This window comes from Agreia sp. PsM10 (genome assembly GCF_030433855.1).
In the GTDB taxonomy this organism is placed as follows: domain Bacteria; phylum Actinomycetota; class Actinomycetes; order Actinomycetales; family Microbacteriaceae; genus Agreia.
In genome coordinates, this window is record NZ_JARUXC010000008.1 from 1 (window position 1) to 113,420 (window position 113,420).

At 69.2% G+C, this 113,420-nt stretch carries 103 protein-coding genes (1 of these 103 running past the window's edge); 56 read left to right on the plus strand and 47 right to left on the minus strand.

Annotation, left to right across the window (positions count from 1 at the left end; genetic code table 11):
- Positions 1 to 186: 186 nt before the first annotated feature.
- From QCD70_RS11435 to QCD70_RS11470, 8 genes are all read left to right on the plus strand, one after another.
- Positions 187 to 1,329, plus strand: a complete 1,143-nt coding sequence (locus QCD70_RS11435) for an ADP-ribosylglycohydrolase family protein (RefSeq protein ID WP_301216285.1) — start codon at positions 187 to 189, stop codon at positions 1,327 to 1,329.
- On the plus strand, positions 1,329 to 2,705 hold the full coding sequence (locus QCD70_RS11440; protein WP_301216287.1) for an ADP-ribosylglycohydrolase family protein: 1,377 nt from the start codon (positions 1,329 to 1,331) through the stop codon (positions 2,703 to 2,705). Before QCD70_RS11435 ends, QCD70_RS11440 begins: the two co-directional genes overlap by 1 nt.
- Positions 2,702 to 3,601: a ribokinase gene (locus QCD70_RS11445; protein WP_301216289.1), complete on the plus strand. Its 900-nt coding sequence runs from the start codon at positions 2,702 to 2,704 to the stop codon at positions 3,599 to 3,601. Before QCD70_RS11440 ends, QCD70_RS11445 begins: the two co-directional genes overlap by 4 nt.
- Positions 3,585 to 5,666, plus strand: coding sequence for an SUMF1/EgtB/PvdO family nonheme iron enzyme (locus QCD70_RS11450; protein ID WP_301216291.1), 2,082 nt, complete (start codon positions 3,585 to 3,587; stop codon positions 5,664 to 5,666). The genes QCD70_RS11445 and QCD70_RS11450 overlap by 17 nt, the downstream gene beginning before the upstream one ends.
- Positions 5,663 to 6,853 (plus strand): CaiB/BaiF CoA transferase family protein, encoded by a 1,191-nt coding sequence (locus tag QCD70_RS11455; RefSeq protein WP_301216293.1) that lies wholly within the window; start codon positions 5,663 to 5,665, stop codon positions 6,851 to 6,853. Before QCD70_RS11450 ends, QCD70_RS11455 begins: the two co-directional genes overlap by 4 nt.
- Positions 6,850 to 7,698, plus strand: coding sequence for an HpcH/HpaI aldolase/citrate lyase family protein (locus tag QCD70_RS11460; RefSeq protein ID WP_301216295.1), 849 nt, complete (start codon positions 6,850 to 6,852; stop codon positions 7,696 to 7,698). Before QCD70_RS11455 ends, QCD70_RS11460 begins: the two co-directional genes overlap by 4 nt.
- A gap of 62 nt (positions 7,699 to 7,760) precedes the next feature.
- Positions 7,761 to 10,124: an alpha/beta hydrolase-fold protein gene (locus QCD70_RS11465; protein WP_301216297.1), complete on the plus strand. Its 2,364-nt coding sequence runs from the start codon at positions 7,761 to 7,763 to the stop codon at positions 10,122 to 10,124.
- Positions 10,125 to 10,180: 56 nt separating this feature from the next.
- A complete protein-coding gene (locus tag QCD70_RS11470; RefSeq protein ID WP_301216299.1) occupies positions 10,181 to 11,710 on the plus strand; it encodes a PucR family transcriptional regulator in 1,530 nt (509 codons plus the stop codon).
- 53 nt (positions 11,711 to 11,763) lie between these two features.
- Here the strand turns inward: QCD70_RS11470 and QCD70_RS11475 are convergent, their stop codons facing one another.
- Together QCD70_RS11475 and QCD70_RS11480 are read right to left on the minus strand one after the other, a co-directional pair.
- Positions 11,764 to 13,272: a CoA-acylating methylmalonate-semialdehyde dehydrogenase gene (locus tag QCD70_RS11475; RefSeq protein WP_301216301.1), complete on the minus strand. Its 1,509-nt coding sequence runs from the start codon at positions 13,270 to 13,272 to the stop codon at positions 11,764 to 11,766.
- A gap of 152 nt (positions 13,273 to 13,424) precedes the next feature.
- Positions 13,425 to 14,000 carry a TetR/AcrR family transcriptional regulator gene (locus tag QCD70_RS11480; protein WP_301216302.1) on the minus strand — a complete coding sequence of 192 codons (576 nt, stop codon included), beginning with the start codon at positions 13,998 to 14,000 and terminating at the stop codon, positions 13,425 to 13,427.
- A 101-nt stretch (positions 14,001 to 14,101) separates the two neighbouring features.
- Here QCD70_RS11480 and QCD70_RS11485 point away from each other — a divergent pair, with 101 nt between their 5' ends.
- Positions 14,102 to 16,408 carry an adenylate/guanylate cyclase domain-containing protein gene (locus QCD70_RS11485; RefSeq protein ID WP_301216304.1) on the plus strand — a complete coding sequence of 769 codons (2,307 nt, stop codon included), beginning with the start codon at positions 14,102 to 14,104 and terminating at the stop codon, positions 16,406 to 16,408.
- A 9-nt stretch (positions 16,409 to 16,417) separates the two neighbouring features.
- Here the strand turns inward: QCD70_RS11485 and QCD70_RS11490 are convergent, their stop codons facing one another.
- From QCD70_RS11490 to QCD70_RS11510, 5 genes are all read right to left on the minus strand, one after another.
- Complete coding sequence (locus QCD70_RS11490) at positions 16,418 to 17,107, minus strand: Crp/Fnr family transcriptional regulator (protein WP_301216306.1); 690 nt, start codon at positions 17,105 to 17,107, stop codon at positions 16,418 to 16,420.
- Positions 17,108 to 17,213: 106 nt separating this feature from the next.
- Positions 17,214 to 17,504, minus strand: a complete 291-nt coding sequence (locus QCD70_RS11495; RefSeq protein WP_301216308.1) for a DUF6510 family protein — start codon at positions 17,502 to 17,504, stop codon at positions 17,214 to 17,216.
- A 1-nt stretch (position 17,505) separates the two neighbouring features.
- Positions 17,506 to 18,231, minus strand: coding sequence for a ferredoxin reductase (locus tag QCD70_RS11500; RefSeq protein ID WP_367316717.1), 726 nt, complete (start codon positions 18,229 to 18,231; stop codon positions 17,506 to 17,508).
- Positions 18,231 to 18,824: a sulfite oxidase-like oxidoreductase gene (locus QCD70_RS11505; protein WP_301216309.1), complete on the minus strand. Its 594-nt coding sequence runs from the start codon at positions 18,822 to 18,824 to the stop codon at positions 18,231 to 18,233. The genes QCD70_RS11500 and QCD70_RS11505 overlap by 1 nt, the downstream gene beginning before the upstream one ends.
- Positions 18,825 to 18,914: 90 nt before the next feature.
- The gene (locus QCD70_RS11510; RefSeq protein ID WP_301216310.1) at positions 18,915 to 20,129 is read right to left on the minus strand and encodes an MFS transporter; all 1,215 of its coding nucleotides are present in this window, start codon (positions 20,127 to 20,129) and stop codon (positions 18,915 to 18,917) included.
- 168 nt (positions 20,130 to 20,297) lie between these two features.
- Here QCD70_RS11510 and QCD70_RS11515 point away from each other — a divergent pair, with 168 nt between their 5' ends.
- The 5 genes from QCD70_RS11515 (at position 20,298) to QCD70_RS11535 (ending at position 24,858) form a co-directional block, all read left to right on the plus strand.
- Positions 20,298 to 20,582 (plus strand): hypothetical protein, encoded by a 285-nt coding sequence (locus QCD70_RS11515; RefSeq protein ID WP_301216311.1) that lies wholly within the window; start codon positions 20,298 to 20,300, stop codon positions 20,580 to 20,582.
- 63 nt (positions 20,583 to 20,645) lie between these two features.
- Positions 20,646 to 21,965: a sensor histidine kinase gene (locus tag QCD70_RS11520; protein WP_301216313.1), complete on the plus strand. Its 1,320-nt coding sequence runs from the start codon at positions 20,646 to 20,648 to the stop codon at positions 21,963 to 21,965.
- Positions 21,962 to 22,693: a response regulator gene (locus tag QCD70_RS11525; protein WP_301216315.1), complete on the plus strand. Its 732-nt coding sequence runs from the start codon at positions 21,962 to 21,964 to the stop codon at positions 22,691 to 22,693. The genes QCD70_RS11520 and QCD70_RS11525 overlap by 4 nt, the downstream gene beginning before the upstream one ends.
- Positions 22,694 to 22,879: 186 nt before the next feature.
- Entirely contained in the window at positions 22,880 to 23,764 is an 885-nt protein-coding gene (locus QCD70_RS11530) for an ABC transporter ATP-binding protein (RefSeq protein WP_301216317.1), read from the plus strand.
- The gene (locus tag QCD70_RS11535; RefSeq protein WP_301216319.1) at positions 23,761 to 24,858 is read left to right on the plus strand and encodes an ABC transporter permease; all 1,098 of its coding nucleotides are present in this window, start codon (positions 23,761 to 23,763) and stop codon (positions 24,856 to 24,858) included. The genes QCD70_RS11530 and QCD70_RS11535 overlap by 4 nt, the downstream gene beginning before the upstream one ends.
- Here QCD70_RS11535 and QCD70_RS11540 read toward each other — a convergent pair.
- The 5 genes from QCD70_RS11540 to QCD70_RS11560 form a co-directional block, all read right to left on the minus strand.
- Positions 24,855 to 26,045, minus strand: a complete 1,191-nt coding sequence (locus QCD70_RS11540; protein WP_301216321.1) for an ADP-dependent glucokinase/phosphofructokinase — start codon at positions 26,043 to 26,045, stop codon at positions 24,855 to 24,857. The genes QCD70_RS11535 and QCD70_RS11540 overlap by 4 nt on opposite strands.
- Positions 26,046 to 26,082: 37 nt before the next feature.
- Positions 26,083 to 26,943: a ketose-bisphosphate aldolase gene (locus QCD70_RS11545; RefSeq protein WP_301216323.1), complete on the minus strand. Its 861-nt coding sequence runs from the start codon at positions 26,941 to 26,943 to the stop codon at positions 26,083 to 26,085.
- Between the two features lie 64 nt (positions 26,944 to 27,007).
- Complete coding sequence (locus tag QCD70_RS11550) at positions 27,008 to 27,925, minus strand: carbohydrate ABC transporter permease (protein ID WP_301216325.1); 918 nt, start codon at positions 27,923 to 27,925, stop codon at positions 27,008 to 27,010.
- Between the two features lies 1 nt (position 27,926).
- Entirely contained in the window at positions 27,927 to 28,862 is a 936-nt protein-coding gene (locus QCD70_RS11555) for a carbohydrate ABC transporter permease (RefSeq protein WP_301216327.1), read from the minus strand.
- Positions 28,863 to 28,966: 104 nt separating this feature from the next.
- The gene (locus QCD70_RS11560) at positions 28,967 to 30,256 is read right to left on the minus strand and encodes an ABC transporter substrate-binding protein (RefSeq protein WP_301216330.1); all 1,290 of its coding nucleotides are present in this window, start codon (positions 30,254 to 30,256) and stop codon (positions 28,967 to 28,969) included.
- Between the two features lie 203 nt (positions 30,257 to 30,459).
- On the opposite strand from QCD70_RS11560, the gene QCD70_RS11565 reads away from it, so the two are divergent.
- The 3 genes from QCD70_RS11565 to bla all read left to right on the plus strand — a co-directional run bounded on the left by QCD70_RS11565 (position 30,460) and on the right by bla (position 32,795).
- Entirely contained in the window at positions 30,460 to 31,305 is an 846-nt protein-coding gene (locus QCD70_RS11565) for a DeoR/GlpR family DNA-binding transcription regulator (protein ID WP_301216332.1), read from the plus strand.
- A gap of 61 nt (positions 31,306 to 31,366) precedes the next feature.
- Positions 31,367 to 31,771, plus strand: coding sequence for a nitroreductase/quinone reductase family protein (locus tag QCD70_RS11570; RefSeq protein ID WP_301216334.1), 405 nt, complete (start codon positions 31,367 to 31,369; stop codon positions 31,769 to 31,771).
- Positions 31,772 to 31,844: 73 nt separating this feature from the next.
- The gene (gene bla / locus QCD70_RS11575; protein WP_301216336.1) at positions 31,845 to 32,795 is read left to right on the plus strand and encodes a class A beta-lactamase; all 951 of its coding nucleotides are present in this window, start codon (positions 31,845 to 31,847) and stop codon (positions 32,793 to 32,795) included.
- Positions 32,796 to 32,801: 6 nt separating this feature from the next.
- On the opposite strand, the gene QCD70_RS11580 is transcribed toward bla, so the two are convergent.
- Positions 32,802 to 33,428 (minus strand): histidine phosphatase family protein, encoded by a 627-nt coding sequence (locus QCD70_RS11580; RefSeq protein WP_301216338.1) that lies wholly within the window; start codon positions 33,426 to 33,428, stop codon positions 32,802 to 32,804.
- Between the two features lie 96 nt (positions 33,429 to 33,524).
- On the opposite strand from QCD70_RS11580, the gene fdhA reads away from it, so the two are divergent.
- Positions 33,525 to 34,736, plus strand: coding sequence for a formaldehyde dehydrogenase, glutathione-independent (gene fdhA / locus QCD70_RS11585; RefSeq protein WP_301216340.1), 1,212 nt, complete (start codon positions 33,525 to 33,527; stop codon positions 34,734 to 34,736).
- A 154-nt stretch (positions 34,737 to 34,890) separates the two neighbouring features.
- On the plus strand, positions 34,891 to 36,078 hold the full coding sequence (locus QCD70_RS11590) for an LLM class flavin-dependent oxidoreductase (protein WP_301216342.1): 1,188 nt from the start codon (positions 34,891 to 34,893) through the stop codon (positions 36,076 to 36,078).
- Between the two features lie 95 nt (positions 36,079 to 36,173).
- Here the strand turns inward: QCD70_RS11590 and QCD70_RS11595 are convergent, their stop codons facing one another.
- Both QCD70_RS11595 and fdhD read right to left on the minus strand, forming a co-directional pair.
- The gene (locus QCD70_RS11595; protein WP_301216344.1) at positions 36,174 to 38,477 is read right to left on the minus strand and encodes an FdhF/YdeP family oxidoreductase; all 2,304 of its coding nucleotides are present in this window, start codon (positions 38,475 to 38,477) and stop codon (positions 36,174 to 36,176) included.
- On the minus strand, positions 38,474 to 39,394 hold the full coding sequence (fdhD, locus tag QCD70_RS11600) for a formate dehydrogenase accessory sulfurtransferase FdhD (protein ID WP_301216346.1): 921 nt from the start codon (positions 39,392 to 39,394) through the stop codon (positions 38,474 to 38,476). The genes QCD70_RS11595 and fdhD overlap by 4 nt, the downstream gene beginning before the upstream one ends.
- 83 nt (positions 39,395 to 39,477) lie before the next feature.
- Between fdhD and mobA the strand changes: the two genes are divergently transcribed.
- Genes mobA through QCD70_RS11615 form a run of 3 tightly spaced genes read left to right on the plus strand, consistent with a single transcriptional unit; the run spans position 39,478 to position 41,743 of the window.
- On the plus strand, positions 39,478 to 40,170 hold the full coding sequence (mobA, locus tag QCD70_RS11605; RefSeq protein WP_301216348.1) for a molybdenum cofactor guanylyltransferase: 693 nt from the start codon (positions 39,478 to 39,480) through the stop codon (positions 40,168 to 40,170).
- On the plus strand, positions 40,167 to 40,571 hold the full coding sequence (locus tag QCD70_RS11610; RefSeq protein ID WP_301216349.1) for a DUF6457 domain-containing protein: 405 nt from the start codon (positions 40,167 to 40,169) through the stop codon (positions 40,569 to 40,571). Before mobA ends, QCD70_RS11610 begins: the two co-directional genes overlap by 4 nt.
- A complete protein-coding gene (locus QCD70_RS11615) occupies positions 40,568 to 41,743 on the plus strand; it encodes a molybdopterin molybdotransferase MoeA (protein WP_301216351.1) in 1,176 nt (391 codons plus the stop codon). Before QCD70_RS11610 ends, QCD70_RS11615 begins: the two co-directional genes overlap by 4 nt.
- A 15-nt stretch (positions 41,744 to 41,758) precedes the next feature.
- Here QCD70_RS11615 and QCD70_RS11620 read toward each other — a convergent pair whose 3' ends face one another.
- Positions 41,759 to 43,054 (minus strand): uracil-xanthine permease family protein, encoded by a 1,296-nt coding sequence (locus QCD70_RS11620; RefSeq protein WP_301216353.1) that lies wholly within the window; start codon positions 43,052 to 43,054, stop codon positions 41,759 to 41,761.
- 266 nt (positions 43,055 to 43,320) lie between these two features.
- Here QCD70_RS11620 and QCD70_RS11625 point away from each other — a divergent pair, with 266 nt between their 5' ends.
- Both QCD70_RS11625 and QCD70_RS11630 read left to right on the plus strand, forming a co-directional pair.
- Positions 43,321 to 44,157, plus strand: coding sequence for a hypothetical protein (locus QCD70_RS11625; RefSeq protein ID WP_301216355.1), 837 nt, complete (start codon positions 43,321 to 43,323; stop codon positions 44,155 to 44,157).
- A 122-nt stretch (positions 44,158 to 44,279) separates the two neighbouring features.
- On the plus strand, positions 44,280 to 45,941 hold the full coding sequence (locus tag QCD70_RS11630) for an ABC1 kinase family protein (protein ID WP_301216357.1): 1,662 nt from the start codon (positions 44,280 to 44,282) through the stop codon (positions 45,939 to 45,941).
- A 33-nt stretch (positions 45,942 to 45,974) separates the two neighbouring features.
- On the opposite strand, the gene QCD70_RS11635 is transcribed toward QCD70_RS11630, so the two are convergent.
- The gene (locus QCD70_RS11635; RefSeq protein ID WP_301216359.1) at positions 45,975 to 46,493 is read right to left on the minus strand and encodes a mycothiol transferase; all 519 of its coding nucleotides are present in this window, start codon (positions 46,491 to 46,493) and stop codon (positions 45,975 to 45,977) included.
- Positions 46,494 to 46,593: 100 nt separating this feature from the next.
- Between QCD70_RS11635 and QCD70_RS11640 the strand changes: the two genes are divergently transcribed.
- Positions 46,594 to 47,889 carry a glycosyltransferase gene (locus tag QCD70_RS11640; RefSeq protein WP_301216361.1) on the plus strand — a complete coding sequence of 432 codons (1,296 nt, stop codon included), beginning with the start codon at positions 46,594 to 46,596 and terminating at the stop codon, positions 47,887 to 47,889.
- Here QCD70_RS11640 and QCD70_RS11645 read toward each other — a convergent pair.
- The 3 genes from QCD70_RS11645 to QCD70_RS11655 form a co-directional block, all read right to left on the minus strand.
- The gene (locus QCD70_RS11645; RefSeq protein ID WP_301216363.1) at positions 47,878 to 48,762 is read right to left on the minus strand and encodes a hypothetical protein; all 885 of its coding nucleotides are present in this window, start codon (positions 48,760 to 48,762) and stop codon (positions 47,878 to 47,880) included. The genes QCD70_RS11640 and QCD70_RS11645 overlap by 12 nt on opposite strands.
- Positions 48,759 to 49,430: an LON peptidase substrate-binding domain-containing protein gene (locus tag QCD70_RS11650; protein WP_301216365.1), complete on the minus strand. Its 672-nt coding sequence runs from the start codon at positions 49,428 to 49,430 to the stop codon at positions 48,759 to 48,761. Before QCD70_RS11650 ends, QCD70_RS11645 begins: the two co-directional genes overlap by 4 nt.
- 65 nt (positions 49,431 to 49,495) lie before the next feature.
- Complete coding sequence (locus tag QCD70_RS11655; RefSeq protein WP_301216367.1) at positions 49,496 to 50,236, minus strand: GntR family transcriptional regulator; 741 nt, start codon at positions 50,234 to 50,236, stop codon at positions 49,496 to 49,498.
- 115 nt (positions 50,237 to 50,351) lie between these two features.
- Between QCD70_RS11655 and QCD70_RS11660 the strand changes: the two genes are divergently transcribed.
- From QCD70_RS11660 to QCD70_RS11670, 3 genes are all read left to right on the plus strand, one after another.
- On the plus strand, positions 50,352 to 51,482 hold the full coding sequence (locus QCD70_RS11660) for an urea carboxylase-associated family protein (protein ID WP_301216369.1): 1,131 nt from the start codon (positions 50,352 to 50,354) through the stop codon (positions 51,480 to 51,482).
- Positions 51,472 to 52,149 (plus strand): flavin reductase family protein, encoded by a 678-nt coding sequence (locus QCD70_RS11665; RefSeq protein WP_301216371.1) that lies wholly within the window; start codon positions 51,472 to 51,474, stop codon positions 52,147 to 52,149. The genes QCD70_RS11660 and QCD70_RS11665 overlap by 11 nt, the downstream gene beginning before the upstream one ends.
- Positions 52,150 to 52,255: 106 nt before the next feature.
- The gene (locus QCD70_RS11670) at positions 52,256 to 53,455 is read left to right on the plus strand and encodes an ABC transporter substrate-binding protein (RefSeq protein ID WP_301216373.1); all 1,200 of its coding nucleotides are present in this window, start codon (positions 52,256 to 52,258) and stop codon (positions 53,453 to 53,455) included.
- A 98-nt stretch (positions 53,456 to 53,553) separates the two neighbouring features.
- On the opposite strand, the gene QCD70_RS11675 is transcribed toward QCD70_RS11670, so the two are convergent.
- Positions 53,554 to 55,689, minus strand: coding sequence for a heavy metal translocating P-type ATPase (locus QCD70_RS11675; RefSeq protein ID WP_301216375.1), 2,136 nt, complete (start codon positions 55,687 to 55,689; stop codon positions 53,554 to 53,556).
- A gap of 131 nt (positions 55,690 to 55,820) precedes the next feature.
- Between QCD70_RS11675 and QCD70_RS11680 the strand changes: the two genes are divergently transcribed.
- Together QCD70_RS11680 and QCD70_RS11685 are read left to right on the plus strand one after the other, a co-directional pair.
- On the plus strand, positions 55,821 to 56,159 hold the full coding sequence (locus QCD70_RS11680; RefSeq protein WP_301216377.1) for a DUF3140 domain-containing protein: 339 nt from the start codon (positions 55,821 to 55,823) through the stop codon (positions 56,157 to 56,159).
- Between the two features lie 10 nt (positions 56,160 to 56,169).
- The gene (locus tag QCD70_RS11685; protein WP_301216379.1) at positions 56,170 to 56,373 is read left to right on the plus strand and encodes a DUF2945 domain-containing protein; all 204 of its coding nucleotides are present in this window, start codon (positions 56,170 to 56,172) and stop codon (positions 56,371 to 56,373) included.
- Here the strand turns inward: QCD70_RS11685 and aztA are convergent.
- A complete protein-coding gene (gene aztA / locus QCD70_RS11690) occupies positions 56,360 to 57,010 on the minus strand; it encodes a zinc ABC transporter ATP-binding protein AztA (protein ID WP_301216381.1) in 651 nt (216 codons plus the stop codon). The genes QCD70_RS11685 and aztA overlap by 14 nt on opposite strands.
- A 50-nt stretch (positions 57,011 to 57,060) precedes the next feature.
- On the opposite strand from aztA, the gene aztB reads away from it, so the two are divergent.
- The 4 genes from aztB to aztD are packed head-to-tail and all read left to right on the plus strand — an operon-like array spanning position 57,061 to position 61,412.
- Positions 57,061 to 57,942: a zinc ABC transporter permease AztB gene (gene aztB, locus QCD70_RS11695; RefSeq protein WP_301216383.1), complete on the plus strand. Its 882-nt coding sequence runs from the start codon at positions 57,061 to 57,063 to the stop codon at positions 57,940 to 57,942.
- Positions 57,943 to 57,952: 10 nt separating this feature from the next.
- A complete protein-coding gene (locus QCD70_RS11700; protein ID WP_301216385.1) occupies positions 57,953 to 59,227 on the plus strand; it encodes an ABC transporter in 1,275 nt (424 codons plus the stop codon).
- Positions 59,224 to 60,153 (plus strand): zinc ABC transporter substrate-binding protein AztC, encoded by a 930-nt coding sequence (gene aztC / locus QCD70_RS11705; protein WP_301216387.1) that lies wholly within the window; start codon positions 59,224 to 59,226, stop codon positions 60,151 to 60,153. Before QCD70_RS11700 ends, aztC begins: the two co-directional genes overlap by 4 nt.
- Before the next feature lie 32 nt (positions 60,154 to 60,185).
- Complete coding sequence (gene aztD / locus QCD70_RS11710) at positions 60,186 to 61,412, plus strand: zinc metallochaperone AztD (RefSeq protein WP_301216389.1); 1,227 nt, start codon at positions 60,186 to 60,188, stop codon at positions 61,410 to 61,412.
- A 68-nt stretch (positions 61,413 to 61,480) separates the two neighbouring features.
- Here aztD and QCD70_RS11715 read toward each other — a convergent pair whose 3' ends face one another.
- Positions 61,481 to 61,828 (minus strand): VOC family protein, encoded by a 348-nt coding sequence (locus QCD70_RS11715; RefSeq protein WP_301216391.1) that lies wholly within the window; start codon positions 61,826 to 61,828, stop codon positions 61,481 to 61,483.
- Between the two features lie 59 nt (positions 61,829 to 61,887).
- On the opposite strand from QCD70_RS11715, the gene QCD70_RS11720 reads away from it, so the two are divergent.
- Entirely contained in the window at positions 61,888 to 62,739 is an 852-nt protein-coding gene (locus tag QCD70_RS11720; protein WP_301216393.1) for an alpha/beta fold hydrolase, read from the plus strand.
- 2 nt (positions 62,740 to 62,741) lie between these two features.
- Positions 62,742 to 63,161 carry a DUF1761 domain-containing protein gene (locus QCD70_RS11725; protein ID WP_301216395.1) on the plus strand — a complete coding sequence of 140 codons (420 nt, stop codon included), beginning with the start codon at positions 62,742 to 62,744 and terminating at the stop codon, positions 63,159 to 63,161.
- A 294-nt stretch (positions 63,162 to 63,455) separates the two neighbouring features.
- Here the strand turns inward: QCD70_RS11725 and QCD70_RS11730 are convergent, their stop codons facing one another.
- Positions 63,456 to 63,968 (minus strand): Lrp/AsnC family transcriptional regulator, encoded by a 513-nt coding sequence (locus QCD70_RS11730; protein ID WP_301216397.1) that lies wholly within the window; start codon positions 63,966 to 63,968, stop codon positions 63,456 to 63,458.
- 149 nt (positions 63,969 to 64,117) lie between these two features.
- Between QCD70_RS11730 and ald the strand changes: the two genes are divergently transcribed.
- Positions 64,118 to 65,242, plus strand: coding sequence for an alanine dehydrogenase (gene ald, locus QCD70_RS11735; RefSeq protein WP_301216399.1), 1,125 nt, complete (start codon positions 64,118 to 64,120; stop codon positions 65,240 to 65,242).
- Positions 65,243 to 65,279: 37 nt separating this feature from the next.
- Here the strand turns inward: ald and QCD70_RS11740 are convergent, their stop codons facing one another.
- A complete protein-coding gene (locus tag QCD70_RS11740; protein ID WP_301216401.1) occupies positions 65,280 to 65,702 on the minus strand; it encodes an SH3 domain-containing protein in 423 nt (140 codons plus the stop codon).
- On the opposite strand from QCD70_RS11740, the gene QCD70_RS11745 reads away from it, so the two are divergent.
- Genes QCD70_RS11745 through QCD70_RS11755 form a run of 3 tightly spaced genes read left to right on the plus strand, consistent with a single transcriptional unit; the run spans position 65,701 to position 70,984 of the window.
- The gene (locus tag QCD70_RS11745; RefSeq protein ID WP_301216403.1) at positions 65,701 to 66,909 is read left to right on the plus strand and encodes an exonuclease SbcCD subunit D; all 1,209 of its coding nucleotides are present in this window, start codon (positions 65,701 to 65,703) and stop codon (positions 66,907 to 66,909) included. The genes QCD70_RS11740 and QCD70_RS11745 overlap by 2 nt on opposite strands.
- Positions 66,906 to 70,094: an AAA family ATPase gene (locus QCD70_RS11750; protein ID WP_301216405.1), complete on the plus strand. Its 3,189-nt coding sequence runs from the start codon at positions 66,906 to 66,908 to the stop codon at positions 70,092 to 70,094. The genes QCD70_RS11745 and QCD70_RS11750 overlap by 4 nt, the downstream gene beginning before the upstream one ends.
- Positions 70,095 to 70,126: 32 nt before the next feature.
- The gene (locus tag QCD70_RS11755) at positions 70,127 to 70,984 is read left to right on the plus strand and encodes a PhzF family phenazine biosynthesis protein (protein ID WP_301216407.1); all 858 of its coding nucleotides are present in this window, start codon (positions 70,127 to 70,129) and stop codon (positions 70,982 to 70,984) included.
- Between the two features lie 219 nt (positions 70,985 to 71,203).
- Here QCD70_RS11755 and QCD70_RS11760 read toward each other — a convergent pair whose 3' ends face one another.
- Entirely contained in the window at positions 71,204 to 72,655 is a 1,452-nt protein-coding gene (locus QCD70_RS11760; protein WP_301216409.1) for a serine hydrolase, read from the minus strand.
- Positions 72,656 to 72,733: 78 nt separating this feature from the next.
- Positions 72,734 to 73,102 (minus strand): hypothetical protein, encoded by a 369-nt coding sequence (locus tag QCD70_RS11765; protein ID WP_301216410.1) that lies wholly within the window; start codon positions 73,100 to 73,102, stop codon positions 72,734 to 72,736.
- A 134-nt stretch (positions 73,103 to 73,236) separates the two neighbouring features.
- Between QCD70_RS11765 and QCD70_RS11770 the strand changes: the two genes are divergently transcribed.
- Complete coding sequence (locus QCD70_RS11770; protein ID WP_301216412.1) at positions 73,237 to 73,542, plus strand: hypothetical protein; 306 nt, start codon at positions 73,237 to 73,239, stop codon at positions 73,540 to 73,542.
- A gap of 76 nt (positions 73,543 to 73,618) precedes the next feature.
- Positions 73,619 to 74,395, plus strand: a complete 777-nt coding sequence (locus tag QCD70_RS11775; protein ID WP_301216414.1) for a lysophospholipid acyltransferase family protein — start codon at positions 73,619 to 73,621, stop codon at positions 74,393 to 74,395.
- 74 nt (positions 74,396 to 74,469) lie between these two features.
- On the opposite strand, the gene QCD70_RS11780 is transcribed toward QCD70_RS11775, so the two are convergent.
- On the minus strand, positions 74,470 to 75,597 hold the full coding sequence (locus QCD70_RS11780) for an aminotransferase class V-fold PLP-dependent enzyme (protein WP_301216416.1): 1,128 nt from the start codon (positions 75,595 to 75,597) through the stop codon (positions 74,470 to 74,472).
- Positions 75,594 to 76,349 (minus strand): class I SAM-dependent methyltransferase, encoded by a 756-nt coding sequence (locus QCD70_RS11785; protein WP_301216418.1) that lies wholly within the window; start codon positions 76,347 to 76,349, stop codon positions 75,594 to 75,596. The genes QCD70_RS11780 and QCD70_RS11785 overlap by 4 nt, the downstream gene beginning before the upstream one ends.
- A 51-nt stretch (positions 76,350 to 76,400) precedes the next feature.
- On the opposite strand from QCD70_RS11785, the gene QCD70_RS11790 reads away from it, so the two are divergent.
- A complete protein-coding gene (locus tag QCD70_RS11790) occupies positions 76,401 to 77,288 on the plus strand; it encodes a LysR family transcriptional regulator (protein WP_301216420.1) in 888 nt (295 codons plus the stop codon).
- A gap of 2 nt (positions 77,289 to 77,290) precedes the next feature.
- On the opposite strand, the gene QCD70_RS11795 is transcribed toward QCD70_RS11790, so the two are convergent.
- Both QCD70_RS11795 and QCD70_RS11800 read right to left on the minus strand, forming a co-directional pair.
- Positions 77,291 to 78,151, minus strand: a complete 861-nt coding sequence (locus tag QCD70_RS11795) for an aldo/keto reductase (RefSeq protein ID WP_301216422.1) — start codon at positions 78,149 to 78,151, stop codon at positions 77,291 to 77,293.
- A 73-nt stretch (positions 78,152 to 78,224) separates the two neighbouring features.
- On the minus strand, positions 78,225 to 79,193 hold the full coding sequence (locus QCD70_RS11800; RefSeq protein WP_301216424.1) for an aldo/keto reductase: 969 nt from the start codon (positions 79,191 to 79,193) through the stop codon (positions 78,225 to 78,227).
- A 160-nt stretch (positions 79,194 to 79,353) separates the two neighbouring features.
- On the opposite strand from QCD70_RS11800, the gene QCD70_RS11805 reads away from it, so the two are divergent.
- On the plus strand, positions 79,354 to 80,241 hold the full coding sequence (locus QCD70_RS11805) for an aldo/keto reductase (RefSeq protein ID WP_301216426.1): 888 nt from the start codon (positions 79,354 to 79,356) through the stop codon (positions 80,239 to 80,241).
- 155 nt (positions 80,242 to 80,396) lie between these two features.
- On the plus strand, positions 80,397 to 81,698 hold the full coding sequence (locus QCD70_RS11810) for a hemolysin family protein (protein ID WP_301216428.1): 1,302 nt from the start codon (positions 80,397 to 80,399) through the stop codon (positions 81,696 to 81,698).
- Positions 81,699 to 81,711: 13 nt separating this feature from the next.
- Here QCD70_RS11810 and QCD70_RS11815 read toward each other — a convergent pair whose 3' ends face one another.
- Together QCD70_RS11815 and QCD70_RS11820 are read right to left on the minus strand one after the other, a co-directional pair.
- Complete coding sequence (locus tag QCD70_RS11815; RefSeq protein ID WP_301216430.1) at positions 81,712 to 82,689, minus strand: zinc-binding dehydrogenase; 978 nt, start codon at positions 82,687 to 82,689, stop codon at positions 81,712 to 81,714.
- A 79-nt stretch (positions 82,690 to 82,768) separates the two neighbouring features.
- The gene (locus tag QCD70_RS11820; protein ID WP_301216432.1) at positions 82,769 to 83,158 is read right to left on the minus strand and encodes a DUF1304 domain-containing protein; all 390 of its coding nucleotides are present in this window, start codon (positions 83,156 to 83,158) and stop codon (positions 82,769 to 82,771) included.
- Positions 83,159 to 83,255: 97 nt separating this feature from the next.
- On the opposite strand from QCD70_RS11820, the gene QCD70_RS11825 reads away from it, so the two are divergent.
- The 5 genes from QCD70_RS11825 (at position 83,256) to QCD70_RS11845 (ending at position 89,665) form a co-directional block, all read left to right on the plus strand.
- Positions 83,256 to 83,843: a TetR/AcrR family transcriptional regulator gene (locus tag QCD70_RS11825; RefSeq protein WP_301216434.1), complete on the plus strand. Its 588-nt coding sequence runs from the start codon at positions 83,256 to 83,258 to the stop codon at positions 83,841 to 83,843.
- Positions 83,844 to 84,030: 187 nt separating this feature from the next.
- Complete coding sequence (locus tag QCD70_RS11830; RefSeq protein WP_301216436.1) at positions 84,031 to 84,288, plus strand: DUF6458 family protein; 258 nt, start codon at positions 84,031 to 84,033, stop codon at positions 84,286 to 84,288.
- An 11-nt stretch (positions 84,289 to 84,299) separates the two neighbouring features.
- Entirely contained in the window at positions 84,300 to 85,745 is a 1,446-nt protein-coding gene (locus QCD70_RS11835) for a serine/threonine-protein kinase (protein WP_301216438.1), read from the plus strand.
- Positions 85,746 to 85,887: 142 nt separating this feature from the next.
- Positions 85,888 to 88,347, plus strand: a complete 2,460-nt coding sequence (locus QCD70_RS11840) for a bifunctional lysylphosphatidylglycerol flippase/synthetase MprF (protein WP_301216440.1) — start codon at positions 85,888 to 85,890, stop codon at positions 88,345 to 88,347.
- On the plus strand, positions 88,331 to 89,665 hold the full coding sequence (locus tag QCD70_RS11845) for an alpha/beta hydrolase (RefSeq protein WP_301216442.1): 1,335 nt from the start codon (positions 88,331 to 88,333) through the stop codon (positions 89,663 to 89,665). Before QCD70_RS11840 ends, QCD70_RS11845 begins: the two co-directional genes overlap by 17 nt.
- Before the next feature lie 9 nt (positions 89,666 to 89,674).
- On the opposite strand, the gene QCD70_RS11850 is transcribed toward QCD70_RS11845, so the two are convergent.
- The 3 genes from QCD70_RS11850 to QCD70_RS11860 are packed head-to-tail and all read right to left on the minus strand — an operon-like array spanning position 89,675 to position 92,702.
- On the minus strand, positions 89,675 to 90,940 hold the full coding sequence (locus QCD70_RS11850; protein ID WP_301216444.1) for an ABC transporter permease: 1,266 nt from the start codon (positions 90,938 to 90,940) through the stop codon (positions 89,675 to 89,677).
- Entirely contained in the window at positions 90,937 to 91,656 is a 720-nt protein-coding gene (locus QCD70_RS11855; protein ID WP_301216446.1) for an ABC transporter ATP-binding protein, read from the minus strand. The genes QCD70_RS11850 and QCD70_RS11855 overlap by 4 nt, the downstream gene beginning before the upstream one ends.
- Entirely contained in the window at positions 91,653 to 92,702 is a 1,050-nt protein-coding gene (locus QCD70_RS11860) for a hypothetical protein (RefSeq protein WP_301216448.1), read from the minus strand. Before QCD70_RS11860 ends, QCD70_RS11855 begins: the two co-directional genes overlap by 4 nt.
- A 145-nt stretch (positions 92,703 to 92,847) precedes the next feature.
- Here QCD70_RS11860 and QCD70_RS11865 point away from each other — a divergent pair, with 145 nt between their 5' ends.
- On the plus strand, positions 92,848 to 93,396 hold the full coding sequence (locus QCD70_RS11865; protein WP_301216450.1) for a hypothetical protein: 549 nt from the start codon (positions 92,848 to 92,850) through the stop codon (positions 93,394 to 93,396).
- A 12-nt stretch (positions 93,397 to 93,408) separates the two neighbouring features.
- Here QCD70_RS11865 and QCD70_RS11870 read toward each other — a convergent pair whose 3' ends face one another.
- The gene (locus tag QCD70_RS11870; RefSeq protein WP_301216452.1) at positions 93,409 to 94,659 is read right to left on the minus strand and encodes an EAL domain-containing protein; all 1,251 of its coding nucleotides are present in this window, start codon (positions 94,657 to 94,659) and stop codon (positions 93,409 to 93,411) included.
- A gap of 120 nt (positions 94,660 to 94,779) precedes the next feature.
- Here QCD70_RS11870 and QCD70_RS11875 point away from each other — a divergent pair, with 120 nt between their 5' ends.
- On the plus strand, positions 94,780 to 95,754 hold the full coding sequence (locus QCD70_RS11875) for a cation diffusion facilitator family transporter (RefSeq protein WP_301216454.1): 975 nt from the start codon (positions 94,780 to 94,782) through the stop codon (positions 95,752 to 95,754).
- A 38-nt stretch (positions 95,755 to 95,792) separates the two neighbouring features.
- On the opposite strand, the gene QCD70_RS11880 is transcribed toward QCD70_RS11875, so the two are convergent.
- Complete coding sequence (locus tag QCD70_RS11880; protein ID WP_301216456.1) at positions 95,793 to 96,596, minus strand: alpha/beta hydrolase; 804 nt, start codon at positions 96,594 to 96,596, stop codon at positions 95,793 to 95,795.
- A gap of 591 nt (positions 96,597 to 97,187) precedes the next feature.
- On the opposite strand from QCD70_RS11880, the gene QCD70_RS11885 reads away from it, so the two are divergent.
- On the plus strand, positions 97,188 to 98,753 hold the full coding sequence (locus QCD70_RS11885; protein ID WP_301216459.1) for an HNH endonuclease signature motif containing protein: 1,566 nt from the start codon (positions 97,188 to 97,190) through the stop codon (positions 98,751 to 98,753).
- Between the two features lie 230 nt (positions 98,754 to 98,983).
- On the opposite strand, the gene QCD70_RS11890 is transcribed toward QCD70_RS11885, so the two are convergent.
- The 6 genes from QCD70_RS11890 to QCD70_RS11915 form a co-directional block, all read right to left on the minus strand.
- Complete coding sequence (locus QCD70_RS11890) at positions 98,984 to 100,207, minus strand: hypothetical protein (RefSeq protein ID WP_301216461.1); 1,224 nt, start codon at positions 100,205 to 100,207, stop codon at positions 98,984 to 98,986.
- An 84-nt stretch (positions 100,208 to 100,291) separates the two neighbouring features.
- Positions 100,292 to 101,500 carry a metal-dependent hydrolase family protein gene (locus QCD70_RS11895; protein ID WP_301216463.1) on the minus strand — a complete coding sequence of 403 codons (1,209 nt, stop codon included), beginning with the start codon at positions 101,498 to 101,500 and terminating at the stop codon, positions 100,292 to 100,294.
- A gap of 45 nt (positions 101,501 to 101,545) precedes the next feature.
- Positions 101,546 to 102,856, minus strand: a complete 1,311-nt coding sequence (locus QCD70_RS11900) for an ABC transporter permease (protein ID WP_301216465.1) — start codon at positions 102,854 to 102,856, stop codon at positions 101,546 to 101,548.
- Positions 102,853 to 103,950 (minus strand): ABC transporter permease, encoded by a 1,098-nt coding sequence (locus QCD70_RS11905; RefSeq protein WP_301216467.1) that lies wholly within the window; start codon positions 103,948 to 103,950, stop codon positions 102,853 to 102,855. The genes QCD70_RS11900 and QCD70_RS11905 overlap by 4 nt, the downstream gene beginning before the upstream one ends.
- The gene (locus QCD70_RS11910) at positions 103,947 to 105,479 is read right to left on the minus strand and encodes an ABC transporter ATP-binding protein (protein WP_301216469.1); all 1,533 of its coding nucleotides are present in this window, start codon (positions 105,477 to 105,479) and stop codon (positions 103,947 to 103,949) included. The genes QCD70_RS11905 and QCD70_RS11910 overlap by 4 nt, the downstream gene beginning before the upstream one ends.
- Positions 105,480 to 105,513: 34 nt before the next feature.
- Positions 105,514 to 106,560, minus strand: coding sequence for a BMP family lipoprotein (locus tag QCD70_RS11915; protein WP_082479573.1), 1,047 nt, complete (start codon positions 106,558 to 106,560; stop codon positions 105,514 to 105,516).
- Positions 106,561 to 106,685: 125 nt separating this feature from the next.
- Between QCD70_RS11915 and QCD70_RS11920 the strand changes: the two genes are divergently transcribed.
- From QCD70_RS11920 to QCD70_RS11930, 3 genes are read left to right on the plus strand one after another with little or no spacing between them, the layout of a single operon-like run.
- Positions 106,686 to 107,441, plus strand: a complete 756-nt coding sequence (locus tag QCD70_RS11920; RefSeq protein ID WP_301216472.1) for a glutamine amidotransferase — start codon at positions 106,686 to 106,688, stop codon at positions 107,439 to 107,441.
- The gene (locus QCD70_RS11925) at positions 107,438 to 108,883 is read left to right on the plus strand and encodes an amidohydrolase (protein WP_301216474.1); all 1,446 of its coding nucleotides are present in this window, start codon (positions 107,438 to 107,440) and stop codon (positions 108,881 to 108,883) included. The genes QCD70_RS11920 and QCD70_RS11925 overlap by 4 nt, the downstream gene beginning before the upstream one ends.
- Positions 108,880 to 109,614 carry a creatininase family protein gene (locus QCD70_RS11930; RefSeq protein ID WP_301216476.1) on the plus strand — a complete coding sequence of 245 codons (735 nt, stop codon included), beginning with the start codon at positions 108,880 to 108,882 and terminating at the stop codon, positions 109,612 to 109,614. Before QCD70_RS11925 ends, QCD70_RS11930 begins: the two co-directional genes overlap by 4 nt.
- Positions 109,615 to 109,704: 90 nt before the next feature.
- Here the strand turns inward: QCD70_RS11930 and QCD70_RS11935 are convergent, their stop codons facing one another.
- The 3 genes in view from QCD70_RS11935 to QCD70_RS11945 are tightly spaced (at most 32 nt apart) and all read right to left on the minus strand, a layout consistent with a single transcriptional unit that may run on beyond the window.
- The gene (locus QCD70_RS11935; protein ID WP_301216478.1) at positions 109,705 to 111,069 is read right to left on the minus strand and encodes an amidohydrolase; all 1,365 of its coding nucleotides are present in this window, start codon (positions 111,067 to 111,069) and stop codon (positions 109,705 to 109,707) included.
- Positions 111,070 to 111,100: 31 nt separating this feature from the next.
- Positions 111,101 to 111,799: a purine-nucleoside phosphorylase gene (gene deoD / locus QCD70_RS11940; RefSeq protein WP_301216480.1), complete on the minus strand. Its 699-nt coding sequence runs from the start codon at positions 111,797 to 111,799 to the stop codon at positions 111,101 to 111,103.
- A 32-nt stretch (positions 111,800 to 111,831) separates the two neighbouring features.
- Positions 111,832 to 113,420, minus strand: partial view of an ABC transporter permease gene (locus QCD70_RS11945; protein WP_301216482.1) — the 3' portion only. It continues 91 nt past the right edge of the window; only the last 1,589 of its 1,680 coding nucleotides appear in the window; its start codon lies beyond the right edge, outside the window — the gene reads right to left on this strand; the stop codon is at positions 111,832 to 111,834.

The following is a 113,420-nucleotide window of genomic DNA, read 5'->3' on the forward strand; positions in this document are numbered from 1 at the left end:
GTCGCTCTTCGACAACTCCCTGCTCGACGACATCTACGGCGGCAAGTCCAGCCTGCAGTAGAACCGACCGCCGCGGGGGGGGGGGGCCCCCCCCCCCCCCCCCCCCTCGGCCTCAGCACCGGACCACACCCCATGACACACGACACTCAGCCGGCCAGACCTGCCGGAACACAAGGAGACTTCAGGATGGATCTGCTCGAAGACAAGGCGACCGGGGCTCTCGCGGGCGCCGCAGTGGGCGACGCCCTGGGAGGAGCCGCGGAGGGCAACACACCCGAGGCCATCCAGGAACGCTACGACGGATTCATCACGGGAGTCGTGCCGCCGTTCCTCGCGGACTGGCGCAACGCCCGGCCCATCGCTCCGTATCACAAGGGCGACGGCCACATCACCGATGACACCCTCATGACAAACGCGCTCGTCGACGTCTACGACGAGGTGCGCGACCACCTCGACGCCTACGCGATCGCCGAGCAGTTCGTTCCGCGCCTCATCGGCGAACGCCAGTGGATCCCCGAGCTCGAGACCGACGCGATCCTGCTGCAGCGCATCTTCCTCGCCGAGAAGTGGCTGGTCGCGCGCATCCACTACGGCCACATCGACCCCCGCGAGGCGGGCGTCGGCAACATCGTGAACTGCGGCGCCACCATGTACGCGGCCCCCATCGGAATCATCAACGCCGGATCGCCCGACACCGCCTATGCCGAGGCCGTCGACGTGGCCGGCGCCCACCAGTCGAGCTACGGCCGCGAGGCGGCCGGTGTCTACGCGGCGGCGGTCGCCGAGGCGATGCGCGTCGGCGCGACCGTCTCGAGCGTTCTGGATGTCGCCCTACGGCTCGCGAAGGACGGCACGCGCGACGCGATCGAATCGGTCGTCGAGGCCGCATCCACCCGCAGCGACTGGCGCGACTCGCTCGCCCACCTGCGCTCGGCCGTCGAGCCGTTCGACACCGTCGGCCCGAACTACCGGGCGCCCGCCCGCGATGCCCGCATCCCGAGCCGCACGAAGTCGATCGAGGAGCTGCCCATCGCCCTCGGCATGCTCGTGGTCGGCGGAGGAGACTACAGCGAGGCCGTTCTCGGCTCGATCAACTACGGCCGAGACTCCGACTCGATCGCCGTGATGGCCGGGTCGATCGCGGGCGCGCTGCACGGGCTCGAGGCGGTTCCGGGCGAGTGGGTCGACGCCGTCACGCAGGGCAGCCGCATCGACATCACGGCCACCGGCCCGCGCATCGCGGCCGTCGCGCGTGAGGTGTTCGAGAAGGACTGCGCCCGCGCCGAGGCCCGCGCGGCCTCGATGTCGGCGCTCACGCGGGCACTCTGATGCTGCGATTGAGCTGGACCCAGCCCGAGGACCTGGTGCCGCACGCGCTGGCCGCCGCTCGCCTCGACGGGGTCGACGTGTCGGCGCTCGAGGCGGAATGGGTGGCCGCGGGCGGATCGCCGAACGCCGCCGTCAGCGGTGCCTCACCCGTGCCCGCCTCGCCCGAGCTGCGCGAGCTCGGGCGAGCGCTGCTCGCCCGCATCGACGAGTTGCCGCTTCCCGGTGCGCTCGTCGCCGCAGAGCCCGACGGCTTCGCCGCCATTCTCGACCTGGCGCCGCAGCCGCCCGAACTGCCGGCAGCCTCTGCCCGCTCGTTCGGCGACCGGATGCTCGGGGCCTGGCTGGGCAGGGCCGCCGGCTGCCTGCTCGGCAAGCCCGTGGAGAAGATCTCGCGCGAGGGCATCCGCGCCATCGCGCAGTCGACCGGCAACTGGCCGGTCTCGTCGTACTTCACAGAGCAGGGACTCGACCCGGCCGTCGCCGCGCGGTACCCGTGGAACCGGCGCAGCCGCCCCACGAGCCTCGTCGAGAACATCGACGGCATGCCCGAGGACGACGACCTCAACTTTCCCCTGATCGCCCTCGAACTGCTCGAGCGCGCGGGGGCCGACTTCACGACCGACGAGGTGGCGCTCTCGTGGCTCGCGAATCTGCCCGGAGGCCGCGTGTTCACGGCCGAGCGCATCGTCTACCGCAATTTGCTCGAGGGGCACGAGCCCGACGTGGCGGCCACGGTGCAGAACCCGTTCCAGGATTGGATCGGTGCGCAGATCCGCACCGATGTCTATGGCTGGGCGCGGCCCGGCGACCCCCACGCCGCGGCCGCGCTCGCTCACCGCGACGCATGGCTCAGCCATCGACGCAGCGGGCTCTACGGTGCGCTGTTCGTCGCGGCTGCCAGCTCCGCGGCGCTCGTCGCCTCGTCGGTGCACGAGGTGATCGCGGCCGGGCTCTCGGCGGTTCCCGAGGGCAGCCGCTACGCCGCGGCCATCCTGCGCGGCGCCGAGCTGGGCGCATCCGATCTCTCGATCGACGAGGGCCTCGACGCGCTCGCCGCCGGGTTCGGTCACCTGCACTGGGTGCACGCGCTCAACAACAGCGCGCTGCTGGCGTTCGCGCTCGTGCGCTCCGACGGCGACTTCGCGACGGCGATCTCGATCGCCGTGATGGGCGGATGGGACACGGACTCGGTGGGGGCCACCGCCGGTGCGATCGCGGGCGCCCTCACCGGAGCCGCCGCGCTGCCGCCGGCATGGATCGAGCCGCTGCACAATCGGCTCGCCACGTCGATCCCTGGCTTCGACGGCATCGGCTTCGACGAGCTCGCCGCCCGCACGGGCGCGCTCGTGCCGACCCTCGCGCAGGCCGCCCGATGAGCGTCATCGTGGTCGGAAGCGCCAACCTCGACCTCGTCTACACGGTCGAGGCGATCCCCGCGCCCGGCGAGACCGTGCTTGCGACGGGCGGCGGCCGGCATCCGGGTGGCAAGGGCGTCAACCAGGCCGTCGCGGCCGCCCGTGCCGGTGCGGCGACCACGTTCGTCGCGCTGCTCGGCGACGACGACGCGGGGGCGCTGCTGCGCGACAGCCTGCGCGGCGCCGGGGTCGTGGATGCGACGCGCGTCACCGCCGGCGAGACCGGCACCGCGCTCATCACCGTCGACGCGCACGCCGAGAACACGATCGTGGTGAACCAGGGAACGAACGCGCTGTTCACCTCGCTCGCCGACGACCAGGCGCAGCTCATCCGCGACGCGGACGTGCTCGTGCTGCAGCTCGAGATCCCCCTCGAGACCGTGCGCGTGGCCGCCGCCATCGCCCGCGCCGCGGGAACGCGCGTGCTGCTGAACGCGGCGCCGGTGCGGCCTCTGCCCTCCGAGCTGCTCGCGCTCGTCGACGTGCTGATCGTGAACGAGACCGAGGCGGCTCAGCTCGCCGGCGACGACGCGCGCGACCTGTTCTCGCGGGCACGGGCGCTCACCCGCGACGTGCCGAGCGTCATCATCACCCTCGGGTCGGCCGGTTCGGCGCTGCTGCATCGCGGCGACGCCGAGCTCACGCGGGTGGATGCTCACGAGGTCGAGGCCGTCGATACCACGGGGGCCGGCGACACGTTCTGCGGCGCCTTCGCCACCGCGCTCGACGAGGGGCTCGACATGCCCTCGGCTGTGCGCTTCGCGACCGCGGCCTCCGCCCTCTCGGTGCAGCGCGTGGGAGCTGTGCCCTCCATTCCCGATCGCAAGGAGATCGACGCTCTTGTCTCATCGCTCTGACGTCCTGCCCGCCGTCGAACCTGTTCACGACCCCGACGAGGCCAACACCAACGAGTTCGACCCGCTGGTGCCGCGCCCGATCGACCGCGCGACCGAGCTGCCGCTGACCGGCGCGCTCGATGAGGCAGTGGGCGACATCGCCAAGATCTTCGCGGCTCCCGCGGACCCGGCCGAGTGGCCCGCCTGGCGTGAGGCGCTCGCGGCCTGGCGCGCCGACGCCCACCGCCGCATCGACTACTCGGGCGCGGCCTACGACGACGTCACCTCGCGCTGGACCCAGCACTGCGCATCCGTCGCCCTCGTGTGGCTCTGGGACGAGCGGCTCTTCGACGCCGAGGCGGAGCGCTTCGACGTGCAGCGTTTCGTCGACGCGACGACCGCTTTCGGAGGTGTCGACGGCGTGGTGCTCTGGCACGCCTACCCGGTGATCGGCGTCGACGATCGCAACCAGTTCGACTACTACCGCGACGTTCCCGGTCTCCGCGAGCTCATCGCCGAGTTCCAGCGGCTCGGCATCCGCGTGTTCATCGACTACAACCCGTGGGACACGGGGACGCGCCGCGCCGACAACGACGACGCGGCAGAGCTCGCCCTGATCGTCGACGAGCTGGGCGTCGACGGCGTCTTCCTCGACACGATGAAGGAGGGCGACCGCGCGCTCGTCACGGCCCTGCGCGAGTCGTCGCCGCCGCGCGCGCTCGAGGGCGAGTCGCGTGTTCCCAACGTGCGCATCGAAGACCACCAGCTGAGCTGGGCGCAGTGGTTCGACGACAGCGAGGCGCCCGGCGTGATGCGCGCCCACTGGTTCGAGCGTCGGCACATGATGCACTCCACCCGCCGCTGGAATCGCGACCACAGCTCCGAGCTGCAGTCGGCCTTTATGAACGGCACGGGCATGCTCGTCTGGGACACGGTCTTCGGCGTCTGGGTGGGCTGGAACGCCCGCGACCGGTCGACGCTGCGGCGTATGCTGCGGGTGCAGCGCGCCCTCGGCGACGTGTTCGTTTCGGGCGACTGGGTGCCGCTCGACGGCGCCTCCGCCCACGCCCTCGAGCACGGCGTCTACGCCTCGCGCTGGTCGACGGACGAGGTCGATGTCTACACGCTCGTCAACCGCTCGGGTTCGGACTACACAGGCCCGGCCCTGACGGGCGAGCACGGCTCGGGCGTGCTGTGGGATGCGACGGCCGGGCGCATCGTCGGCCCCGAGGGCGTCGTCGTTCCCGCCCGAGGCGTCACCGCGATCGTGCGCGAGAGGGCGCGCGCGGGTACGACGGTTCCGGATGCGACATCGCCGGTTGTGGCGGAGCCGCACTCCGATGTTCTCCGCGGGCTCCTCGCCGAGGCCGCCGCGGATGCGCCCAGCGCCGACTCGAGGTTCCCCGCGCGCGAGGCCGTGCGACGGGTGCCGGCGCCGGCGCCGGTCGCGGCGGCACCTGCGGACTCGGTCGTGATCGACGCCGCGACGCACGAACTCGTCGTGCGCTTCCGCCGTCGCGAGACGGGACTCTACGGCGAGGCTCCCTACGTCGAGGAGTGGAAGCCGCTGCCGCCCCGGCTGCACGACGACCGCAGCCTCGAGGTCACGGTGGAGACCGGCCGCGTCGCCGTCGCCCGTCGCGAGGTCACCCGCGCCGAGTTCGATCGCTTCGTGGCCGACACGGGCTACGCGCCCGCGAGCGACAACCGCTTCCTGCTCGCCGCCCAGGCGGATGGCGACGCGGCGAACTGCATCGACCTCGACGACGCGCGCGCCTACGCCGCGTGGGCCGGGGCCCGCCTGCCCACCGAATTCGAGTGGCAGCTGGCGGCATCCGACCGGGCCTTCGAACGGGCAGAGCCGTGGGTCTGGAACTGGACCGAGAGCGAGCATAGCGACGGCGTCACCCGCTTCGTGCAGCTGAAGGGCGGAGCCGACTTCGAGGCGCAGGGCTCGGACTGGTACGTCGACGGAGGCCGCCGCGCGCCCGAGTTCAGCCTGAAGTACCTGCTCACGGGGCTGGGGCTCTCGAGGTCGCCGAACATCGGCTTCCGCCTCGCGTGGGACGTGGAGGACGGCGAATGAGCAGCGCGCCTCTCGATGGAGTGAGGGTTCTCGACGTCTCGACGCTCTTCGCGGGTCCGCTCGCCGCCACGTTCCTGGGCGACTTCGGGGCCGACGTGATCAAGGTCGAGCATCCGCTCAAGCCCGACGCCTCGCGCGGGCACGGGCCCGCCAAAGACGGCGTGAACCTGTGGTGGAAGACGCTCGGCCGCAACAAGCGCACGGTCACGCTCAACCTCGGCCAGGCCGACGGGGCCGCCGTGCTGCTCGAGCTCGTGCGCACGGCCGACGTGCTGATCGAGAACTTCAGGCCCGGCACGCTCGAGCGCTGGGGTCTGGGGCCGGATGCGCTGCTCGCCGCCAACCCGGCACTGGTCATAGCGAGGGTCACCGCTTTCGGACAATTCGGGCCCTACTCGGCCCGTCCCGGCTTCGGCAGCCTCGCCGAGGCGATGAGCGGATTCGCCGCGCTCACGGGCGAGCCCGACGGGCCGCCGACCCTGCCGCCCTTCGGCCTCGCCGACGGCGTCGCCGCGCTCGCCACGAGCTACGCGGTGATGGTGGCGCTTCGCTCAGCCGAGGCGACCGGCCGCGGCCAGGTGGTCGACATGGCCATCATCGAGCCCATCCTGATGCTGCTCGGCGGCCAGATCACGGCCTTCGACCAGCTCGGAACCGTGCAGGCGCGCACCGGCAACCGCAGCGTGAACAACGCGCCGCGCAACGTGTACCGCACGGCCGACGACGAGTGGGTCGCCATCTCGACCAGCTCGCAGTCCATCGCCGAGCGCGTGATGACCCTCGTCGGTCGGCCCGAACTCGTCGACGAGACCTGGTTCTCGAGCGGGCACAGCCGGGCCCAGCATGCCGACGAGCTCGACGAGGCCGTCGCATCCTGGGTCGCCGCGCGCCCCACGGCGGTGGTGCTCGAGGAGTTCGAGAGGGCCCAGGCCGCGGTCGCGCCCGTCTACGATGTGCGGGGCATCCTCGCCGATCCGCAGTACGCCGCGCTCGGCACCGTTCAGACCGTCGACGACGACGAGCTGGGCCCGGTCAAGATGCAGAACGTGCTGTTCCGGCTCTCCGAGACGCCCGGATCGATCCGGTTCAGCGGCCGGCCGCACGGCCACGACACCGACGAGGTGCTCGACGAGATCGGCATCACGGCGGAGCAGCGGGCAGCGCTGCGCGAACGGGGGATCCTGTGAGCGCCCGCGCATCCGGTGCCCGGCCTATCGTCGCCGCTCTGTACGTGCCCGGGGACCGCCCGGATCGCTTCGAGACGGCGGCGGCGAGCGGCGCGAACATGGTGATCCTCGACCTCGAGGACGCGGTCGCGCCCGAGCGCAAAGACGCCGCCCGTGAGGCCGTGCTCGACTGGCTCGCCGCGTTCAGGCCGGGCGACGAACGGCATCCGGCGCTCGCCGTGGTGCAGGTGCGCATCAACAGCGGTGAACGCGGCGACGACGACGTGCGCGCGCTGGCCTCATCACCCGCGGCGATCGAGCTGCGCGTGCCCAAGGTCGAGACGCCCGGTCAGCTCGACGTGCTCGCGGGCCTCGCCTCCGGGCTGCCGGTGACCGCCCTCGTCGAGTCGGCGCTGGGCGTCGAGAACGCCTACGCGATCGCCGCGCATCCGGCCGTGACCCGGCTCGCGCTCGGCGAATCCGACCTCGCGAGCGAGCTCGGCACACGCGCGCCCGCCGTGCTCGACTATGCCCGCATCCGGCTGCTGTACGCGGCCCGGTCGGCAGGGCTCGAGGCGCCGATGATGTCGGCGTTCCCCGACATCCGCAATCTGGATGCGCTGCGCGCCGACACCCTGCGAGGCCGCGAGTCGGGCTGGTTCGGACGGTCGGCGGTCCACCCCAGCCAGCTGCCCGTCATCCACGAGGCGTTCGCCCCGACCGACGCCGAACTCGACTGGGCCCGCGAGGTCCTCTCCGTCGGCGAGGCCGGGGGAGTCTCGACCCTCGCGAGCGGCGAGATGGTCGACGCGGCCATGCTCGGCCGGGCGCGGTCGATCCTCCGCGCGGCGGAGCCCTTCGCCTGACCCTGTCGCCTGATCCTGTCGTCTGACCCGAACCATCCAGCACCATCCAGAGAGGCAACACAATGATGTGGACGTCGAAGACCGCGGCCGTGGCCGCGCTCGCACTCACGGGGGCGGGCATCCTCGCCCTTCCCGCCGCCCCGGCCCAGGCGGCCGGCAGCACCTTCGAGGAGGGTTCGTTCGAGAGCTCGGCCATCGGCGGTCCCGTGGATTACACGGTCTACCTGCCCGAGGGCTATGACGCATCGGGTGCCACGCGCTATCCGACGCTCTACCTGCTGCACGGCCGCGGCGACACGCAGGCCGCGTGGAAGCAGGTCGGCCCCGACCTCGACGAGCTGATCGCGGCCGGCAGCATCCCGCCGATGGTCGTCGTGATGCCGGATGCGCCGTGGAACGAGCGCGGAAACTACTACGTCGACTCGCAGTACACCGGGGGTGCGACGCCCGGTGTCGCCGTCGAGACCGCGTTCACGACCGAGCTCATCCCCACGATCGATCAGAAGTACGCCACGATCGACGACCGCGCATCGCGCGTCGTGGGCGGCTACTCCATGGGCGGCGCGGGCGCGCTGCGCTACGCCACCGCGCACCAGGACCTCTTCGCCAACGCGCTCATCCTGAGCCCGGCCGTGTACGTGCCGACTCCGCCGGTCGACTCGTCGGCGCGCGAGTTCGGGGCCTACGGCGTGGGCGACCAGGTCTTCGACGAGCAGCGCTACCTCTCGCTCAACTACCCCGCGACGTTCGCCGCGTTCGACCCGGCGTCGCCGCTGCACCTGTTCATCGCGGTCGGCGACGACGAGTACGTGAACCCCGACCCGGCCGATGCGAACCACGACATCGACTACGAGTCGGCGACGCTCTACAACGCGGCCAAGCGCGTGCCCGGGATCACCGCGGAGTTCCGCGTCTACAACGGCGGGCACGACTGGGGCGTATGGCGGGAGGGGTTCCGCGAGGGCATCCAGGACATCGCGGGCTACCTGCAGACCACGCCTCGTGCACCCTTCGAGGGAACGCAGCTCGGCACCGCCGGCGACGACCGCGCCGGGGGAGTGCTCGCGCTGACCGACGGCGGCGGAGTGCAGGCCGTGAACGCGGCGGGAGCGCTCGGCGGCGTCGGCGGTGCCGGTGGTCTCGACATCGTGCTGCAGCGCTTCGCGGCCGACGGCTCGGAGGTGTGGTCGAGCGCCATCGCGTCCGCGCTCGACGACCGCGCCTACGGTGTGGTCGCCTCCGCCGACGACTCGGTGATCGTGGGCGGCTACTCGAAGCGCGACCACGCGGGCGCCGTGAACGACGACGTGCTCGTCGCCCGGGCCGGCGGCGACGGAACCGTGCTGTGGCAGACATCCATCGGATCGGCCTCGGCCGCCGACCGCGCCTACGGCGTCGCGGCCGACGGCGCCGACGGCGCCTACCTCGCGGGCTACACCTCGGGAACCCTCGAGGGCGAGTCGAGCGCGGGCGACAAGGACGCGATGATCACGCGGGTGGATGCCGATGGCCGGGTCGCGTGGTCGCATCAGGTCGGCAGCACGGGAGAGGACAAGGCGTTCGCGGCGGCCCTGGCGAGCGACGGCGGTGTCTACGTGGCCGGAACGGCCGGGGCGTCGATGCCCGGGGCGTCGGGCTCGGGCGGCTACGACGCGTGGATCGCGAAGTACTCGGCCGATGGTGCTCGGGAGTGGCTGCAGCAGTTCGGCACCGAGGCGGGCGACCAGGTCAGTGCCCTGCTCGCGACTCCCACGGGAGTGGTCGTGGCCGGCTTCACCGGGGGCTCGCTCTCGGGAGCCACGGCCGCCGGCGGCAACGAGGCCTTCGTGCGCTCGTTCGATGCGAGCGGCACAGCCCTCTTCACGACGCAGCTCGGAACGGCCGACGATGACAGGGGCGCGGCCCTGGTCGCCGGCGCCGACGGCGGCGTCGTGCTCGTCGGCCACACAGCGGGGCGCTTCGCCGAGGGCGGCGCCGGCGGAGTCGACGTGTTCACCGCGACGCTCGACGCATCCGGTGCCGAGACGGCGCGCAGCCAGTTCGGAACCCCGCAGCGCGACGGCGCCGACGAATACGACGAGGGCAACCTGTTCGCGTCGGCGCGTGGAGACGGAACCGCCTTCGTTCAGGGGCTCACCTACGGGGCCGTCGACGGGGCATCCAATGCCGGGTCGGGAGACGTGTTCCTCACGACGATCGAGGTCGGGGTCGACGCCACGGTGCCGGGCGAGGGCGGGTCGCCCGGTGCGGGCGCCGGTGCCGGTGCGGGCTCGACGCCGGTCGGGGGCTCGGGCGTGGCCGGCATGCTCGGCCTCACGGGCATGGATGCGACGGCACGGCTCGCGCTCGCCGGCATGCTGCTGCTGCTCGGCGCGACCGCGGTGCTGGTGCGCCGCCGAGTTCGCGCGCAGGCGCAGCGTCACTGACCGGGGCTGCCCTTCGACAGGCTCAGGGAACGAGACCGCACCGGTACCCTCGGTAGATGCCCACCTCGCTCCGCACTCTGCTCGCGGATGAGCGCTTCCACCTGCGCCTGCTCGCGGGCGAGAAGCTGGCGCAGCTCGACGCTCCGATCGCCTGGGTGCACAGCTCCGACTTCCCCGATCCGACGCCGTGGCTCGAGGAGGGGCAGCTGCTGCTGACCGACGGCGACCAGATGCGTCCGGGAACACCCGACGCCGACATCGACGCCTACGTCGCCCGCCTCCGCGACCGCGGAATCCTGGGCCTGGGGTTCGCCACGAGCATCATCCACGACGACGTTCCGCCCGCCCTCGTGCGCGCCTGCGAGACCCGCGGCATCCCGCTGTTCGAGGTGGCCGACCGCACGCCGTTCATCGCCATCATCCGCGCGGTCGCCGACGTGATCGCCCTCGACGAGCGCGAGCGCCTCGAGTGGTCGCTCGACGCGCAGCGCTCGATCGCCCTCGCGGCCCTGCGCCCCGACGGCCTCGAGGCGATCCTCGCCGAGCTCGAGCGCCGGCTCGGCTGCTGGGTCGTCCTGTTCGACAGCCTGGGCGACGAGGTGCGATCGTCGCCCCAGCGCAGCATGCCGGCGTCGCTGCACGACGCGGTGCAGGATGCCGTGGGCCAGGTTCTCGCGAAGGGATCGCGGGCGGGGGCCAGGCTGAGTGCCGCCGACGGCGGCGTCGTCCTGCAGACGCTCGGCAGCGGCGGCAGCCTGCGCGGGGTGCTGGCACTGGGAACCCTGGCGCCCCTCGACGGCGCGGGAGCCGACCTTGTGACGAGCGTCATCGCGCTCGCGTCCATCGCGCTCGAGCAGAGTCGCGCGCTCGAGGGTGCGCGCCGCGACCTGCGCAGCGGTCTGTTCGAACTGCTGCTCGAGGGCAACGTCGAGGGAGCCCAGAGAACGGCCCGCAGGCTGTGGGGCGATCTACCGGCGGAGCCGCTGACCGTCACGGTCGCCGCAGCCGCCGATGTGCCCGAGTCCCTGCTCACCGAGCTGGAGCTCCTGGCGGAGCGTCGTCGGGGCACGGTGTTCTTCGCCGAACGCGACGACGAGCTCGTGCTGGTGGCGTCGTCGGCAACGGGTGCTCTCCCTCCGCAGTTCGATCGTCTCTCGATCAGGTCGGGCACCTCCGCGCCCGTCGCCTGGACCGAGCTGACCCGGGGCCTCGCCGAGGCCCGCCGCGCCTTGTCGGTCACGACGCCGGAGCGTCCGACGGCCGCGTTCGGGGAACTCGCCGGATCGGGCATGCTGGGCGTTCTCGCCCGGGCCGGGGCCCAGGATGTCGCGGCGCGCGTGCTCGAGCCGCTCACGGCATCCGGACGGGGTGATGTCGACGTGCTGCTCGCCAGCGCCGCCGCCTGGCTCGACGCGAACGGGGCGTGGGACCCGGCGGCGAAGGCGCTGGGCGTGCATCGGCACACGCTGCGGGCGCGCCTCGCGATCGTGCAGCAGCTGCTCGGCCTCGACCTCGACCGCTTCGCCGACAGGGCGGAGCTGTGGGCCGCCCTCACCTTCGCGGAGCCGCCCCGCCCCGTTCCCTGAGCTTGTCGTTCCCTGAGCTTGTCGAAGGGCGGCCTGTGCGGCCGCCCGACGCGCTAGTTCTGGGGGAAGCCCAGGTTGATTCCGCCGTGCGACGGGTCGAGCCACCGGCTGGTCACGGCCTTCTCGCGGGTGAAGAAGTCGAAGCCGTGCACGCCGTATGCCTTGTTCGAGCCGAAGATCGAGTCCTTGAATCCGCCGAACGAGTAGTACGCCACGGGCACAGGAATCGGCACGTTGATGCCGATCATGCCCACCTCGATCTCGTTCTGGAAGCGGCGCGCGGCCCCTCCGTCGTTCGTGAAGATCGCGGTTCCGTTGCCGAAGGCACCGTTGTTGATGAGCGCCACGCCCTCCTCGTACGACGACACCCGAACCACGGACAGCACCGGTCCGAAGATCTCCTCTGTATACGCGCGGGAGGTGACGGGCACGTTGTCGAGGAGCGTCGGGCCGAGCCAGAATCCCTCGGCCGCACCGTCGACCTCGATGCCGCGTCCGTCGACCACGACCGTCGCGCCGTCGGTCGCCGCGATGTCGATGTAGCCGGCCACCTTGTCGCGGTGCGCCTCGGTCACGAGCGGACCCATGTCGCAGTTGCGTCGACCGTCGCCGGTCTTCAGCGTGGACATGCGCTGCGTGACCTTTTCGATCAGTTCGTCGGCGACCGGCTCGACCGCCACGACCACCGAGATGGCCATGCAGCGCTCGCCCGCTGAGCCGAAGCCGGCGTTGATCGCCGCGTCGGCGGTGAGGTCGAGGTCGGCGTCGGGCAGCACCAGCATGTGGTTCTTCGCGCCGCCGAGAGCCTGCACGCGCTTGCCGTTCTTGGCGGCCGTCTCATAGATGTACTGGGCGATCGGCGTGGAGCCCACGAACGAGATGCTCTTCACATCGGGGTGCTCGAGTAGGCCGTCGACCGCGACCTTGTCGCCGTGCAGCACGTTGAACACGCCGTCGGGCAGTCCCGCCTCGGTGAAGAGCTCGGCGAGCCAGTTCGCCGCCGACGGGTCTTTCTCGCTCGGCTTCAGCACCACCGTGTTGCCCGCCGCGATCGCGATCGGGAAGAACCACATCGGCACCATGGCCGGAAAGTTGAACGGGCTGATCACGCCGACGACGCCGAGCGGCTGCCGCAGCGAGTACACGTCGACACCGGTCGACACGTTCTCGGAGTATTCGCCCTTGATGAGGTGCGGGAATCCGGTGGCGAGCTCGACGACCTCGAGGCCGCGGGTGATCTCGCCCAGGGCGTCGGAGAGCACCTTGCCGTGCTCCGACGTGAGGATGTCGGCGAGTTCGGCTTTGCGCGACGCCAGCAGCTCGCGGAACGTGAAGAGAACCTGCTGCCGCTTCGTGATCGACGTGTCGCGCCAGCCGGGGAATGCCGCCTTCGCGCTCGCCACGACCGCGTCGATCTCGGCCTGGTCGGCCAGGGCCACCTGCTTGGTCACCACACCGAGGGCCGGGTCGTACACGGGGGCGGTGCGGCCGGATGTCGACAGGTACTCGGCGCCGTCGACCCAGTGATGCACGATGGGCTGATTCTCGGTGGTGTCGGTCATTGAACTGCTCCTCTTAGTCGATAGAGAGGCCACGGCCGGAGCCGCCCCTGCAGTCACGCTACCGCCTGATCGGTCTCCGGTGCAGTGCGGATCTGTCCAATCCGGGCCGCTTCGTTCGCCGTTGTGGCGGGTCGTTGCCGGGAGGTCGAGAGCTAGGCGAGCCCGTCGCAGTATGCGTCGGCGATGGCGGCCAGCTTCTCGCGCGGCACCTGCAGTTTGCTCATCTGGATGAGGCCCTGCGACACGAGGATGATCTGCGCTGCCAGCACCTCTGCAGCTCGTGCCTGGGGTGACGTCTCGTGCGCGTCGGCCAATCGCTCGGAGACCAATCGCTCCATCGTGTCGGTCGTCGTGCGGCACAGCTCGATGACCCGAGCGTCTCTGCCGCCGAATTCGGCGACGCTGTTGAGCATGAGGCATCCGCGTCGGTCTCGCTGGTCAGAGCAGTCGGCCACGATCACGTCGAAGAACTCGCGGATCGACTCCGCTGCCGTGCTGCCGACCGACATGGCCGCGCTCACGATGTCGATGCGTGTCTGGCAGTACGACTCGAGAATGGCGAAGAAGAGATCGAACTTGCTGCCGTAGGCGGCATAGATGCTGCCGTTGCCGACCCTGGTGGCCGCCGAGATGTCGCCGATCGACGTGTTCGCGAATCCATTGCTCCAGAACAGCTCGCGTGAGGCATGGCGCAGCATCTCATCGTCGAACTCCCGGGTACGAGCCATCGTGGTAGTTTACCAAGCCCGTGTGCCGTGTGCGCACTCTCAGGCGGCTTCCGCCGAGGAGGTGTAATGTGCCCGATCCTCCCGTGCCTAAAATGAGGGGCATGTGGGGTCACGGCGAGAGAGGGAGCACGTCGCCCTCGTCGAGCCCGGCGCCCTCGTCGAGCACAGGCTCCGACTCCTCCGCGACAGCCGGTGACCGCATCTGCCCCGCCTGCGGCGCGCGATCGGTCGACGCCGCGAACTTCTGCTTCCAGTGCGGGGCTGCGCTGCCGGGCACGGCAGACCCGCAGCCCGCCGAACGACGCTTCACGAGCATCCTGTTCGCCGACCTCGTGGGCTTCACCGAACTCGCCGAGCGCACCGACGCCGAAGACGTACGCGAACTGCTCTCGGGCTACTTCGCCCTCTGCCGCAGCACGATCGAATCGCTCGGCGGTGTCGTCGAGAAGTTCATCGGCGACGCCGTGATGGCGGTCTGGGGTGCGACCCGCACCCGGGAGGACGACGCCGAGCGTGCCGTGCGCGCCGCCCTCGAACTGACGCGGGCCGTGGGGGACTACGGTCGGGCATCCGGCATGGGCGCCCTCGCCGTGCGCGTCGGCGTCGTGACCGATGAGGTCGCCGTCGTGCTCGGGGCGGCCGGCGAGGGCATGGTCACCGGTGCCGCCGTCAATCTGGCCGCCCGTCTGCAGGGAGCGGCCGCTCCCGCGACCGTGCTCACCGACGTGCACACGCGCACCCTCACCGTGGATCGCATCGACTTCGGACGCGAGATCCGCATCGCGATCAAGGGGATCGCCGACGAGGTGCCGGCCTACCCCGCGCTCCGCGTCATCTCCGAGACCGGATCGGGCGCGGCGCCCGCCGCCGAGATCCTCACCACGCTGGTCGGGCGCGATGCCGAGCGCGACGTGCTCACCGCATCCTTCGACCGTGTCGTGGCCACCGGCCGTCCGCACGTCGCGGTCGTCTCGGCCGACGCCGGCGTGGGCAAGAGCCGCCTCGTACTCGAACTGCGCGACCACCTCGACCACGTGCCGATGGCCATCATGTGGCACTCGGCGCGCTGCCTCTCGTATGGCGAGGGCGTCTCGTACTCGGCGCTGTCGTCGGCCGTGCGCTCGCGCATCGGCTCGGTCGAGGGCGAGAGCGAGGCGGTGGCGCTGGGTCGCCTGCGCACCAAGCTCGTGAGCTGGACGCCGGCGAACTCGACGCAGCTCGACGATCTCGACTGGATGTGCGAGCGCCTCGCGCCGCTGCTGGGCGCCGATGCCCACGGCGCTCCGCTGCTGAACTCCGGTTCCGCGGGCTTCGGTCGCGACGAGTACTTCGCCGCGTGGTCGCTGTGGTTCGAGCGGATGTCCGCCGGAGAGAACGCTCCCGTCGTCTGGGTGATCGAAGACGCCCACTGGGCCGACGACGGCCTTCTCGACTTCGTGGAACATCTGCGCAGAGAGAACCCCGCACCCGTGCTGGTCGTGATCGTCACTCGACCAGAGCTGCTCGTGCGCCGGCCCGCCGTCGGCCTGGGCGAGAACACCACGCTGCTCGAGCTCTCGCCGCTCGACGAGGAGTCGATCGTCGCGCTCATCGCCGGGCTCGCCCCCGAGCTGCCCCGCGACGTGCTGCACCTGCTCTCCGCCCGCGTCGGCGGCGTTCCCCTCTACGCGCGCGAGCTGCTGCGCAGCCTCGTCGACGACGGCCTGCTCGAGGACACTCCCCAGGGCCTCCGACTCGCCCCGGGAATCAGCGCCCGGATGCTGGCCGACGCCGAGCCCCCTGCCAGCCTGCGCGTGCTCATCGCGTCGCGCCTCGACGCGCTCGAGCCGGGTGCGCGGCTGGTGGCCCAGCTCGCCGCGGTGCTCGGATTCTCCTTCTCCATGCCCGCGCTTGCTGCGGTGTCGCGGCGCTCGCCGGGCGACCTCGCCGCCGACGTCGCCACGCTCGAGACCCGCGGCATCCTCATCTCGATCACCGACCCGCTGTCGTCGGAGCGAGGGCAGTACGTCTTCAGCCACCCGCTGATCCGCCAGGTGGCCTACGAGATGCAGTCGCGCAGGTCGCGCAGCGAGCGGCACCTCGCCACGGTCGACTTCCTCGAGAGCGCGCCCGACGAGGGATCGCGGGCCGCGGCTGTCATCGCCCAGCACCTCGTCGACGCACTGCAGCTGCAGACCGCACCCTCGGCATCCACCGAATCGGCCGCGCGCCGCGCCGTTCACTGGCTGCTGGCCGCAGCGGATTCGGCCCGACGGCTCGGCGCGGCGACCGCGGCCACGCGCCTCTACGAACAGGCCATCGACGTGTGGCCGCTGGCGAATCCGGCCGGACGCGACGCCGACGGGCGCACCGTGCGCGACCTCGAGGAGCTCGCCCGCGAGGTGGCCACGTCGCCGGCCGGCACGTGACCGTGCAGCCTACGAGTTGACGTAGGCCCTGAGCGACTCGACGTCGCTGAGAGTCACGCGGCGACCGTCGACGGTGATGCGTCCGTCTCGGGTGAGGGTGCGCAGCGCCGTGTTGAGCGACTGGCGCGCGACCCCGAGCTGCGCCGCGATACCCGCCTGGCTCATGGGCAGCTCGACGGTGACCTGGTTGACGTCATGGCGCCACTCGGGAATGTAGGTGAGCAGCAGCTTGGCGAGCCGGCGAGGCAGGTCGAGGAACACCAGGTCGCTCTGGGTGCCGGTGAGGCGTCGCACGATCGAGGCGAGCTCCTCGACGACCGACATCAGCGCCTCGGGCGAGCTCGTGAGCAGGGCCCGGATGCGATCGGCTGGCACCGCGATCACCTCGGCTTCGTCGATCGACTCGGCCGTCGCGGAGCGCGCGAGGCCGTCCATCACCGAGAGGTCGCCGATCGTGCCACCGCCCTCCACGACGGAGAGGCCGAGCTCGGTGCCCTCCGACGAGCGCCGGGCGATGCGGATGCGCCCGGAGCGCACGATGTAGAAGTGCGCGCTGGCCGTGCCCTCCTCGAACAGCAGCTCGCCGCGGCTGAGCGGCACGACGAAGCTGTGCGCTGTGAGGTCTTCGAGCTGCTCATCGGTGAACGGCGCCATCAACGAGGCGCCGCGCAGGTCGTAGATCGTTACTCCGGAGGCCATTCCGGCAGGGTACCAGCGCGGCCGCGCCCATCCGCGCCCTGCGGGTGCATCCGCTCCCGGTCGTCCAGCAGCGGATGCGCCGAAGGGGCGCGGGTATGCGAACGACTCAGGAGGTCGCCGTGTTCAGGCTCTTGAGGCCCGCGAACTCCAGGTACTGCCGTCCGTCTCGGCTGATGTAGGTCACGAGCGTGTGCCCGCACGAGCGGCACAGCACGATCACGCCCTCGGCATCCCGCTCGACGACCGCCTCGCTCAGCGCGGCAGCGGCGCCGCAGTGCCGGCACGTGCCGACCGCCGTCGTGATGTCGAGGCGCAGAATCTCGCCGAGGGGGCCTGCGGCCGCGTTGCCGTCGACGCGGCTCACGGGAACATTCGCCTGGCGTGCGTGCTCGGGCATGTCAGCTTCCTCCGAAACGCTCGGTCTTGATCCGTTCGGCCGGATGCCCCAGGTCGACCAGGATGCGCGCGACCGCCTCGACGAAACCGGTCGGCCCGCAGACATACACGAGCGGGTTGTCGGCCACGGGCAGGGTGGATGCCTCGATGTCGGCCCGGGTGATGCGTCCGGCCGTGCGCGCGAATCCCACGGGGGCGGTGCGGGTGTAGACCCAGTCGAGGGCGAAGCTGTCGTCGACGAGTCCCTCGAGCTCCGACGCGTAGTAGGCGTCCTCCGGCGCACGGACCGAGTACAGCATCCGGAACTTCGCCGTGCTCGCCGCCGCCCGGTGCGCGCGGGCGATCGACACGAGCGGAACGATGCCCGAGCCTCCCGCGATGAGCTGCACCGGCTCGGTCTGGGAGTCGCGCCAGACGAAGAAGTTGCCGAGAGGGCCCCGCACCTCGAGCATGTCGCCGGGCTCCACGTCCTGCACGAGATAGGGCGAGACCTCGCCGTCGGGAAGCTCGTCGACGGCGAGCTCGACGCTGTGCCCGTCGCCGAACGAGGCGATCGAGTACGAGCGCACGGCCTGATAGCCGTCTTCAGCGGTCAAGCGCAGATCGAGGTGCTGCCCGGCCAGGTTGCCGGGCCACTCGGGCACGTCGAGAATGAGAACCCGGCCCTGGGGCGTGACGCGCATGGCCCTGGCCACCGTTCCTACAAGCCAGCCGGCGACGATCGCCACTACCAGTACCGCTGCTCTTTCCAGGGGTCGCCGTACATGTTGTAGCCGTTCTGCTCCCAGAATCCGGGGTCGTCGTCGGAGTGCATGCGGATGCCGTGCACCCACTTCGCGCTCTTCCAGAAGTAGAGGTGCGGAACCAGCAGCCGGGCGGGACCGCCGTGCTCGGGGTCGAGCGGCTCGCCGTCGAACTCGAATGCGATCCAGGCCTTGCCGCCCTGCAGGTCTTCGAGGGGCACGTTCGTCGTGTACCCGCCGTACGACTCGATCATCGTGTACGCATCCGACGTGTCGATGTCGGCGAAGAGGGTGTCGAGCGAGACGCCGCGCCACGACGTGCCGAGCTTCGACCAGCGGGTCACGCAGTGGATGTCGGTGTGCACGTCTTCGATGGGCAGAGCCATGAGCTCGTCCCAGCTCCAGGTCGTCACGGCACCGGACTCGGTGGTGATGCTGAAGCTCCAGTCAGCGGTGTCGATGCGGGGCGTGGGCCCTGCCGACAGCACCGGGAAGTCCTCGGTGAGGTACTGGCCCGGGGGAAGCTCCGGGTCGGACTCGCGCCTGCGAGCCCCGAAACCGCGGGAGAAGACTGCCATGGTGTGCTCCTTGTTCTGGTGTGGGTGGATGTCGCAGGTGCCTGTATCGATTGTGCCCTAAACGCTGCGATTCGCAGCCGGTGACAACATCTATTGCCGGACGGATGCCCGTGCCCGGCGCCGCATGAGGGTTCCGGCCGTGACCGTTGCCGCGAGCACGAGCGCCACGAAGACGAGCAGCACGGCGGTGGCGGGTTCGAAGGCGAGCGCGGCGCCCACGACCAGCACGGGGATGGCGAGACCCGCGTAGGCGACGAGGAAGATGAGCGCAAGCGTCTCTCCCTTGCGCTTCGGGTCTGCGAGCGAGACGGCGGTGCCGATCGCCCCTTTGAACAGCAGGCCCACACCGAGCCCGGCGATGACGCCGCCGCCGATGAAGAGCACGATCTGCGGAAGCAGCGCCCCGAGTGCCACCAGAACGAGCCCGGTCGAGCACGCCGCGATGGCGATGGTGAACTGCCGGTGGACCGGAACGGGAGTCAGCAGGATCTGACCCGCCGCTGCGGCGGCGAAGACCGCGAACGAGGTGGCTCCGGCCAGCAGGTGGTCTCCGGCCTCGAACGTGACCACGAGAAAAGTCGGTGCGAGCGAGGTGAAGAGGCCGAACACGGCGAAGCCCGAGAACGCACCGAACGCCGCGATGATGAATGGCCGACGCGCACCCTCCGGCACGGACAGCTTCTGCGGGTGATATGCCGGCGCCTCGTCGGGAACGTCGACCGTCTCGGGCACAAGCATGAGCGCCACGGCGGCGACGATCAGCACGAGCAGGAATACGAGGTGCGGCAGCACGAGGGGGTCGGGCAGGAACTCGGCGAAGAGCCCGCCGATGAGCGGCCCGAGCGAGAGACCGCCCAGGTTCGCCGCTCCCGAGACGGATGCCGCGACCACCGTGTTCTCGTTCGGCCGGGCCGTGGCGCGCAGCTCGCCGAGGTGGGCCGTGGCCGTCGCCGTGAGCATGCCGATGCTCGCCCCGTTGACGAGCCGGGCGACGATGAGCCCCGGCACCTCGGGGAACAGCAGGAAGAGCACGGCCGACAGGGCGGATACGAGCACGGCCACGACGAGCACCCGACGCCGGCCGAGCCAGTCGCTCACGTGTCCCGCGAGGTAGAGGCTCACGATCACGCCGACCGCGTACGCGGCGAAGATCAGCGTGATCACGAAGGCCGGGAACCCGTCGCGCTGCTGATACAGCGGGTACAGCGGCGTGGGCACGGTCGAGTAGGCCATCACGAGAAGGAAGGTGACGGCGACGATCCAGAAACCGGCGCCGTGTCGAACGGTCGGGATGCGACGGGGCATGGGTGCGTCGGGTCCTTTCGGCGGGTGCTGCACGGCTTCGGTGAAACGGCTTCGGTGTAGACGAGTAGATGCCATCCTCTCGCGCCCCGGCGGACGCCGGGCGCGCACGGTATCGACGTTCGACGTATGTCGAATGCTTTCGAGGGGGATCGTGTCTAGGTTCGTCGTATGACCGACGCGACCGAACCCCTGCATGTGAGCCAGCACCACCGCACGACGCTCGAGCACATCGAGCGCCACCCCACCACCCACAACCTCGAGTGGAACGATGTGATCGGCCTTCTCGACGAGGTCGCCGATGTGCGAGAGGAGCACGACGGCAAGTTCGTCGTGAAGCTCGGCGACGGACGCATCGTTCTGACGAAGCCCAAGCACAAGGATGTCGACGAGCAGACCGTCCTCGACCTCCGTCGGCTGCTTCACGATGCGGGATACACGAGCTCGAAGAAGTAGCTGTGGGGCGCCTCCCCCTGCAGAGGGAGGTGCCGCGCCCCGCGTTTCGCTAGCGTGAGTGCTGTGACGAACAGCAGGGTCGATGCGCTCGACGACGCATGGGTGCGCCCGCGGCCGTCGCGCCGGGGGTACAGGAACGACGCCGTTCTGGCCGTGGTCGTCTTCGCGCTGAGTCTCGGCAGCCTCGAGCTGTACTACTCGATCGGCTTCTACCCCGACCCGGCGCCCGCGTGGCTCGGCATACTGATGATGCTTCTGCAGAGCGCGCCCCTCGCCTGGCGGCGGCGCTACCCCGTGTCTGTGCTCGTGTTCAGCGCGGCCGTGTTCATGGCCGTTCAGATCCTGAACGTGCCCGAGGTGCTGTTCAGCAACATCGCCTTCTTCATCGCGATGTACACGGCCGGAGCCTGGGGCAGGCATCGTCGCCTCTCGATGGCGGCGCGCCTCCTGGTGATCGCGGCCATGTTCGTGTGGCTGTTCTCGGCGCTGCTCGCGCCGGCCTTCGCCGCCGGCCTCGCAGACAGGGATGTCGTGGGCTCGGTATCGCCGGTCGTGGCGGTCGGTCTCGTGACGATTCTGCAGAACCTGCTCTATTTCGGTGGCGCCTACTACTTCGGCAGCAGGGCATGGATCGCCGCCCGCGAGCGGGCCGCCCTGGAGGACCGCACCGAGCAGCTCGCCGAGGAGCGCGAGCGCACCGCTGCGCAGGCCGTGTCGCTCGAACGGCTGCGCATCGCCCGCGAACTGCACGATGTCGTCGCCCACCACGTCTCCGTGATGGGCGTGCAGGCCGGCGCCGCCCGACGGGTTCTGCAGCGCGACCCGCAGCAGGCGGTCGAATCGCTGTCGGCCATCGAGTCGAGTGCGCGCGAGGCGGTCGACGAACTGCACCGCATGCTCACGACGCTGCGCGACGACAGCCAGCCAATCGAGACGGGCGGCGCGGTCGACAGCCCCAGTACGCACGGTGTCGAGCAGCTGCCCGAGCTGCTCGGCGACGCCCGCTCCGCCGGACTCGCGGCCGAGCTCACCATCGTCGGAGACCCTCGCCCTCTCAGCCCTCTGGTGTCGATCACGGTCTATCGCGTCGTGCAGGAGGCCATCACGAACGCCATCAAGCACGCCGGCGCATCGGCGTCGATCGATGCGCGGCTGCGCTACCTCGACTCGATGGTCGAGGTCGAGGTCACCGACTCGGGCGGGCTGCCCGCGCGCAGCGCCACCGGGCAGGGCTCCGGGCTCGGCATCGTGGGCATGCGCGAGCGCCTCGCCGCGGTCGGCGGCACGCTGGAGGCGGGTCCGCGCGCTCGCGGCGGCTACCTCGTGCGGGCCGACATCCCGACCGCCTCGGCGGTCGCGCGCTCGAAGCAGGAGGCACAGTGACAGACGCCGAGATCCGCGTGCTGCTGGTCGACGATCAGGATCTTCTGCGCAGCGGCATCCGCATCATCCTCGAGAGCGAGCCCGGAATCGTGGTGGTCGGCGAGGCGCGAGACGGGCACGGCGCCCTCGAACGCATCAGGCAGGTCTCTCCCGACGTGGTCTGCCTCGACGTGCAGATGCCCGGCATGGACGGGCTCACCGCGACCCGCCTGATCACGGCCCTCGAGCCTCCGCCCGCCGTTCTGGTGCTCACCACGTTCGACCGTGACGACTACCTCTTCGAGGCGCTCGAGGGCGGAGCCAGCGGGTTTCTGCTGAAGAACAGCACGCCCGAGCAGCTCGTCGACGCGGTGCAGGTCGTCGCGCGCGGCGATGCCCTGCTGAGCCCGGACGTGACGCGGCGTGTGATCGAGCGGTTCGCGCAGCGCGACGCCGGCGCCAGGTCCGCTGCGGCGAGTGCGGCGGGTTCGGATGCCGCTGTCGCGGCCGCCGCAGCCTCGAGCGCTGCGGCCGCGGCCAAGGTCTCCGACCTCACGGCACGCGAACGCGACGTGCTCGGCTACGTGGCACGCGGCATGAGCAACGCCGAGATCGCGTCGGAGCTCTTCCTCGGGGAGGCCACGGTGAAGACCCACGTCTCGAAGGTGCTGCAGAAGCTCGGCGTGCGCGACCGCATCCAGGCCGTGGTCTTCGCCTACGAGCACGGCATCGCGGTTCCCGGCGCTTGACCGTGTCGCAGTAGTGCCCGGCGCGGACTGTCGCGCCCGGTGTGCCGGTAACTTCAGTCCGCGGCGGGCACTATTGCCTCCATCTGGCGGGGGAGAGCAGCGGGTGGCGGCTGCGCACGCTACGTCTGGCGGGGGATGTGAGCGTGCGCGGGCCTCAATAGCGTGGAGGCGACGGAAGGAACATCCATGCTGCAGCTCGACGCAGTCACCAAACGCTTCGGCGACCGCACCGCCCTCGACGCCGTGAGCTTCGAGGTCGGAGACGGCCGACTGACCGGGTTCGTGGGAGGCAACGGCGCCGGCAAGACCACGACCATGCGCATCATCCTGGGCGTGCTCGCCGCCGACTCCGGAACGGTGCGCCTGGGCGGCTCCGTGCTCGGCGCGGCAGATCGGCGCCGCTTCGGCTACATGCCGGAGGAGCGCGGTCTCTACGCCAAGATGAAGGTCGCCGAGCAGCTCGTGTACCTCGCGCGGCTGCACGGACTCTCCCGTCGCGACGCCGAGGCGAACGCCGCCGAGCTGCTCGAGCGGCTCGGACTCGCCGAGCGCGCCGACGACACCGTCGAGAGCCTCTCGCTCGGAAACCAGCAGCGTGCGCAGATCGCCGCCGCCCTCGTGCACTCTCCCGAGGTGCTCATTCTCGACGAGCCCTTCTCCGGGCTCGACCCCATGGCCGTCGAGACCGTGCTCGGGGTGCTGCACGACGTGGCGAAGCGGGGTGCCCCGGTGCTGTTCTCGTCGCACCAGCTGGATGTCGTCGAGCGGCTCTGCGACGACGTCGTCGTGATCGCGAACGGCCAGGTCAGGGCGAGCGGCTCGCGCCAGAAGCTGCAGGACGACAATGCTGTGCGGCAGTTCGAACTGCTCGTCTCATCCGACGCCGCATGGGTGCGCGAGATGCCCGGCGTCACCGTGCTCGACTTCGACGGAGGCTACGCCCTCTTCGAGGCCGACGACGACGAGGCCGCGCAGGCCGTTCTGCGGCGCGCCATGCAGCAGGGTCCGGTCGCCAGCTTCGCGCCCCGACACCGATCGCTCGCCGAGATCTTCACGGAGGTCGTGAAATGACCATCGCAGACACCCGGACCAACACCTTCGCTCAGAGCGCGGTGCTCGTCGCCGACCGCGAGGTGCGCATGCGCCTGCGCAGCAAGGCCTTCATCGTCTCGTCGGCGATCCTGCTGCTGGCCGTGATCGCGTCGATCGTGGCGGGCAGCATCTTCGGCGCCTCAGCGGCCAGCTCCGTCACCCGCGTCGCCGTGGTCGGCGACACCCAGCCGTTCACGCAGGTCGCCTCGCTCGACGTGACCGAGGCCGACAGCGTCGGCGATGCCGAGCAGCTCGTGCGTGCCGGCGATGTCGAGGCCGCGATCGTTCCGGGCGACGGGCCCACGGGCATCCGGATTCTGGCGCTCGAGGAGGCGCCCGCCGCGCTCGTGCAGCTGCTGAGCGCGACGCCCGAGGTGTCGCTGCTCGAACCGGCCGACCAGAACGGGTCGCTCGCCTATCTGGTGGGGCTCGGCTTCGGCATCGTGTTCTTCATGGCGGCGACCCTCTTCGGCACGACGATCGCCCAGAGCGTCGTCGAGGAGAAGGCAAGCCGCGTCGTCGAGATCCTCATGTCGGCGATCTCCGCGCGCGCCCTGCTGGCCGGCAAGGTCATCGGCAACACGATTCTGGCGTTCGGCCAGATCCTGCTGATCGCCGGGGCGGCGATCGTCGGGCTGGTGGTCACGGGGCAGGATGCGCTGCTCAGCGACCTGGGGCCCTCGATCGTCTGGTTCGTGGTGTTCTTCGCGGTGGGCTTCGTGCTGCTGGCCGCGCTGTTCGCCTCGGCGGCCGCGCTCGTGTCGCGGCAGGAGGACATCGGATCGGTGACCACCCCGGTGATGATGCTGGTGATGATCCCGTACTTCCTCATCGTGTTCGCCTGGGACAACGACCTGGTGCTCACGATCATGTCGTACGTGCCGTTCTCGGCACCGATCGGCATGCCGATGCGCATCTACCTCGGAACCGCCGAGTGGTGGGAGCCGCTGCTCTCGCTGGTGGTCATCATCGCCACGACCGTGGTGGTCGTCCTGCTCGGGTCGAGGATCTACTCGAACTCGCTGCTGCGCACGGGCGCGAGGGTGAAGATCCTGGATGCGCTGCGCGGCTAGGCGCGTCGGGCGATCGCCGCGATGAAGCCCCCGACGAAGGTGTCGCCCAGGCCGATCGTGGTGGGCTGCTCGACCGTCAGCAGAAAGGCGGGCACGCAGCACACCTCGGCGCCCAGGCGGGCCCGGATGCCGGCGGCGAGCTCGGCGCCCAGCGGGTTCACGGGCAGCAGGCCGGTCTGCAGGTAGTTGCGCTCGGTGAAGCCGTCGCCGCGCACGTATCGCGTACTGGCCATCTGGATCGCACCGCGCAGCGCATCCTCGTAGTCGCCGGCACGGTCGCCCAGGGCGAGCGACCAGAACCTGGTGTGCACCACCAGCAGCGAGGCCGGGATGAGCTCGCGGAGTTCGCCGAGCGCCGCGCAGACCTCATCGACGTCGAGCAGGTCGACGGGGTGGCCCACGTAGGCCTGCATCTCGTCTTCGTTCATGCTGTACACGTCGATGCGATCGAGCAGGGCCTGGCGCACGTGCCGGCTCAGTGCCGGCACGTGGAAGCCCGAGTCCTCGTAGAAGACGAGCGCACTCGGCGGCAGGCGGCTCAGGTGCCGACGGATGTCGTCGAGCCGTCGCAGCAGCGTCTCCTCGCTCTGGATGCTGTTGAATCCCGAGATCATGAAGAGCTCGGCCTGTTCCAGGCTGGTGCCGAGTTCGTCGCTGAGCACGAGCTCGGCGTTCGGCGGATCATTCGCGAAGATGACCCGGTTCGCGTGCGGCGAGCGCAGCTCGAGCTCGCCCACGCGCACCCTGCTGCCCTCGACGAACTGAACGATGAGGTGCGGGTCGAGGGTGTCGCGCTCGGCGCTCGAGATGTAGGCGGAGCCCCGGGGGAGCAGCCGTCGCACGTTGTCGTCGATGCTCACGAGGTGCAGCGTGCAGGTCACGCCCAGCGCCTCCATCGCGTAGGCCGCCCGCACGCCCGTTCCGCCGAGGGTGATGCGTCGACGGAACCGGGCGGCGAACTCCTCGACCGTGCGGGAGGAGGCGACGAATCGCTCTCCTCCCGCACCGTCCTTCACGAAGGCGAGCAGCGCGATCAGCAAGTCGCGTTCGCTGCGGATCGCGATCAGCCGGGAGAGCTCGGAGGGCTGGATCGAGTAGTGCAGCACGAGGTCGTCGATCACCCGGGAGTCCCAGACGATCTCGTAGTCCACCGTTCCGCCGAGACCCAGCACGAGCTTCTCATTCATCGTGACACCAAACGCATCGTGGGCTCGCGCCCGTCGGTCAGTACAGCGTGGCCTTGCCGGCCGATTCGAAGAGGTCGATCTTCTGGGCGGCCGTCTCCTTCATCGCGGCGATCGACGGGGGCTGGATGGTGTTGGGCTCGCGCACGCTCGCGTCGGCCAGCACCTCGCGCATCTTGTTGTGGTACGCCGCCTTGATGTCGGACGAGATGTTGATCTTATTCACTCCGAGCTTCACCGACTCGCCGATCTCGCCGTCGGGGTTGTTGGATCCGCCGTGCAGCACGAGGGGGATGTTGACCTTCGCCTTGATGCGCTTGAGCAGCTCGAGCTTGAGCTCGGGCTTCATGCTCGCCGGGTAGATGCCGTGGCTCGTGCCGATGGCGATCGCGAGGCTGTCGACGCCGGTGGCCTCGACGAACGTCACCGCCTCGTCGGGCTCGGTGTAGATGATGGATGCGGCGCCGTCCTCGGCCTCGTTGTCGGTCTTGCCGATTGTGCCGAGCTCTCCCTCGACGGAGACGCCCACGGCGTGGGCCGTGTCGACGACCTTCTTCGTGATGGCGATGTTCTCGTCGAACGGCAGCATCGAGCCGTCGATCATCACCGAGGTGAAGCCGCTCTGAATCGCCAGCAGCACCTGCTCGTAGCTCGCGCCGTGGTCGAGGTGGATGGTGACCGGCACGCTCGAGCGGTTCGCCCGGGCGATGATCGCGTGCAGCACGTCGGTGCCGATGTGGCTCAGCTCGTCGGGGTGGATGGCGATGAGCAGCGGCGACTGCTTCTCTTCGCTGATCTCGAAGAGGCCGTTCATCATGGCGTAGTCGCTGACGTTGAACGCCGGCACGGCGAAGTTGTTCGCGTTGGCGACGTCGAGAAGGTCTTTTCCGGAAACGAGCATGGTGGGTTTTCTCCTTGTGTTGTGGTGAGGCGGTGATGTCGAGAGGAAGGGGGTGAAAGAAGGGTCAGCTCTTGACGGCGCCGGCGGTCATGCCGCCGATGAAGTAGCGCTGGAAGAAGAGGAAGAGGATCAGCACGGGGATGCAGCCGAGGATGCTCATCGCCATCATCTCGTTCCACTCGTAGGAGTTCTGGCCCATGAGCAGCTGGATGCCGATGGGCACCGTGCGCATGTCCTCCGTGCGGGTGAGCGTGAGGGCGAACAGGTATTCGTTCCACGCGATCATGAACGTGTAGACGCCCACGGAGACGATGCCGGGAATCGAGATCGGCACCAGGATGCGCCAGAGCACGGTGAGCGGTCCGGCCCCGTCCATGCGGGCCGCCTCGTCGAGCTCCTTCGGCAGGGTGTTGAAGTAGCCGGTCATCATGATGATCGCGTAGGGGAGCGTGAACACCAGGTAGGTGAGGATGAGGCCCTGATAGGTGTTGTAGAGGCCCAGCACCACCATGAGTCCGAAGAACGGGATCAGCAGCGTGATCGGCGGAACGGCCTGGATGCTGACGATGATCATGTTGATCGGGCGCTTGCCCTTGAACTCGTAGCGGCTGAACGCGTACGAGGCGAGGATCGCCACGAGCAGCGTCAGAGCGGTGACGGCCAGCGAGACGACGTAGCTGTTGATGAAGAAGCGCACCTTCGTCGGGTCGGTGAGGATCGTGATGTACGCGTCGAACGAGAACGTCGAGGTGATCAGCTGCGGCGGGTAGGCGAAGATCTCGGTGTTCGGCTTGAACGAGCTCGAGGCCATCCAGAGGATCGGGAAGGCGGCGAAGGCCGCCCCCGTCAGCAGGAGCAGGATGATGACGACCTTCGCGAGTCGCTCCTTCGGCCGGCGCCGCGGCTTCTGCGCGGGCGAGCGTCGGGCGCCATCCGGTGTCGTACGAACGGCCGACGTCTGTTTCTGGGCGAATGTCGTCATGTCAGTCACGCGCTTTCTGGTGACGCACGTAGAAGAACGCGAGCACCATGGTGAGAAGAAGGATGAGCACGGCGCTCGCGGACGCGACGGAGAATTCGTAGCGGCTGAAGGCGAGCTTGTAGGTGTAGGTGCTGAGCATCTCCGTGACGTTGACGGGGCCTCCGCCGGTGGTCATCCAGATGAGGGCGAACTGCTGCGAGGTCCAGATGATGTCGAGCACGCTCATGCTGATGATGATCGGCTTCAGCTGCGGCAGGGTCACGTTCCAGAAACGCTGGAATGCGGATGCGCCGTCGACGCGGGCCGCCTCGTACAGATCGGCGGGCACGCCCTGCAGACCGGCGAGGAGGGTGACCATGTAGAACGAGTAGCCGGCCCAGATGTTGATGAACGTCACGGCCAGCAGCGCCGTGTCGGGGGACGACAGCCACTCGATGCCCTTGTCGGTCAGGCCGAGCGAGATGAGGATGTAGTTGATGACGCCGTTCGGGTTCAGCATCAGCCGCCAGAGCACGGCGATGATGGCGACGGTGAACAGCCACGGCAGGATGTAGACGACCCGGAAGAGCGCCTTGGTGACGTTGCCCACGAGGGGCGAGTTCAGCAGCATGGCGAAGCCGAGGCCGAGCAGCAGGTGTGCGGCGACGCTGACCAGCGTGAAGAAGAGGGTGTTGCCGGTCGCGGTGCGGAACACCGGGTCGCTCAGCACCTCGACGTAGTTGTCGATGCCGACGAACACCGGATTCTTGTTCGTGATCACGTTGTCCATGAACGAGTAGCCGATGACCATGATCACGGGGATGAGCATGAGCACGAGCATCACGATGACGGTCGGCGAGAGGAAGGCGTAGGGGGTCAGTCTGCGTGCGGTGGGGGCCCACCGGGGGGTGCTGCGCTTCGTGCTGACCGGTCTGACGACGGTGTTGGTCGAGGTCACTGCAGAAGCCTTTCTGTGAGGGGTGGCCGCGCCGAGGCCGTCCCTCTCTGTGAGGGGGGCCACGGCGCGGCCGTCAATCGACGGGTGTTTGTGAGGCGAGGGGGCTAGAACTCCCCGACCCACGCATCCTGGGCCTTCTTCAGGCCGTCGTCGACCGACTCGTCTCCCTGCAGAATCGCCTGCAGCTGCTCGTCGAAGAGGCGCATCAGCTGTTCGGCCACCGGCAGTCCGACGAACTCGTTGGCGGGCTTGCCCTCGGAGTAGATGTCGAAGGCCTCCTTGAACAGCGGGTCGCTCGACGAGAAGTCGGGCACGCTCTTCGTGTTGCCGGGGAACGCGTTCGCGAGGGTCGACAGCTCGGAGTTCGTCTTCTCGCTCATAAGGAACTGAACGAGCTTCCAGGACTCGGCCGGGTGCTTGCTGCTGGCAGAGACCCCGATGCCCCACGAGGCGTAGGGGATTCCACGCTCTCCGGTGAAGCCGTCTTCGGCCGGGATCGCCGAGATGCTGAACTTGAGATCGGGGTTCGACGTGCGGATCAGGTCGATGTGCGACAGCGAGTCGATCATCATTCCGACGCGGCCGTTGGTGAACTCCTCGACCTTGTCCTGCTCCTTCATCGTGGCCGAGCCGGGCGCGATCACGCCGTCGTCGTTCAGGCCCTTGATGTACTCCACCGCAGAGGTGACGTCGTCGTTGGTGACGTCGGGCTTGCCGTCCTTCAGCATGGTTCCGCCCGACGACCAGACCCACGACATCACGTCGTTCTGGATGCCGTTGGGCGCCTCGGAAGAGAGCGGCAGCACCCATCCGCTCGTGTTGTCGCCGAGCGCCGTCACGGCCTTCGCGGCCGTCTCGAACTCGGTTCGGGTCGACGGCGGTGCGGTGACGCCGGCCTTCGCCAGCAGGTCGTCGTTCGTGAAGAGCGGGTAGACGAAGTTCACGACCGGGATCATCTGCGTCTTGCCGTCGACCTCGATCGTGCTGGCGAGCTCGCTGTCGTCGTAGTTCGCGTCCTTCATCAGAGTGCTCAGGTCGGCGAGCGCGCCCTGCTTGGCGAAGTCGCTGACCCATGCACCGTCGAGGCCGACGACGTCGGACATCGTGCCTGCTGCGGCACCGGCGAAGAGCTGCTCCTTCGTGGAGGCGTAGGGGCCGCTGAGAAGCTTGACCTTGATGCCGGGGTTCTCCGACTCGAACGTGTCCATCAGGGTGCGCAGGGCGCCGTCGGGCAGCTCCGGCTCCCACCACTGGGCGAGTTCGATGGTGACGTCGCCACCCGAGGTGGAGTCGTCGCTGCCGGCGCCTGAGGAGCAGCCGGTGACGAGGGTGAGGGCCGCTGCGGCAGCCACTGCCGTGGTGATGCCTCTTCTAAAACGAGCTTCTTTGCTCATGTCTCTCCTATGAGATGCGGGATCATGCTGTTGAGTGCGCTTTTGTGCGCCTTATTGATGTGAGAGTAGTCGTGCATGAACGTTAACGCAAGTAATCGCATCTGACTGCGTTCTTGTGCGTCTTTCTCGCCGGTGTTCGAGCCAATATCTCGTCGTCGGGCAGCAGGTTGCGTCTTTCTGCGATGTTCTGCTACAAATCAGACGTGGCCGACTCATCTTCTCTCTCAGACGGCGACGATCAGCCTCTTCGGCTGCCGGCGGGCCGCAAGGCGGATCTCACGGCGTACGTCACCGAGGTCGGCGAGGTCACGGTGTCGGCGCTCGCCGTGCGATTCGGTGTCTCCGCCGACACGATCCGGCGAGATCTCGATCAGCTCGACGCCGACGGCTTTCTCGTGCGAACCCACGGCGGCGCGGTGAGCATCGCGGTGATGCCGTCCACCGAGAAGAAGCTCGACGTGCGCCTCCGACTCCAGCGGTCTGCAAAGGAGAAGATCGGCGCACGGGCGGCGGGGCTCGTCGAGAACGGCTCGGTCGTCATGATCAACGCCGGCACCACGACCCTGGCCGTCGTGCGGCATCTCGAGGATCACCGCGAGTTGACCATCGCCACGAACAACCTCCGCATCCCGACCGAGATCTCGCCGAAGGTGTGCCGCGACCTCTACGTCTTCGGCGGTGCCGTGAGGCTGAGCGGTCAGGCCACCATCGGGCCGATCGGCTTCCAGTTCTCCGACACGGGCAACGACCTCGACCTCCACTGCGACCTTGCCCTCATCTCGGTCGGAGCGGTCTCGGCCGAGAGCGGCTTCTCGACGAGCAACCTGGCCGAGGCGCTGATGATGAGCGAGATGGTGTCGCGGGCGTCGAAGGTCGCGATCCTCGCGGACTCGTCGAAATTCGACCGCCGACTCTTCGCCCAGGTCGCCGAGCTGGGCAGCGTGGACTATCTCGTCACCGACGTCGCCCCGGCGGACGAGCTCGCGGAGGCCCTCCGCAAGAACAAGGTCGAGGTGCTCCTTCCGCCGAGCGGCGCATCCGCCTCCTAGACGCCGCGCGCCCCTCTGGTGTGAGATGGTCGAGGAGAAGGTTCTCGAGGAGGAGATGACGATGGACTTCAATGACCGGATCATCGAGGAGTTCCGCGCCCACGACGGTCACGTCGAGACGGCGGGCTTCGGCGACAAGCTGATCCTCCTGCACACGATCGGAGCGCGCTCCGGCGAGGAGCGCGTCGCGCCCACGATGGCGCTGCGCGACGAGGACTCGTGGCTCGTGTACGCGTCGAAGGCGGGCGCGCCCGACAACCCGGCCTGGTACTACAACCTCGTGCAGAACCCCGACATCACGATCGAGACGCCCCAGGGCGTGGTCGAGGTCAGGGCGCGTGAGCTGCACGGCGACGAACGCGACGCCGCCTGGGCGCAGGTGGTGGCCGTCGCCTCGGGCTTCGCCGACTATCAGGTCAAGGCGGGCCCGCGTGTGATCCCCGTCCTCCGCCTGACGTCGCGCTGATCGTCCGGTCGTTCCCTGAGCCTGTCGAAGGGCAGCATGTGACAGCTCGCCCGCGGGCTGGCACACTCGAGGGATGAGAACGAGCTCACGAGACGCGCGACGCATCCGATCGGGTGGTCTGGCGGCCGTGACGGCAGCGGTCGTGCTCTCTCTGCTCGGAGCCTGCTCGACGCCCGCGCCCAGCCCCACGCCCGCGGCCGTGTCGGAGCCCGTGGTCACGGCCCCTCCGGCGACGCCGAGCGATCCCACGCCCGCCTTCGCGCAGCTCGAGCAGGAGTTCGACGCCCGGCTCGGCGTCTACGCGCTCGACCCGCTCAGCCGCGCCGAGGTGGCCTACCGCGCTGACGAGCGGTTCGCCTACGCGTCGACCTTCAAGGCGCTGGCGGCGGGCATCCTGCTGAAGACCGTGCCCGACGAGCAGCTAGACGAGATCGTCTCGTACGGGGCCGACGAGCTGCTGCCCAACTCGCCGATCACCGAGGCCAATGTCGACGAGGGCATGACTCTCCGGGCCGTGGCCGAGGCGGCGGTGCGCTTCAGCGACAACACGGCGGGCAACATCGTTCTCGAGCGCCTCGGCGGGCCGGAGGGGTTCACCCAGGCGCTCCGCGACCTCGGAGACACGACGAGCAGCTCCGACCGCATCGAGACAGAGCTCAACAGCGCGATCCCCGGCGACACCCGGGACACGAGCACACCGCGCGCCTTCGCCCTCGACCTCGCCACCCTGCTCACCACCGACGCCCTGGGCGCGGCCCAGCAGTCGCAGCTCATCGACTGGATGACCGGCAACGCCACGGGCTCCGAGCTCATCGCTGCGGGCCTGGATGCCGGATGGTCGGTCGCGGACAAATCGGGCGCCGGGGCGTACGGCACGCGCAACGACATCGCGCTCGTGTGGCCGCCGAGCGGGTCGCCGATCGTGCTCGTGATCATGTCGAACCGCCCCACGGAAGACGCGGAGTACGACAACGCCCTCATCGCGCGCGCCACCGAGGCGGCACTCGCCGGCCTCGGCTACTGAGCCGCGCTACGCGACCGGCTCGCCCTGCCAGGACTCGACGTGCCAGCCGTCGTCGGGCGAGCCCGTGAGCACAACGATGCCCGTGTTGCCCAGTCCGTGCGTGACCGTGAACTCCGGCCCCAGGTTGTCGGCCCGGCCGGCCACCCACACGCGGATCGCGGCGTCGTGGTCGACGATCGCGACCGTGCCGCCATCCGCTCGGTCGGCCGACGAGGCCTGCTGGGCCCGCCAGATCTCGGCGATGCCACGGTCGAAGCGCTCGAAGAAGTGGTCGCCGCTGAATCCGCCGGGAACGGCGGCGGTGAAGTCGCCCTGCGCCCAGATGCGAAACGGCGAGGCGTAGGCCGACATGGCCTCGTGATCGCTGCGGTCCTCGAGTTCGCCCGCCTCGATCTCGTGGATGCCCTCGATCACGGTCAGGGGAAGGCCGGTCGCGCGCGACAGGGGCTCGGCCGTGAGCTGGGTTCGGCGAAGCGTGGATGCGTAGAGCCCGTCGAGAGGCACGTCGCGGAGGGTCTCGGCGAGGGCCTCGGCCTGCTCGCGTCCGCGTGGAGTGAGCTCGGGCCCCGGCTGGGTCGTCGACAGGATTCCCGCCTCGTTGGCAGTGGACTCCGCGTGCCGTATGAGAAGCATTCGAATGTGGGATTTCCCTGTTGGAATCCATGTGTGCGACATAGAGTCAGCCTAACGACGTCCCCGACAGGGGACCGGTGATCAAGGGAGATCAACATGGCAGGAAACAGAGCAGTCGCTTATAAAGGGCCGGGCGAAGTCGAGGTCATCGATATCGACTACCCCACGTTCGAACTGAAGGACGGGCCGGGGGTGAATCCCGCGAACGTCGGCCGCAAGGTGCCCCACGGCGCCATCATCAGGACCGTCGCCACGAACATCTGCGGCTCCGACCAGCACATGGTGCGAGGCCGCACGACGGCGCCGGTGAACCTCGTTCTCGGCCACGAGATCACCGGTGAGGTGGTCGAGGTCGGCCCCGGGGTGGAGTTCATCAAGGTCGGCGACCTGGTGAGCGTTCCGTTCAACATCGCCTGTGGGCGGTGCCGCAACTGCAAGGAGCGCAAGACGGGCATCTGCCTCAACGTGAATCCCGACAGGCCGGGCAGCGCCTACGGCTACGTCGACATGGGCGGCTGGGTCGGCGGCCAGGCCGAATTCGTTCTGGTGCCCTACGCCGACTGGAACCTGCTGAAGTTCCCCGACAAGGATCAGGCCCTCGAGAAGATCATGGACCTGACCATGCTGTCCGACATCTTCCCGACCGGATTCCACGGAGCGGTCACGGCCGGCGTCGGGGTCGGGTCGACGGTGTACGTCGCGGGTGCCGGCCCTGTCGGTCTCGCGGCGGCGACGAGCGCGCTGCTGCTGGGAGCGGCGGCGGTGATCGTCGGCGACTTCAATGACGATCGCCTGGCGCAGGCGCGCAGCTTCGGATGCGAGACGGTCAATCTGGGAGCCGGCGAGCTGGTCGACCAGATCGAGCAGATCCTCGGCGTTCCCGAGGTCGACTGCGGCGTGGATGCCGTGGGCTTCGAGGCCAGGGGTCACGGCGGCGGCGAGGCGCCGGCGACGGTGCTGAACTCGCTGATGGACGTGACCGCGGCCGGAGGCGCCCTCGGCATTCCGGGACTGTACGTCACGGGCGACCCGGGCGGAGTCGACGAGGCGGCGCAGAAGGGTTCGCTGTCGCTCAGCCTCGGCACCGGATGGGCCAAGTCGCTGTCGTTCACCACCGGCCAGTGCCCGGTGATGAAGTACAACTACGGTCTGATGCAGGCGATCCTGCACGACCGCGTGCACATCGCCAAGAACGTGAACGCGAAGGCGATCTCGCTCGACGATGCACCGCGCGGCTACGCCGAGTTCGATGCGGGAGCGGCCACGAAGTACGTGCTGAACCCGAACGGCTACCTCGACGCGGCATAGCTCCCGCAGTCCGTTCCCTGAGCTTGTCGAAGGGCATCCCTTCGACAAGCTCAGGGAACGCGGTCTCAGGGAACGGGCGGGAATAGATTCCCCAGGGGCCGCGTTCTCACTCACATATATGCAAACGCATAGAAAAGTTTAGGAGTGAGTGAACATGCAGTTCGGAATCTTCAGCGTCGGCGACGTCACGACAGACCCGACCACGGGGTACACGCCCAGCGACACTGAGCGCACCAAGGCCATGATCGCGATCGCGCAGCACGCCGACCAGGCCGGGCTCGACGTCTTCGCCGCCGGCGAGCACCACAACCCGCCCTTCGTCACGTCGTCACCCACGACGATGCTCGGCTATCTCGCCGGCATCACCGAGAACATCGTGCTCTCCACGGCCACCACGCTCATCACGACGAACGACCCCGTGAAGATCGCCGAGGACTACGCGATGCTCCAGGTCATCAGCGACGGCCGCATGGACCTCATGATGGGCCGCGGCAACACCGGCCCGGTCTACCCCTGGTTCGGCAAGGACATCCGCAAGGGCCTCGAGCTCGCCACAGAGAACTACGCTCTGCTTCGCCGCCTGTGGGAGGAGGAGGTCGTGGACTGGGCCGGAAACTTCCGCACGCCGCTCCAGGGCTTCACCGCGACCCCGCGACCCCTCGACGGAGTCGCGCCGTTCGTGTGGCACGGATCGATCCGCAGCCCCCAGATCGCGGAGCAGGCCGCCTATTACGGCGACGGCTTCTTCCACAACAACATCTTCTGGCCGATCGAGCACACCGAGCAGATGGTGAAGCTCTACCGCAGCCGCTACGAGAACTACGGCCACGGCCGCGCCGACCAGGCGATCGTCGGCCTCGGCGGGCAGTTCTTCGCCCGCAAGAACTCGCAGGCCGCGAAGAACGAGTTCCGCCCGTACTTCGACAACGCGCCCGTCTACGGACACGGCCCGACGATGGAGGACTTCACCGCGCAGACCCCGCTCACCGTGGGATCTCCGCAGGAGGTCATCGACCGCTACGCCGCGATGCGCGACCACGTGGGCGACTACCAGCGCCAGCTGTTCCTCATCGACCACGCCGGACTGCCGCTGAAGACGGTGCTCGAGCAGATCGACATCCTCGCCGAGGAGATCGTTCCCGCGCTCCGCAAGGAGAACGACTCGAAGCGCCCCGAGGGCGTTCCGAGCAACCCGCCCAGCCACGCCGAGCGCGTCGCCGCGGCCCGTGCGAAGGGTGCCGTCGCATCCACCCACGTCGACGGAGAAGACTCCTGGACCGGCCTCACGGCCGAGGGCGGCACGAAGCCGCTCGCCAAGGCGGGCGCGGCCTTCGGCCTGTAACGAACCTTCGCTCCCTGAGCTTGTCGAAGGGCAACCCCCTTCGACAGGCTCAGGGAACGGGTCTGTTCAGGGAACGGCCGCCCCCTTCGACAGGCTCAGGGAACGGGAACGGGTACCGCCGCGGGCACCAGGCGCACCACGACGGCCTTCGACACAGGCGTGTTGCTCTCGTCGGTCACCGAGTCGAGCGGCACGAGCACATTCGCCTCGGGGTAGTACGCCGCAGCGCACCCCCTGGCGCTCGGGTACGACACGACCCGGTACGAGCGCAGCACCCGCTCGATCCCGTCGTTCCATTCGCTGAACACATCGACGAGCTGCCCGTCTTCGAGACCGAGCTCGTCGAGGTCGAGCGGGTTCACGAACACCACGCTGCGGCCTTTCTTGATGCCGCGATACCGGTCGTTGAGGCTGTAGATCGTGGTGTTGTACTGGTCGTGGGCGCGCAGGGTCTGCAGCAGCAGGGTCCCCTCGGGGCGCACCACCGGCTCGAGATGATTCACCGTGATCATCGCCCGGCCCGTGAGGGTGTTGAACGTGCGGCTGTCACGCGGACCGTTCGGCAGCACGAAGCCGTCGATGTTGCGGATGCGCTCGTTGAAGTTCTCGAAGCCGGGAACGACGTGGGCGATGTGGTCGCGGATCAGGTCGTAGTTCTGCTCGAAGCCCGCCCAGTCGATGGGCGACTCCTCGCCGAGAACGGCCCGCGCGAGACGACTGACGATCGCGATCTCCGACAGCACGTGGTTCGAGATCGGCTCGACCTTTCCGCTCGACGCGTGCACCGCGCAGACCGTGTCCTCCACCGAGACGAACTGGAACCCGGACGCCTGCCGGTCGAGCTCCGTGCGCCCCTTCGTGGGCAGAATGAGCGCCTCCTCGCCGATCACCGCGTGCGAGCGGTTGAGCTTGGTCGACACCTGAACGGTGAGCCGCGTGCCGTGCATGGCGGCCTCGGCGACCTGGCTGTCGGAGATCGCGGCCACGAGGTTGCCGCCCATGGCGAACCACACCTTGATGTCGCCACGGGCCATCGCCTTCATGGCGTTCACCGAGTCGAGGCCGTGTTTGCGCGGCGGATCGAAGCCGAACTCCGCCTGCAGCGCATCCATGAACGTGTCGGGCATCTTCTCCCAGATGCCCATGGTGCGGTCGCCCTGCACGTTGCTGTGACCCCGGATGGGCGACGCCCCCGCACCCGGCTTGCCCATGTTGCCCCGGAGCAGCAGCAGGTTGACGATCTCCTTGATCGTGCCCACGGCCTTCTTCTGCTGCGTGATGCCCATGGCCCAGGTGATGATCACCCGGTCGGCCTTCATGTAGCGGTCGGCCAGTTCATCGATGTCGGCTGTCGTGAGCCCTGTCGCCTCGAGCACCTCGGCCTCGTCGACTCGATCGATGTGCGCCATGAACTCCTCGAGCCCTGAGCAGTGCTCGGCCAGGAATTCGTGGTCCAGCACCGTTCCCGGGGCCGTGCGTTCGGCATCCAGAACCCGCTTCGAGACGGCCTGCATGAGCGCCATGTCGCCGCCGAGCCGGATGTGCACGAACTGGTCGGCGATCTTCGTTCCGTGGCCGACGATGCCGCGCGGGCGCTGCGGGTTCTTGTAGCGCATGAGCCCGGCCTCGGGCAGCGGGTTGATGGCCACGATCTTCGCGCCCTTGCGCTTGGCGTCTTCGAGCGCGGTGAGCATGCGCGGGTGGTTGGTGCCCGGGTTCTGGCCCATCACGATGATGAGGTCGGTGTCTTCGAAGTCGTCGTAGGCGATGGTGGACTTGCCCACGCCGAGCGTCTCGCCCATGGCTGTTCCCGTGGACTCGTGGCACATGTTCGAGCAGTCGGGCAGGTTGTTGGTGCCGAAGGCGCGCACGAAGAGCTGGTAGGCGAATGCCGTCTCGTTGGCGGTGCGTCCGCTCGTGTAGAACGCGGCCTCGTCGGGGGAGTCGAGCTCGTTCAGCCGCGAGGCGATGATCTCGAACGCCTTGTCCCAGCTCACGGGCTCGTAGTGGTTCTTACCGGCCGGCTTGTAGACGGGCTCGACGAGCCGGCCCTGCATGCCGAGCCAGTGCTCGGAGCGGGTGAGCAGGTCGTCGATGGAGTGCTGACCCCAGAAGCTGCGGGGCACCGCGATGGGAGTCGCCTCCCAGGTCACGGCCTTGGCGCCGTTCTCGCAGAACTCGGCGGCCTTGCGGCGGTCGGGGTCGGGCCAGGCGCAGCTCGGGCAGTCGTAGCCGTCTTTCTGGTTGAGGCCGAGCATCAGCTTGGCCGTGCGGGCCACGCCCATGCCCTCGATCGCGGGCACCATGGAGTGCACGATGCCCGGAACGCCCACGGCCCAGGTCTCGCGTTCGCCGACTTCGAGCTGCGAGTCGTCTTCTCGGGGAGGGAGGGTGGTCATGCGGCACCGATGCTTTCGCTGGAGAGGGGCTCGACGGAGTCGCCCTGATCGGACGGGTCAGGACTGAGGTCGGACTCGAGAGGGGCTGATTCAAGGACCCGCTCGGCACCGGAGTAGATGACCATGGAGTCGCCGCGCAGGAAGCCGACGAGGGTGATGCCCAGCTCGACGGCCAGTTCGACCGCCAGCGACGAGGGCGCCGACACGGCGGCGAGCATCGGGATGCCGGCCATCGAGGCCTTCTGCATGAGTTCGAAGCTGGCCCGGCCCGAGACCATGAGCACGGTTCCGCGCAGCGGCAGCAGATTCTGCTGCGTCGCCCAGCCGATCACCTTGTCGACCGCGTTGTGTCGGCCGACGTCTTCGCGCAGCACGAGCAGGCCGCCGGTGACGCCGTCGAAGAGGGCGGCCGCGTGCAGCCCGCCCGTCTTCTCGAACACGGCCTGCTGTTCGCGAAGCCTATTGGGGAACGTCGTGAGCAGCGCGGCCTCGATGCGCAGGTCATCCGATGCGGCCGTGTAGGACGACGTCGTGCGCACCGCGTCGATCGACGCCTTGCCGCAGAGCCCGCACGAGCTCGTGGTGAAGAACGCCCGTGCGAGGCCCGGGTCGGGCGGAGCGACGCCCGGTGCGAGCGTCACGTCGAGCACGTTGTAGGTGTTCATGCCGTCATCGTCCGTGCCCGCACAGTAGCGGGCCGCAGCGAACTGCTCGCCGTTCGAGATCACGCCCTCCGAGACGAGGAACCCCGCGGCGAGGTCGATGTCGTTGCCCGGAGTGCGCATCGTGATCGCGAGCGAGAGGCCGCCCACGCGGATCTCGAGCGGCTCCTCGGCGGCGAGCACGTCTTCGCGCACCCTCTTGTGGCCTCCGACGCTCAGGCGGGTGACGCGACGACGAACCGTGATTCTGCCCATACAGCAGGCTTATCATCGATTCGCCGATGTCGACAGGGCTGGCCGCAGCATCCGGGCGACTCGGTATCTCGTAGGCTGACTGAATGCTGCTCGACGCGATCGTGCTCGCGGGCGGAAGGTCCTCCCGTCTCTCGGGCGTGCCCAAGGCGCAGCTGCTGTGGCACGGTGCGACGCTGCTGCAGAACACGGTCGATGCGGCCCTGCTGGGCGGCGCCCGGCGCGTGGTCGTCGTGGGTCCGGATGCGCCGGTTCCGGATGCGCCGGGTCCGGATGCGCCGGTTCCGGATGCGCGCATCCGGTTCACGCGCGAAGACCCGCCATTCGGCGGCCCCGCGGCGGCGATCGGTGCGGGAATGCGCGCCTTCGATGAGCTGGAGGCGAGCGCCGCGGATGCCGTGCTGGTGCTCGCGTGCGACATGCCGGAGATCGCTCGCGTCGTCACCGTGCTCGTCGAGTCGCTGCCCCTGGCCGGCTTTGACGGCGCTCTCCTGGTCGACTCCTCCGGCATGCGGCAGCCCCTCGCGGCGGTCTACGGCCGCCCGGCCCTGGCCGATGCGGTGGAGGGGCTCCGCGCATCCGGCACCCTCGACGGCGCCTCGATGCGCTCGCTGATCGCCTCACTCGACCTGCGCGAACTGACAGACGCAGCGGGCGCCACGAGCGACGTCGACACCTGGCCCGACGCGGCCGCTTTCGGCATCGATCCGCCCCACGACGCACCATCCCCCGACGAGCACCCCGACGAGCACCCCGACGAGCAGAGGAGTCGAGCATGAGCGACGACCAGTCGAGCACCGAGAAGTCGAGCACCGAGGAGCCGAGCACTGAGAAGTCGAGCACCGAGAAGTCGAGCACTGAGACGCCGAGCACTGAGAAGCCGACGAAGCCGGCGCGGTCGCCGGAGGAGCAGGCCGAGATAACCGCGGCCCTCGAGCGCTGGAGCGCCTCCCTGGCCCAGGAGCTGGGCATCGCCGACCTCGAGGTCGACATCGATGCGGTGCTGGCGCTCGCGGGGGTCGCGGCGCACGCCGTGCTGCGCCCGGCGGCTCCGCTCACCACCTACCTGGTGGGCTACGCGGCGGGCCGTGCCGCGGCGCTCGACGAGGTGAGCGGCGAGCAGGCCACGGCTCGGGCGGCCGAGGTCGCCGTCGCTCTCGCGCGCAGCGTCGAAAGGTGAGCGCGGCGCCGGGAGAGCAGCGCGTCGCGTGGGCCCAGGCTCGCGAGCTCGCGTTCGCCGCCGGGGCCGCGTCGCCTCCGGTCTCCGTGCCTCTCTCCGCGGCGGTCGCACGCGTTCTCGCCGATCCGGTACTCGCCCTCTGCGATGTTCCGCACTACGCGTCGTCGGCGATGGATGGCTGGGCCGTTCGCGGGCCGGGTCCCTGGGTGCTGCGCACGGCGTCGGAGACCTCGGCAGCGGCGCTCGGGGCGAACGACGCCCGCGCCATCGTGACGGGTGGACTCATTCCCGAGGCCGCCGATGCGGTGCTGCGCAGCGAGGCGGGCGTCGTCGTGGGCGGCGAGCTGCGAGCGTCGATCGAGCCGTCGCCCGGCCAGCACATCCGGCCGGCGGGTGAGGAGTTCCGCAGGGGCGACGTGGCGATCGAGGCGGGCGTGCGGGTGAATCCCGCGCACATCGCGGTCGCCGCCGCGTGCGGAGCCGACGAGCTCGTCGTGCGGGCGCGAGGCCGGGTGTCTCTCGTGCTCACGGGCGACGAGGTGGTGACCCACAGCATCCCGGCGCCGGGCACCGTGCGCGACAGTTTCGGCCCGACGTTGCCGGCGTTCGTCGGCATGCTGGGCGGCGAGGTCGTTCGCGAGGCCCGGAGGGGCGACGACCTCGAGGCGCTCGCGGACGCCCTGTCTGCGGAGCCGACCGCGAGCGACGTGGTCATCACGACCGGGGGCACCGGCTCGTCGTCGGCCGACCACCTGCGCGCGGCTCTCTCGCGACTCGGCGCGCGCATCCAGGTCGGCGGGGTCGAGATGCGGCCGGGCGGTCCGAGCCTGCTGGCGCGTCTCGACGACGGGCGACTGCTGATCGGGCTCCCGGGCAATCCGCTCGCGGCGATGATGGGGCTGCTGACCCTGGCCGAGCCCCTGCTGGCGGCGCTCTCGGGCGGGCGAGTCGCCGAGCCGTCGCGCATCCGGCTGGCTCAGGCCGTGCCCCCGGGTCGCGGCGCGACGAGGCTCATTCCGTTCCGGCTCGTCGACGGGCTCGCCCTGCCCAGCGCGTTCACCGGGTCGGCGATGCTCCGAGGCCTCGCCGACGCGTCCGGGGTGCTGGTCGGCTCGAGTGCGGGCGCCGAGGCCGGAGCCGAGCTGGAGTTCGTGACGCTGCCCTGGTCGTGACCGGCCGTCTGGTGGTCAGGCGTCGCGCGGGCCGCCATCCGTGCCGCGCAGCCGGGACACGGCGGTCATCGCGTGGTAGATCACGATGGCGGCGACCGTGCCGAGCGCGATGCCGTTGAACGTGACCGAGCCGGCGTTCAGGGTGAAGTCGGCGATGCCGATGATCAGTGCCGTGGCCGCCGTGAACTGGTTGACCGGCTTCGAGAAGTCCACCTTGTTGTCGAGCCAGATCTTCACGCCGATGATGCCGATCAAGCCGTAGAGAGCGGTGGTCACGCCGCCGAGCACGCCGGCCGGGATCGTGTTGATGAGGGCGCCGACCTTGGGCGAGAGTCCGAGGAGGATCGCGACGGCGCCGGCGATCCAGTAGGCGGCGGTGGAGTAGATGCGGGTCGCGGCCATGACGCCGATGTTCTCGCCGTAGGTGGTGGTTCCCGATCCGCCGCCGAAGCCGGCGAGCACCGTGGCCAGGCCGTCGGCCAGCAGGGCGCGGCCGGTGAGCCTGTTCACCTCGGGCGAGTCGGTCATCTGCGCGACGCCGCGGATGTGGCCCACGTTCTCGGCGACGAGCACGAGCACGACCGGGAGGAAGGCGGGGAGCACGCCCCAGACCGCGGAGTCCGCGAACGGGTTGGCCGGAAGGGCGAACTGGGGGAGTCCCACCCACGCGGCATCGCCGACGGCCGAGAAGTCGACCTCGCCCGCGATGACCGCCGCCACGTAGCCCACGACCACACCGATGAAGATCGACAGGCGCGCGAGCATGCCTCGGAACAGCACGGTCGAGAAGATCACCGCCGCGAGGGTGATGAGTGCCGTCAGCGGCGCGAGCTGGAAGTTGTTCTTCGCGGCGGGAGCCAGGTTGAAGCCGATGAGGGCCACGATCGCGCCCGAGACGACGGGCGGCATGAGTGCGTTGATCCAGCCGATGCCGGTGATGAGAACGACCACCCCGACCAGCGCGAGGAGCACGCCGACGGCGAGGATGCCGAAGAGCGCGCCGCCCATGCCCGTGGATGCGACGGCGGCCGTGATCGGGGCGATGAACGCGAACGAGGATCCGAGGTAGCTCGGGAGCCGGTTCTTCGTGATCAGCAGGAACAGCAGCGTGCCGATGCCGGAGAAGAGCAGCGTCGTCGCGGGCGGGAACCCGGTGAGCACGGGAACCAGGAAGGTCGCGCCGAACATCGCGACGACGTGCTGGCCGCCCAGGCCGATCATGCGGGGCCAGGTGAGTCGCTCGCCCGGCTTGACCACGGCATCCGCCTCGACGTTCTTGCCGTCGCCGTGAAGTGTCCAGAGCTGTGCCATGTTCGATCGTTCCCCTTGCCCGGCTGCTCGCCGGTTGTTGCGTGCTCGTCGATGAGCTCCCTCGAGACTAGTGGCCGAGCGCAATTCAGGAGGAGAGTGCGGCCGTGTGGATAGTGGCGTTGGCTGCGCTCTCCTCCTGAATTAGTCGCGGTCGACCGTTGTCCACAGAACCGCGGGATGCCGATGAGTGGGGCTGCCCGCTGGCGCACTCTCTCCGAATGCAGAACTACCCCGTCGCCCCCCGAAGCCACCTGATAGCCCGAGGCATGTCGATTCGTCAGATCTCCGACGCGGTCGACGACGGTCGCATGATCCGTGTACGGCGGGGGTGGTACGCGTCGCCGGATGCTCCTCCGCTCGTGGTGCAGGCCGTTCGCGTCGGCGGGTCGCTGACATCGTTCTCGGCCACGAGCCTGACCGGCATCTGGACGCCGCCAGGCATCCAGCTACACGTCGCCGTGCCTCGGAATGCGTCGAGGCTCCGATCGCCGCACGACGGTTCCCGGCAGTTGGATCGCCGTCGCGACCGAGTCTGCATCCACCCGCTGGACAGTGCGGGCGTCATTCGTGAACCCGTGCAAACCGTCGCGCAGGCGCTGGCTCACGCGGCGCTGTGCCAGACCGAGGAGATGGCCCTCACCGTGATCGATTCGGCGCTCAACCTCGGTTTCGTATCGGAGCCGGAGCTTCGAGCGCAGTTCGAGAACCTCCCGCGCCGGTGCCGGCGTCTGCTCGATAAGGCCGAGCGGCGGAGCCAGTCGGGAATCGAGACGCTCGTCCGGGTTCGCCTGCGCAAGCTCGGAATCCATCTCACTGTGCAGGCGAAGATCTCCGGGGTCGGACACGTCGATCTGCTGATCGGCGATCGCTTCGTGATCAAGTGTGACAGCCACCGCTTCCACTGGCTCGAAGACCAGTACCGCGAAGACCACCGCCGCGACGCAGTGCTGGTGAGCATGGACTACGTCGTGTTTCGAGCGACGTACGAGATGGTGATGTTCGACTGGCCGTGGGTCGAGTCCATCGTGAGGCACGTGGTGGGTGCTCGAAAGCACATGTGGCCCCGTCGGCGCTCGGATGCAGTGGGCGAGCTTCTCGGCTGATGCGATCAATTCAGGAGGAGAGCGCGGCCGCGTGGATAGTGGCGTCGGCCGCGCTCTCCTCCTGAATTAGTGACGGGCACCGTGGCAGGATGGGCGCATGACCGAGGCACAGGGGGCACCGCGTGGCTAATCCGATCGCCGCAGCCGTCGGAACGCGGCTCGAACGCTACCGGGAGATCGCCAGCGTGCTGAGCAGGCACGGGCTCAGCTTCATCATCGGGGCCACCGGCCTCGAGCGCTTCGAGCCCGCCTGGCAGGAGCAGTCGCGGGCCAGCAATCCCGAGAATCTGCGGCGCGCACTCGAGGAGCTCGGCCCGACCTTCGTGAAGCTCGGCCAGCTGCTGTCGACGCGCTCCGACATCCTGCCGCCCGACTACCTGAACGAGCTGGCCAAGCTGCAGGACCGCGCACCGGCCGTGCCCGGCCCGGTGATCAAACGCCTCATCGTCGACGAGCTCGGCGACCAGCCCGACAAGGTCTTCGCGAGCTTCCAGATCAAGCCGCTCGCCAGCGCCTCGATCGGGCAGGCGCACCTCGCCACGCTGCACGACGGAACGGAGGTCGTCGTCAAAGTGCAGCGGCCCGACATCGCCACGAACATCGCCATCGACCTCGAGATCCTGCACACGCTCGCCGTGCGGGCCTCCCGCCAGTGGAAGCTCGCGGCCGACTACAACATCACCGGCATCACCGACGAGTTCGCGCGCACACTGCGCGAGGAGCTCGACTACACGCATGAAGGCCGCAACGCCGAGACCTTCGCCGCCAACTTCGCGGGCGACGACACCATCCAGATCCCCCGCGTCTTCTGGGACACGAGCACCACGCGCGTGCTGACCCTCGAGCGCATCACGGGCCTCAAGGTCGACGACATCGCGGGCCTCGACGCCGCGGGGATCGACCGCCCCGGCATCATCACCCACGCCGTCGATGCCATCGCCCAGATGGTCTTCGTCGACGGGATCTTCCACGCCGACCCCCACCCCGGCAACCTCTTCGTCGAGCCGGACGGCCGCATCGGCCTGATCGACTTCGGCATGGTCGGGCAGATCGACGAGACCCTCCGCGGTCAGCTCGCCGATCTGTTCATGGCGCTGAGCAGGCACGATCCCGACCGCATGGCGTCGGCCCTCATCGCCCTGTCGAGTTCGAAGAAGTCGATCGATCAGGAGTCGCTGCGCGCCGACCTCGTGGGCTTCATCGACATCTACCGGGGCAAGGGCCTCGGCGAGGTCGACATGGGCGCGCTCATCAACAAGCTGCTCACCGTGCTCCGGCACAACCGGCTGCAGCTGCAGCCCTCCATCGTGATGTTGCTGCGCATGCTCCTCATGGTCGAGGGCATGGGCGTGCTGCTCGATCCGACGTTCAGCCTGGGGGATGCTCTCAAGCCGTACGCGACGAAACTCGCGCTGTCGAAATTCTCACCGGCGGCGATCGCGAAGCGCCTGGCCGCGGCCGGGCTCGAGGCGGCTGAGCTCGGCATCGAGCTGCCCGACAAGATCCGCAAGGTGTTCGACGTGATCGACCGCAACGGCATCGAGGTGCACCTGCGCGCCTCCGAGCTCGACCCTCTGGTGGCGCGCGTCGAGAAGGTGGGCAACCGCGTGGTGGCCGGGGTGATCGCGGCCGCGTTCATCCGGGGCATCGGCGAGCTCGCCGTGAGCGACCGCAAGCGCTTCGGCAGCTGGAGCGGTCCGCTCATGGGAATCGGGCTGGGAGCGAGCGGCGCGCTGAGCGCCTACATCGCGCTGACGTCGCGGCAGAGACGCCGCCGCAGCTGACGGCCGGCGAGTGCCCGCTCCGCGCGCCGCGACTCAGGCCCCGGTGCGCTCCGCGACACCGCGCACGAACGACGCCTGACCCGCGTGCTGCAGGTCGTCGGAGATCACGCTCACGAGCCGCGCCGCGAGGGTCACGGGCGGGTTCCACGAGGTGTCGACGATGCGGGTGAAGTCGTCGTCGCCCAGCGCCGCCACGTAGTCGAGCGTGCGGGCGCAGACGGCGTCGTGATAGCCGATCAGATCGTCGGGGGCGACGCCGCGCACCTGCGCGACCTCGGCCGAGGACTGACCGTAGCCCGTGGCCGCGGCGTCGAAGGGCAGGCCGAAACGATCGTGCCAGCCGCCGTCGACCCAGAGCTCGTCGACCCCGGCGAGCTCGGAGACGTGCCCGTCCTGCACACGGGTGAGGTGCCACACCAGCCACGCCACCGTGTTGGCCTCGTCGTCGACGCGGAACGTGAGAACCTCCTCCGAGGCGCCGCCGACGGTGCGGCGCACGATCTGCTGGATTCTCTGGAAGGCGTCGGCGAGGGTGTCGGTGGTGGTCGTCATCTCTTCAGTCTTCTCCGTCGGGCAGGGGAGCGCCAGCACCTGAGGACCAATTTCGATAATGTGTCGGTATAGTCAATTCGACGGCAAGCGCGGGGGATCCATGAGCACCTATCTGATCTGCAGCACTCCGGTGCACGGCCACGCGTCGCCGATGGCGGTGATCGGGGCGCACCTCGTCTCGCGCGGACATCGGGTGATCATGCTCACGGGAACGAGGTTCGCCGAGAAGATCGAGCGCGCGGGCATGGAGTTCGTGGCCCTCGAAGGCCGCGCGGACTTCGACGACCGGGATGTCGCCGGCTACCTGCCCGATCGCGAGCGGTACCGCGGTCTCGCCCAGGCGCAATACGACATCCAGAACATCTTCGTCAAGACAATTCCGGCTCAGGTCCGCTCGGTGCGGGCCGTGCTCGAACGCGAGCAGATCGACGCCATCCTGGTCGACGGCGCGTTCGGCGGCGTCTCGCCGCTGCTGGCCGATACGAGTGCCGATGGGCGGCGCCCGCCGATCCTCGCCGTGGGCGTGACCCCGCTCACCCAACTCAGTCGCGACACGGCGCCGGCCGGCCTCGGCATGGCGCCGTCGGCGACGCCGCTGGGCCGCATCCGCAATCGCACGCTGAACACGCTGGCCCGCCGGGTGCTCTTCCGCGATACCCAGCGCGCGGCCCAGGCGGCGTTCGCCGAGATCGGGGCTCCGAAGTCGGGGCTCTTCGTGATGGACATCTCGGGGGCCTTCGACCGTTTCCTGCAGCTCGGCCCGGCGACCCTCGAGTACCCCCGCGGCGACCTCACGCCGAACGTGCGCTTCGTCGGGGCGCTGCCGGCTGACGGCGGCGCCGCGCTGCCCGACTGGTGGGGCGACCTCGACGGATCGCGCCCCGTCGTGCACGTCACCCAGGGAACGATCGACAATCACGACCTCGACCGCCTCATCAGGCCCACGATCACCGCCCTCGCCGACGACGACGTGCTGGTGGTGGTGTCGATGGGCGGCCGCCCCGCGGAGGGACTCGGCGAGGTTCCGGCCAACGTCCGCGTCGCCGACTACCTTCCCTACGACAGGCTGCTGCCGCTCATCGACGTCATCGTGACCAACGGCGGCTTCGGAGGGGTGCAGGCCGCGCTCGCCGCCGGCGTTCCCCTGGTCGTCGCGGGCGACACCGAAGACAAGCCCGAGGTCGCGGCCCGCGTCGGCTGGTCGGGGGCGGGCATCAATCTGCGCACCGGCACTCCGGCCCCGGATGCCGTGGGCTCGGCCGTGCGCGCCGTGCTGGCCGACGCGGGTTACCGTGCCCGGGCGCGACGGTTCGCCGAGGAGCTGGCAGAGCTCGACACGCTCGCGATCGTCGACGAGGAGCTCGCCGCGGCGGTCGCCGGCTCGTCAGCGCGCTGAGGCCGCCGCATCCGGAGCCGTCGCAACCGTCGCAACCGACGAACCGGCCGTCTCCGGGCTGAACTCCACCCCGTTGTTCAGCACGAACACGAGCACGAGCCCCGCGGCGACGAGACAGAGCAGCGCGGCGGTCGGCCGCCTGAACCGCAGGAACTCGTTGACCATGCGCACGGTTCCCTTGAACGGGTAGAACAGCGGGGCGAAGATGCCGGATGCCGCGACACCGATGAGCGTGTCGCTCACCATCTCGATGGGGTGGCTTCTCGTCGTGAACGTGAAGGTGAGCGCGTACACGAAGACGAGCACAGCGGTTCCCGCCGCCCAGGACCCGATTCCGAGGGAGCGCATCGAACTGACCGAGCCGTCGGCGTACGCGGTGACCCGCGTGGCGAAGAGGCGGGCGAGCAGCACGGTTCCCGCGGCACCGACCGCGAAGCCGATCCAGTAGAGCGAGGTCGGGGCTCCGAACCAGAACAGCAGGGTCGCGGCGTCGCCCGCGCCCGTGAGGGGCGCCAGCAGCAGCGAGCTGAAGACGAGTTGAACGCTGATGAAGCCGAGCCAGGTGACGAAGAGGCGGGTGATCCCCGCTCCCCAGATGCGTGCGGCGAAGATGAGCGCGAATCCGGTGACGAGGCTCGTGACCGCGGCGGCCGTCGACGTGAGGATGAGCGTCTGCGTCTGGGTGATGTCGAATTCGATGTAGCTCGGATAGAGCGTCGCCCGCGACTGCAGCGCGATCGCCGTCAGGAATCGGGCGAGCTCGTGCACCGTGATGGCGACGATGCCCGCGAGAACGAAGGCGACGGCGCCGTTGAACCAGAGAGTCGTGGACGGCGCCTGAGCATCGTCGGCCGCCGCTCGCGGAGTGCTCACCGATCGTCCTCGAGCTCGTCTCCGGGCAGCGTGTCGGTGCTGTTCGGGCCGGGGCCGGCCGACCAGGCCGACGCGAACGACTCGGCCGCATCCGTCGCCCGTTCGAGAACGGTGGTGAGCAGTTCCTCCATCGAGATCGCCCCGAGGAACGCGAGCTGGTCGAGCTCGCCGACCGGCGCGATGCCCGCGAGCTGCCAGCAGGCCTCGAGCGGGTCGGTCGAGAGCTCGACGACGGATGCCCACCGCTGCTCGGTGAACTCGCTCGCCACCGCGAGGGCTCGGCGCACGGCCTGCTCGGTGTCGTCGCGCAGCGAGCGCAGCGACTCATCCCACTCGAGCGGCTCGAGGAAGCGGATCTGCGCCCGGGGGTACGGGTCGTCGTCGAGCCAGCCGACCACCTCGAAGCGCGAACCGCCCTCGGCGTTCACGGCCACGAAGCCCTCTCCGCCGGCCATCTCGGTGATGAGCGCGAGCGTGCCCAGCTGGAAACGGTGCTCGCCCCCGCCCACCTCCTGCCCTCGCTCGATCAGCACGACTCCGAACTGGGGCTGCTCGGCCTCGAGCATCTTCGCGAGCATCACGAGGTAGCGCTCCTCGAAGAGGCGCAGCGACACCGGCATGTAGGGGAAGAGAACCGTGCCGAGGGGGAACATGGGGATCTCGGGCATGGCTCAAGACAAGCACGGTGCGCCGGGGTTGCCAATGGGATTGCGCCGGTTCTGCGGCGACCGGTTCAGGCGGGGCGCGATCCGGCGGGGCGCGATCCGGCGGAGCGTGATCCGGAGGAATACGGCGCGAGGACCTCGTCGAGCGACCGCTCGACCGTGTCGTCGGGAATGAGTGCCCGGCCCTCGACCGATTGGATGTGCCGGTCGACGATGCCCTCGGCACGAGCGGCGTCGCCCGCCGCCATGGCCTCGAGCAGTTCCTCGTGCTCGCGCAGGCTGTCTGCCTGTGGATGCGCGGCGCCGTAGACGGCCAGGATGAGGGTGCTGCGGCCCACGATCTCGTTGATGTGGCGCAGCAGCAGCCGGTTCCCTGTGAGCTCGGCGAGAAGGATGTGGAACTCGGCGCCCAGCCTGACCGACAGCTTGTGGTCGGCGTCGGCGGATGCGCGGGCCTCGGCCTCGATGTGCGCCCGGATGGGCTCGGCGTACGACGGCGACCAGCTGTCGGCCAGCAGCGCGACGGTCGCCCGTTCGAGAGCGCGGCGCACGGTGAACACCTCGCGGGCCTCGTCGCGGCCGGGGTGCGCCACCCGCGCCGACTTGGTCTTGCCCACCTCGACGAGACCCTCCGCCGCGAGTCGCGCAAGAGCTGCCCGCACGATGGTCCGGCTGGCGCCGAAGCTCTTGCCGAGGGCGTCTTCGGGCAGCTTCGTCTCCGGTGCGAGTGCGCTCTCCATGATCGCTTCGCGCAGGGCGAGGTAGATGCCGTCGCCGCGGGAGACCGGCACGTCGGAGGAGTCGCTCATGGGTCAATCGTAATCGCCCGACCGGAGTTTACGTACTCGTAACATGGTCATTCGGTATACCGAAACATAGCGGTGTGCATACTTAACCATTCGAACCGCTTGACCAGGAGACGACATGACCACCACGACGACCGCGACCGCGATGCGTCTCACCCGCCAGCAGCGCGAGCTCATCGCCCGGTCGGTCGCCGACGGGGAGGCCGCCGACCAGACTGCGCTCCTGCGGCGAGCCGTGCTCGAGACGGCGACGGGGTCGATCGCCCGCCTGCCGATGCCGGCCACCAGTCGACGCGAGAGCGCGTGGCGTGAATCGCTGCTCGACGGGTCGGCGATCGCCCCGGGGGCCGAGCGCGTTCTGCTCGAGGAGTTCGTGCTCGAGCCCGGCACCGGGAAGGCGATCGAACTGCGCGCCGGCGAGATCCTGCGCCTCGAGCAGATCGAGGGATCGCAGTGCCTCGACTTCAACGCCTTCAGCCTCGACGACTACCGCGAGGCCTTCCACTGCGGACGTACCCGCACGCTGCACGGAATCAACCCCACGACCGGAGACTTCCTCTGGTCGGCTCCGCCGCGCGAGCGGGCGATGCTCTTCATCCTGAGCGACAGCGTGCACTGCAACGATGTGCTCTTCCCCCGGTGCAGCGCCAACATGTACGAGTCGGTGCACGGCTTCCGCGAGCACACCAACTGCGCCGACATCCAGGCCGAGGCGCAGCGCGAGTACGGGCTCACGCCCGACGACGTGCACGACTCGTTCAACATCTTCATGGCGACCGAGGTGGTCGACGGGCAGCAGCGCATCCGCAGGCAGGACACCGCCCCGGGCGACCACATCGAGCTGCTCGCCGTTATGGATGTTCTGGCCGTGCCGAACATCTGCGGCTCCGACGTGCAGCCGACCAGTAACTTCTCGCTGAAGCCGGTGCGAGTGCAGAGGTTCCGCGCATCCATCGCCGACCTCGACGCCGTGCCGACCATCTACGAATACGACTCGCAGCGCACACCGAGCCAGTTCGCGCAGCCCGCCATCCGAAACGAGCGGCGCCTGACCCGCGACCCGCAGTACCGTCCCGCGTTCGAGGGGCTGCCGATCGGCGTCGAAGTGGAGCAGATCGAGCTCGACGAGGAGACGGCCGCGGCCTTCGACGAGCTGTGGCGAGGCGGGCTCTCGGCCCGCTACGCCGAGCGGGGCGACGGCCTGCGCGACGTGCTGTTCTCGTGGTGGATGGCGTCCCATGAGCGCTGATCTCACGGATGCCGCGCTCGGCCCCGCGCGGCACGTCGACACTGCGCAGGACATCGACTTCGAGACGCTGGGCGAGTACGAGCGCTACAAGCTGATGGCGAGCCTGATCGTGCCCCGGCCGATCGCCCTCGTGACCACGCTCGACGAGGGCGGGGTCGTGAATGCCGCGCCCTTCAGCATGTTCTGCATGCTCGGCGAGGAGCCCCCGCTGCTGCTCGTCAGCCTCAATCGGCTCGCCGGGGGAGCGCAGAAGGACACCGCCCGCAACATCGATCGCACGGGCGAGTTCGTGGTGCACATGGTCGACGAACCGCTCGCCGAGGCAGCCGACCGCTGCGGGGAGCGTATGCCCGCGGGCGTCAGCGAGCTCGACGCCGTGGGCCTGGCCGGCGTGCCGTCGCGCCTCGTCGGCCCGCCCACCATCGCCGCGGCGCCCGTCGCCTTCGAATGCGTGCTGCACGAGAAGCTCGACACCGCGAGCCGCGAGATCTTCATCGGCCGCATCGTGTCGCTGCACACCCGCGACCAGCTGATCGACACGGATGCCTGGCGCGTGCACCTGCACGACTACGCCCCCGTCGCCCGATTCGGCGCCAGCTTCTACACGACCACCCGCGACCGCTTCGCGATCGGAGCCCGGGAGACGGCGATCGACACCCTCGCCTGAGGCCGATCGCTCGTCACACACGACGTCACTCCACCGACAGCACCATCGACCGTTCCGCCAGACCGCACCACACCACCCCTGCGCACCATCCACCTCGAGGAGAATCATGTCCAGCACGCTCCGCTCCACCCGCTCCCGGCGGCTCGGCCGCACGGTCGCCACGTCGGCCTCCGCGCTCGCGCTCGTCGCCACCCTGGCCGCCTGCTCGACCGGCTCATCCGCCGATTCCGAGCCCACGGCATCCGTCGACCTGCCCATCGGCGCCGTCGACCTGGCCGCGGCCGGCTGCCCGGCGAATGTGGTCATCCAGACCGACTGGAACCCCGAGGCCGAGCAGGGCAACCTGTACCAGCTGATCGGGCCGGATGCCACGATCGACGCAGCGAAGAAGGCGGTCTCGGGCCCCCTGTTCGCGAGCGGCGAGTACACCGGAGTGAACGTCGAGGTGCGCTCGGGAGGGCCGGCCATCGGCTTCCAGACGGTGACCAGCCAGCAGTACACCGACACCGACATCACCCTCGGTTATGCCAACACCGACGAGGCCGTGCAGCTGAGCGACGAGATGCCGACCACGGCCGTGTTCGCGCCGTTCGAGGTGGGACCGCAGATCATCATGTGGGACCCCGCGACCTACCCCGACGTGAAGACGATCGAAGACCTCGGCAAGACCGACGCGTTCGTGCGCTACTTCGGCGGCGCCGCCTACATGGAGTACCTGATGGGCAGCGGCATCCTGCCCGCCTCGCACGTCGACGGCGGCTACGACGGCACCCCCGCGAGCTTCATCGCGGCGGGCGGAAAGGATGCCCAGCAGGGCTTCGCGACCGTCGAGCCCTACGTCTACGAGAACGAGATCGCCGACTGGGGCAAGCCGGTCGCGTTCCAGCTCATCCACGACGCGGGCTACCCGATCTACGCCTCCGCGCTCTCGGTGCGCACCGGCGACCTCGAGGAGCTCTCGCCGTGCCTCACCGCGCTGGTGCCCGTGATCCAGCAGGCGACGGTCGACTACTACGCCGACCCGGCCGCCACCAACGAGCTCATCCTGAACGCCGTCGCCGAGTTCGACAACGGCTGGGTCTACACGCCGGGTGTGGCCGACTACTCGGTGAAGGCGCAGGTCGAGCTGGGACTCGTGGGCAACGGATCCGACGACACCGTGGGCAACTTCGACGTCGATCGCGTGCAGAAGATCATCGACATCACGACGCCGCTGTTCGAGAAGCTCGGAACGCCTCCGGCCGACGGACTCACGCCCGACCAGATCGTGACGAACGAGTTCATCGATCCCTCGATCGGCTTCTGATCCGGGTCGTGCCGTAACGAATTCAGGAGGAGCGCGTGGCCGCCGCCACTATCCACGCGGTGGAGCGCTCCTCCTGAATTCGTGACGAGGTCCTCGCGTCAGCGCCCCAGGCGCAGGTCGATGCGGCGCAGCAGCTGCGCGTTGAGCGCCACCACGATGGTCGAGAGCGACATCAGCAGGGCGCCGATCTCCATGGGCAGCACGAAGCCGATCGGCGCGAGCACCCCGGCCGCGAGCGGCACGGACAGCAGGTTGTAGCCCGCCGCCCACCACAGGTTCTGCGTCATCTTTCGGTAGCTGGCCTTCGACAGGTCGATCACCGAGACGACCGAACGCGGGTCGTCGCCGGCCAGGATGACGCCGGCCGCGGCGATGGCCACGTCGGTTCCGGCGCCGATCGCGATTCCCACATCGGCCTGGGCCAGGGCGGGGGCGTCGTTCACACCGTCTCCGACCATGGCGACCTTGCGGCCCTCCTGCTGCAGCTCGCGAACGGTCGACGACTTGTCCTCCGGGCGCACGCCGGCGTAGACCCGCTCGATGCCCAGCTCTGCGGCCACCGAGTGCGCCACCGCCTCCGCATCTCCCGTGATCATCACGACCTGAACCCCTCGCGCCGCGAGGTCGGCCACGGCCTGCTTCGACTCGGGGCGCACGGCGTCGGCGAGTCCGATCGCTCCGATCGGCACGCCGTCTGCGAGCACGTGCAGCACGATCGTGCCGTTCGCCGACCAGCCGCGCGTCGCATCCAGTGCCTCGGCGTTCGACTGCTCGAGCAGTCGCGGCCCGCCCACGGCGATGACGCGGCCGTCGACGGTGGCCTCGACGCCCACGGCGGTCGAGGCGCGGAAGTCCGTGGCCCGCGGCACCGTCAGGCCCCGTTCGGCGGCGGCCGCCACGATCGCGCGGGCCACCGGATGCTCGGAGTCGGCCTCCGCAGACGCGGCGAGTGCCAATAACTCGTTGTCGCCGAGCCGCGCGTCAGCGGTCGAGCCGCCGCTTGAGCCGCCGCTCGCGAGCACGTGGGTGACGGTCGGCGATCCCGTCGTGAGCGTTCCGGTCTTGTCGAACAGCACGGTGTCGACGGTGCGCATGCTCTCGAGCGCGAGCCTGTCTTTCACGAGCACGCCGGCCTTCGCCGCGCGCTCGGTCGCGATCGAGACGACCAGCGGAATCGCGAGGCCGAGCGCGTGCGGGCAGGCGATGACGAGCACGGTGATGGTGCGAATGATGGCGTCGTTCGGGCTGCCCACGAGCGACCACACGATCGCCGTGATCACGGCCGCGCCGAGGGCGAACCAGAACAGCCAGGCCGCGGCGCGGTCGGCGATGCGCTGGGCGCGACTCGAGGAGTTCTGCGCGTCGGTCACCAGCTTGCGAATTCCGGCCAGTGCCGTGTCGTCGCCGGTCGCGGTGACCCGGATGCGCAGGGCCGAGTCGGTCGCGACGGTTCCCGCGACGACGGCGTCGCCGGCGCTGCGGGAGACGGGAACCGACTCGCCGGTGATCATGGACTCGTCGACGTCGGCTGTGCCGTCGATCACCTCGCCGTCGGCGGGCAGGCGGCCGCCGGGACGCACGACCACCGTGTCGCCGAGGCGGAGGTCGGCCGGGGCGACGGTGACGACCGAGCCATCGGCATCCACCCGCTCGGCCTCGTCGGGCAGCAGGGCCGCGAGGCTGTCGAGGGCGCTCGACGCCTGGGCGAGCGAGCGCATCTCTATCCAGTGGCCGAGCAGCATGATCACGATCAGCAGGGCGAGCTCCCACCAGAAGTCGAGCTGGTGATCGAGCAGGCCGAGCGTGGCGCCCCAGCTCGACACGAAGGCGACGCTGATGGCCAGGGCGATGAGCAGCATCATTCCCGGTTGGCGGGCCTTGATCTCGCCGAGCCCTCCGGTGAGGAAGGGGGCGCCGCCCCAGACGAACATCACGGTTCCGAGCACGGGGGAGATCGCGCTGACGACGAGGTTGTCGGGCAGCTCGTAGCCGAGGAGCATCGCGAACATCGGCGAGAACGCCACGACGGGCAGGGCGATCACGAGCATGATCCAGAACAGGCGGCGGAAGTGCGCGGCGTGACCGCCGTGACCGCCATGGCCCGAGTGGTCGTGGCCGGCGTGGTCGTGGGCCTCATGGTTCATGTGGTCGTGGGCCTCATGGTTCATGTGCTCGTGGCTCGTGTGGTCGTGCTCGTGGTGCGTGTGCTCGAGGTGCTCATGCGTGTTGCTCATACGTCGACCATATACCCCTAGGGGGTATGCGGCAATCGATATGGGGTGACAGAAAAGCGTCATATTCGCATAAAAGGGGCCGATTTTCATTCCCCTGCGGCGAAAGTGCGCCGAGGGTCGATACTGAGGGAATGAGCCACGAAGATGACGACAATGCCGACGTCTGGACTGACTTCACCCATTCGGTGAACCTCACTCCCGCAGCGCTCGAGAAGTGGTTGACGACCGACGAGTCGCGAAGCGTGGGCCAGAGTGCGGGAGGCGAGGCGATCGGGCACCGCAGCGGCCGGCACATCCTCTCGATCCTCGAGAAGAAGAAGTCCGAACTCACGAAGGCCGACTACGAGCACATGCGCACGGTGCTCGGCTACATCAAGCGGCACTCCGCGCAGCGACCGAGCGGTGACGTGTCCGAGACGCCGTGGCGATACTCACTCATGAACTGGGGCCACGACCCCCTCAAGAAGTAAGGGGCGAGACATGACGTTCTCGAAGGGCGACAAAGTCACCTGGAACACGCCACAGGGCGAGACCCGGGGCACCGTCGTCGAGAAGAAGACGAATGATTTCCCGTTCGACGGCCAGAAGTTCACCGCATCGAGCGACGACCCGGCCTACCTCGTCGAGAGCGACAAGTCGGGCAAGCGGGCGGCGCACAAGGAGTCGGCGCTCACGAAGGCCTGACCATTCGGCCGCGCTCCAGGCGCAGAATCGCGTCGGCCTCGTGCAGCACGCTCGGCTCGTGCGTGGCGTGCACAACGATCGCCCCGCGTCGTGCTTCTGCTCGCAGTGCAGCGACGATGCAGTGCTGCGCGTCGGCATCGACGCCCGCGGTGGGTTCGTCGAGCAGTAGAACATCGGCCCGTCGGGCCAGCCCTTGGGCCACGAGGGCGCGCTGGCGCTGGCCGCCCGAGAGCGAGCCGAGGGGGCGTTCCGCCAGATTCTGGATGCCGAGGGCCCGCATGCAGGATTGCACCGTCTCGCGATCCCCGGCATCCAGTCGCCGCCACATGCCCCGGTGTGCCCAGCGGCCCATGCTCACGACCTCGAGAACGCTGAGCGGCAGCGTGTCGCTCGCCGCGCTGCGCTGAACCACGAGGGCCGGCCGCCGCGTCGGGCCGAGCACGCGACCCGACTGCGGCGTGATGGTGCCCGCCAGCACGCCGAGCAGCGTCGATTTTCCTGAGCCGTTGCCACCCGAGAGTGCCGTCACGGTGCCCGCGGTGAAGTCGGCCGACACGCCCGACAGTGCCGTCGTGCGGTCGAAACGAACCTCGATTTCGAGCGCTGCAAGGGAAGAGATGTCGCGAGGCGGCTGCATGCGACGAGCTTATCGTTAATGACAATCATTCTCATGTAAGGTCACTTCTCGTGTCCTGGTTCGTAGATCCCCTCTCCTCCGAGTTCATGCTGCGCGCCCTCGTCGGCGGCGTTCTGGTCGCCTCGATGAGCGCCGTCGTCGGCACCTGGGTCGTCATCCGCGGCATGGCCTTCCTCGGCGAGGCGATGGCCCACGGCATGCTCCCGGGCGTCGCGATCGCAACGCTCGTCGGCCTGCCCGTGGTGCTCGGCGCCGCCGTGAGCGCCCTGGTCATGAGTGCGGGGGTCGGCATCGTCTCGCGCCGGGGCCGGCTCTCGAACGACACCACCATCGGCCTGCTGTTCGTGGGCATGCTGGCCCTCGGCGTGATCATCGTGTCGCGCTCCCGCTCGTTCGCCGTCGACCTCGCGGCGATCCTGTTCGGCGACGTGCTCGCCATCGGCTGGCGCGACGTGCTGCTGCTCGCCGCCGCCCTCCTCCTGACCCTCGTGGTGGCGACCCTGTTCCACCGCCCGTTCGTGGCGCTGGCCTTCGATCCGAGGGTCGCCCGCACGCTCGCAATGCGACCCCGCCTCGCGCAGACCGTGCTCACCGGCCTCGTGACCCTCGCGGTGGTGGCGTCGTACAGCGCGGTCGGCACGCTGCTCGTCGTCGGGCTGCTGCTGGCCCCCGCGGTGGCCGCAGGCCAATGGATGCGCGGAATCCCCGCGACCATGGCGCTCGCGGCGGCGATCGGCTCGCTCGCCGTGCTCATCGGCCTGCTCGTCTCGTGGCACGCGTCCACGGCGGCCGGTGCGTCCATCGCCCTCACAGCCATCGTCCTCGCCGCACTCTCGGCCGGAGGCCGGGCTCTCGTCACACAACTCCGCTCGAGAGGGTCGGCCCGCCGTTCGCTCTCGCCGCATCCGACCGACTCACCGATCACCGCCTAGAAAGGCCCGCGTGTCAGCATCATCCAGCCATCGCCCCGCTCTGCTCCTCGCCGCCGCCCTCATCACCTCGCTGGCTCTACCCGGCTGCGCGGCGCCCGAAGACGCCTCGAGCGCTGAGGCCGGCGGCGGGGCGGCCGAGAAGCCCCACGGCTACGTCGAGGGAGCCGACGAGATGCCCGAGGCGCAGTTGCACCTCACCGGCATCGACCGCTCTGGCGCCGCGACTCTCGTCGACCTGCTCGACGAGACGAGCGTCTCGCTCGGATCGGTCGATGCTCCCTCCTCTGTCTCGACCGACGGCCGATTCGTCTTCGCCTCGTCGGCCGAGACCGGCACGCTCACCGTGCTCGACTCGGGTGCGTGGACGGTCGACCATCAGGACCACGTTCACTATTACTCCGCGCAGCCTCGACGTGCCGGCACGGTCACAGAGCAAGGCGAGGCCGTGGTCGAGGGCGGGCCATCCCTGACCGGCGTGTGGTTCGGCGACAGCGGGGTGGCTCTGCTGCTCGATTCTGAGGCATTGGGCCGGGGCGAGATCGTCGAGACCGCCCGGCTCGAATCGTCACCGCATACGGGCATGGTCGTTCCCTTCTCCGACGGCGCACTCGCGACGGTCGCGGGCAGTGACGGCCTGGCATCCGGTGTTCGTGCGATCGACCGCGACGGCGAGGCGATCGAGGGTCTCGAGGCCGAATGCGCGGAACTCGCCGGGTCGATCACGACGAACGTGGGTGTGGTCTTCGGATGCGCCGACGGCGCACTGCTCGCGACGAGCACGGGTGACGGCGGCATCGGCTCCGCGGTCGACTTCGAGAAGATTCCCTACCCCCAGGCCGTGGATGCGACCGACCGCGCGACCGACTTCGACAACCGCCGAGGCCGCCCCATCGTCGCAGCCGTCTCCGGCGATCGCGGGGCCTGGCTGCTCGACACCCGCGCCCGCCGGTGGAGCTTCCTGCCGACAGAGGTCCCGCTCGCCCGGGTCGTGGCGGCGTCCGACAGCGACGACCACACCGTGGCGCTCGCTCGAGACGGCCGAGTTCTTCTGCTCGACCCATCGACCGGTGCGGCGGTCGCGGCCACAGAGCCGCTCGCGGCCACGAGTCTGGCCGATCCCGCCTTGGCGGCGGGCGTCACCCTGCAGCTCGACGCCGACCGGGTCTACCTCAACGCGCCCGCCGAGGGTGTCGTCTACGAGCTCGATTATGGTGACGGGCTGCGCGTCGCTCGCACGCTCACCGTCGGGGCCGAACCCGCCTTCCTCGCGGAGACCGGGCGATGAGGGTGATCCGCGCGGCCCACGTGTCCGTGGGTCTCGCGCTCTCGGCGACGCTGCTCACCATCACGGGGTGCGCACAGGCATCCGGCCCATCCGACCGGCCCCTCGTGGTCGTCTCGACGAACATCCTCGGAGATGTCGTCGACGAGATCGTCGGCGACGAGGCCGAGGTTCTTGTGCTGATGCAGCGGGGCGCCGACCCGCACTCGTTCGAGATCTCGGCGATGGAGGCCGCCCGCATTCAGGATGCCGACCTCATCGTGTCGAATGGGCTGGGGCTGGAGGAGGGACTGGAGAAGAACCTGGATGCGGCCACCGACGCCGGAGTTCGCTCGATCACGGCCGGAGAGCTCATCGAACCCCTCGAGTACTCGTCGGGCGATGCGGCCGGAGCGCCGGATCCGCACTTCTGGACAGACCCCGAGCGCATGGTGGAGGTCGTCGCGGGAATTGCGGCCGAGCTCGAGAAGACGGACGGAGTCGATGCATCGGCCATCGCTTCGAACGTGGCCTCCTACACGGCACAGCTCGATGAGCTCGATACCGAGATGACCGCCGCCTTCGCCGCCATTCCCGAGGAGCGCCGCCAACTCGTGACGAACCACCACGTGTTCGGCTATCTGGCCGCCAGATACGACTTCACCGTGATCGGCGCCGTGATTCCGGGCGGCACGACGCTCGCCGCTCCGAGCGCATCCGATCTCGACGACCTCGTCTCCGCCATCGAGAAGGCGCAGGTCTCCACGATCTTCGCGGACTCATCGCAGCCCGACCGCCTGGTGCAGGTTCTGGCCGACGAGGCATCCATCGACGTCTACGTCGTCGCGCTCTACACCGAATCGCTCGGCGAACCCGGCGGGGGAGCCGGCACCTACCTGCAGATGATGCGCTCGAACACCGAGCTCATCGCGACCGGGCTGTCTCCATAAGGCATGCCCACCCCACCCCAGAAAAGGAAACAATGAAGAATCAGCTCCACTCCCGGCGGATCGCGCTCGTCGCCGTCACCGCGTCGGCCCTCCTGCTGACCGCCTGCGCGACCGATGCCGCTCCCGCCCAGACCGCCGGCGCAGCCGCATCCGCAACCGACCCCGCCCCGCGGGTGTCGCTCACCTACGACGGCGGCCTCCTCGTGCTCGACGGCACGACCCTCGAGCTCGAGGCAAACATCGCGCTGCCGGGTTTCAACCGGATCAACGCGGCCGGCGACGGGCGCCATGTACTTGTCTCGACCACCGACGGATTCCAGGTGCTCGACACCGGAACCTGGACGGCCGACGGCGGGTCTCAAACGGCCGAGCCGGAACTCACCGATCTGGTCTTCGACGCGCCGACCCCGGGGCATGTGGTGCGGCACGGCGACAAGACCATCCTCTTCGCCGACGGAACCGGCGACACCACGATCTTCGACACCGACGCGCTGCTGACGGCGGCGGATGACGGACTACCCAAGACCGAAGTCGTACCGGCACCGGCGGCGCACCATGGGGTGTCGATCGAGCTCGAAGACGGCACTCTGCTGACCACGATCGGCACATCCGAGGGGCGCAGCGGCGTTCGCGTGCTCGATGAGTCGCGCACCGAGATCGCCCGCAACGAGGAGTGCCCCTCTGTGCACGGCGAGGGCGCGGCGAAGAACGAGGTCGCGGTCTTCGGATGCTCCGACGGCGTGCTGGTCTACGACGACGGCGAGTTCACGAAGATCCAGGCACCGGATGCCTACGGCCGCACCGGAAACCAGTACGTCACCGAGACCTCGTCGATCGCGGTCGGCGACTACAACTCCGACCCCGATCGCGAGGGTGTTCTGCTCGAGCAGCTGACCCTGGTCGACACAGTCGCCAAGACGATGACAATCGTCACGCTGCCCGGCGGCGCCGGCTACACCTGGCGCGACGTGGCCCGCGGGCCGAGCGACGAGGCGATCATCCTCGGCTCCGACGGCGCCCTGCATGTGCTCGATCCCGAGACCGGCGAGTTCGGCGCCAGCTACCCGGTGATCGGCGCGTGGGAGGGTCCGGCCGAGTGGCAGGACGCCCATCCGGCGCTCATGGTTCTCGGAGGAATCGCCTACGTGACCGAGCCGGCGACCGACTCCCTCTTCGCCGTCGACGTGAAGACGGGCGAGGTCGTCACGAGTGCCGAGCTGCCAGCGACGCCGAACGAGATCGCGGTGGTCACCGGCTGAGTGCTGCGCGTGTTGCCGGTTCGGGCTGATCGAACCGGCAACATGCGTTGGTCACAGCACGCGAAGGGTCACCTCGCGGAGAGCACGCAGAACTCGTTGCCCTCCGGGTCTGCGAGCACCACCCAGCTCTGTTCTCCCTGGCCGACGTCGACCCGGGTGGCGCCCATCGCGACGAGGCGGTCCACCTCGGCCGCCTGGTCGTCGGGAACGAAGTCGAGGTGCAGCCGGTTCTTCACGGTCTTGGCCTCGGGGACGTTCAGGAACAGCAGTGTCGGGACGGCACCTGTCGGGTTGCGCAGCTCGATGCCTTCGTCGTCCTCGTCGACGATCTCCCAGCCGAGCGCGTCGGCCCACCAGTGACCCTGCGCCACGAAATCCTCGCAGTCGACGACCAGTTCTTCCCATGTGAGTGTCATGCCGCAAACGCTACGCTGCGGCGGGGGCCGGTCGAAAGCCCCTGAGTATGCTTCGTCGTATGACTGAGTTCGTGACATCCGCAGACGGCACGCGCATCGCCTACGACCGGCTGGGCAGCGGCGCGCACGCCATCATTCTCGTCGGCAGCGCCATGAACTATCGGGCGTTCGACCCGACGACCGCGCACATCGCCGCACTGCTCGCCGATCAGGGGTTCTCCGTCATCAACTACGACCGCCGCGGACGAGGCGAGAGCGAAGACACGCTGCCCTACGCGGTCGAGCGCGAGGTCGACGACATCGCAGCGCTGTTCGATGTGCTGGGCGGACCCGCGGCCCTCTACGGCAACTCCTCCGGCGGCGCGTTGGCGCTCTGGGCCGCGGCGACGCCCGGCGTGGGCGAGCGCATCACGAAGCTCGCCCTGTTCGAGGTTCCGCTCACTCTCGAAGGAGAAGGCGATGACGGGCTCGAGCTGCGCACCATCGACGACCTCGTCGAGTCCGGAGATCGCGGCGCCGTCGTCGAGTACTTCATGCGGAACATGCCGCCGCAGTGGCTCGAGGGCGCGAAGTCCTCGCCCGCGTGGCCCGACATGCTCGCCATCGCGCACACGCTCGCCTACGACGTCGCCGTTCTCGACAAGGCGAACCAGGCCCCCTGGGCCGAGCAATGGGCATCCGTCACCCAGCCGGTGATCGCCATGGTGGGCGCCGAGACCCAGCCCATCTTCCCTCCGGCGGCGGCCGCGCTGGCCGAGGCGCTGCCTGGCGCGCGCAGCGTCGAGATCGACGCGGCGAACCACGGCGTGCGCCCCGAGGTGATGGCCGCGATCCTGGGCGGCTTCATCAGCGGGCACGAAGAGCTGGCGACCTTCCCCGAATACCCCGACGAACCGGAACAGCAGGTGTGAGCATGGTCCCCGACATCAACTACCTTGCCGTGATCCTCGCGACCCTGTCGTCGATGATCGTCGGCTCGATCTGGTACACGCCGAAGGTCTTCGGCAACTACTGGATGCGCGCGGCGAACATCACACCGAGCGGCAAGGCGTCGGACGCGGTGCGCCCCATCGTCATCACCGTGATCGTGAGCTTCATCACCGCGTGGGTGCTGGCGGGGGCCGCGTTCATCTCGTGGGATTTCTACGGCGGCAGCTTTTTCGTGAACACCCTCGTGACCGCGCTGATCCTCTGGGCAGGCTTCACGGCGGCCCGCTTCATCACTCACGACGCGTTCGACGGCCGCCCCACCGGCCTCACGGTGCTGAACGTGGCCCACGAACTCGTCACGATCGTGATCATGGCCATCATCATCGGAGTGTGGCCGGCCTAGCGGGCATCCGCGCCTAGCCGGCGCATCGGCTGCCGGCCGTCCGGGCGCGGATGTACCGAACGGGCGCGGATGCGTCAGCGCTGTCCGCGGAAGAGGCGCACCAGCACGATCACGGAGATCACCGCGATCGAGATGCCGGCCAGGCCGAGCAGTCCCAGGTAGATGCCCTCGAGCCAGGTGTAGTCCATCAGATGCGCTCCCTGCGGTCGGCGTCGTTGCTCACGGGGCGAGGCTACCCCGTCGAGAGTTCACGACCGGACCAGTTGACTTTTCGCGGTTGACCGCCCGCGGTCTCTACGATGTGATGGACAGCCCGCTGAAGTGGTGGTCGAACACCAGGCTCGTGCGGGTCGACGCGACGGCCGGATGCGCCGAGAGGTTGTCGAGCACGAAGTCGCGCACGGCGGCGCTGTCGCGCACGGCCACGTGGATGATGAAGTCCTCAGCCCCGCCGAGGAAGTAGAGCTGCACCACCTCGGGGAACTGCCGGATCTCCTCGCCGAGCTCCATCATGAGGTTGCGGGCGCCCGCGCGGATCGTGACGCTGATCAGCGCCTGCAGGCCGAGCCCCACCGTCGACGGGTCGACGTTGGCCGTGAACCCGGTGATCACGCCGCGGTTCACCAGCGACTTGACTCGCGCGACGCACGTCGACGGGGCGATGCCCACGAGTTCGGCCAGACGGTTGTTGGGCGTGCGGGCATTCGCCCTGAGGAAGCGCAGGATCTGGCGGTCGATCTCATCGAGTTCGGCGGGTGACCCTGCGGCGCGACGATCATTCGTCGCGCCTCGTGCTGCATCGGTCATGACCGAACTATTGCACAAGATATGTGTTCAGAGTCGACAATTCTGCGGTTCTGTGTTGTCGCGCACGAATTTTGACGAGGATTGCCCCAGAACTTCCGGCATGGAGTGTGCGCACCCTGCCGGCGCCGCCGCCGACGAACGGAGAACTCATGCACATCGGAGTGCCCAGAGAAGTGAAGAACAACGAGAACAGGGTGGCCGCCACCCCCGCCGGTGTGTTCGAGCTGGTGCGACGGGGCCACACGGTCGTCGTCGAGCGCGGAGCCGGCGTCGGCTCCCGCATCAGCGACGAGCAGTACATCGAGGCCGGCGCACTCATCGCGGACACCGCAGACGAGGTCTGGGCGCACGCCGAACTCGTGCTCAAGGTGAAGGAGCCGATCGCAGAGGAGTTCCCGCGCATGCTTGCCGGCCAGACGCTCTTCACCTATCTGCACCTGGCCGCATCCAGGGCCTGCGCCGACGCCCTGCTCGCCGCCGGAACCACCGGAATCGCCTACGAGACCGTGCAGCTCGCCGACCGCTCGCTGCCGTTGCTGCAGCCCATGAGCGAGGTCGCCGGGCGGCTGTCGGCGCAGGTCGGCGCGTACCACCTGATGAGCGCTGCCGGTGGTCGCGGAATCCTTCTCGGCGGAGTCCCCGGAACCCCCAAGGCCAAGGTCGTGGTGATCGGCGGCGGCGTCGCCGGCGAGCACGCCGCGGCCAACGCCGTGGGCATGGGAGCCGACGTCACCATCATCGATCTCTCGATTCCGCGCCTGCGCGAGCTGGAGATCCGATTCGGGGGCGCCGTTCAGACGCGCGGATCGTCGGCATACGAGATCGCGGCCCAGGTGCGGGAGGCCGACCTCGTGATCGGGTCCGTGCTCATCCCCGGCGCGCAGGCTCCCAAGCTCGTGACCGACGAGATGGTGGCGACCATGAAGCCGGGCAGCGTGCTGGTCGACATCGCGATCGATCAGGGGGGATGCTTCGAGGGATCGCACCCCACGACCCACGACGACCCCGTGTTCGCGGTGCACGACACGGTCTATTACTGCGTGGCGAACATGCCCGGGGCCGTGCCCGAGACATCCACCCGGGCTCTGACCAACGCGACGCTGCCGTATGTCGTGGCGCTCGCCGACAAGGGCTGGGCCCGCGCGCTGGCCGGCGACCCGGCGCTCGCGAAGGGCCTGAACACGCACGACGGTCGCGTCTACAACGCGGGCGTCGCCGCGGCTCTGGATGTCGTGGGTCGCGACACCGCGGAACTCCTGGCCCGCACGGCCTAGGCTCGGCGGGCCCGGCCGCCGCGCTCAGCGATCGGGTTCAGTCGACCAGGCTCGTGGCGGGCACCCAGCCCTGCCGGCCGTCGAGCGATCGGCACCACAGCCATCCGCTCGCCCGGTCTTCGCGCACGACCTCGATCACGTCGCCCTCGCGGATGGGAAGCTCGCTCGTGTCGTAGGGGGTGTTGACCACGGCGACGGGACGCGCGCGCGAGAGGTAGCGGACGGGAACGCGGCCACTGCCGGAGCCGCCCGTGACGAAGACGAAAGCGGGCCAGTCGGCGTCGCGGTCACCCACGACGACCCTGTCTCCGATGTCGACTCGCATCGGGTGCGACTGCGAGACCTCGTGCGACACGAGGGCGGTGGTGATGCGCATGGTCAATTCTGAGGAGGTCGCCGCGGCCCGCGCAATGGGTCGCGCGTCGATCGATGTCGGCGGGCGGCTATAGCGTTGCCTCATGCGAATCCTGCACACGTCCGACTGGCACATCGGTCGAACGTTCCACGGTCACTCCACGCTCGCCAACCTCGGCACGGTGCTCGGTGCGCTGGCCGACATCGCGCGCGAGAAGTCGGTCGACGTCGTCGTGGTGTCAGGAGACATCTTCGATTCGGCCACGCCCGCGCGCGAGGCCTTCGACGTGCTGAGCAGGGCCATCAGGCAGATCCGCGATGCGGGCGCATCCGTGGTCATCACCAGCGGCAACCACGATTCGGCCACGCGACTCGGGTTCCAGAGCGAGTGGGCCGGGCTGGCCGGCATCCACGTCATCACCCGTCCAGAGCAGTTCGACGAGCCGGTCGTCATCGACGACGAATACGGGCCGGTGCTGTTCTACGGCATCCCCTACCTCGAGCCCGCACTGGTGAGACACCTCTTTCCCGAGGTCGAGATGAGGCGGCACTCCCAGGTTCTGGGCTACGCCATGCAGCGCATCCGCGACGACATCGCCCGGAGAGACGGCGCGCGATCGGTGGTGCTGTCGCACGCGTTCGTCGTCAACGTTCCGAGTGTCGATAGTGGTGCGCATGCCGGTGCGGGCGCCGCAGTGTCCTCGTCCGAGGCCAGCGACGTCGAGCGCGACATCACGGCAGGCGGCCTCGACCTGGTCTCCGTCGATGTCTTCGGCGGCCCCGACTACGTGGCGCTCGGGCACATCCACGGCCGATCCACCCTCACCTCGGCCATCCGCTACTCGGGCGCGCCGCTGCACTATTCGTTCGGCGAGGCCGACAAGCCGCGCGGCGCCTGGCTCGTCGACCTCGATGCGGCCGGTCTCGACACGGTCGAGTGGGTCGACCTCCCCGTGCCCCGGCCGCTCAGCATCCTCGCCGGCGAGCTCCAGGAGCTGCTCGCCGACCCCGCCCTGTCGACGGCCGAGGGTCATTTCGTCTCGGTCGTGCTCACCGACCAGGCGCGACCCATCGACGGCATGCGTCGCATCCAGTCGCGGTTTCCCTATGCGGTGGCCCTCACCCATCAGCCCGCGATCGTGGCAGAGCATGCGGCGGCCAGCTATGCCGAACGACTGCACGCGCGGTCCGACAACGAGGTGATCGCCGGATTCCTCGAGTTCGTGCGCAACGGGGTGGGCCCGAGCGACGACGAGGTCGAACTGATCGTCGAGATCATCGCCGAGCAGGCCGGCCGGGAGTCGACCGCGTGAGAATCAACCGCCTCACGATCGCCGGTTTCGGCCCGTACAAGACGGCACAGCACATCGACTTCGACGCCTTCTCCGACGACGGAATCTTTCTGATCACCGGCAACACCGGCGCGGGCAAGTCGAGCATCCTCGATGCCATCTGCTTCGCGCTCTACGCGGGCGTGCCCCGCTACGAGGGCACTCAGCAGCAGTTGCGCAGCGACTACTGCGAACCGGGCGACCCCACCTATGTGGAGCTCTGGTTCAGTACGGGCGGTGAGCAGTACAGGGTGCGGCGCTCGCCCGACTACGAGCGGGCGAAGAAGAACGGTGTGGGCACGACCAAGAGCCCGGCAGCTGCGCAGCTCTTCGTCCGGGTGGGCGACGCGTCAGGCGCGCTGGTGCCCGCCCCCTCCGGCGACGAGGGCGAGTGGCAGGGTGTTGCCGCCATTCCTCGAGAGGTGGGCATCGCGCTCGACGGCATCCTCGGGCTCAGCAAAGACCAGTTCCTGCAGGTCATCCTGCTCGCCCAGAACCGCTTTCAGAAGTTCCTCCACGCCAAGAACGACGAACGGCAGTCCGTGCTGCAGAGCCTGTTCGGCACGCGCCGCTTCGCCGACATCGAACGTGCCCTCGTCGAGAGGCGAAAGGCGCTCGAGGTTCGGCAGCGCGAATCCGCCGAGCGCATCGCCGAGCTCGGCAGCCAGGTGGCGGCGATCGTGGCGGTCGGCGCCGCTGAGGGCGAGGGCGCCGCTGACGACGGTGTCGAGACTGGGGATTCTGCCATGCCCGAGTCTCCGGCGCAGCCCGAATCCTCCGCTGCGGGGCGTTCCGTCGATCGCGCCTACTTCGAGCTCGCCCTGGCCGACCTCGACCGTCAACTCGAGGCTGCCCGGCAGCGCGTGGCTGCGGCCGACGCCCGGTTCAGTGCCGCCGAGGCAGAACTGCGCGAGCGCGAGAACGTTCGTCGCCTCCAGACTCGCCGCGATGAAGCGTCCGCCCAGCTGGCCGAGCTCGTTCGACTCGACGAGTCCGTCGGCGACGACAGGCGCCGGCTCGATGCCGCGACCCGGGCCGAGATCGTCTGGGCCCATGTCGCCGCAGAGCAGGCCGCCCGATCGGCACTCGATCGAGCTGCGGTCGCCGAGAAGGCCGCCCGGGTCGCCTACGCCGAGGCCGTAACGCTGTCGGGTCTCGGAGAGGCGTCGTCGGTTCCGGTTCCGTCTGTGCAGCTCGCCGCATCGTCCGACCCGGCCGCGGCTCCCGACGCCGCGCCGGCTCCCCACCCCGTGCCCACTCCCGATTCCCTCGCCACCGACGCCGATGAGCTCTCCCGTGTCATGGGCGGGCTCGACGTGGTTCTCGCCGACGAGAAGCGCGTACCACGCCTCGCGGCGCGCGTCGCCGAATACGACGCCACCGAGAAGGCGCAGCAGGCCGACGTCGACGAGGCGATCGAGCGTGCGAAGACGCTTCCCGGCCTCATCGACGAGGTCGTCGAGCAGCGCAACGCGCGCCTCGTCGAGGCCTCAGGGCGCTCCGACGACGAGGAGCGCGTCGCGCGCCTGGTCGCGGCGCGCGAGTCGGCCGTGCTCGCTGCCGCCCTGAAGCTCGATCTCGACGCCGCGCGCGCGGTCGAGAAGGCCGCGAGCACGGCCAACAGGGCGGCCGCCGGTCGATACGACGACCTGCTCACCCGTCGACTCGAGGGGCACGCGGCCGAGCTCGCATCGAAACTCGTCGACGGCCAACCGTGCGCCGTCTGCGGAGCCACCGATCACCCCGACCCCACCGCATGGACGAGCGAGCTGGGCGAGCCGATCTCAGACGCAGAGATCGACGAGCAGCGAACCCTGCTCGTGACCGCGGGCGATGCCCTGGCCGAGGCGGGCGTCACGGTTCAAGACCTGGCCGCCCGGCACGCGTCGGCGACCTCGGCGAGCGACGGGCGCTCGCCCGCCGAGATCGATGCCGACCTCGCGTCGGCTCGGACCGCGCTGGCGTCGGCCGTCGATGCCGACGGCGCCGCGCACGCCCTCGAGTCGCGCATCGCCGAACTGCGCGCAGAACTCGAGTTGATCACCGCCACCGTCGACGAGCTGACCTCGGCGCTGCACTCCACGCAGAACTCGCGCGCCGCGCTCGTGAATCAACTCGAATCGATCACCGAGCTCGTCGAGCAGCACCGCGGCGACCACTCCTCCGTGGCCGAGCGAGTGCTCGACCTGCAGCACCTCCTCACGGTCACCCGCGAGTTCGAGGCGGCCCTGCTGGCACACGACGACAAGAAGCTCGCGCTCGAGCGCGCACGGCAGACGCTGGGCGAGCACCTCGACGTGCAACGGTTCTCCGACTCGACCGAGGTCACCGAGGCCCGGCTCACGGCTCCGCAGCGCGGCGACCTCTCCGGCCGCATCAGCGCGCACGAGGTGGCCCGCGCCACGGCCGCGGCGATCCTCGCCGAACCCGACCTGCAGGGGCTGCCCGAGGCATCCATCGAGATCGAGTCGGCCGCCGAGGCCCGCAGCGCGGCCGGCGCCGACCGCGACGAGGCCCGAGTCGCGGCGGGCTCCGTGGCCGATCGTCTCGGCCGACTCCGCGCTCTCGTGGGCGACGCACTAGAGCGGCTCGACGCATCCGAGACCCTGCTCGCCGAATACGAGATCATGCGGTCGCTGGCGAACTCGGTCGAGGGCGCCGAGCCCAATACCATGCGCATGCGACTCGAGTCCTATGTTCTCGCGGCCCAGCTCGAAGAGATCATCAGGGCGGCGAACGCCCGGCTCGCGGTGATGACCGGCGGTCGCTACTCGCTCGAGCACGACGACTCGGTGCAGTACCGCAACACCAGGTCCGGACTCGGCATCGCCATTCTCGACCAGCACACCGGCAGGGCGAGGGCCACGCATTCACTGTCGGGCGGCGAGACCTTCCTCGCGTCGCTCGCCCTGGCCCTGGGTCTCGCGGAGGTCGTGTCGAACCAGGCGGGCGGCATCACACTCGACACGCTCTTCATCGACGAAGGGTTCGGGTCGCTCGACTCCGACACGTTGGCCATCGCCATGTCCACCCTCGACAGCCTGCGATCGGGAGGTCGAACGATCGGACTGATCAGCCACGTCGAGGCGATGAAAGAGCAGATCCCGTCGAGACTGCGCATCACGGTCGTGCCGCAGGGATACTCCGAGATCGACCAGCGGGCGTAGGGCCCGGGGCGCGCGTCTGCCAGCATGGTCGTATGACCGATGCGAGCACCGCCCTCCGCTACACAGCCTTCTCCGACGCGCCGGGCGGCGGCAACCCGGCGGGCATCGTGCTCGATGCCTCGACCCTCGCCGACGCCGAGATGCAGGCCATCGCGGCCGAGATCGGATTCGCCGAGACCGCCTTCATCACCGAGAGCAGCATCGACGGCGACAGCCGGCACGTTCGCGTGCGCTACTTCTCGCCGCTCGCCGAGGTGCCGTTCTGCGGCCACGCGACCGTCGCGACGGCGGTGGCGCTCGCCCATCGAGGCGGCGAGGGGGTCTTCGTGTTCGAGACGCCGGTCGGCCCGGTGACGATCACGACCGCGGCCGACGGCGACGCCATCACCGCGTCGTTCACGAGCGTCGAGCCGTCGGTCGAACCGCTCGACCAGCGCGTGCTCCAGACGCTGCTCGGGCTCCTCTCGGTGTCGATCGAGCGCCTCGACCCGGCCTTCCCTCCGCGTGTCTCATTCGCCGGCAACAGGCATCCGATTCTCGTGTTCGCCGAGCGCGACGACTTCGACTCGTTCACCTTCGACCCCGATGCGATGAGCGACCTGATGGATGCGCAGGGGTGGACGGGCACCGTCACGACGATCCTCCCGACGGGCGCGGCCGAGTTCGACAGCCGCAACCTGTTTCCGGTGGGGGAGATCACCGAGGACCCGGCCACCGGCTCGGCGGCGGCCGCGTTCGGCGCCTACCTGAGGGCCCTCGGCCTGGTGGATGCCCCGGCCGACATCGAGATCACGCAGGGTTCGCACGTGGGCAGGCCCAGCAGGCTGCTGGTGCACATCCCTGCCACGGGCGGCATCGTCGTGACGGGAACGGCGACCCCGATCGCCTGAGCGCCGTTCGACGCGCGACCCGGCCGCGGGCGGCACTGAGATGTCACAGATGGTGCATGTCCGCGGCTCTGGCCGACCATCTGCGCCACCTCACCGTGGACACATCGAGCCGGGTGGCCGTGAGATGTCACACATGAAGGGTTTCAGGCCAGAGAAGCCACCATCTGCGCCACCTCAGTGCTGAGGCCGCGGCGTTCCCTGAGCTTGTCGAAGGGCCGGCTACTCGTCGGCGAGCAGTGTCGCCGCGTCGGTCACGTTTCCGAAGACGAGGGCCGTGTCGGTGACGTCGGCCGGGTCGAGCGACGAGGCCTGCAGGGTGATCACGAAGCGCTCGCCGTCGGCGCGTTCCAGCAGCCAGCTGCCGGCCAGCACGCCGGGAGCGCTACCGCCCTTGAACGCCACGTAGGGGAAGACCTTCTCATCGAACTGCAGCCCCGGGTTCGCAGACAGGATGCCGCGCACCGGCTCGCCGGCGGGCGTCGCGGCCTTCTGCTGCAGGGCCAGGTGCGCCGACACGAGGTCGGCCGGATTCGCGAACCAGTCGATGCCGTTCTGCCACGCCGTCTTCGACAGGTCGAGCGATGCCGCGTCGAGAACTCCGCCGGGCATCCCCGCGAGAACGGCGCGGCGCTCGTCGACCGAGCTGTCGGCCCATGCCGACTGGGCGTCTGCGAAGTCGGCGCTCCAGCCGAGCTGGAAGAACTCCCTGGTCTTCGGGAAGGGGGTGTTCAGCGACGGGTCGTGGTGGCCCATGATCGCCAGCTGCGCCTCGACGGCCTCGCGCCCGACCCTGTCGATGAGCAGGTCGGTGGCGGTGTTGTCGCTGATCTGGATCATCTTCGTCGCCGCATCCCGGACCGTCACCTGGGTGCCGCTCGGCAGGTCCTGGAGCTCGCCCGACGGAAGGCTGCGGGTGTCGTCGGAGATGGTCAGGGTGTCGTCCCACGAGAGGGTGCCCGCGGCCACGGCGTCGGCCACGGCCCCGAGGACGTAGAGCTTGAACACCGAACCGAGCGGCTTGGTCGCGTCGCCCGTGATGTCGACGATGCGCTCGCCCGAGCCGCTGGCATCCGCGGCGCCTGCGGCATCGGCGTTGACGTCACCCTCGACGCGCGTGACGGTCATGCTCGTGTCGGCGTCGAGCGCACCCACGTTCTTCTCGAGCTCCTGCCACGAGGCAGCCGGGGTGCGGTCGGCGGGAGGCTGCTGGAAAAGGAGCCCGTTGATGAGCTGCTGCTCGTCGATGGAGATCTGCATCTGCAGCTCGGCGGAGGAGCTGTGCAGCAGTACGACGAGGCCGCTCGACTCCTCGCTCACCTCGGCGGCGATCCACGGCTTCGCATCGGCCATCTGGGCGAACACCGCGACCAGCTGGCCGGCGGGCACCTGCTCGAGCATCTCCGCCCCGACGTTCGCCTCGACGTCGGCCTCGGTCGTCTCGGAGTCGGAGTTGACGGCGTCGAGCACCCACTGCGCCTTCTCGCCGACGGGGGTGTCGGGCAGCGCGACCGCTGTAGGCGGGGCGGATGCCTCGGGGCTGCCGGTCGAGCAGGCCGACACGGCGAGGGTGAGGGCGGCGGCGAGTGCGGCGAAGACCGAGCGGCGCCGGAGGCGGCGGGAGCGCTCCGCGGCCGGTGTTCTGAGCGGGGCGGGAGCGCGGTTCGTCGTCATGCCCCCAGTCTTGCCAGCGCCCGGGCGCGGGACATCCCCCGAGAGAACGAGCTTCGTGCGGGGCCTCCGCCGAGAGGACTACCTGAGTTCGTCGAAGTACGAGATGTTCGCGTCGTTGCGCGCGCGGGCGGCCGCGGCGCGCTCCTCGCGCATGCGCTCCTGCTTCTCCTGCCGACGCGCCAGCTCCTCCTGGTCGACCTCGACGCGGCGCACGGTGACGCCGCCCTTGGTCGGCGGGCTGGTGCGCTTGGCCGCGGTGCTGGTGCGCGGCGTGCCGGATGCCGGCGCCTTGCGCGGTGCCGCAGCCGGTCGGCCGGCGCCGGGGCTGGTGCCTGATCCGGCGCAGCGGAAGCCGGTCTTGTCTTCGTGCTGTACAAGGGTCTGCGAGACGATGCCCACGGCGACGGTGCGCGAGCAGACAGGGCATTTGGATCCAGCGTTGGCCATGGGGTGTGTGGTCTCCTCGATTTTCAACCCATCGTGTGGGTTCGACCTTCTATTTTCGCACGGAACGACATCAAAGCTACGCCTCTGAAGCAACCCCCGCCACGGCTTCGTCGACCCGGCCGTAGGCTGATGCGATGACGCACGACGAGACTTCGCACGAGACCTCACGACCGAGCGGTTCCTCGGACCGGACGAGCGACGAGACGCGTGACCGGCAGGCCGCGGCCGACTGGATCGCCGAGCGCGCCGAGGGCGAGAACACCACGAGCGACATCGACGGAACGGTCACGGTCGACGAGGCCGAGACCCCGCCCGATCCGGATGCCTACGGCCACTCCGAGAGCGACACGCTCGCCGTCGAAGACCACGAGCCGGCATCGCGCGAGTACCCGCGTCCCGACCACCATGGCGGCATCACCCAGGCCGACCGCCGGGGCTGACCTGCCCATCCGGAGCCGTGTCAATGGCCCGCGGCCACACCGGGTTCTAGCAGGCGGCCCCAGTACCGTTGTGCGCATGACGCGGCGCTCCAGCGAACCCATCTACTCCACCGCCATCGGCATCGGTCGAACCATGTTCGCCGGGCTGCGCACGAAGCACTCGGCAACGGGCCTCGAGAACATCCCCTCCTCCGGCGGCGCCGTCTTCGCCATGACGCACTTCGGATACCTCGAGTTCGCGCTGGTCGAGTGGCAGACGTGGCTGCACAACCGCCGCCGCATCCGGTTCATGGCCACCAAGCGGGCGTTCGACAAGCCCGCTGTCGGCTGGATGCTGCGGGGAATGCATCACATCTCCGTCGACATGAAGGCGGGAGCCGCGGCCTTCGGCAACGCGGTCGCCGCCCTGAAGTCGGGCGAGCTCGTCGGGGTCTTTCCGGAGGCCGGCGTGAGTTCGTCGTTCACCGTGCGCGAGCTCAAGTCGGGTGCCGCGCGCCTGGCACGCGACGCGGGCGTTCCCATCTTCCCTGTGGCCGTCTGGGGCGGCCAGCGGTTGCTCACGAAGAACCGCTCGATTCCGCTCAGGCAGCGCCTCGGTGTTCCCGTGCACTTCGCCTTCGGTGAGCCGATCCTCGTTGGCGCGACGGATGACATCACCCAGGTGACCGAGACGCTGCGCACGACGATGCAGACCATGGTCGACACGCTCCAGAGGAACTATCCCGTCGACGGCACGGGCCAGTGGTGGCAGCCGCGCTCGCTCGGGGGAACCGCCCCGACCGTGGCCGAGGCCGCCGAGGCAGACGCCGCGCGCGAGCGGCGCCGTGAGGCTGAGCGGGCCGCCAAGGCCTAGACGCCGCGACGTATTCAGGAGGAGCGCGTCGCCGAGGCCACTATCCACGCGGCTCGCGTCTCCTCCTGAATTCGTTACACACTGCCGAGCACGCGTGCCGCGGTTCGCACCGCGTCGTCGGTGGTCGTCGCATGAACGGCGAAGCGGATGCGATCGGTCCCGTGCAGCGTGGCCGTCACGCCCGCGTCGGTGAGGGCCGCGTGCGCCCGCGCGGCGGTGCCGTCGGCGAAGCCCGCCACCACGATGCCGGCGCGCAGGGCGTGCTCGCGCGGCGACAGAACCGGAACGCCCGCAGCGTCGAGCGCCTCGATCAGCACGTCGGCCGTGCCGGCGATGAGCTGCTCGACGCGGGCGATGCCGATCGATGACACCAGTTCGAGCGCGCTGGCCAGCGATCCCATGGCCATCGGCGACAGGTTGGTGATCGAGTGGCGCCGGGCATCCGGCAGGATCGTATGCTCGACCCCGTCGTAGAGTCCGGTGTTCTCGGCGCCGGTCCAGCTGCCGAGAACCGGGCGGATCGCATCCAGACCCCGCTCGCTGAACGCGACGAACCCGCCGCCCCAGCCTGCCCGCAGCCACTTCTGCCCGCCCACGGCGACGGCGTCGGCGATCGTCCAGTCGGCGTCGATCACGCCGAAGCCCTGAATGCCGTCGACGATCAGCAGGCGGTCGCCGATGGCCTCGCGGATGCCGGCCAGGTCGGCGCGGAACCCGGTGCGGAAGTCGACGGCGCTGACGGCGACCGCGGTGATGGACGGGGTGAGGGCGTCGCGGACCAGCTCGGGGGTCACACGGGTGGGCGCGGATGGGCCTCCGCCCGGCAGTGTGCGCATGGTGAGCAGCCCCGCTCCCTCGGCCCGGCGCCAGGCGTAGACATTGGCGGGGAACTCGTCGGGGCTCACGAGAACCTCGCCGCTCACGCCGAAGGCGATCTGCATGAGTCCGAGCGAGGTGCTCGTGGTCAGCGCGACCCGCTCGGAGGGCGTGCCCGTGAGCGCAGAGATCGCCGCCCGCGCCCGCGCATCCTCGGAGTGCAGCGTCGCGGAGGCGCTCACGCCCCCGGCCATGGCGAGGTTCTGCAGGCGTTCCGTGGTCGCGGCGACCTGGTGCGAGGGCGGCCCGTAGCTGGCGTGGTTGAGGTAGAGCTCCTCCTCGGCGAAGCTCTCGAGATACTCGATCTCGTTCAGCGCCGCGCTCATGCTGCGACCCGCGCGATCGTGACCCGGGTCACGTAGGGCATCGGGTAGCTCGCGCGGCCGGCGAGATCCGGATGCTCGTCGAGCAGCTCTCCGAGGCGCGCGAGCATCCGGTCGCGCTCGGCCTCGGCCATCGTGATCACGTAGCTGCGCGAGGCGACCATGGCGAAGAACTGCTCCCGGGTCATCTCGTTCACCCAGCGGAACTCGCGGTAGGCCTGTCGCTCCAGCGGCGCACCGACAGGCGGGGTCACGCTGTCGTACTTCTCGGCCTCGGACGCCCCCATCACCTCGCCGAGTCGGGCGACCCAGTCGACGTCGGCGTCGCGGATGTTCCACACGAGAGCGAGGGCCCCTCCCGGCTCGAGCACGCGAGCGACCTCGCGCGACGTGACGTCGACGTCGACCCAGTGCCACGCCTGGGCCACGGTGATGAGCGCGGCGCTCGCGTCGTCGAGCGGAATGTGCTCGCCGCTGCCCTCGAGCGCGGTGACCGTCGGCAGGTTCGCCGTGAGCCGCTCGCGCATCGCGGCGTCGGGCTCGACCGCCACCACCCGCAGGCCGCGGCCGACGAGACCCGCCGTGAACTTGCCGGTTCCCGCGCCCAGGTCGACCACCGCAGAGCCGGCCGGATGCTCCGGCGCGGCCTGCTCGAGGATCCACTCGAGGGCCTCGGCCGGGTAGCTCGGGCGGCCCCGGTCGTAGTCGCCGACATTGCGGCCGAAGGACAGGGCGTGGTCGGTGGAGCGGGGCATGCTGTCGATTCTAGGTTCGACCCCCGGGCCGAGCAGTACTCTTTAAGTCTCATGGAACTCCGCCAACTCGAGCATTTCGTCGCCGTCGCCGAGCACCAGCACTTCACCCGTGCCGCCGAGTCCCTGCAGATCTCGCAGTCGGGGCTGTCGGCGTCGATCCGGGCGCTGGAGACCGAGCTCGGCACCACCCTGTTCACCCGCAGCACGCGGCGCGTGCAGCTGACTCCCGCGGGAACCGCGATGCTCGAGGAATCCCAGCGAGCCGTCGCCAGCGCATCCGCCGCCCGTGACGCCGTGCTCGCCGTGCGGGGCGTTCTGCGCGGGGCCCTGCGCATCGGAACGGAGCAGTGCCTCGGGGGCGTGCATCTGCCGCGGGAGCTCGCCGACTTCCGGCGCTCGCACCCGGCGGTGTCGGTGCGGCTCGGATTCGCCGGATCGACGCAGCTGATCGACCAGGTCGCCGGCGGGCTCCTCGATCTCGCGCTGGTGGCCGACTGCGGCGCCGTTCCGGCGACGGTCGAGCTGCTGCCGATCGCCTCGGAGGGCTTCGTGGTGCTGTGCCATCCGGATCACCCGCTCGCCGGGCGCGGCCGGGTCGAGATCGGCGACCTCGCCGACGAGACGTTCGTCGGATTCGCAGACGGGTGGGCGGCTCGGGTGCTGGCCGACCGCGCGTTCGCCGACGAGGGGCTGACGCACTCGGTCGAGCTCGAGGTGGGAGATGTGGGATCGCTGCTCGACCTGGTGGGCTACGGGCTCGGCGTCGCCGTGGTTCCCGCCCACTTCGCGTTCAAGCGACCCGAGCTGCTGAGCGCCGTTCCCGTGACGCACGAGGCGCTGGTCTGGACGACCGCGATCGCTGTTCCGCGCCAGGCAGCGCCGGCCGCCGCCGCCCTCGTGGGGCGCCTGCGGCAGCCGGCGCTGAAGCCCGCGGCGTAGCGCTACGCGTCGAGGGCCGCGAACTCCTCCGCGGTCAGTTCGAAGTCGGCCGCGAGGGCCGAGTTCGTGATCGACTCGGGGTGGGATGCGCCCGGAATCGGGATGACCTGCGGCGACTTCGCGAGCTCCCAGGCGAGGCAGACGATCTGCGGCGTCACTCCGCGGTCGCGGGCGATGCGGCCGAAGGCCTCGTAGCTCTCGCCCAGCGACGCGGCATTCGTGATGCCGCCGAGAGGGCTCCAGGGAAGGAACGCGATGCCCAGCTCGTCGGCGAGAACGAGCTCCTTCTCGCTCGACCGGAACTTCGGCGAGAACTGGTTCTGCACCGACACGAGGCGGCCGCCCAAGATCTCGTTCGCCTGACGGATCTGATCGGGGTCGGCGTTCGAGATGCCGGCCATGCGGATCGTGCCCGCATCCAGAAGCTCGCGCAGCGCGCCGATCGAGTCGGCATACGGAACAGACGGGTCGGGCCGGTGGTACTGGTAGAGGCCGATCGCGTCGACGCCCAGGCGCTTGGCCGAGTCCTCGGCGGCCTGCTTGAGGTAGTCCGGATGCCCGTTCTGCGCCCACGGTCCGGACTCGGGCCGCAGGTGGCCGCCCTTGGTCGCGACCAGAACGCCGGACGTGTCGCCGCCGTAGCTCTTCAGCGCCTTGGCGATGAGCAGCTCGTTGTGGCCGATCTCGTCTTCGGCGGCCAGGTGATAGGCATCGGCCGTGTCGATGAAGGTGACGCCCGCGTCGAGGGCGGCGTGGATGGTGGAGAGGGAGCGCTCCTCGTCGGGGCGTCCTTCGATCGACATGGGCATGCCGCCCAGTCCGATGGCGCTGATGGAGATGTCGCCGATGGTGCGTTGCTTCATGGAGTTCCTTTTCAGATGGTGAGAGTGCGCGGGTTGAGCATGCTGCCCTTCGACAGGCTCAGGGAGCGGCGCGCTACCAGGCGTAGTCCTCGGGGGAGGTCTTGTGACCGGGGAAGATCTCGTCGAGCCGGCCCAGGGCATCCTCGTCGAGGGTGATGTCGACCGACGCGATGGCCGTGTCGAGCTGGTTCATGGTGCGCGGTCCGGTGATCGGAGCCGTCACCGCGGGCTGGTGAAGCAGCCAGGCGAGGGCCAGCTCGGCGGGCGAGTGGCCGAGGTCTGCGGCGAACGCCTCGTACTTCTCGAGCTGCGGGCGCAGCCTCTCGAGTTCGTCGTCGGAACGCGAACGGCGGCGCGATCCGTCGGCCTCCTTGTCGAGCACGCCGGCGAGCAGTCCGCCCTGCAGCGGCGACCAGGGGATCACGCCGAGTCCGTAGGCCTGCGCCGCCGGAAGAACCTCGCGCTCGACGTCGCGCACGATGAGGTTGTAGATCGACTGCTCGCTCACGAGACCGGTGAAGTGGCGCGCCTTGGCCGCCTCCTGGGCCTGGGCGATGTGCCAGCCGGCGAAGTTGCTGCTGCCGGCGTAGAGGATCTTGCCCTGCTGCACGGCGACCTCGATCGCCTGCCAGATCTCCTCCCACGGCGTCGCGCGGTCGACGTGGTGGAACTGGTAGAGGTCGATGTAGTCGGTCTGCAGCCGGGTGAGGCTGGCGTCGAGGGCGCGCCGGATGTTGAGCGCCGAGAGCTTTCCGTCGTTGGGGTAGTCGCTCATGTCGCCGTAGAGCTTCGTGGCCAGCACCGTCTTCTCGCGGCGTCCGCCGCCCTGGGCGAAGAAGCGGCCCACGATCTCCTCGGTCGCGCCGCGGCCGAGGTCCTGGCCGTAGACGTTGGCCGTGTCGAAGAAGTTGACGCCCTGCGCGTGCGCGGCATCCATGATCGCGTGCGAATCGGGCTCGCTGGTCTGCGGGCCGAAGTTCATCGTGCCGAGCACGACGCGCGAGACGCGCAGGCCCGTTCGTCCGAGGTGTGTGTATTCCATGGCTCCAGCCTGCGCGCCGTGGCCCCGGCCTGTCCAACAGGGAACCCCGATCGTATTGACGCCTCACCCTTCTCAATCGCACAGCCCCTGGGGGGGTGATGCCGTCAGGGGGGTGAGACAGTGCCTCCCTCGCGAGGAGCGCGCGGCGTAGCGTCGAGCCATGACCACTGAACTGACTCTCAACAACGGCGTCACCCTCCCCTCTCTGGGCCTCGGCGTCTTCCAGAGCTCGCCCGAAGACACGGCGAACGCCGTCGAGACCGCCCTGAATGTCGGCTACCGGCACATCGACACCGCGGCGGCCTACGGCAACGAAAGAGAGGTCGGCGAGGGCCTGCGTCGCTCGGGTCTCGATCGCTCCGAGGTGTTCATCGAGACCAAGGTCTGGGTCACCGACTACGGCTACGACGAGACGCTGCACGCCTTCGAGAAGGCGACCCGCAAGCTCGGGGTCGACCGGCTCGACCTGCTGATCCTGCACCAGCCCATCCCCTCGCGCTTCGACGCCACGATCGCCGCCTACAAGGCCCTCGAGACGCTGTATGCCGATGGACGCGTGCGGGCGATCGGGGTCAGCAACTTCACGCCGGCGCACCTCGACCGGCTGCTCGAGGCCACGACCGTCGTTCCGGCCGTGAACCAGGTCGAGCTGCATCCCTACTTCGCCCAGCCCGACGTGCAGCGCGCCGACGCAGAGCACGGCATCCTGACGCAGGCGTGGTCTCCGATCGGCGGAATCACGTTCTACCCGGGCTGGGGCGACGAGCGCCGCAGTGTGATGGATGACCAGACCATCGCATCCATCGCCGAGGGCCACGGCAAGAGCCCCGCCCAGGTCATGCTGCGCTGGCACATCCAGGAAGGCCGCTCCGCGATCCCGAAGTCGACGAACCCCGTGCGCATCGCAGAGAACGTCGACGTCTTCGACTTCGAGCTCAGCGACGACGAGATCGCCCGCATCGACGCCCTCGACACGGGCGTGCGCAGCGGTCCCGATCCGGATGTCTTCCGCCCGGCCCTGTTCGACAGGTCCATTTCCGAAGACTGACGGGTGAGGCGGGCCGCTTCGACTGTGGGGGTTCTCCGAGGTGCGATCCCTATGCTCAGGGGCATGACATCGTCTGCGAGCAGTTCCGACCATCACCGATCCAGCGCCCGGGTGACCCCGGGCGTGCACCCTGATCAGGCGGCGGAGGTCCGTCGATGAACGGCGAGCTCGTCGTCAGCATCGTTCTCGTCATCGTCTTCGTTCTCGTGGGCGGCGTCTTCGCCGCCACCGAGATGGCGCTGGTGACCCTGCGCGAGAGCCAGATCAACGCGATCGCCCAGCGTGGCAGGCGGGGAAAGACCGTCGCAGGGCTGGCCCGCAATCCGAACACCTTCCTCTCGGCCGTGCAGATCGGCGTGACCGTCGCCGGCTTCGCGTCGGCGGCCTACGGCGCGTCGTCGATCGCTCCGTCGGTCACGCCGCTGCTCGAGACCCTCGGCCTCTCGGCCGCGGCCGCCTCGACCACCGCCACGATCATCCTGACCCTGCTCATCGCCTACCTGTCGCTGGTGCTCGGCGAGCTCGTGCCCAAGCGGCTGGCCATCCAGCACAACGCCCGGTTCTCGTACGCCGTCGCGCCCGTGCTCGGCGGCTTCGCCACTCTGATGCGTCCGGTGATCTGGCTGCTGTCGGTGTCGACGAACGCCGTCGTGCGGCTGCTCGGCGGAGACCCGAACAAGACCGGCGACAAGCTCTCCGACGAGGAGCTGCGCGAGATCGTGACCAGCCACGAGGGCCTGCCCGACGACGAGCGGCGCATGCTCGACGACGTGCTCTCGCTGCGAGACCGGCAGGTGAGCGAGATCATGCGGCCCCGCCCCGAGGTCGTGGCGCTGACGGTCGACGATTCGATCGCCGACGCGCTCGAGTCGGTGCGCGCGCTGCCGTACTCGCGTTTTCCGGTCGTCGACTCGTCGATCGACGACATCGTCGGCTTCGTGCACGTGCGCGACCTGTACGAGGCGTCGACCTCGTCGACCGGCGTGCGCGAGCTGATGCGACCCATTCCCTACATTCCGTCGACCGCCGGCGTGCTGCCGACCCTCACGGGCCTGCGCGCATCCGGCGACCAGATCGCGGTCGTCTTCGACGAATACGGCGGAACGGACGGCATCGTCACCCTCGAAGACCTGGTCGAAGAGATCGTGGGCGAGATCTTCGACGAGTACGACACCGAGACCGCCGCCGCCGCCATGATGGAGCAGGGCGGCTCGGTCGACGGTCGCCTGAACTTCCAGGACTTCGAGGAGGCGACGGGCGTGACCCTGCCGCCCGCGGCATCCGACACCGTGGCGGGCTTCGTCGTCGAGCGGCTCGGCCGGCTCGCGGTCGTCGGAGACAGCGTCGAGGTCGACGGCGGCACACTGCAGGTGGCTGCAATGGACCGCCGCCGCGTCGCCGAACTTCTCTACATCCCGACCATGACGACGCCCAAGGCGGCGGTCGAGGCCGAGTAGCGGAACGGGCCGGTTAAGGGCGCAGCAGGACCTTGCCTGCGCGGCCCGCCACGAAGTTCGCGGCGGCCGCCTCGCGGGCCTCGTCGAAGGAGTAGACCTTCTCGACAGGAAGCGTCAGCGAGCCGTCGCCGATGCGCGTGACCAGTTCGCCGAGCAGCGCCGCGCGCTTCGCGCCGTCCATGCCGCCCATGACCTTGCTGCCCCAGAATCCCGAGACCGAGATGCTCTTGAAGATGACGGGGCCGGAGGGGATCTCCATGACGGGGGAGTTCATCGCCCCGAAGACCACGAGTCGGCCGTTCTCCGCGAGCAGCGACACGATGTCGCCGGCGGCCGATCCACCGACCGAGTCGACGCCGACGGTGATGGCGGCGCCCGAGGTGATCTCGGTGACCGTGTCGCGCCATCCCTCGCCGTCGGTGGCGACGACGTTGCCGATTCCCTGCTCCTTGAGCTCGTCGACACCGGCCGCGCGGCGAACGAGGCCGAGCACGTTGATGCCCCGGGCGGCGGCGAGCTGGGCCACGAGCCGACCGACGGCGCCGTTGGCGGCGTTCTGAACGAGCCAGTCGCCCTCGGCAAGATCGAGGGTGTCGAGCAGGCTGATGGCGCTGAACGGCATCGACACGAGCTGCGCGGCGACCTCGTCGGAGATCGCGTCGCCGACGGGGATGAGCCCGGCGGCCTTGGCGATGAAGTACTCGGCCCACACCCCGAAGGTGCCGCCGGTGGCCACGCGCTGGCCGACCTCGAGGCCCGTCACGCCCTCGCCGAGCGCATCGATGACGCCCACGGCCTCGGTTCCGGCGCGGGCGGGCAGCTCGGGCTTGAACCCGTAGGTGCCGCGGATCGTCCACAGGTCGTGGTTGTGGATGGGGCTCAGGATGGTGCGCACGCGCACCTCGCCCGCACCGGGCTCCGGGGTGGCGACGGTCTCGACGGCGAGAACCTCTGCGGGGTCTCCGAATTCGTTGTGGATGAGGGCGCGCATGGTGATCTCGACTTTCTGTGGTTCTGGCTCTGGCGATGCAGTGCCGGTGGTGATGGGGAGCTGGTTGTGATGGATGGCGTCAGACGGCGAGGGCGATGATCGTTGCGATCACCGCGAGAAGGGGGATTCCGCCCTGCCGGATCGCGGCGGACCGCTTCGACGGCAGCGACAGGAACAGCACGATCGCGGCCGCCAGCATCGACCCGGTGCCCACCAGCATGAGCGCGGGGCCGACCGGCGAGGTGCTCACGAGCACGAACACGATGCCGATGATCGTGACGACAGCGAGGAAGAGGTTGTAGAAGCCCTGGTTGTAGGCGAGCGAGCGGGTCGCCTCGACCTCTGCGGTGGATGCCGGACCGAACGTCTTGCGGGCGGCCGGGCCGTCCCACGCCAGCGACTCCATGAAGAAGATGTAGACATGCAGGGCGGCGGCGAGTGCGGCGAGCACGACGGCGGCGATGATCATGATGAGGTCCTTTTTTTGAACTGACCGTTTCACTATAGACTTAATCGACCGCGGTTGTCAGGTCGTAGCGGTCGTCGGTTCGTAAGGAGCGAAAGTCATGGGCAGAACGCGTTCGTTCGCAGAGGTCGATGTCGCACGGGCGGCGCGTGGCGTGTTCTGGAGCCGCGGCTACGAGGACACCTCCCTTCCCGACCTCGAGCAGGCGACCGGCCTCAACCGGTCGAGCATCTATCACTCGTTCACCAGCAAGCGGGGTCTCTTCGACGCCGCCGTGGAGTCGTATCTCGACGATGTGGTGCGCCCTCGCCTGGCGCCGCTGCGAGCGCGCGAGGTCGCCCCCGATGCGCTCGAGACCTACCTGCGGGGCCTTCGGCAGGCCATGGTCGACCACGAGACGGCTCTGGCGAAGAACGGATGCCTGCTGCTCAACGCCACGGGCTCGTCGCTGGGGCACGAGGCCGCCCTGCTGGCGGTGGTCACCCGGTACTGCGACGATCTCCGCGCAGCCGTCGCATCCGGTGTCGCCGCCCGCCGGCCGGAGCTCGCTCGCGAGGCTGCCGACATGCTGACCACGACCGTGACCGGGCTGGTGTTCGCGTCGATGGCCATCGTGCGGGTCGACTCCTCAAGCGCGGCCGCCACGCTCGATGCGGCGCTCGCGGCGGTCGTCGGCGGGTCGAGCTGACGCGATCCTGCCCTCGCCCGTGCTCCTACTACTCGTCACGCCGCCGCTTCAAGCCCTGATCGCTGGTGCTCTCAGAGTGGTAGACATGGGCGAATCGACGCGACGGCTCTGATCCACACCCGGATCGAGCGGCGTGCCGTGCGCTGATGCGAACACCTCGCACCAGCGCAGATCGAAGGGAATGCCCATGGGTATCGGAAGCGGAATCGCACTGTTCGTCATCGGAGCCGTGCTGGCGTTCGCGGTGAACATCGACCTCGGTGGCGTCGTCGACCTCAGCATGATCGGGTACATCCTGATGGGCGCCGGTGTCGTCGTGTTCCTGATCAGCCTCATCTTCATGCTGCGCCGTCGACAGACCACGTCGACGACCCGTTCGGCCGTCGATCCAGCCAGCGGCGAACAGGTCACCCGCAGCACGCGCGACAGCGACCCGCTGATCTGAGCGCGTCCGACATGGCAGACGGCTCCAGCGGCGGTCGGCTTCCGGCGAATCCTCTGCTCGGCGGCCGCTACCGCCTCGAATCGCGCGTGGGGTCGGGCGGCATGGGCGTCGTCTATCGGGCGACCGACGAGACCCTGGGGCGCCCGGTCGCCGTCAAGCTCTTCCGCGACTCCGAAGCCGCCGACCTCGGCCGCAAGACATCGGAGACCCGCCTCCTCGCCGCGCTGAACCATCCCTCGCTCGTCACGCTGTACGACGCGCGCATCGACGGCGACGGAGACGCGTACCTCGTGATGGAGTACGTCGACGGTCCGACGCTGCGAACACGCATCGCGGATGGCCCTGTCTCGCCCGTGGATGCTGCACGCATGGCCCGGGACCTGGGCGAAGCCCTGCATGTGGTGCACAGTGCGGGCGTCGTGCACCGCGACATCAAGCCGGCCAACGTCCTGCTGCGACGGTCGCTGACACCGGGGGAGGAGTTCACCGCCACTCTGGCCGACTTCGGCATCGCTCATCTGGTCGGGTCGTCGCGGCTGACCACCCCGGGAACTCTGCTCGGCACGGCCGCGTACCTCAGCCCGGAACAGGTGAGGGGTTCCGAACCCGCGCCGTCGTCGGACATCTACTCTCTCGGCCTTGTGCTGTTGGAGGCTCTCACGGGTGCCCGCGTCTTCGGGCAGCCGGTCGTTCACGAAGCCGCGCTCGCCAGACTCACGCTGGATCCCGACATTCCCGGTTCGCTGGGCTACGGGTGGAAGTCGCTTCTGACGGCGATGACGGCGCGTGACCCGCAGCAGCGTCCGACGGCCCTTGAGGTCGCGGCCGCCTCGCACGACCTTCGGTCCGACGGGGCGGCCGCGGTCGAAACGACAGCGGCGGCAACGTCGGCGGGCCCGATGCCCGGCGCGGCGACGACGCAAGCGTCGCTCACGGTCGCGGCTCAGGAGCCTGCCCTCGCGGCCACCCGGGTGATGGCTGTATCAGACGAGCCGACCGTCCAATTCGCGGCGGCGGCGTCGGGTCCGTCGCCGCGTTCGCCCCGTTCTCGCCGATGGGGACTGCTTCTGGCCGGTCTCGGCGCTGCAGCAGTCGTCGGGGCCGTTCTGGTCTGGGCATCGCTCACGGGTGCGGACCCGTCGCCGCTACCGGCGACGACCCCGTCCACCTCCCAGGCGCCCGCCGACCCCGCCGTCGATCCGACGACGGGCGACGATCCCTCCAGCGAGGAGCCGGTGAGCGTCACGGATCCGGCGGAGGAGCCGGCCGAGCCGACCCCTGCGGAGCCCGAGCCATCGACGCCCGAGCCCGGCGTCACATCCGAACCCGCCACCCCGCCGGAACCCGGCACCGACGGCACGGGCACCGGCGGGACCGGCAACAATGGCCCCGGCAACAATGGCAACGGCAACGAGAACCCGGGGAAGCAGGGCAACGACAAGGGCAAGGTCAAGTAGCCGATCCTGACAGACCGCAGTGCGTGAGCCGAGCCTTCGCTTCAGGTTTCTCATGCATCCGGCCAGAGAGGGTTTTTCCTCACTTCTCCTCGATACTCTTCAGCCGCGCTGTCGATGCGCGTGCTCGTGATCTGAGGTAGTCGTGCTTGTTGTTCGTTGGATGCTCCGTCGGCCCGTGACGGTGCTGTGCTGCATCGTCGTGATCGTGCTGAGCATCGTCGGATTCGCCTCCAGCACCTACGACTGGGGCTGGCAGCTGCTGGCAACGGGCCAGGACGACGTCTTCCGGCACCACCGCTGGTGGGGCCTGATCACCGCCTTCCTCGCCGTCGACGGGGGCGGCGCACTGATCTTCGTCGTGCCGTTCATCGTGGTGGTCGTGGGCGCCGCCGAGCGGCTCATGGGCAGCTGGCGCACCGTCGTCGCCTACGTCGCGGGCAGCGCCGCATCCGGTCTCATCGGCTTCGCCCTCAGCTGGGTCGAGAGCACCTACCTGGGGTTCCTGCCGCTCAACGCGCCCTCCATCGACGCGCTGTCTCCCGCGACGGGCGTCATCTGCACGGCCATGGCCGCCAGCTCGTTCGCGTCGGCCCTGTGGCGTCGCCGGATGCGGCTGGGCGCGTCGTTCTTCGCCGTCACGTTCTTCCTGTACTCCGGCGGCGCGGGCGACTTCTACTCGCTCGTCGCCCTGCCCGTCGGCCTCGTGCTCGGTTTCGCCCTCGGCGGCTCGCGCTCGAGGTTCCGGCTGGTGCGCAGCTCGCACCACGAGATCCGCACCCTGCTGGCGACGGTTGTCGCCGTCGGCGCGATCGGTCCGGTCGTGGCGGCGCTGATCGGTTCGGGCAGCGGGCTGCTGTCGATCTACGGGCTTCTGGCGATCGACGAGCACCACCCCCGCGGCGCCCTCATCGCCCTTCTCCCCGTCGCCGTGGGTGTCGTCGCCGCGTGGGGAATCCTGCGGGGCCGGCGGGCGGCCCTGTGGCTGGCGGTGGGCATCCATCTCCTGATGTCGGCAGTGATGGTCGCCGTCTTCGTGGTGATCCAGCCCGAGACGATGACGCTGATCGCCGAGGAGTCGAACCAGGAGGTCGACCCCTACATCTGGCAGACCCTCACGGGGAGCGCGCTCTGCGCGATCCTTCCGCTGGCGAGCGCCCTGCTGCTGATTCTGCTGCGCAGGCACGTCGACGTGCGCACCTCCGCCTCGAGCGTGAGGCGGTTCTTCGTGATCACGGGCAGCGCGCTCGTCGGCGCCTCCCTGCTGTCGGTTCTCGGTTCGCTGGCCATCAGAGACCAGTTCGCGCCGACGGTGGATGCGCTCGACCTGCTCCGCGCGCTGCCGCTGCGCCTCGTTCCGCCGACGTTCGTGATCTCCGACGGACTCGCATTCACTCCGTCGACGCACGAGGCGATCGCGCTGTGGCATCTGCCGTCGACGCTGTTCTGGGCGGCGGTCGTCGTCGCATCCTGTCTCCTCGTCTTCAGCCGCACCTCCGTGGCCGGTGACGACGATCGGGTGCGCGCTCGCGAGATCCTCAGCCGCGGCGGTGGCCACACCATGTCGTTCATGTCGACGTGGTCGGGCAACTCCTACTGGTTCGACGCCGAGGTGGATGCCGCCGTGGCCTACAGGGTGCAGGGCTTCGTCGCGGTGGCGGTCGGAGGCCCGTTCGGCCCCGCCTTCGCCGACCCGCGTGTGGTGGAACGGTTCGTGCGCTTCTGCGGTGACCACGGGTGGACCGCGACGTTCTACGGGGTCGACGATGACGCCCTCGACACCTTCGCGGCCCTGCGCTGGCAACGGCTCAAGGTGGCGGAGGAGGCGGTGCTGCGCCCCCGCGACTGGAACCCGACCGGCAAGAAGTGGCAGGACATCCGCACGGCCGTGAACAAGGCGGCGCGCGCCGGCGTGCAGGCGCAGTGGACGTCGTGGAAGGACCTCTCGCTGCTGCAGAGGTCGCAGCTGCAGGCCATCTCCGAGGCCTGGGTCGCCGAGAAGAACCTGCCCGAGATGGGCTTCACGCTGGGCGGCATCGACGAGCTCGCCGATCCGGCTGTGCGCCTGATGCTCGCGGTCGATGCAGACGGCACGATCGTCGCCGTCACGAGCTGGCTGCCGCTGTACGCCGCCCAGGACAGTACACAGGCGCCGCGGGTCTGCGGGTACACCCTCGACTTCATGCGGCGCCGCCCGGATGCGGCCAACGGAACGATGGAGTTCGTGATCGCGGCCTCCGTCGAGCAGGCGAAGAGCGACGGAATGGACCTGCTGAGCCTGTCGGGCGCACCGCTCGCGAACGCCGCCCCGGAGTCGTCGCAGCTCGAGGTGCGTGCGAGCGTCGTGGCCCAGCTGCTCGACTATGTCGGCCGGTCGCTCGAACCGGCCTACGGGTTCCGCTCGCTGCTGAACTTCAAGAAGAAGTTCCAGCCGCAGTTCGTTCCGCTCTGGCTGATCTACCCCGACACGACCGACCTCCCGGCGGTCGGCGCGGCCATCGGCCGGTGCTACCTGCCGCAGCTGTCGGTACTGCAGCTGAGCAGGCTGCTGAGGGATCTGAGACCGAAGGCGACACAGGAGGTGCATCGTGAACCGGCTTCTTGACCTGGGCATCACAGAGGGTCCGGTGCTCGTCACCGTGTACGCGCTCGCGCTCGCGACGGTCGTGCTGCTCGTGGCCCGTCGACCCGGTCGCCGGTGGACTCGGCGTCGCTGGTTCACCGCGGTCGCGGTCGCAGCAGCCGCGGGGGCGCTCCTCGGACTCGGGCTGACCTGGCTCCTCTCCGACCGCCTCGACCTCTTCGGCGCCGACCTGACCCTCGTCGTGCGTGTCTGGATCGCCGTGGGGTTCGCCGCCTTCGGCGTCGCCATCGTCTCGATGCGACGCGCATCCTGGATGCGTGTGGTCGCGTCGGGGCTCGCGCTGGTGCTGTTCGTGCTCACCACGGCGATGGCCGTGAACGTCGACTTCGGTCAGTACCCCACGGTGCGCAGCGCGCTGGGCATCAGTGCGATCGAAGACGCGTCGTCACAGCCGCTGCCGACAGCCACCGCGTCTGCGGCGACGTCGCTCGACGCGTGGGTCGCGCCGGCGACCATGCCGAAGACCGGAACCCTGACGACAGTGACGATCCCGGCATCCGAATCGGGCTTCCCGGCACGGCCGGCCGTCGTGTACCTGCCGCCCGCGGCACTCACGACCAACCCGCCGAAACTGCCGGTGCTCATCATGATGTCGGGCCAGCCGGGCAGTCCCCAGGATCCGCTCATCACCGACAAGCTGGAGGCGAGCCTCGACGCGTACGCAGCGGCTCACGCCGGCCTCGCACCGATCGTGGTCTCGCCCGACCAGCTCGGCGACCCCACGGCGAACCCGATGTGCGTCGACTCTCCCCTCGGCAACTCGCAGAGCTACCTCACGGTCGACGTGCCCGACTGGATCAAGGCGAACCTCAACGTCATCGACGATCCGCACTACTGGGGAATCGGCGGGCTGTCGCAGGGAGGAACCTGCTCGATCCAGCTCGGAGCCGCCTTCCCCTCGCTCTTCAGCGTGATCCTCGATGCGTCGGGAGAGGAGTATCCGCGCATCGGCGACGCACAGAAGACGGCCGACGCCGCCTTCGGAGGCAGCCTCGCCCGGTACGAGGCCGCGTATCCCGCGGCGATCATGCAGCAGCACGGACGCTACGACGACACGTTCGCGGTCTTCGGTGTGGGCTCGAACGATGAGGCGTTCCTGCCGCAGGTGAAGGCGATCTACGCCGACGCGCAGGCCGCCGGCATGACCTCGACCTACATCGAGGCGCAGGGCAGCGCCCACGACTCCACGACGTGGTCGTACGTGTTCGCGCAGGGGCTGCAGCTCATCGCCGACCATTGGGGGCTGGGCGGCACCTCGACGGGAAGCGCTACCGGGTAGCGGGCGAGCTCAGTACCGGATGGCGTCGATCACCTTCACCCGCACGGCCACGAGGGCGGGCAGCAGGCCGGCGAGGGCCCCCACCACGGTGGCCGCCAGGAGGCCGAGCAGCGCCGCTTCGGCGGGGAACGGAGGGAAGTCGCTGACGAGCCCCTGGCCCACGAGGTCCATGGTGAACGGGTTCTGCACGATCAGGATCGCGGCGATCACGCCGACGGCCCCGGCGGCGATCGTGGCGACCACGCTCTCCATCATCACGGCGAAGAACACGCGCCCGGCCGTCGCGCCGAAACTGCGCCGGATGCCGATCTCGCGCACGCGCTGCTTGACCGTGACGAGGGCGATGTTCACGAGTCCGAGCGCACCGAGCAGCAGCACGAGCACGGCGATTCCGCCCACGACCAGTTTGGTCACGAGAAAGGGGTCGTCGCCGTACTGGGCGTAGTCCTGGCGGTAGACGTCGACCTGGATGCCGCCCGTTCCGCCCCCGGGGGTCGCGAGCGCAGACGAGAAGTCGCGTTTCACGATCTCCATGAGCTGTTCGGAGATGGCAGGGGGAACCCACATCTCGTACTGGGTCGAGCCGGCGTACGGATCCTCGACCGTCACCGTCGAGCTGGCCGCCTTCATCGCAGCGAGGTGGTCGACCAGCATGAACATCGCCGGTTCGGTCTCGTAGCTGGCCACCGGGTACACGCCCACGATCACGGCCGTGGTGCCCGGCATGCCGCCCTGGGCGCCGAGCTCGACGGTCGGGTGCGTGCGCAGGTCGGGACTGCCGAGCCGCTCCCAGAAGATCTGGTTCACCACGAGGGTCGGGGCGAGCTGGTCCTCGTCGTCGGGGCCGAACCAGGCGCCCTCGCTCAGGCGCACCCGATGCATCTCCCCGTAGGGCTGGTCGACGGCCTGCGTCTGCACCTGCACGACGCCGGTGGTGAACGGAACCGCCTGGGTGGTCTGCATCACCCGGCTGCCGAAGTCGATGTCGTACCGTGCCAGCGTCTCGCTCCACGTCGCATCCATCGTGCTCGAATCGACGGGGGCGCCGTCGTTGCTGTAGGCGGAGACGTACAGGGAGGCGGGGCGCCCGCTCTGCCTCTCGCTGAGCTCCTCGTTGGCCTGCTGCACGATGCCGCCGAGAGCGACCACGGTGGTCAGCGAGCACACGGCGACGGCGACGCCGATGAGCGAGAGCAGCACCCGGGTGCGGTGCACGCGCAGTTCCTGCCACGCCTCGATGACCGCCCCGACGAGGCTGGTGAACGCGCGCCTCACGAGAGCGCCTCGGATGCCGTGGCGAGCTCGACCTCGTCGACGCGCGTGAGCACGCCCCGGTCGAGTCGGAAGTGGTCGCGGGCCCGGCTCGCGATGGCCGGGTCGTGCGTGATCGTGACGAGGGCGGCGCCCGTTCGGGTGGCGACGTCGTCGATGAGCTGCATCACCGAGCTGCCGGTGTCGAGGTCGAGTGCGCCCGTGGGCTCGTCGGCCAGAATCAGGCGCGGTCCGCGCACGAGTGAGCGGGCGATGGCGACGCGCTGCTGCTCGCCGCCCGAGAGCCGGTCGGGCATGCTGTCCATGCGGTTTCCGAGGCCGACCTCCTCGAGCATCTCGGCCGCGAGCCTCTTGCGGCGCCAGAACGCCCTGCCTTCGGCGTAGAGAAGGGGCATGGCCACGTTCTCGAGGGCGGTTCTGCCCGGGAGCAGGTTGAACTGCTGGAACACGAAGCCGATCTGCGCTCCACGCACCCGGTCACGGGCCGCGCCTGAGTACGACTTCACCGGTCTCTCGTCGAACGTGAGCAGGCCGCTCGTCGGCATGTCGAGCAGGCCGAGCAGGTTGAGGAGCGTGGACTTGCCCGAGCCCGAGCGGCCCACGATCGAGATGCGGTCGCCCGGCTCGACCGTGAGGTCGACGCCGTTCAGGATCGTCAGGGCCGGCTGGTCGGGCGGGATCACCGTGCGCGTGACGTCGCGCAGTTCGAGCAGGCTCACCGGACAGAGACCGCGCCGCAGTCGACCACTCCTGGCGGGCAGCCCGATGGGTCGGCCAGCGCGCCGGGCGCGAACTGCAGAATCTGGTCGCCCTCCACGAGGCCGCCGGTGATCTCGACCTGGCTCCCGTCGTTGAGCCCGAGGCCCACGGGGCGCTCTTCGGTGCTGCCGTCGGCCAGCGACAGCCAGACTGTTCCGCTCTGGGCGGCGCCGCGTACCGCGGTCGTCGGCACGACGAGAACGTTCTCCGCCTTGCCTCCCGCAATGGTCATCTGGGCTGCGAGCCCGGAGAAGACGGTGACATCGCCGGGGATGGGGCAGCTCACCGTGGTGGTCGAGCCGCCGCCTCCGCCGCCGGTTCCGGATGCTCCGGCTGCGCCGGTCGTGTCGCCGCCGGTCGACCCGCCGCCGCCCTCGCTGCCTGCCAGGGGAGTCGTGATGCGCAGGCCCGTGCAGGTGAACGCCGCGGGTCCGCCGGTGATGGCGATCGACGCATCCGTCGGCTGATCGACCAGCCGGTAGCGCTGCTCGGGCTGCAGGGAGCCCGAGACCGAGAACGTGGGCGGGGCGATCTGCCCGGCCGTCATGCCGATCGTCACGTCCTGGCCGGAGATGACGCTCAGCGAGCTGAGCACGCCGGCCGCCGGCGCGATGACCTGCTCGTAGCGGTAGATCGGGGGCTTGGTCTTGCCTTCCTCGTCGATCGTGTCCTCGGGGGCGCGCACGATCTCGACCTTGACGTCGAAGACGACGTCGCCCGCGGCCACTGTCGAGCCCTGAGGGAAGAAGATCTCGTCGACGGTGCCGGCGGCGGTCGACTTGAGGGGCGATGCTGGGTCGGCCGACACGGTCGCCTGAACGACGACGTCGTTCACGATGGTGCCGAGGGCGACGGGGATGACCGGTTCGATGATCTCTCCGGTGGGAACGGCCGACACGTCTTCTGTCTTGTCGGGAAAGAAGGCGAGCTTGCCCAGAGCCACGGCGATCGCTGCGATCAGCAGGATGCGCACCACAGGGAAGACCCATTTTCGAACCACGCCCACGCCTTCTCCTTCATTCGGGTCATTCAGGTACCTCCCCGACTATTGCAGATCTGATCGATCATCATGGAACTTGAAGTCCCAAAGGGTGCAGCATCGCGCGGGCGCCGCATGCGAGATTAGAGACGGTCGGGAAGGAGCGGGATCGGTGGAACCGGTAAACGATGCTGCGAGCGCCGTCGCAGGATGGCTGTCGCGTCACTCGGCGGAACTCGGCTGGCGCCCTCTCTCCGGCGACGACGTCGGGCGATTCGATCTGGGCCCGGACTCGTCGCACTCCGCTGTTCTGCAGGTCGTCGACGACGAGTGGCAGCTCCGGCTCGACACCGCGAAAGGACGCAGCCTTCCTGTACTCGGGCCCGTGGATTCGTCGCTCGACGTGATCCTCGATGCACTGATGTTCGCTCTCTACATGCGGGCGACGGCAGAACTCGACCGCACGGATCGCACCGCGAGCGCGCAGCTCGCCCTCGTGCTCCACCGCCTGGCCGAGGCCACGGATGACGCGCGTTACGCGGGCAGGGCCGCCCTGCTGCTCGCAGGACACGCCGTCAAAGACAGCCGATACGCGGATGCGCGCGCCCGCGCCGAGGACGCGATCCGGCTCTTCGCCATCGCCAGGGACCTGACGGCGGAGGAGAACGCCCGCGCCGTGCTCGAGAGCCTCGTGCCGTCGATGGACCGACCGGGTGCCTGAGAACTCGGCGCGCTAGAGCCGCGCCACGAGCGTCCGCGCCGCCTCGATCGTGAGACGACGGTCGTGGGTGAGGATGAACTCGTAGCTGTCGTTCGACGGCGACGGCTCACCCACCTGGCGCGCGGTCAGGGTGGCGGCGAAGTTGGGCGAGATCACCACCACGTTCCACTCCGCCACGAGGGGGTCGGCCTCGTCGAGATCGACCGCGCACACCGCGTCGCTGAGCGTCAGTTCGTCGAAGCCGTGGCCGAACACTCCCACGAAGGCCGCCGTGTCTGCCAGCGGATAGTAGCGTTCCACGGCCCGCTCGTCGAAGTTCTCGCGGTGCTGGAACGTGCCGAGAATGACGGCCGATCCCTCCTCCTGCGTGGCTCGCGCCTCGAGGAACAGGCTGATCTGCAGAAGCAGGTCGCGGTGCGACGGACGCGTCTCGCGACGCTCCGCGGCCACGGAGAACGGAGTGTCCTGACGGAGTCCTGCGAGTCGACCCGCCGGTGCCGGACGTACTCCCGAGAGCCAGGGCAGCGCATCCGGCAGTCTGCCCGCGTGACCGAAGAACGATCCGCGCCCGAGCGTCGCGCCGAGGGCCCGGGCCGTGGTGAGATGGCGCTCGTTCTCGACGCCCGTCGCGAGCACGAGGCATCCGGTCGCCTCGGCATAGGCCGAGATGGCGCTGACGATGGATGCGACGTGCTGGTCGGGCAGGCCGCCGATGAGTCGCAGATCGACGTCGATGACGTCGGGAGCGATGATGGGCAGCAGGGCGAGGGCATGGGCGTCGACGCAGACCTCGGTGAGGGCGATGGCCCAGCCCTGGTCGCGGATGCCGACGATGGACTTCATCAGAGCGACGAGATCGGCCGCGGCGAGGTTGTGGCCGCGGATCTCGAGGACCATCGGTCGCGCGCGAGCCGTGTCGTCGAGGGCCAGCGCGTGGATCGTCGCCGGCTCCGCGTGGAAGAAGAGGCTCCGAGGCAATGACAGGCCCGCTCGCTCCGCCGTCTCCATCGCGTCGATTCGGCCGGCGTTGTCGACCTCGACGAGTCGGTCGCTGTCGGTCGCCGCCGCTCGCAGCGCACCGGGCGACTCGAGCGGAGATCCGGGAGGGCCGTGGACGGCCGTGCCGTAGGCGATGACCGACATGGAGTCGAGATCGAAGATCGGCTCGAAGCTCGTTCGGAGGAGGCCGGTGGCGAGGAGGCGGTCGAGTTCGACGCTCGCCGCCAAGGGCGCTGCGGTGCCTGATCGTTTGGACGAATTCACGGGTCTCAAGCATTGCACCGTTCACCCGGCGATGCACACTGAATGGCAGCCCCTGTTCGGGGTACAGATTCGGGCGATCCCGCGCAGCACACCGGGCGCCGCTGTGGCATCGTTGCCCGTGTGACCACGACACCCGCGACAGAACCCCCGACCGAACAGAAGCAGGACAGCACCCTCACCGTGCTGATCGCCTTCGGCGCCAACGCGCTGGTGGCCGTGGCCAAGACGATCGCGGCAGTGCTCACGGGCTCCGCCTCGATGGTCGCCGAGTCGGCGCACTCCTGGGCCGACACGGGCAACGAGGTGTTCCTGTTCATCGCCGAGCGACGCTCCGACCGCATGCGCGATGAGGACCACCCGCGCGGCTACGGCAAGGAGGCGTACGTCTGGTCGCTGTTCGCGGCATTCGGACTCTTCACCGTGGGCGCCGTCGTCTCGGTGATGCACGGCGTGCAGCAGCTCTTCGAGCCCGAGCGCGACGCCGACTACACCATCAACTACATCGTTCTGGGCGTGGCCCTGGTGCTGGAGGGGATCTCGTTCCTCCAGGCACTGCGGCAGGCGCGCACCGCCGCGATGCGACGGAGGGTGGGCACGCTGCACCATGTGCTCGATACGTCGAACACCACCCTCCGGGCCGTGTTCTTCGAAGACGCGGCGGCGCTCGCGGGCCTCGTCATCGCGTTCCTCGGGGTCCTTCTGCACCAGCTCACCGGCAACGCGGTCTACGACGCGGCCGGGTCGATTCTGGTGGGACTGCTGCTCGGTGTCGTCGCGTTGGTGCTGATCGACCGCAACCGCCGCTTTCTCGTGGGTCAGGTCGCCGACGACGAGATCGAGAAGATCGTTCTCACCGCACTGCTCGCCGCTCCCGAGGTGGAGCGGGTGACCTACCTGCACCTCGAGTTCGTCGGCCCCGAGGAGTTCTACCTCGTGGCCGCCGTCGACCTCGTGGGCAATGACCGGGAGCGGGATGTGGCCGAGGACCTGCGGCTGGCCGCGCTCGAGATCGAGAAGAGTCCGTACATCACCGAGGCGGTGCTGACACTGTCTCTTGCGGGCGAGGCGTCATTGCCGGCGCCCGGGCAGGCCTAGCCGCAGGCATCCTGCGCGCCGGGCCATCGGCATCCGGCTCACTGGCCCAGCGACTGCTGACGGAGCCAGACGAGGATCTCGGTGGCGAGCTGGTTCCAGCCGTGGTCGATCGTGAGGGAGTGGCCGCGGTCGGAGAAGGTGATGAGCTCGGTCACGGCGTTCGAGTTGCGGTACTGGGCGAGCGTCGCGTCGACGACGGTCTCGGGCACCGTGTGGTCCTGGCCGCCGGCGATGAGCAGCAGGGGTGCGCGGTCGTCGTTGTCTGTGGCGACCTTCGCCTCGGAGTGCAGCGTGAAGTTCGCGACCGCGGCCTGGAAGAGGGGCTTCGCGGGCGAGGGGATGTTCCACGCGTTCCAGAGCGCCGACGACTCCTCCTCGGGGAGGGCGTTGCCGAAGCCGAAGCGCCATTGCTCCTCGGTGAGCGATACGGCCTTGTGCAGGTTGCCCGGGTTGCCGAGCACGGGGAGCGAAGACCGCAGCTGATTGAGGGGAAGTGGGAGCACTCCCTTGATCTGCGCCGGGTCGATGGCCACGCCCGCGGCGCCGTAGCCCTGGCCCAGCAGCTTCTCGACGATGAGCCCGCCGAACGAGTGCCCGATGAGGATGGGCTGCACGTCGAACGAATCGACGATGCCCTGGAAATGCCCGACGACGTCGTCGATGCCCTTGTCGGCCGCGTCGTCGGGGTGAGCGCGCGAGTTCTCGACGGTGTCGTGCTCGCCGGGCCAGAGCGGGGCCACGGCCGTGTAGCCCTCGTTCTCGAACAGGTCGATCCAGGGCTGCCAACTGGATGCGTGCACCCACAGGCCATGGATGAAGACGACGGGCTGGGGTGCAGACATAAGAGATTTCCTTTCGATGGATCGGAAAAGCACTGTGTGCACCACCATAGATCCGCACCTGCGGCCGTGTCGCGCTTTCGGCCGCGATCGGTGGCGGGGAGCGGCGCGCGGAGCCCCGTTGCGCGGAGCTCCGTTCCGCGGAGCCCCGTTCCGCGGAGCCCCGTTCCCTGAGCCTGTCGAACCGTGAGCCTGCCGTTCCCTGAGCCTGTCGAAGGGCGGCCTCTCGAAGCACAAGCCTCCCCGCCTGCCCCCCATGCGCCGGTCGAGTAGCGCTCGCGAGGAACGAGCAGCGCGTATCGAGGCCAGCCGTGCCCTGAGCCAGCCGTTCCCTGAGCCTGTCGAAGGGCCTGCCGGTCCGCCTTGCCCTGTGCGCCGGTCGAGTAGCGCTCGCGAGGAACGAGCAGCGCGTATCGAGGCCACCCGTTCCCTGAGCGAGCCGTTCCCTGAGCCTGTCGAAGGGGCCCTAGGGCTCGACGCCCTCTTCTCCTCCACAACGGTAATTCAGGCTGCGTTATCCACAGCTATATCACCTGATCAAGCGTCGAATGCTCCTGCTGACCCGATGTCGGTGGTTACTGTTTGACTTCTCGTATGGACCTCCTCGACGCATCCCTCGGCGATATTGCCGCGCGTCTCCGGCAGCTCCTCGACGAGAACCGCGTAGCCCTTGCTTCAGGTTCCGGGTCTCCTGCAGATTCCGGTGATGCCCTGCTCGCAGCGGCCCATCAGTGGGAGGCCATCGGTCGCGCCAGTGACGCTGCCCGTACCTGGGTGGCGGCGGAGGTCGCGCACGAGTCCCGCCGTGAACTCGACACCGCGGGGCTCGCGTACCGTCATGGGTTCGGGTCGGCGAGAAAGCTCCTTGCTGCGACCACGAACGTCTCGGAGCGCACCGCGGCGACCCGTATCAGCCTGGGCCAGCGGTTGCGGTCGTCGGTGTCTCTGTCGGGAACGCCGAATCCGAGTTTCTTCCCGCAGGTCGAGGCGGCGTTCTTCGCCGGTCGGGTCGGCGTGGATTCGGCAGCGGTGATCTGCCGCACCCTGTCCGAGGTGGTGAATCGCACCGGCTGGTCGGATGCCACGGATCAGGCGGAACGGCACCTCGTCGCCGCAGCGATGGCCACCATTACCGACCCGGATGCCGATGCCGTTGGCGAAGGGGATGCATGGTCGAGGGCACCGAGGCGGTACACGGTCGAGGAGATCGGCCGGCTCGCGATCCGCATCCGGGAACACCTCGACCCCGACGGTGCCGAACCCCGCGACGCCGTGAAACAGTCCCTGCGCGGGTTCAGCTACCCGAAGGTCGGCGCCGACGGCATGGCGAGAGGCCGGTACGCTCTCCCGCCCCTGCAACTGGGCGTGTTCCTGGCCGCGGTCGACTCGATCCTCAGCCCACGCACCCCCGATGCACCGAACCCGGCAGACTCAGCAGCGGCCGACCCCGACCACGGCGCTACCGACATCGCCGGGGACCAGACCAATGGCCTCCTGACGATCGACGACCGCTCTCCACGCGAACCCGCACCGCAAGGAGACACTTCAGACGACCACACCGTGATCGATGCGCGCACGGCGGAGCAGAAGCTCCTCGACGCGGTCATGACCCTCATCGAGCTGGCCGCGACGTCGCCGACCGCGTCGCTGCTGAACGGGGCGGCACCGACCGTGAACGTGCACGTCACCCTCGACGACCTCCAAACCGGGCACGGAGCCGCGTGGATCGACGGCAGCACCGAACCCATCCCCATCAGCACCGTCGACCACCTCCGCTGCCACGGCGGCACCATCACCACCCTCTTCGGCAAGCACGGCGAGATCCTGCACCACGGCAAAACGAAACGTCTCGCCACCCGCAGGCAACGCAGAGCCCTCGCCGCCCGCGACGGCGGATGCGTCATCCCCGGCTGTGCCGCACCACCCTCACGGTGTCAGGCGCACCACGTGACCCCGTGGGTGAGTGAGAACTATCCGCCCGGACGGACCGACATCGATAATTTGGTGTTGCTGTGTCCGTTCCACCACACCACCATCCACACCTCGGCATGGCAACTCGTCATGATCCACGGCAGACCGCACGTCAAACCACCCAGCTGGCAAGACCCGCACCGAACACCAAGGCCCGCCGGACAGCGACGAACAGGCAGACCCTGGTGAACCCGGCGACCCCGTTCATCGAGCAGGTCGAGACGCGAGTGCCCTTCGACACCCCGTTTGCCGAGCCTGCCGAGACGCGAGTGCCCTTCGATACGCGTTCGTCGAGCCGGTCGAGACGACTGCCCTTCGACACCCCGCTCGGCGAGCCTGTCGAGACGCGACCCCATCGACACCCCGTTCGCCGCGCCTGTCGAGACGCGACGCCCTTCGGCAGGCTCAGAAACGAGGTGTTACTGCGCCTCGAAGTAGAACTTCGTTCCGTCGAGGCTCGACACGACCCACAGGCCCTGCTCGACCCCGGTGGTCGGGATCGCGACCGCGATGTTGCCCGATGCGGATGCGCCGGGAGCGAGCTCCGTGACCGCATCGATACCGCCGGGTGCGATGGCGATGGCGTCGTACTGGTTGTACATGGTGCCATCGGCCGCCTCGAAGCCCACCTGCACATAGGCGGGGTAGCCGGTCTCCGATCCGACGTACGTCGTGGTGATGGGCAGCAAGGCGAACGAAGTTCCGGCGGGCGCGGTGTCGCTGAAGGAGTTCTCTGCGGCGACCGCTGCATCGGCGTTCAGAGTGGGGGCGTTCACCGTGACCTGCCAGGTCGGCTCGCCCAGCTGCGAGAGCTCGATGCTCGAACCGAGGGGAGCCGGGTTCTCGCGCGATCCGACATCCCCGGCCACGGGTGCACCCTGCTCGCCCGTCGACGTGTCGTCGCCCGGTTCGATGGGCTCCGAGGTCGCAGACGGGGAGCTGCTCGCAATGGCCTCATCGACGGTGTCGAAGAACAGGTTGGTGTACGCGATCGACAGAACGATCGAGAGGATCAGCGCGAGCAGCGACACAGCGCTGCCCACGATGGCGAGCGTCTTCTTGCGCCCCTTGAGGAAGATCGCGATGACACCGAGCACCAGACCGACGAACGCGAAGAACCCGGTGATGTAGTTGATGAACGGAATGAACGACCCGAGGAGCGCGACGCTTCCGATGATCACCGCCGTGAGAGCGAGGCCGCCCGGCCCCTTCTTCGGGCTGATCGTTCCCGGTGCGTAGGGCGCGGCCGGGTACTGGGCCGACGCGTACTGTCCGGATGGGTACTGTCCAGACGGGTACTGGCTTGTCGGCGGGTAGTTCTGCGACTGAGGGGGCGGAGTTCCGTAGTCGCTGACCGGAGGAGTGCCGCCGTATGCGGGCGGAGTGGTCGGGGCGCTGCTGTAAGAGGGCGGTGCCGGCGGTGCCGGCGGTGCCGGCGGTGCCGGCGGTGCCGGTGGTGCCGGCGAACTCGGCGGAACGGGAGGTGCTGGCGGGGGAGGAGTAGACGAGAACTGCGGTTCAGACGCGCCTGCCGAGGCCTCTGGCAATGCAGATGCCTCTGGCGGTGCAGCAGCCTCAGGCGACGCGGGAGTCTTCGGATCCTCGGGGACGCCGGGGAAAGCAGGAGGCTGTGAGTCTGGCATGTTCCGAGTGTGGCAGACGGCCCGTGCGGCGCAACACCCTCTTCCGAGGGCCCGGGATCGCGCGAGAGGCTCGTGATCGACGCGTCAGCGCGGCAGCTCTCCGGAGACGACCTCGCCCTTCGAGACCACGGCCACGATGTTGGCGGTGTCGAGATCCGACAGACTCTGCCAGGGCCGACCGCGCATCACGACGAAGTCGGCGAGCTGGCCGGCGGCGATACGTCCGAGCTTCTGCTCGAGCCTCAACGCGCGACTCGCCCGCGACGTGGCCGCCTGCAGCGCCCGCTCAGGAGTCCACCCGAAGACGCGCGCCATCAGCCGCACCTCCGCCATCTGATCGCCGAACTTCACGTGGTGACCGTTCGCATCCGTGCCCAGCACGAAGTCGACCCCGAGGTCGGCGGCCGCCCGCATTCCGGCGTCCCGCTTCTCGACCAGCTGCGCGGCCTTGTCGGCCTGCTCGGACGAGACGCCGTTCTCGCCGGCGGCGATGCGGTCGTTGATGAGCAGGGTGGGTGCCACGGTGATGCCCGCGGCGGCGATCCGGGATGCCTGCGCCTCGGTCAGCAGGGTGCCGTGCTCGATCGAGTCGACGCCCTCGTCGATGGCGACCTCGATGCCGTCGGCGGTGTGCGCGTGGGCCGCGACGCGCATACCGAGCGCGTGGGCCTCGTCGACGATCACGGCGATCTCCGCCCGCGTGTAGTTGCGCCACGAACTCTTGTCGCCCACCGAGAGAACACCGCCGCTCGTGGCGATCTTCACCCCGTCGGCGCCGGCCCGCGCGAAGTGCCGCACGAGCTGCCGGCACTGGTCGGGGCCGTCGGCCAGCGGCTTGCGCTGCGTGAACGCGGGCGGAATGAACAGGTCGCCGTGACCGGCGGTCATGCTCACCATGCCGTGGGCCTGCATGCGCGGGCCGGTCACGACGCCCGTGTCGATTGCGCGGCGCATCGAGAACTGGATGTCGTCGGCCGACAGATCGCGGATCGTCGTCACCCCGCCGCGCATCGCCGTGAGGGCGTTCGACAGGCCGTGCAGCGTCTGCTCCTCGACCCGGGTCATCAGCGGCCAGGTGAGGAAGTCTGCGGTGCCCGGCCCGGCATAGCCGACGATGTGCACATGCGTGTCGATGAGCCCGGGGATCACGCTGAACTCGGGGGTCTCCCCATCGGTGGCCGCGGCGGGTTCGTCGAAGACGGCGTCGGCGCCCGATCGAGACCAGCTCAGGGATCGGATGCCCGCATCGGCGGTGCCGTCCCAGAGGGCCACGGCGGGAAGGTGCTGGTTCATGGTGCTCTCTCTTGTGGTGCGGGCGGTTCTGGAAGACGGGCGAGTCTAGCTGCGCGAGTTCTTGCGGGGGAAGAGATGACCGAGCGCGGCCGGCGGTCGCATCGTGGTTCCGGCGACCACGAGCACGGCCAGGGTCACGAGGTAGGGCGCGGCGGTCGGCAGCTCGCTGGGCAGCGGCACGAACACGAACACCAGCACGAGGGCGATGCCGAGCAGCAGCGGGGCGAGCCCGCCGCGGCGCTTGCCCGCGAACATCCGGCTGAGACCGATCGCCACGAAGACGATCGCCAGAATGAAGAGCAGGGCCTTGAACGTCTCCGGCCTGCCGAGCCCGACGGCGTCGCTGAAGCCGAACAGGCTCGACCCCAGGAAGACGCCCGACGGCATCCAGTTGCCGAAGATGAGCGTCGCGAGACCGATGAATCCTCTGCCCGCTGTCTGATTCTCGACATAGGCCTGCGAGATGAGGGCCAGATAGCCGCCCGCGAATCCGGCGAGACCGCTGCCCACGAGCACCGCCACCCAGCGCGTGCGGTGCACGCTGCCGCCGAGGGCCTGCAGTGCTGCGGGCTGCTCGCCGGCGGCCCGCCAGCGCAGCCCGAACGGGGTGCGCCACAGGATGTATGCCGTCGCGGGAATGAGGAGCAGTCCGATGATCGCCGCGAGAGAGACGTCACGCGTGAGCCCGCCCACGATTCCGCCCAGCTGGGTGATCACCGGGATGCCCGATGCCTCCATGGCACGGGTCGCGTCCAGGGTGCCGAATCCTCCCGAGAGGAAGGGGATGCCGATGTTCGGCAACGAGCCGTCGATGCGCGGTGACCGCGAGATCGTGCCTCCGTCGACCCCGTTGAAGACGATGTCCGACATGAAACGGGCGAGCGCCGCGGCGACCACGTTGATCGAGACGCCGACGATGAGCTGGTTGAGTCCCATCTCGATGCAGAGCACGGCCATCAGCAGACCGAAGACGAGACCGCCCACGATTCCTCCGCCGAGCGCGGCCCATGGCCCCCAGAACCAGCCGAAGATGCCGGCCATCCAGGTGCCGCCGATCATCATGCCCTCGAGGCCGACGTTGATGATGCCCGCGCGCTCGGAGTACAGGCCGCCGATAGCGACGACCGCGATGGGCACGGTGAGGCGCAGGGCCGAGCCCCAGGTGGATGACGCCGAGATTCCGGGGGCGTCGGCCACGTACTGCGCCACGACGATCAGCGCGAAACCGAGAAGGCTCCAGCGCAGGGCGGCGCGGAGGGTGCGCCGGCTGGGCGCGAGCGAGCGCGGAGCGGCGGCGACGGTCTTCGTCGCGCCGTCGACGGTCAGGCCGGCGGCGGCCCCACTGCTGTCGGTCATGAGGATGCCTCCACGGTCTGTGCGCCCGCCCTGCGTCGGCCGCGGATCGCGTTCCACAGCGCGAGTCGGCGATCGGCCTTGTCGGTGAACCAGTAGCCGATGGCGCTCGAGAGAAGGATCACGGCCATGAACACGGAGCCGACCTCGGTGGGCAGCTGAACGAGGCCGAGCACCTGCGAGCTGCGCTCGACGAACGCGAGCACGAAGGCGCCCACGGCGACTCCGATCGGATGCGATCGGCCGAGCAGGGCCGCGGCGAGGCCGGTGAACATGAGGTCGGTGGGAAGCGTGCCGTCGAAGCGGAACGCCACGCCGAGCACATGCGGCAGGCCCACCAGTCCTGCGATCGCGCCGGATCCGAGCATCGCCCAGATGATCCGCCGGTTCACCTTGATGCCGGCCGATTCGGCCGCCTCGGGAGACTTCGCCGCCACCTGCAGGGTGAACCCGAACGTCGTGCGGTACTGGATCAGATAGAAGACGATGCCGACCACGATGGCCAGAACGAGGAAACCCGAGATCGATGTGCGGTTGCCGATGCCCAGGTCGACGAGCGCGGGCATCGCCCCGTCGGCGCCGATGATGGCCGTGCCGGTGTTCTGCCCTCCGCCCGAGCGGAAGACGTTGGCGAGCAGGATCGCGACGACCGTGGTCGCGATGGCGTTCATGAGGATCGAGGTGATGACCTCGCTGACCCCGCGGTAGACCCGGAGAAGCGCCGGAACCAGAGCCCACAGCGCGCCGACCAGGCAGCACACCAGCAGGGTGATGGGCAGTCGCAGGTAGAGCGGCAGGGGCAGATTGGCGGCGACGACCGCGCCCGCCAGCGCGGCGACCCGGTACTGGCCGTCGACGCCGATGTTGAACAGGCCCATGCGCAGGGCGAAGGCCGCCGCGATGCCGGCGAGGTAGAGCGGCACCGCGTTGTTCAGCGCCGACACGAGCGAAGCCGGCTCGATGCCGTAGTTCCACATGACCTCGTAGGCGCTGGCGGCCGAGTATCCGCCGAAGGTGAGGAAGAGCGTGGTCACGAGCAGCGCGAGCAGCACCGATACGACGGGGCCGGCGATCGTGAGCAGGATGCGCCGGGTCATGCCGCCGCCTCTGGTTGGCGCCTGACGCCGGTCATGTATTCGCCGAGCTCCTGCGCATCCACATCTGCCGGGTGCAGTTCGGCGACGATGCGACCGCGGTAGAACACCAGCAGCCGGTCGGAGAGCGAGAGCAGTTCGTCGAGGTCGGCCGAGATGAGCACCGTGCCGAGACCGCGGTCGCGTGCGGCGGTGAGTTCGGTCCAGACGGCCGACTGGGCGCCGATGTCGACGCCGCGCGTGGGGTGGGCGGCGATGAGCACATCGGGGGATGAGCCGAGTTCGCGCCCCACGATGAACTTCTGCTGGTTGCCGCCCGAGAGCGACGAGGCGAGGCTCGCGACGGAGCCGCCGCGCACGTCGAACTTCTCGATGATCGAGGCGGCGGCCGCGGCGGCGCCGGAACGGCTGAACCACGGGCCGCGCTTGATCGGCGCCCTCGAGTGGTAGCCGAGGGCGGCGTTCTCGCGCAGGGCCATCGACAGCACGAGACCGTCTTTGTGCCTGTCCTCGGGAATGTAGGCCATGCCGCGGGCGCGGCGCTGCTCGGTGGTCAGAGCACTGATGTCGTGTCCGCCCAGCGACACGGTGCCGGTGCTGGCGGTGCGGCCGAGAAGAGCGAGCAGCAGTTCGGACTGTCCGTTGCCCTCGACGCCGGCGATCCCGACGATCTCGCCGCTGTGCACGGCGAACGACACGTCGTCGAGCGCGGCGACCTCGCCGTCGAGACCGACGCTGAGGTTGTCGGCGGAGAGCACGACGTCGTCGCCGGGCGGCAGGGAGCGGGGGCTCACCGACGGCATCGCCACCTTGACCATCAGCGAGGCGAGTTCGGCGGCGCTGGTCTCCGACGCGATGCGGTGCCCCACCACCTCGCCCGCTCGGATCACGGTGATCTCGTCGGCGAAGTCGAGCACCTCGTCGAGCTTGTGCGAGATGAAGATCACAGCGGCGCCCGCGGCGGTGAACGCGCGCATCGCCGCGAACAGCGACTGCGCCTCGCTCGGCACGAGCACCGCCGTGGGCTCGTCGAGGATGATGATGCGGGCGCCGCGGTAGAGCACCTTGAGGATCTCCACGCGCTGCCGGCCTCCCACGCCGAGCTCGCGCACGACGGCATTCACGTCGACCGGGAAGCCGTTCGTCGCGGCGAGTTCCGCGACGCTCCGGCGGGCCGCACGGCTGTCGAGCCGCAGGGCGGAACCGGGCTCGTCGGCGAGAACCACGTTCTCCCACACGCGGAGCGCGTCGGCGAGCAGGAAGTGCTGGTGCACGATGCCGATGCCGGCGCGCTGGGCGTCGCGGGGCGACGAGAACGTGCGCGGCTCGCCCGCGATCGTGATCGTGCCCTCATCGGGGTGCTCCTCGCCGGCGAGGATCTTCATGAGGGTCGACTTGCCCGCACCGTTCTCTCCCACGATCGCGTGCACCGTGCCCGCTTTCACGGACAGGTCGATGCGATCGTTGGCGGTGAAGGTGCCGAACCTCTTGACGATGCCCGTGAGGCGCACCAGCTCTTCCTGCTTCTGCATGGCCAATCCTTCTCGGCTAGAACGTCCTTCTCGGCTAGAGCGCCGACGTCACCGTGATCGTTCCGGCGATGATGTCCGCCTTGGCCTTCTCGAGCTGCTCGCTGTACTGGTCGACGAAGCCGCCCGAGGTCGAGTAGCCGACGCCGTCGTTCGACAGATCGAAGTCCTGCTCGCCCTCTTCGAGGGTTCCATCGAGGAATGCCTTGATCGAGTCCTCGACGGCCACGTTCACGTTCTTGATGGCCGAGGTCAGGATGTACGGCTTGATCGAGTCGTCGACCTGCTCGTAGACGTCGCCGTCGACCCCGATGGCCCAGTTCTTCTGGGCGTCGGTGCTGGATGCGGCCGCCTGCTCGTAGACTCCCTGGCCCGATCCGCCGGCTGCGGCGTAGATGACGTCGGCTCCGCTGGAGTACATCGATGCCGCGGCCTCCTTGCCCTTGGTCGGGTCGGAGAATCCGGTGAAGTCACCGAGAGGAGCCAGGTAGGTGGAGTCGACCGTGATGTTCGGGTCGACCGAGGTCGCGCCGGCCTCGAAGCCGACGAAGAAGTTCTGGATGCTCGGCTGGTCGACGCCGCCGATGAATCCCACGTGGCCGGTCTTCGACGCGAGTGCCGCGGCCATGCCGACGAGGTAGGAGGACTGCTCTGCGGCGAACGAGATGGTGGTGGTGTCGGGGATGACCGTGCCCTTGTCGATGTCGACGGCGACGAACTGCGTGTCGGGGTGGTCGGTCGTCTGCTCCATGGGGGTCGCGTACTGGAACCCGATGCCGATGGCGAGGCCGGCTCCCTCGGAGATGGCGAGGTCGAGGCGGTCCTGGTAGTCGTCGGTGTTGGGGCTGGAGAGGTCGATGGGGGTGAAGTCGAGGCTGTCCTGCGCGTCGGTGAAACCCTTGTACGCGCTGTCCATGAACGAGAAGTCACCCGTCGTTCCGTAGAGCATCGCGACCTTGGGAAGGTCGGGATCGGTGCTGGCGCCCGTGGTGGCCGTCTTGCCGGAGCAGGCCGTGAGCGCGAGCGAGGCGGCGAGCACGAGGCCGCCGACCGCGAAGAGGCGAGAGCTGTGGATGCGTGACAAGAGGGTCTCCTTCGGACGGTTCGATAGGGCGACGGTACGCCGCAAAACGCTTTGCAGTGTTTCCCGAATGTTTCGAGTATAAGAAATACTCCGGGCGTGCAAAACGATTGGTATACAGTGCTGCCATGTCTCGCGTCCTGCTCCTCGGAGAATCCTGGTTCGTCTATTCGGTTCACCAGAAGGGCTTCGACTCCTTTCACACCTCGGAGTTCACTCTGGGCGGGCAGGAGTTCGTGGCCGCCCTGCGCTCCGCCGGTCACGAGGTCACCCACATTCCGGCGCACGAGATCTCCACGCGCGTGCCCGCCGACGCCGAGGGCATCGCGGCGATCGCCGACGTCGTCGTGATCTCCGACGTCGGAGCCAACACGTTCCAGCTCCCCCCGGCCACGTTCACCCGGTCGGAGACCCAGCCCGACCGAACGGAGTCGCTGCGCGAGTTCGTGCAGCTCGGCGGCGGCCTCCTCATGGTCGGCGGCTACCTCACCTTCTCCGGCATCGACGCGAAAGCGCGGTGGGGGCGCACGCCGCTCGCCGAGGCTCTTCCCGTCGAGATCCTCGATCGCGACGACAGGGTGGAGCTGCCGGCCGGCGCCGCACCGCAGCTCGGCTACGGGCATCCCATCACCCACGGTCTCGACGAGCAGTGGCCCGAGCTGCTCGGCCTGAACGAGGTGACCACCCGGCCGGGCGCGGCGACGCTCGCGAGCTGCGCCGGGCATCCACTGCTGGCCGTCGGCGGATACGGGGCGGGCCGCAGCGCCGCGTTCACCTCCGACCTCGCGCCGCACTGGGCGCCGCCCGCGTTCCTGAGCTGGGCGGGCTATGCCCCGCTCTTCGACCGCACGATACGGTGGCTCGCGGGGGAGGAGATCGAATGACGAACGAGCAGGCGACCCAGGACACCGGGCGGGCATCCGCGCAGACGGTGCACACGATCGTCACCGGCGCGACGGTTCTCAGCCGCACGACCCGGCCCGCCCCGAACTACACCGAGCTGCCGCGCACCGATATCGTGTCGCGCGGAACGGCGACGTTCCTCGACGACCATGCCATCGGCATCCGGGGCAACACGATCGCGTGGGTGAAGCCCACTGTCGACGTGACGCAGGCCGAGCGCGACACGGCGTCGACGCTCATCGACGGCCGCGGCCACGTGGCCATTCCCGGGCTCATGAACTCGCACACGCACTCGCCGATGACGATGTTCAGAGGCTCGGCCGAAGACGTGCCCACCAGCGAGTGGTTCAACGCCCACATCTGGCCGATGGAGGTCAATCTCACGGAGCGCGATGTGACCCTCGGGGCGCAGCTCGCCGTGGGCGAGATGCTGCTGGCCGGTGTCACGAGCTTCGCCGACCACTACTTCTCGACCGACCGCATCGCGGAGGTCGTGGCCTCGAGTGGCGCGCGGGCGCTTCTCGCATCCACGTTCTTCTCGTCGCAGGGCGAGGAGGGGATCGAGCGCTCGGCCGCATTCGCCGAGCGATGGAACGGAGCCGCCGACGGGCGCATCACCACCGCGATGGGCCCGCACGCGACCTACACGGTGAACGACGCCGACCTCGAGAAGACCGCCGAGCACTCGCGTCGGCTCGGAGTGCGCACGCACATCCACGCGTCGGAGAGTCCGTCGCAGACGCGCTCGAGCCTCGACCGGCTCGGGGTCACGCCCATCCAGGTGCTGCACGACACCGGCATCCTCGAGACCGGGACCATCATCGCTCACGGCGCGGGCATCATCGAAGACGACCTGCGCTGGCTCACGCCCTGGGCCGACCGGGTCGCGGTCGCCTCGTGCAGCAAGGTCTACCTCAAGCACGCCCAGTCGGGCGGAACCCCCGTGAAGATGCTGCACGACGCCGGCATCACCGTGGGTGTCGGCACCGACGGCCCTGCATCGCACAACACCCTCGACGTGCTCGAGAGCGTGCGGTTCCTCTCGATGGTGCAGAAGGACGTGCACAGCGACGCCACGTGGCTGACTTCGCAGCACGCCCTCGACCTCGCGACCCGGCAGAGTGCGGATGCGTTCGGGCTCGGCGATTCGCTGGGTGCGCTTCTGCCCGGGTACATCGCCGACATCGTGCTGATCGACACGCTCGTTCCGCACATGCAGCCGATGCACGACCTGGCGGCGGCGCTCGTGCTCAGCGTCAAGTCCTCCGACGTGCGCACGGTGCTCGTCGACGGGCGCGTCGTCGTGTCGGGCGGGCGGCTCACCACGATCGACGTGGTGGGCGTGGCCGAAGAGCTGCAGCAGCGGGTGCCCGCGCTGAAGGACACGTCGCACGGCCGTTCCATCCAGGACTACGCGCCGTGATCGAGGCGGCTCGCTCGACCTGGCCGGAGGTGGCCGCGCACGTCGCCGCCACGTCGGGCGTCGCCATCCTGCCGTTCGGCGCGCTCGAGCAGCACGGGCCGCAACTGCCGCTGTCGACCGACACCGCGACCGCCCAGGAGGTCGCCCGGCGGCTGGCGACCCTGCTCGACGCGGTGCTGCTGCCGCCGGTGCACTACGGAGAGACCTGGAACAACGCGGGCTACCCCGGAACCGTCTCGTTGTCGCCGGGCACCGTGACCGCGATCGCCAAGGACATCGGAGCCTCGCTCGTTCTCTCGGGCGTGCGCGCGCTCGTGATCGTGAACGGCGACTGGGGCAATCGCGAGCCGCTCGCCCGCGCCGTGAAGGAGCTCGTCGACGAGGGTGTGATCCCGGCGATCGTGCTCGACTACCCGGGCATGGATGCCGCCATCGACGAGGTGCGCGAGTCGCGGCCCGCTGCTCCCGGGCTGAACCACGCCGAGGAGGTCGAGACCTCGATCATGCTCGCGATCGATCCGTCGAGCGTGCATCCCGAGCGCTACGTCGCCGAGTATCCGGTGTTTCCGCCGGAGTTTGGAACCGTGCCGATGCAGCTGCACCCCTTCTCTCCGAGCGGAGTGTTCGGCGACCCGTCGAGCGCCACGGCCGCCAAGGGGGAGTACATCCTCGCCCGCACGGTGGAGGCCTCCCTCGCAGCGCTGAAAACCTTCCTCGCCAACCTCCCGTAGCTCTTACATGCCTGCGCCTGTTGCCGAGAACGACGGATGTTTCCGGTCGCCGGGGAACGTCCGTCGCGCCGGGTAACAGGCGCCGCTAGCCTAGGCGTCGTAGTTCTGGATGCTCCTGCCGTGGCTTCTGTCGGTCAGGCGGGCCAGGCGCGGCTGGAGTTCGGCGACCACGGCGGGGATATCGATGGTGAGCACCTTCTTGCCGCGCATGAGCACCCGGCCGGCGGCGATCGTGGTGTCGATGTCGTTCGAGCGCGCGCTGTAGACGAGCATGTTGGCGTAGTCGTGGATCGGCTGGTTGCGCGGCTCCGACAGGTCGACGAGCACGAGGTCGGCCTGGTACCCGGGGGCGAGGCGTCCGATGCTGTCTCCGAGCTGCACGGCCCGGGCGCTCTTGATCGTGGCGTGTCCCAGCACCTGGCGTGAGGTCAGGTAGGTCTGGTCCCGTTCGAGCGCCTTCTGGGTCAGCGCCATGAACGTCATGCTCTCCCACACGTCGAGGGTGTTGTTCGAGGCGGCCCCGTCGGTGGCGAGGCCCACGGGGATGCCCGCCGATTCGAGCAGGCGCACCGGTGTGGTGTCCGGCCCGTGCTTCAGGTATCCCTTGGGCGCGCTGCCGATGCCGATGCTCCCCGTCGCGGCGAGGAACAGCGGCAAATCCTCCGCCACGATGCCGATGCCGTGCGCGATGAGCAGCTTTCCGTCGAGCAGCCCCGCGCGGCGCAGGGTCTCGATGGGGGTGTGGCCGAAGCGCTCGCGGCTGTGCTTCATCTGGTAGCGCGCCTCCGAGGCGTGGATGTGCACGAGGAGGTCGTTGTCGCGGGCCGCCTCGGCGGTCTTCGCGAGGTCGTCGTCGGTCACCGTGTAGGGCGCGTGCGGTGCGAGCGCGGTGGTGATGCGGCCGTCGGCGGCTCCGCGGTTCTCGACCGCGAACTGCAACGATCGCTCCAGCCCGGCCTCGCCGTCGGAGGAGAAGTAGGTGGAGCCGAGCACCCCGCGCAGCCCGCTTTCGTCGGTGACCCGGGCGATCGCATCCATGTTGAAGTAGTGGTCGGCGAACGTCGTGACGCCGCTGCGGATCATCTCGGCGGCCGCCAGCCTGGTCGCCAGCTCGACGTCGTCATCGGTGAGGTTCACCTCCATCGGCCAGATGAAGTCGTTGAACCACGTGTCCTCGGGAACGTCTTCGGCGGCGCCGCGGAACATCACCATCGGCGAGTGTGTGTGGCAGTTGATGAAGCCGGGCATGGCGAGCATTCCGGATGCGTCGATCGTCTCGAGCGCGGGAATGGGTCGTTCCGAGGGCGGCCGGGATGCGGAGATCGATTCGATGAGCCCGCCGCGCACGACGATGGTCTGGTTCTCGGCGAAATCGACCTCGCCGGCGTCGGTGTGAACGAGCACGACCGCGTTCGTGATGACGAGGTCGGCGGGGGCGGGCTGCGGATCGGTCATGATCATGCTCCTTCGGTGCGCGGGGCGGGGGCTACTGCAGCGCCGCGAGGGCGAACGACACCATGTCGGCGAAGGTGGCCTCGCGCTCGGCGGCCGTCATCTCCGAGCCGGGCAGGTCGCTGATCGTGCCCACCATCAGGGCCTCGAACTTCTCCTTGAGGGCGACCGCGTAGAGCCCGGCCGCCTCCATGTCGATGCCGATCGTGCCGTAGGCCAGCAGCTTGTCGACGAGTGTCGTGTCGGGGTTGTAGAAGCTGTCGGTGGTGAACAGCGGGCCCACGTGGATGGTCTTGCCCGTCGCCTCGCCATGCTCGACGGCCTTGCGCAGCAGCGGGAACGAGGGCGCGTGGCTGAGGGTGACCCCGGGAACCCACTCGGTCGTCATGTTCGAGTTCGTGTGGGCGGCCGAGGCGGCGACCACGTCGCCGAGCTCGAGGTAGGGCGCGATGCCGCCGATGGTTCCGACCCGGATGATGCGGGTCACGTCGTAGAAGCGGGCCAGCTCGGTCGCGTAGATCGCCATCGAGGGCATTCCCATGCCCGAGGCGAGGACCGAGATCGGCTTGCCGTTGAAGGTTCCCGTGTAGCCGAGGATGCCGCGCACCTCGGTGACGAGCTGCGGATCGTCGAAGAAGGTCTCGGCGATGAGCTTGGCCCTGCGGGGATCGCCGGGCATCAGAACGTCGGGGGCGAAGGCTCCGGCGTCGGCGCCGATGTGGGGAGTGGCCATGATGTGTCGTCTTTCTTCTGGGGCGGGCGGGGTCAGCCGAGCTGCGAGGGTGCGTAGCGCGACAGCACGGCGCGCTCGGCGGCGCTGACCAGGCTGTAGAAGATGAGGGAGACGGCGGTGAGGATCGCGGCCGCCGCCCAGAGCCCGGTGTAGTCGGAGTGCGCCCGCGAGCTCACGATCTCGTGGCCGAGGCCGTCGCCGGTCGCGAGCCACTCGGCGAGGGTCGCGGCCAGCACCGCCGTGGGAGCCGCGATGCGCGCTGAGGCGAAGATGGCGGGCAGCGTGTAGGGCAGCTGCAGGCGCCACAGCGTGCTCCAGACTGAGGAGTCGTAGCTGCGCAGCAGCGTGAACGCGTCGGACGGAACTCGTTTCAGCCCGCCCTGCGTGTTCGCCAGAGTCGGGAAGAAGGTGACGATCGCGGTGATGGCGACGACACCTCCGAGCCCGCGACCGAGGGCGAGAATCAGCACCGGCGTGAGCACGATGATGGGAACCGAGCGCAGGGCGACGGCCAGGGGCGTGAGCACCCGTTCCACGACGGGGAACAGAACGAACGACACCGCGGCCGCGATTCCGATCACGAGTCCGGCGATGTAGCCGACTCCGGCGTGGACGAGGGTCACGCCCAGCGCGTCGAGCATCACGGCGCGGTTCTCGCTCGCCTCTTCGGCGGTGAACAGGTAGGTGAACACGTCGATCGGCGACTTGCCCACGAACGGCGACATGTCGAACACGATGAGGTAGGCCCACCACGCGGCGAGGATCACGAGGATCGATCCGACCGTCCAGGCCGCGGCGCGCACGGCACGGGTTCCGAGGGATCCGCGCAGCGCCGGCGCCGCCTGCTGGGCGTTCGAGATCGTTGCCGACCACGGAGTGAGCCAGCGTCGCAGGAGGCCGAAGAGACCGTAGGGCACGGCGGCCATCAGGGTCGCGATCACGGCGACCGACCACACGCGGGCCAGGTCGAGCGACATCAGGCCGTTGATGAGCAGCACGCCCAGACCGGCCTTCGCCCCGATGAACTCGCCGAAGATCGCGCCGAGCACGGCCGCGGCGGCGCCGATCTGCAGCCCGGTGAGAATCGACGGGGTGCCCGACGGCAGCCGCACGAAGCGCAGCGAGCTGAGCGCCCGCCCGCCCCACGCCGTGACCATCGTGAGCGGGCCGCCGTCGGCGGAGCGCAGCCCCAGCATCGTGCCGACCAGAGTGGTGAAGAACACCGACAGGCCCGCGAGTACGACCTTGGCGGTGTCGGGGTCGAAGGTCAGCTGCAGCAGCGGGTTGACCGCGACGAGCGGCAGGCAGAACAGGGTGAGCGCCAGCCGCAGGAACAACGACTCGAGGGCCGGAAGCTGCACGAAGAGGATCGCCACGACGATGGCCGCCAGGTTCCCCCAGAACCACCCGCGCACCGCGATCCACGCCGTGCTGGTGAAGGCTCCGAAATACAGCTGCGGCTCGGTGACCAGGCTCTGGATGATCGCGCTCGGCGACGCGAGCACGCCCAGTTGCGTGAGCGCGACGTCGGCCAGGATCTCCCACAGGACGACGAGAGCGACGCTCACGAGCGCGGTGGTCACCCACCCCGACAGGGCGGAGCGGCGGCCGGCGCGCTGGG

Coding starts and splice junctions, on each gene's coding strand:
- QCD70_RS11435 (WP_301216285.1), top strand. CDS start 187: ATGGATCTGCTCGAAGACAAGGCGACCGGGGCTCTCGCGGGCGCCGCA.
- QCD70_RS11440 (WP_301216287.1), top strand. CDS start 1,329: ATGCTGCGATTGAGCTGGACCCAGCCCGAGGACCTGGTGCCGCACGCG.
- QCD70_RS11445 (WP_301216289.1), top strand. CDS start 2,702: ATGAGCGTCATCGTGGTCGGAAGCGCCAACCTCGACCTCGTCTACACG.
- QCD70_RS11455 (WP_301216293.1), top strand. CDS start 5,663: ATGAGCAGCGCGCCTCTCGATGGAGTGAGGGTTCTCGACGTCTCGACG.
- QCD70_RS11465 (WP_301216297.1), top strand. CDS start 7,761: ATGATGTGGACGTCGAAGACCGCGGCCGTGGCCGCGCTCGCACTCACG.
- QCD70_RS11470 (WP_301216299.1), top strand. CDS start 10,181: ATGCCCACCTCGCTCCGCACTCTGCTCGCGGATGAGCGCTTCCACCTG.
- QCD70_RS11475 (WP_301216301.1), bottom strand. CDS start 13,272: ATGACCGACACCACCGAGAATCAGCCCATCGTGCATCACTGGGTCGAC.
- QCD70_RS11480 (WP_301216302.1), bottom strand. CDS start 14,000: ATGGCTCGTACCCGGGAGTTCGACGATGAGATGCTGCGCCATGCCTCA.
- QCD70_RS11485 (WP_301216304.1), top strand. CDS start 14,102: ATGTGGGGTCACGGCGAGAGAGGGAGCACGTCGCCCTCGTCGAGCCCG.
- QCD70_RS11490 (WP_301216306.1), bottom strand. CDS start 17,107: ATGGCCTCCGGAGTAACGATCTACGACCTGCGCGGCGCCTCGTTGATG.
- QCD70_RS11495 (WP_301216308.1), bottom strand. CDS start 17,504: ATGCCCGAGCACGCACGCCAGGCGAATGTTCCCGTGAGCCGCGTCGAC.
- QCD70_RS11505 (WP_301216309.1), bottom strand. CDS start 18,824: ATGGCAGTCTTCTCCCGCGGTTTCGGGGCTCGCAGGCGCGAGTCCGAC.
- QCD70_RS11510 (WP_301216310.1), bottom strand. CDS start 20,129: ATGCCCCGTCGCATCCCGACCGTTCGACACGGCGCCGGTTTCTGGATC.
- QCD70_RS11515 (WP_301216311.1), top strand. CDS start 20,298: ATGACCGACGCGACCGAACCCCTGCATGTGAGCCAGCACCACCGCACG.
- QCD70_RS11530 (WP_301216317.1), top strand. CDS start 22,880: ATGCTGCAGCTCGACGCAGTCACCAAACGCTTCGGCGACCGCACCGCC.
- QCD70_RS11535 (WP_301216319.1), top strand. CDS start 23,761: ATGACCATCGCAGACACCCGGACCAACACCTTCGCTCAGAGCGCGGTG.
- QCD70_RS11540 (WP_301216321.1), bottom strand. CDS start 26,045: ATGAATGAGAAGCTCGTGCTGGGTCTCGGCGGAACGGTGGACTACGAG.
- QCD70_RS11545 (WP_301216323.1), bottom strand. CDS start 26,943: ATGCTCGTTTCCGGAAAAGACCTTCTCGACGTCGCCAACGCGAACAAC.
- QCD70_RS11550 (WP_301216325.1), bottom strand. CDS start 27,925: ATGACGACATTCGCCCAGAAACAGACGTCGGCCGTTCGTACGACACCG.
- QCD70_RS11560 (WP_301216330.1), bottom strand. CDS start 30,256: ATGAGCAAAGAAGCTCGTTTTAGAAGAGGCATCACCACGGCAGTGGCT.
- QCD70_RS11570 (WP_301216334.1), top strand. CDS start 31,367: ATGGACTTCAATGACCGGATCATCGAGGAGTTCCGCGCCCACGACGGT.
- bla (WP_301216336.1), top strand. CDS start 31,845: ATGAGAACGAGCTCACGAGACGCGCGACGCATCCGATCGGGTGGTCTG.
- QCD70_RS11580 (WP_301216338.1), bottom strand. CDS start 33,428: ATGCTTCTCATACGGCACGCGGAGTCCACTGCCAACGAGGCGGGAATC.
- fdhA (WP_301216340.1), top strand. CDS start 33,525: ATGGCAGGAAACAGAGCAGTCGCTTATAAAGGGCCGGGCGAAGTCGAG.
- QCD70_RS11590 (WP_301216342.1), top strand. CDS start 34,891: ATGCAGTTCGGAATCTTCAGCGTCGGCGACGTCACGACAGACCCGACC.
- QCD70_RS11595 (WP_301216344.1), bottom strand. CDS start 38,477: ATGACCACCCTCCCTCCCCGAGAAGACGACTCGCAGCTCGAAGTCGGC.
- fdhD (WP_301216346.1), bottom strand. CDS start 39,394: ATGGGCAGAATCACGGTTCGTCGTCGCGTCACCCGCCTGAGCGTCGGA.
- mobA (WP_301216348.1), top strand. CDS start 39,478: ATGCTGCTCGACGCGATCGTGCTCGCGGGCGGAAGGTCCTCCCGTCTC.
- QCD70_RS11610 (WP_301216349.1), top strand. CDS start 40,167: ATGAGCGACGACCAGTCGAGCACCGAGAAGTCGAGCACCGAGGAGCCG.
- QCD70_RS11620 (WP_301216353.1), bottom strand. CDS start 43,054: ATGGCACAGCTCTGGACACTTCACGGCGACGGCAAGAACGTCGAGGCG.
- QCD70_RS11625 (WP_301216355.1), top strand. CDS start 43,321: ATGTCGATTCGTCAGATCTCCGACGCGGTCGACGACGGTCGCATGATC.
- QCD70_RS11635 (WP_301216359.1), bottom strand. CDS start 46,493: ATGACGACCACCACCGACACCCTCGCCGACGCCTTCCAGAGAATCCAG.
- QCD70_RS11640 (WP_301216361.1), top strand. CDS start 46,594: ATGAGCACCTATCTGATCTGCAGCACTCCGGTGCACGGCCACGCGTCG.
- QCD70_RS11650 (WP_301216365.1), bottom strand. CDS start 49,430: ATGCCCGAGATCCCCATGTTCCCCCTCGGCACGGTTCTCTTCCCCTAC.
- QCD70_RS11655 (WP_301216367.1), bottom strand. CDS start 50,236: ATGAGCGACTCCTCCGACGTGCCGGTCTCCCGCGGCGACGGCATCTAC.
- QCD70_RS11660 (WP_301216369.1), top strand. CDS start 50,352: ATGACCACCACGACGACCGCGACCGCGATGCGTCTCACCCGCCAGCAG.
- QCD70_RS11665 (WP_301216371.1), top strand. CDS start 51,472: ATGAGCGCTGATCTCACGGATGCCGCGCTCGGCCCCGCGCGGCACGTC.
- QCD70_RS11670 (WP_301216373.1), top strand. CDS start 52,256: ATGTCCAGCACGCTCCGCTCCACCCGCTCCCGGCGGCTCGGCCGCACG.
- QCD70_RS11675 (WP_301216375.1), bottom strand. CDS start 55,689: ATGAGCAACACGCATGAGCACCTCGAGCACACGCACCACGAGCACGAC.
- QCD70_RS11680 (WP_301216377.1), top strand. CDS start 55,821: ATGAGCCACGAAGATGACGACAATGCCGACGTCTGGACTGACTTCACC.
- QCD70_RS11685 (WP_301216379.1), top strand. CDS start 56,170: ATGACGTTCTCGAAGGGCGACAAAGTCACCTGGAACACGCCACAGGGC.
- aztA (WP_301216381.1), bottom strand. CDS start 57,010: ATGCAGCCGCCTCGCGACATCTCTTCCCTTGCAGCGCTCGAAATCGAG.
- aztC (WP_301216387.1), top strand. CDS start 59,224: ATGAGGGTGATCCGCGCGGCCCACGTGTCCGTGGGTCTCGCGCTCTCG.
- aztD (WP_301216389.1), top strand. CDS start 60,186: ATGAAGAATCAGCTCCACTCCCGGCGGATCGCGCTCGTCGCCGTCACC.
- QCD70_RS11715 (WP_301216391.1), bottom strand. CDS start 61,828: ATGACACTCACATGGGAAGAACTGGTCGTCGACTGCGAGGATTTCGTG.
- QCD70_RS11720 (WP_301216393.1), top strand. CDS start 61,888: ATGACTGAGTTCGTGACATCCGCAGACGGCACGCGCATCGCCTACGAC.
- QCD70_RS11725 (WP_301216395.1), top strand. CDS start 62,742: ATGGTCCCCGACATCAACTACCTTGCCGTGATCCTCGCGACCCTGTCG.
- QCD70_RS11730 (WP_301216397.1), bottom strand. CDS start 63,968: ATGACCGATGCAGCACGAGGCGCGACGAATGATCGTCGCGCCGCAGGG.
- ald (WP_301216399.1), top strand. CDS start 64,118: ATGCACATCGGAGTGCCCAGAGAAGTGAAGAACAACGAGAACAGGGTG.
- QCD70_RS11745 (WP_301216403.1), top strand. CDS start 65,701: ATGCGAATCCTGCACACGTCCGACTGGCACATCGGTCGAACGTTCCAC.
- QCD70_RS11740 (WP_301216401.1), bottom strand. CDS start 65,702: ATGAGGCAACGCTATAGCCGCCCGCCGACATCGATCGACGCGCGACCC.
- QCD70_RS11755 (WP_301216407.1), top strand. CDS start 70,127: ATGACCGATGCGAGCACCGCCCTCCGCTACACAGCCTTCTCCGACGCG.
- QCD70_RS11760 (WP_301216409.1), bottom strand. CDS start 72,655: ATGACGACGAACCGCGCTCCCGCCCCGCTCAGAACACCGGCCGCGGAG.
- QCD70_RS11765 (WP_301216410.1), bottom strand. CDS start 73,102: ATGGCCAACGCTGGATCCAAATGCCCTGTCTGCTCGCGCACCGTCGCC.
- QCD70_RS11770 (WP_301216412.1), top strand. CDS start 73,237: ATGACGCACGACGAGACTTCGCACGAGACCTCACGACCGAGCGGTTCC.
- QCD70_RS11775 (WP_301216414.1), top strand. CDS start 73,619: ATGACGCGGCGCTCCAGCGAACCCATCTACTCCACCGCCATCGGCATC.
- QCD70_RS11780 (WP_301216416.1), bottom strand. CDS start 75,597: ATGAGCGCGGCGCTGAACGAGATCGAGTATCTCGAGAGCTTCGCCGAG.
- QCD70_RS11785 (WP_301216418.1), bottom strand. CDS start 76,349: ATGCCCCGCTCCACCGACCACGCCCTGTCCTTCGGCCGCAATGTCGGC.
- QCD70_RS11790 (WP_301216420.1), top strand. CDS start 76,401: ATGGAACTCCGCCAACTCGAGCATTTCGTCGCCGTCGCCGAGCACCAG.
- QCD70_RS11795 (WP_301216422.1), bottom strand. CDS start 78,151: ATGAAGCAACGCACCATCGGCGACATCTCCATCAGCGCCATCGGACTG.
- QCD70_RS11800 (WP_301216424.1), bottom strand. CDS start 79,193: ATGGAATACACACACCTCGGACGAACGGGCCTGCGCGTCTCGCGCGTC.
- QCD70_RS11805 (WP_301216426.1), top strand. CDS start 79,354: ATGACCACTGAACTGACTCTCAACAACGGCGTCACCCTCCCCTCTCTG.
- QCD70_RS11810 (WP_301216428.1), top strand. CDS start 80,397: ATGAACGGCGAGCTCGTCGTCAGCATCGTTCTCGTCATCGTCTTCGTT.
- QCD70_RS11815 (WP_301216430.1), bottom strand. CDS start 82,689: ATGCGCGCCCTCATCCACAACGAATTCGGAGACCCCGCAGAGGTTCTC.
- QCD70_RS11820 (WP_301216432.1), bottom strand. CDS start 83,158: ATGATCATCGCCGCCGTCGTGCTCGCCGCACTCGCCGCCGCCCTGCAT.
- QCD70_RS11825 (WP_301216434.1), top strand. CDS start 83,256: ATGGGCAGAACGCGTTCGTTCGCAGAGGTCGATGTCGCACGGGCGGCG.
- QCD70_RS11830 (WP_301216436.1), top strand. CDS start 84,031: ATGGGTATCGGAAGCGGAATCGCACTGTTCGTCATCGGAGCCGTGCTG.
- QCD70_RS11835 (WP_301216438.1), top strand. CDS start 84,300: ATGGCAGACGGCTCCAGCGGCGGTCGGCTTCCGGCGAATCCTCTGCTC.
- QCD70_RS11880 (WP_301216456.1), bottom strand. CDS start 96,596: ATGTCTGCACCCCAGCCCGTCGTCTTCATCCATGGCCTGTGGGTGCAC.
- QCD70_RS11885 (WP_301216459.1), top strand. CDS start 97,188: ATGGACCTCCTCGACGCATCCCTCGGCGATATTGCCGCGCGTCTCCGG.
- QCD70_RS11890 (WP_301216461.1), bottom strand. CDS start 100,207: ATGCCAGACTCACAGCCTCCTGCTTTCCCCGGCGTCCCCGAGGATCCG.
- QCD70_RS11895 (WP_301216463.1), bottom strand. CDS start 101,500: ATGAACCAGCACCTTCCCGCCGTGGCCCTCTGGGACGGCACCGCCGAT.
- QCD70_RS11900 (WP_301216465.1), bottom strand. CDS start 102,856: ATGACCGACAGCAGTGGGGCCGCCGCCGGCCTGACCGTCGACGGCGCG.
- QCD70_RS11905 (WP_301216467.1), bottom strand. CDS start 103,950: ATGACCCGGCGCATCCTGCTCACGATCGCCGGCCCCGTCGTATCGGTG.
- QCD70_RS11910 (WP_301216469.1), bottom strand. CDS start 105,479: ATGCAGAAGCAGGAAGAGCTGGTGCGCCTCACGGGCATCGTCAAGAGG.
- QCD70_RS11920 (WP_301216472.1), top strand. CDS start 106,686: ATGTCTCGCGTCCTGCTCCTCGGAGAATCCTGGTTCGTCTATTCGGTT.
- QCD70_RS11925 (WP_301216474.1), top strand. CDS start 107,438: ATGACGAACGAGCAGGCGACCCAGGACACCGGGCGGGCATCCGCGCAG.
- QCD70_RS11935 (WP_301216478.1), bottom strand. CDS start 111,069: ATGACCGATCCGCAGCCCGCCCCCGCCGACCTCGTCATCACGAACGCG.
- deoD (WP_301216480.1), bottom strand. CDS start 111,799: ATGGCCACTCCCCACATCGGCGCCGACGCCGGAGCCTTCGCCCCCGAC.